Below are 97043 nucleotides of genomic sequence, written 5' to 3'. Positions count from 1 at the left end.
CCGGGTCGAGCTGCTGCACCGTCGACATCAGCGTCGCCTGGCTCGCCTGCACGTACGCGCCCGGCGTCACCTGCGAGATGCCGACGCGGCCGGTGATCGGCGAAACGACATCCGTATAGCCGAGGTTGATCTGCGCGGTATCGACCGCCGCCTTGCCGGCCGCGACGTCCGCCGCGGCCTGGCCTTGCGTGGCCACCGCGTTGTCGTAGTCCTGCTTGCTGACCGCGTTCGCGGCCACCAGCACCTTGTAGCGTGCGACCAGCGCGTTCTGCGTGACGAGGTTCGCCTGCGCCTTCGCGAGCGTTGCCTTTGCACTGTTCAGCGCGGCGATGTAAGGCGCCGGATCGATCTTGTAGAGGCGCTGACCGGCCTTGACGTCGGTGCCTTCGGTGAATTCACGGCGCAGCACGATGCCGTCGACCCGCGCGCGGACCTGCGCGACGAGGAACGCGCTGGTGCGGCCCGGCAGGTCGGTGAAGACCGGTACGGCTTGCGGCTGAACGGTGACGACGCCGACTTCCGGCGTTTGCGGCGGCGGTGCCGATTCTTTTTTCCCGCACGCGGCCAGGAAAATGGCAGCCGTTGCGGCAGTGATTAAGCGGTATGGAACCCGTTCGACGCGCATGGAGCGACCTCTCGCAAATAGACGACCTTCAATTGGAATCACCAGATCTCCTCGTAACCTGCACGCGCGGCCGGAATGCTGTCGCTTCCTGTTTGCCGCGGATGCGGTTGCGTATGTCGGGCGTTCGTTGCGCCCTGCGGAGCGTTCGTTCGTCGAACTGCTTCCGCGGAAAAAGCGTCATGAGCCCGCGGCACTGGCGGGCAGGCGTTGCCGCGGCAACCAACCGGGCCGCTAGCTCGCGGGCCGGAACGCGGTGCCGGCAAATTCGATGAATGCCCGTGCAGCGGCCGGCAGACGCGCGGTACGCGCATGCGCGAGCTTCAGCGTGACGGGCGCGAGCGAGTGAACCGGTGCAACGCGCACCAGCGCGCCGTCCGCCAGATCGGCGTCGACGAGATACGCGGGCAGCACCGCGGCGCCCATGCCGGCCACGGCCAGCCGCCGTGCCATCTCGAGATGGCCGACGCCCTGACTGCCGCCGGGCGTCGCGTCGGGCCGGAACGCAGCCGCATCGTCGCCACCTGCGGCCGGCAGATCGAGCCGCACGGCCGCAAGATCCGGCCAGTCGCCCGACGCAGCCGCGCCGCCGTGTGCGGCGACATAACCCGGTGCCGCGACGCGCACGGATTCGTAAGAGGCCAGCGTGTGCAACGCGTGCGCACCTGTCACCGGCATGCCGTCGGTCAGGAACGCGACATCGATGTCTTCGGATGTCAGATCGACATGGGCGTCGGTCAGCGTCACGGTCGGCCGCACGTCCGGGAACCGGCTCACGAAACGATCGAGCAACGCGCTCAACTGGCTGAGCCCGAACGCGACCGGCGCGGCAATGCGCAGCGCGCCTTCCGGCTTGCTGCCCATCGCGACGAAACGACCGTCGATCTCGTCGATCGCCCCGAGAATCCGTTCGACGCGCGTGAGATACAACTCGCCGATTTCCGTCAGCGACTGGTGGCAAGTGCTGCGTTGAAGCAGGCGTGCACCAAGGCGCGTCTCGAGCGCATCGACCAGCCGGCTCGCCATCGCCGTCGACACGCGCAGCCGCGTCGCCGCCCGGCGAAAACCGCCTTCCCTTGCCACCGTCACGAATGCCCGAATCGATTGAAGTTGGTCCATTTGTCCGGATTCCCTTGCGCGGTCGGCCGCCTGGACGCGCGCACCCGCTGCCGCGTCCCGACCGACATGTGACGGCCCGGCCAATGCGGCGGCACCGACGCCGGCCACGCCGGATCGGTCGGTGCGCTCGCGCCGGACGCGCACCGGCATGCAACGAACGCAAGCCGGCCTCGGCTGGCCCGATGCACGAATATTCGAATAGCAGTCCTGAGTCTCTTGCAGCGATTCCCAGCGGCAACGCCGGCGGCATCCGTCGGCCTGGCGACGCTCATACCTGCGTCGCCCGAGCGCACTGGAACACGTTTCTTTCAGCAGGTGCAATGGTATGAAAACCGGCGGAAATTGGCTTGCCTGATCCTGCGATTGTTTTGCCTTAATTTCCGAATTTGTGCGCTGCACACTGCGCAACGATGAGCAATGCGGCCGCCGGCCGTGCAGATCCGGATGATTGGGCTGGTTTCCGACAGATTTAGGCAATCACGTGCGCGCGACTCGCCGTACGATGTGACCGCCGCGCCATCCACCTGCCGGGACACCGACGGGGAATCGCAGTCGCGCACCTTGCACCGCCCCCCTCGGTCATCCGCTCACGCAATATGGAAATCGACGCCCGAACGACGCCGCTACAGCGCACCGCACCCGACCACGACCCTCAGTCGCCCACGGCCCGGCTCGCTGCGCTGATCGCCGCCTATGCACCGCACGACGGCACGTTCGAACTCCCGGTGCGTGGCTTGCGCATCGCACGCGTGTCCGCGTCGCCGCCACACTGGAACCATGGCGTGCACCGCGCGTGCCTGAGCATCGTCGGACAAGGCGCGAAATCGACACGGGTCGGCGACGCCGCCTACGTGATCGACGAATCGCGGATGCTGGTTACGACTGCCGACCTGCCCGTCACCGGCCGCGTGACGCGCGCAAGCCCGGCCGAGCCGTTCCTTTGCGCACAACTGGAACTCGACGCGGCCCGCATCGCGACGCTCACACCGCGCGTGTTTCCGCGCGGGCTGCCGAAGGCCGTCGACTGCGGCGCACTCGACACGCACGATGCGCCGCCCGAAATCGTCGACGCCGTCGTGCGGCTAATGCAACTGATCGCACACCCCGACGACATCGACCTGCTCGCGCCGCTGATCGTCGACGAAATCCTCATCCGGCTGCTGCGCGGCCCGTCGGGTGCGCGCGTCGCGCAGGTCGGCCAGGACGACTCGACGACGCAGCGCATCTCGCGTGCAGTAGCCTGGATCCGCGACCACTACCTCGATCCGATGACGGTCGAATCGCTCGCGCGACAGGTGGGCATGAGCCCGTCGACGTTCCATCACCACTTCCGCGCGGTCACGTCGATGAGCCCGTTGCAATGCCAGAAGATGCTGCGGCTGCAGGAGGCACGCCGCCTGATGTGCCTGTCGGCAATGGATGCGCAGCAGGCGTGCCGCAGTGTCGGCTATGTGAGTGCGTCGCAGTTCAGCCGCGAATACGCACGCCTCTTCGGCGATGCACCGGGCCGCGATGTCGTGAAGCTGCGCGACCAGGCGGTGCCGCTATCCCGCGTCGCGCCGTAGGCCATGCACGTGACGTGCGTGGCACCCATGCACCGAACCAACGATGAGGCGCACCCGTTGCCTGCGCATCCTTGGTCGAGCCGGTCGTGCAGATTAATTCGATACCCGGCTCAAATACAGGACTGCATATTATTGGTTCGATTGACGCACAGCATCATCCTCACACCTCGACGGCGCGACTTCAGGACGTGCAGGAAGCGTTCAGCGCGGCCTCGTCGGCGGACAGCATTTCGGGTACGCATTCACGCAGAAAATCGACGAACGTGCGGATTTTCGCATCGAGATACTGGCGCGATGCGTACAGCGTGTAGACGGTCAGCTTCTGCAAGCGGTAGTCGGGCAGCACGCGTACCAGCGCGCCGCTCGCCAGCGCGGGTAGCGCCGACGACATCGGCAGCGAACCGATGCCGAGGCCGGCGCGCAATGCGGCGCCGAGCGCATCGGCGATGTTCACCTGGAAATCCGGCAACGGCAGGTCGAACGTCTCGGGGCCGTCGGGGCCGTCGAGATGCCAGCGATCGCGCGGAAATACGGGCGTGACGATCTGCAGGCACGCGTGGCCGTCGAGCTCGCGCACCGTACGCGGCGTACCGCGCTCCTTCAGATACGCGGGCGACGCGCACAGCACGCTGTGCACCTCGCCGAGCCGCTGCGACACGAGCCCCGAATCGGGAAGCTCCGTCGTACTCAACTGCAGCGACACGTCGTAGCCTTCGTCGATGATGTCGGGCACGTGCTGCGACAGCGTGAGCTCGACCGCGACCGACGGATAACGCTGCCGGTAACGCACGACCGCGGGCACCACGTAGGCCTGGCCGAAGCTCGTCGTCGCATGAACGTGCAGCCGTCCGGACGGCTTCGCCTGTGCATCGGCCGCCTCGGCTTCCGCTTCTTCGATATAGCCGAGGATGCGCTGGCAGCGGTCGAGATAACGCTGTCCGGCATCGGTCAGCGCGATGCGGCGCGTGCTGCGGTTGAGCAGGCGCGTGCGCAGATGCGTCTCGAGCTGCGCGACCGACCGCGATGCATAGGCTGTCGTGATGTCCAGGCGCTGGGCCGCGCTCGTGAAGCTGCCCTCCTCCGCAACCCGGACGAAAATGCGCATCATCTGTAACGTGTCCATCGACCTGTCCCCGGGATTGAGATCACGTCGCGCCACCGTGCGGCCATGGTGCCGGCGGTTCCGGCGCGGGCCGGTCTGGCGCGAATTGTGCGGAACAGTACAGCAGCGGTGCAGACGTGTCCAGTTCGCCGTACGCGGCATGATCCGGATGCCGAATCGTGTCGCCGGGCCGCCCTGCGCGCGTCGTCCGGTTCGTGTGCATGACGTCCGGACGCGCCGGCAAGCTAACCGCAGCGCATCGGCAAAAACTACCCGGCGACCATGGTGGGGCCGCACGATTCACGTCATGTATGACGGATCAGGCCGTGGTGGCCGCATCGAACGGATTGCGCAACACGATCGTGTCGTCGCGCTCCGCGCCGGTCGTGATCATCGATACCGGTGCGCCGGCGACCGCTTCGACGCGCGCGATGAAATCCTGCGCGGCGCGCGGCAGCGCCGCGCGTTCGCGTACCCCTTTCACAGTGCCGCGCCAGCCGTCGAACCGCTCGTACACGGGTTTCGCGCGCGACTGCGCATCGAGGCTTGCCGGCAGATGATCGACCCGCACGCCATCGAGTTCGTAGCCGACGCACAGCTCGATCGACTCGAAACCGTCGAGCACGTCGAGCTTGGTGAGCGCCAGCGAATCGATGCCCGAAATCCTGACCGCCTGACGCAACTGCGCGGCATCGAGCCATCCGCAGCGGCGCGGCCGGCCGGTATTCACGCCGAACTCCTGCCCGCGCGCGCGCAGCGTTTCGCCGGTCGCGTCGGACAGCTCGGTGAGGAACGGGCCGCCGCCGACCCGTGTCGCATACGCCTTGGTGACGCCCAGCACGTGGCCGAGCTTCGACGCGCCGAGCCCCGTGCCGGCCGCCGCCGCCGATGCAACGGTGCCGGACGACGTCACGAACGGATACGTGCCCCAGTCGATGTCCAGCATCACGGCTTGAGACCCCTCGAACAGGATGCACTCGCCACGGTCGGTCGCGTCGTTGAGATCGGCCCAGACGGGGCGGACGAACGGCAGGATTCGCGGCGCGAGGTCGGCGAGCGTCGCCAGCATCGCATCGCGCGAATGCTCGTCGAGCCCCAGGCCGCGGAACCACGCGTTGTGATGGTCGACGAGCACATCCAGTTTGGCGGCAAGCCGGCCCGGTTCCGCGAGATCGCCGACGCGCAACCCGCGACGCCCGACCTTGTCCTCGTAGGCCGGCCCGATCCCGCGCAGCGTGGTGCCGATGGGCTCGCGGCGCAGACGCTCCTGAGCCTGGTCGATCGCACGGTGGATCGGCAGCACCAGCGTCGCGTTCTCGGCGATCGACAGGTTGTCCGGCGTCACCGACAGCCCGAGTTCGGCCATCCGCGCGATTTCCGCGAGCAAGGCTTCCGGATCGAGCGCCACGCCGTTGCCGATCACGCCGCGCTTGCCGCGCACGATGCCGCTCGGCAGGAGCGCCAGCTTGTATGTCTTGCCGCCGACGACCAGCGTATGACCTGCGTTGTGGCCGCCGTTGTAGCGCGCGACGAGATGGGCCTGTGCCGCCAGCCAGTCCACGACGCGTCCCTTACCTTCGTCGCCCCATTGGGCCCCCACGACCACCACGTTCGGCATGCTCCGCACTCCATGTGAGAAATTCAGACAATCGTTCGGCCGAGCCGGCCGTTTGTGTGCCATATTGGCGGAGCTTGAGCACCCGATCAAACGATTAAACCTGAACTATCGCGTGAGTAAATCTCACGTGAAATGACGCAATGGCCCGACGCCTCCCTCCATTGAATTCGCTGCGCGCGTTCGAAGCTGCCGCGCGCCACGGCAGCTTCACGCTGGCCGCCGACGAACTGTGCGTGACCCACGGCGCGATCAGCCGGCACGTTCAGCAACTTGAGGCGTGGCTCGGACGGCCGCTGTTCGAACGCCATAACCGCCGAGTCGAGCTGACCGACGCGGGCCGCGCGTATCTCGCCGAGGTCGGTGCGTCGTTCGACCGGATCGCGCTCGCCACCGCGCAGCATTTCGGCCATGCGCAGCAGCGCGTGCTGCGCGTCAGTGCACCCGCGACGTTTTCGTTGCGCTGGCTGGTGCCGAAGCTGTCGTCGTTTCAGGTCGCCCATCCAGCCATCGAGGTACGGCTGTCGACGTCGAACGAGCCGATCGACAAGCTGCGCGACAAGGTCGACCTGATTGTGCGCGGCGGCCCGCAAGCCATCGACGGCTACGTTGCCGAGGAATTCCTGTCGGAAGTCCGGCTGCCCGTGTGTGCACCGAAGCTGCTTGAAGGGCGACCATTGCATACGGCCGCCGATCTCGCCGGCTTCACGCTGCTGCACGCGGCCACTTATCCCGGCATGTGGCCTGAATGGCTCGCGGCAGCCGGACATCCGAATCTCGCGCCGCGCCACTCGCTCACGCTCGAGCATTTCTACCTGACGCTCCAGGGTGCGCTCGACGGGCTCGGCGTCGCGATGGGGCCGATCGCGCTCGTCGCGGACGACATCGCCGAAGGTCGGCTCGTGCAGCCGTTCCGCGAACCGGCGCTGCCGCCTTGGCGTTACTTCACGTACGTCGCCTCCGCACGCGCGAACGACGACGCCGTACGGGCGTTCAAGGACTGGCTGAGGGTGACCGGAAATGCGGCTGAGCCGGGCGGGCGGAGCTGACCGCGTCGGTGTGCGGGTGGCACGCGCCACAAAATGCAGGAATGCGAATCAAATAACGCAAGCGACTGGATTGCGATATTGCCTTCGTCGATACCGGGATTGCTGCGTTTGATGTGCGCCGTGGAACGGCGACGCATGCGGCAAGCCGCGGATTGATCCGTGGCTTGCCGCCGGACGACGCTTACTGGCTTGCGCCGATGCCGGCTTTTTTCTCCGCGTTCTGCAGGTTCTGCGGATAGTTCGGATCATTGGCCGCCGGCTTGTAACCGGCATCTTCGAGTTTCTTCAGCTCGGCGTTGTTCTTCGCACGCGCGGCCTTGTGCTCTGCCTTGCGCTGGGCCCTGGCCGCCTTGCGTGCCTGGCTCTTCGCTGCCTTGGCGTCCTGGGCAGCGGACGCGCTGGCGTCGGTCTGCGCAAACGCGGGAACTGCCGAGCCGAACAGGAACGCGGCTGCGGTAGCAGCCAACGTGAGTTTTCTGATCTGGATTCGCATCGCTGAACTCTCTTTTCTGGTTTATCACGGATTGGAAGACCATCGAGATACCGCCCCTGCCCCGGTCGGTTGTCATGCCGCATCCGGGACCTGTGCATCATAACCGCGTCGTGAAAAATATGGCGTCAACGTGCAACGGGGTTCGGGGATACACGTATGGGAGAAAACGTGGACGGCACTCGACCGGGACGGTCACTGACAGGACGGGAATTGTGGATCGCGCCATTGCGGCAAGCGGAAACCGGCGACGTACCTGCGCCCTGAAGACGCGGACGAGTGATGTATGGAGGCGCGATGCGAAATACCCATGACTGTTTCATAGGTGGGGATGCCGGCGCGCTCACCCTGGACGCGATCGTCATTCGGCCAATCACGATCACCGCAGTCACAGCAGTCGAACTGTGTGTCACGTTGCCGGTCGACGTGGTTCAAGCGACAGTCCCTCCCATAAACGACCACGATTCGGTGTTACGGAGATCAAGGCAAGCACGATTGCATCGCACACAGCGTTTGCAGTTCGATACAGCAACCAATCGCTGAACTGTGACCCCAAGGGCTGCCTTAGTCGGCAAATATGGTCGCCATGTGGTCCGTATGACGAAAGGCGTCGACATTGCCTACGGTGAAGACATCGGCACGGACCGCTTCACGATTGCGCTGACGGCATCGCGCGGATGTCACCACGGTCGTCGGGCGAACGTGATCCGCAGAAATGATGTCGCGACCAGGTGAGATCCGGCCGATTCAGCGCAGGAATGCATCGGACCGCATGTCCGAAACACAGGATTTTCATTCCGCGACCTTGGCCTCAATGCATCGTGGCGAGCATTGCCGCCCGCACAGCATGCCGATACCTGTGGCCTAGTCAGGCCGGCGAGCTTTCACGAGATTCGAAAGTGTCGGAAGGTGAGAATGTTCGGGATCATCGCTCGAATTCGACTGGGGTGAGCTTCGTGATCCCTCCATCTTCACGTTGGCCCGCGACGCATGCTGGATCGACCCAGGACCCGGCGACGCGTGCAAATGATGCCGCCCCCTACTCGATCTCAGGAAAGCCGTTCCAGGGCCTCTCGTTGTGGATGGGAGGCACAGCATTGATTTTCGGTTGATGGAGCCAAAGGTAGAAAGTTGGACGCCCCGAGCGCGGCGAAGCGAGTTGCGGCGATTTCCTCTGTGCACAGCCGACAGGCTGGGTTTGAGCGGAGACGCGAGCCGACGATCGGAGAACTTTCTTCGTAGACGAGGAGGCCTGAGTGTAAAAATTCCTTCGCCAGCCGTAGCGGATGATTTCAAACTGCTGTGAACGAAACCGAAGAGATCTATGTTTCCGGCGGGCCGATGGACTTTGCCGGTCGATAACGTGCATTCGCGAGGCTACGGGGACGGTTTTTCGATCCCATAAACGGGAACCTGTACCTGGAAACGGGCAGTTTCCTCCCGTTTTTCTCCCATAAGTTTCTACGTTTCAGTCGATGTGAGTATGTACTCACCTCTTCTGGCAGCCTTGTTGGGCCTGAGACCTTCGCGAAACGAGGAGCTGGGGCATTGTTTCCCAAGCCTGAATCGAAGCTTTGAGGTGCCTGCAACACCATAGACGGCTACTCAATGGTAGCGGTTTATGGGGTTCGTCTTTCTGTGGACGCGCACGTGTGTTTACATCTTTTGTTAACGACGTTTACTTCTTTAACTACTTTTAGACGGCTCACAGCCTTATCCCACAAGGGTTTGACAGGTGTTCGGTACCCATTTATGGGAGCACAGGTGTAAGGGTCTGGGGTTTCAGGTCTGTGGATTTGGGGTTTGGGGTACCGGGTTGTGGGGAGTCAGGGTTGTGGATATGGGGCAAGCGTACCCGGTTATGGGAAATCGGCCACGGAACACGTTGGGTAGTCGTCTATGGGAACGTATGCAGGTAGCCTTTTATGGGGCTTTTTTTTGATCCGTAGATGCCTGAAGGCACAGAGATTTTTCTTGGGTAGCCGGTTATGGGGCGCTTCAAAGGTAGCCGGTTATGGGTAGCATCCGGGGCCGCCTGACTGCCTTTTTCCAAATTTTCCAGTGGTTGGTTCCCATGGACAGGATGGACGGCACGGACAGGTAACCTTTTATGGGGAAATCGGAGGGTTGCCGTTTATGGGAGCTGTCTGTGGCATCCATGCAATCAAGGCCGGTTGAAAGGTACCCTCCTGTGGGAATCGATGAAGGTAGCAAGTTATGGGAGGAAAACGAGACTGTGCTGCAAGGCACCATGAATGTGCCCAGCGATCTCGATTCTGCACATCTGTTTCCCATGGATGGTTACCTTGGCGAGGGCAAATCCCGTGCCGGGTTTCCGTGACCGGGCATGAAAGGTAGCAGCTTGTGGGAGGCATTTTGGTCGAAAGGTAGATGGATATGGGGCCCCGAAAAAATCGTCTGATCGAAGATTTTCCTTTTGTATCTGAAGGTTAGGCGAGATAGTGCAAGTAAAGCAGGAACAAGGGCGTTGCCCGTCGCCGCGAAAAGGTATAAAGTCCGCTCTCAACAAGGTGACCTTATCCGGACATTACGATGCCGCGCAAGCCCGCAAGCAAAGGCTCAGACAAACAGGTTTCGCTGTTTCAGACACCCGAGCCTCCCGACTTGCTGCGCAAGGCGGTCCAGGCGATTCATATCGCGCCCAAGTCCGGGAAGATCGGGCTGCAGCAGCGCAAGATGTTCAGCTCGCTGATCAAGAATGCGCTTCGGCAAGAGGCGTTCGAGCCGGGCCGGACGAGCTTCTCGATCTCGATTGCGTCGCTCTCGCACGAGAGCGGGTTGAACAGCAACAACACGAAATACGTGAAGGACACGGTCAACTCGCTGATCAGTACCGTCGTCAACTGGGACTACCTGGCCGCGGACCGATCGACCGTCTGGAAAGCGTCAGGCCTCCTCGCCGGCGCGGAGCTCGAGCAATCGGTGCTGAAGTACAGCTTCTCCGACCAGATTCGCAGCGAATTGCTCAACCCCGAGATCTACGCACTGATCGATATGCGGATCGCCCGCGAGTTCCGGCGGTCGCACTCGCTCGCGTTGTGGGAAAACACGGTGCGCTACGAAGGAATCGGCATCACCGCGAAGATCCCGCTGCCGAAATTTCGTGACCTCATTCTCGGCCAGGACAAGGCGTCGCAGTCGTACAAGGAATACAAGCTGTTCAAGAGCAAGGTCCTGGTGCCGTGCATTCAGGAGGTGAACGAAGTTTCGGATCACACGCTTGAGCTGATCGAACACAAGTCCGGCCGGAGCGTGGAAGCCGTCCAGTTCAAGGTGACGCGCAAGCAGAGTGCCGATACGGTGGAGGACGGCGACGTCAAGAACGAAGCGCTGGTCGAGGAGGTCGCCAAGTTCGGTATTCCGCGTTCGGAAGCGCGCCGGCTGATCACGCAATATGGCGTGCAGCGCATCAAGGCTGCGATTGCCTACACGCTCAATCGGACTACGAAGAAGAATGCGGCGCCGGTCGATAACGTGGCCGCATACTTCCGCAAGGCGCTGACGCACGGCTATACGCTGGCCGACGGGCAGGGAACGGAGGCGGCTGCACCGGCGAAGGAATCCGCGCAGAGCAAGCAGGAACAGATTCGCGACAAATATCTGGCGGCGAAGGTCGAGGAAGCCGGCGCGTATTTCCGCGAACTGGAGATCGACGACCAGACCAAGCTGATCGAGCGTTACAACGAGACGGTGGCAGGCTCGAAGGATCTGACGCTGTCGCCGAAGAAGAAGGCGAGCAAACTTGCGCAGACCAGCTTCTTCCGATGGCTCGCGCTGGATACATGGGGCGAACCGACCTCGGACGACTTGCTGGAATTCTTGCTGAAAAGCAGTCTCGCAGGCAACTGAACGAGGCCTCGCAGCCGGGTGCGCGTCGCGTGCCGGACGTCGTCGTCCGGCTTCGCGATGCAACGCGGATGTGAGGCCTTCTGCTTTTCGCGCGTTACTTTTGCGTAGCCGTTGCCAGCTCGGCAACGTACGCGTCGATGACGGTCTTCAGCTTGTCGGCGAGCGCCTCCTGGTGCGATGCGTCGACGCCCTTGAGCTGCAGATCCAGGCGGCCGTCCGGATAGGTCTTCAACTGACCGATCGCTTGCGATTCGAGCGCGAAGTCATGCCGGACGCTGTAACGGGTGCGTCCTGCCTTCTTGCTGCCGTCGCTCTGCGCACGCAGGAAATTCTCGAGATCACGAACCGATTTTTTCCGGTCGATCACGGCCGTCAGCAGCCGGTCGGCCGTCGGCTCGCCCAGGCGTTCGAAGATCAGCTTCAGGAAATACGCCGCCTGCAGGCCGACCACGTCGTTCGCGCTCGCCATCCGTTCAAGGAGTGTGTTCGGGAGTGCGTTGAGCGACAGCGTCTTGCTGATCGATGCCTTGTCCTTGCCGATTTTTTCCGCCAGCGTGTTCTGGTCGGAAAAGACCTTCTCGTCGAGGAGACGCTTCCACGCGACCGCATCGTCGAAGATCGTCTGGCGTTCGTGGTCGTGGTTCGCGCGATACGCGATCGTGTAGAGCTGCTCGGGCGTGTGATCCGTGCGGAACGTGGCGTTGATGGTTTCGTCGCCGTTGATGCTCGTCGCGCGAAGCCGGCGTTGCCCGTCGATCACGACGAGCTTGCCGGGAAATTCCGGCAGCCGCGTCACCTTGATCGGCTCGATCTGCCCTTCCCGTTTCAGCGTCAGGGCGAGCTCGTGCAGGCTCGACTCCGAGTAGAACACGCGCGGGTTGAACGGGTTCGGAATGCAATCCTTGACCAGCACCTTCTGTGGCGCGCCAAGATCGGCCGTGCCGGCAGGCGTGGCCGCGGCCGGGGCGCTGGCGGGCGCCGATTCGGCGATGGCGTTCGGTGCGGCCGCCGGTTCGGGCAGCCGCGTTTCGAGTGCCGCATTTTCCTGCGCGAGCCCGCGCAGCAGGCCGGCTGCGAGATGCAGGTTGCCGGTCGGCTTCTTGTCTTTCGAGGTGTCCTTAGCCATGGGCGGCTCCGGTAGCGCGCGTCGACGCGATGTATTGGGCCATTTCCGTGACCAGCTTTTCGATTTCCGCTCGGGCTTCTTTCAGGCCCTTCAGGTACCGATTGTGATGATGGATCGTGGTGCCGAGCGCAAACGTCTGACGGTAGACCTCGCGTTGCGCGATCTGGCTGTCGAGCAGATGCTCCCCTATTTCTTCTGCTCTTAGAATTTTTAAAATTTCTTCACGCATTTTAGTTTTTCCATTAACGCTATTCAGCATTAATGCGGAAGACAGATTTGGGTTACGGACGGATCGCATCGATTCGATCATGCGGATCATCGCGACGGTGCTGTAGAGATCGGCCGGCGACGGCGACAGCGGCACAAGGCAGAAATCGGCAACTTCGAGTACCGATGCGATTCGCGGATCTTCGAGGTTGCCGGGACAGTCGACGACGATCACATCGAAGTTCGCGTCTTGCTTTTTGATTTCGCCGCCAATGCCTCGGCCGGCAGGGGCCAGCGAGAGTACCGTCATCGGCAGCGTGTTCTCGCCGCTCGTTACCCACCGGACGGACGTGCCTTGAGGGTCGGCATCGATCAGGGCGACCTTGTTGCCGCCTGCTTCGAACGCAGCTGCGATATTGACGGAGATGGTTGTCTTCCCAGTCCCACCTTTTTGATTACTGACGGCGATCTTGAAAGCCATTAAATTTCCCCACGGAGTTTTGCGTAATATATGCAATTATTAGCGAAATGTCCAGAAAAAGCCTTCGACGGGATGTATGACTTGATGATCGATATGGTTGTCACGTGACAAGTAGCCGAATGGCTAACGAGTCAGCGATGGGGGATGATCGAGTAAAAATAAAATTGGCGATCTCGCTCAAAAATCACGTACAAAGATCGATAGAAAGTTCGACGAGCTTTAACGGTGATGATGGATTAACGCCTGGAGGCTGGCCGATTGATCTTGCGAAATTTCTGGCAAAACTCTCAGTGACTCCAGTAGGTCGGCTTGGAGAATGTCGTCGGGAAGCTCAGTTGTCACGTGACAAGACGTAGAGATTTGGTGCTTTCCGGTGCACTCCGACATCGAAGAATCTTTGGCCAGATCGCGGTGACGATCTCGGCGAAGTTATTTCAACGTTCGATTGCTGGTTTCGCGCGACTACCTCGCAGCCGAGGTGAGTTGTCACGTGACAATCGCCTCAAGAGCGGACGGTGACGACCGCTCTGGGTCGATTTTCAGCCCCGTTGCGACCGAACTCCGCTGAGAATGAACGGATAGATCGGTAAAGGATAGGTTTGTCGCCGTTGGCTCGTCGCGAAGAGATTCTCCGGGGCGGTTGTTTGCTGGGTTGTCACGTGACAACTGGAGTGTTGTTTGAGGCGCGTGTGCGTTGAGTGGCACGCTGGCCTGCGCGTCGGGCGGCACACACTGTATCGAAGAGTTTGAAGCATCGATTGATCGCAGATTCTGCCCCCATCGTGGCGGGCAATCTGCATTCATACCCCCTGCAAAACGATAGAGTTCCTCACTGGGACAGCAACCCGAGTGCATATCATAAGCGTCTACGATGTGGCCCCATTTAACTGGACCGCTCAGTTGCATCTTCATCGAACGTTAGCCAGCAGGGTAGGGCGAGGCCCTGTCGTGCCTACCCCCGTTCCCGTTAGCGCAGTCTCAGCCTTCACGCGACGGTCGTGCGTGCCAGGCATCGATTTGCGGCAAACTCCGCGATTGAAGGTCGCGCGATAGCTCAAACGGGCCAGATCGTGAAACAATTTCAAGAAATTCGATGTTCGTGGAAATCCTTATCCAGCAAGGGGTTGCGCAATATTCTTCATGTTGTTTCACGCAATATCGACAAGATTGCGCGTTTAAATGGGGGCGCATGGTCATTTCGTGCCCTGCATCCGGCAGCTCGTATAAAGATGCGTCGATTTGTACTTATCAATACGTATTATGTAGTGTTTGAGACTTTCGTGGTCCCGCCAAGTATCTGAGACAAGTCGAACTCCCGCGGATCGCATACACCACGGCACGCTGTCGAGTCTGTGATCGGATGTCCGCGCCAATAATCGGCGCGAGTTGTCACGTGACAACGCGCATTGGTTGCTCAACTCGTTGGATGACAGAGTGACGCGAGAATCCCGGCACCAAAGAGTTTGTGGCAGAGCGCCGGGGAGACCGTCAAGGGACCTGGTCGTTGAAGAGGGGACGAAGTCATCACCGGCTCATGAGAACGGCATGGGACGACCTGCTTGTATCTGCGCTTTGATCGCAAGTTGGCGAAACTTCCGACTCCGAGGGGAGCTCACGCATCGCTCGATACTAAATTGCAAGTCCTCAGGCGGCCATCAAGCCATCACTCCTAAGTCGGCTAGAAATCGAGAGGCGCGCGTCCCGCTGCAAGCGTGTGACTCGCCCGGATCAGGCATGAAACCGATCCAACCATTTCGTGGATACCGCCAAAATCGGCATCCTGCATCTTCGGTACAACTCCGGCGATCAGTAAGTTGCCGCCACCGACAGAACGACATCCGTTCCGCTGCGCAGGTTATCGATATCTCTTCTCGGCGAATTACCGAACAACCGACTGTATTCGCGGTTGAACTGGGTCGGGCTCGCATATCCAACCCGGAACGATGCCGACGTGGCGTCGAGTCGCTCGGACAGCATCAGCCGACGTGCTTCGTTGAGTCGTATCCATTTCTGATACTGCAGCGGACTCATGCCAGTGAGCTGGCGGAAGTGGTGATGGAAAGTCGAACTGCTCATCTGAACCTGCGTCGCCAGATCGTCGACTCGCAGCGACTCGTCGTAATGGGTTCGCAACCACTGGATCGCCCGCGACACGCGGTTGCCCTGACTGCCGGCGGACGCAATCTGACGCAGGCGGCCGCCCTGGTCGCTCGTCAGCAGCCGGTAGTAGATTTCCCGCTCGACGTACGGAGCGAGAACTGCAATGGCGTTGGGATCATCGAGCAACGCCAGCAACCGGTTGACTGCGTCGTAGAGCGGTTCGGTCATGTCGCCGACGACGAGGCCCCGGCCTGCGGGGGTATCCTCGTGATCCGGTGCGACCTGCGCCATCAGTTCGGCCATGGCGCGAAAATCAAGCTTGAGCCCGATCCCGAGAAACGGCGTTTCTCGGCTGGCCTCGATGACCTGTGTTGAACCGGGCAAGTCGAGCGACGTGATCAGAAAACGGTTGGCATCGCATAGATACACATCGCCGCTCTGAATGATCCGCTTCGTGCCTTGGACGACGAGCCCGAAGCTTGGCTCGACCATGCAGCCCATCGGCTGCGTCGGTGTCTCCCTTCGATGGAGGCTCAGGTTCGGAATGGCCGTGGTGAGGTGGTCGACTCCATCCGTCCACCTCGCGACGCGCTCTGCGAGTGTCAGCCGCAGGTCGCTCTCCCGGCTCTGGCGGGTCGATCGGGGAGGGACGCGATTGAATGCAGCGAGGGAGGCGGTGTCGACCTGTTGGCCGGGGGAGTATTGGACTGGTGCCGGATGCATGACTTCTCTACTCGGGTAATCGGGTCTACAGGCGCGGCCCATCGACATGCAGGTACGCCGGAAACGAACTTCCCGGAGGCGCGGCATTGCCGCGCTCCCGGGAAAATGCGCAACGTCCGGTGGGCCTACTTCGTCGCTTGCGACGCGCAAAGCGACCAGCGGCGCGATTTCGTGGCAACGGATGGCACGCGCTCGTCCACCGTGCGCCACCACCGCTCGCCGCGATGCGGCTCGGCCAGAGCGAGGCGCTCGCCCATCCTGGGCGTCGACAATTCGACGCCACGCACGATCGCCAGCGCCGTGACGCGCTCGAACGGTTCCTGCCAGCGGTGCATCGCGAGATCGAACGTGCCGTTGTGGATCGGGACCAGCCAGCGACCGCGCAAATCGATGTGCGCCTGCACGGTTTCTTCCGGCTGCATGTGGACGTACGGCCATTGCGCATCGTATGCGCCTGTTTCGATCAGCGTGACGTCGAACGGCCCGAGGCGCTCGCCGATCGTTCGGAAACCATCGAAGTAGCCCGTGTCGCCGCTGAAGAACACGCGCAAGTCGTCGTCGACGATGACCCAGGATGCCCACAGCGTGCTGTTGCCATCGAACAGGCTGCGCCCGGAAAAATGCTGGGCAGGCGTGGCGGTCAGCGTCAAGCCGGCCTCGTCGACACTCTGCCACCAGTCGAGCTGACGGACTTTCTTCGCGTCGATTCCCCACTCGATCAGGCGGTCGCCGACGCCCAGTGTTGTCACGAACACACCGGTGGTTGCCGCGAGCGCGAGCACCGTGTCGCGGTCGAGGTGATCGTAGTGATCGTGCGACAGGATCACGCCGCGCAGCGGCGGAAGATCTTCGAGTGCGATCGGAGGCGCATGAAAACGCTTCGGGCCGACGCGACGAAACGGCGACGCGCGCTCGGCAAAGACGGGATCGGTCAGCCAGAATTCGCCGCGCAGCTTGAGCAGCAGCGTTGAATGGCCGAGCCGGTACAGGCTGCGATCGGGGGCCGCGTCGAGTTCCGCGCGGGTCAGCGAATCGACGGGCAGTACCCCTGCGGGCACGGTATGGCGCGGCTTGTTGAACAGCATGTTCCACGCGATGCCGAGTGTCTTGCCCAACCCCTCGACCGGCCGGGGCGCGACATTGCTGAAGCGCTCGCCATTGTGCTGCGGCGAGCCGCCAGACAGCACGCGGCCGCGTCGGGCGGCCGCAAGACCCAGAATGCGATGAATCAAAACGAGAGGCGATGCCATGTGGATTCGTCCGGAGAATAAAGTACACTAAACAGTGTAGTTTATTTTTGGGATAAGTAAACTACGCGGTGTAAAATTTCCGAATGGATACCAGCACTCCCCCTCAGCGCCTGACCGATCGAAAGCGCGCGGCCATCGTCGACGCGGCCATCGAGGAATTTCTCGCGTCGGGTTACGACGCGACCAGCATGGACCGAATCGCCGCGCGCGCGGACGTGTCGAAACGCACGGTCTATAACCACTTTCCGGGCAAGGAAACGCTGTTCGCCGCGATCCTGCAAAAATTGTGGGATGCGACCCGAACCGGCAGTTCGCCAACCTATCGTTCTGACGTGCCGCTACGCGAGCAATTGCTCGCATTGCTGGAGCGCAAAATGCGCCTGCTCGGCGACGAGGCATTTCTCGCGCTCGCACGTGTCGCGATCGGTGCGGCCATCCATTCGCCGGAACGCGCGCGCGACATGGTCGAGCGTCTCGGCGAGCGCGAGGAAGACATGACGGTCTGGGTGCGAACGGCCGCAGCGGCCGGACGCCTGTCGGTCACCGATCCGGTGTTTGCCGCGCATCAGCTGCACGGTGTCGTGAAGGCATTCGCGTTCTGGCCGCAGATCACGATGGGCCAGCCGCCACTCGCGGCGCCGGAGCAACAAAAAGTCGCGGAATCCGCCGCAGACATGTTTCTCGCGTACTACGCGCGACCGGAAGACCCCGACGCATCACGCGCCGCAGCGGACTGATCGTGCATCCGGTCGATCATGCGCAAAGCGAGGCCGGCACAATGCGCATGTTCGACGCGCGCCCTGGCCCGACGCGTCGGTAAACCGGCAGTTCCACGGATACAGAACCGCCTCATATGATCGCTGGCCATCCAGCGGAACCCGGCGATGCCGCCGGCTTACCTGAAGCCGAACGCGAGTGACGACGCATGAAGACCCTGTTGATCGTCTATCACACGATGACCGGAGGCACGCAACAGATGGCCGAAGCGGCTGCCGGCGCGGCGCGCGAGCAATCCGGCGTCGACGTCAGGCTGCAGCGCGCGGACGCGACGAGCGCAGACGATGTGCTGGACGCCGATGCCTATCTGTTTGCGACACCTGAGAATCTCGCAGCGATGTCCGGGCTGATGAAGGACTTCTTCGACCGCTGCTACTATGCGGCGCTCGATCGCGTGAACGGCCGCCCGTATGCGGCGATGATCTGCGCGGGAAGCGATGGACAGAACGCCTTGCGCCAGATCGACCGGATCGCGACAGGCTGGCGGCTGAAGAACGTGGCGCCGGGCCTGATCGTCTGTACGCACGCGCAGACGCCGGAACGCATCCTTGCGGCCAAGACGATCGACGGCGACGATCTCGCGCGCTGCGCCGAATTGGGCGCCGGTCTTGCAGCGGGACTTGCACTGGGCGTTTTCTGATCACCCGGGCCGCCGACTGCGCCGGCCGGTCGGCGTGAGGCCGGACCGAAGTACGTTCGTGCACATGACGCGTGCACACCGATGCGGTACCGATCCTGCGGTGCGGGCACTGGACTGGCGCGACTGCCTGGCGCTCAGTTGCCTTTTGCCGGCGTCGAAGGCCGGTGGTATTCGGGCCAAAGACGTTTCACCAGATCGCGCGATGCGCCATATGCATGGCAACTGTCGATCTTGAGCGGCTTTCCGTCGCTGTCGCGCTCCTCGAGCGATGCTTCCGCATGCCGACCATCGTCTGATAGGCCGTGGTGGCGATCGGGCCGAGCAATTCCTTCAGGTGCGTGCACGTATCGCAGGACGGCAGGCGCTTGCGAACCTCGCTGTTCCAGCCGGCGCCGATGGTCAGTCCGACGAGCGCCTGCAGCGAGTCGCCGCCACCCGGACACTGCGCATACGGATGCGACCGGAGGAACGTTGATACGGCGCGGACGATCATGTCGGCGTCGAAGACCAATGTCACGCCGAGGTCGTGGATCGGCGACAGCGCAGCGACCGTCCGGGTGCCGCCTGGCGGTGTGAAATCGAAAGTCTTGCGATCCGCGAGGCAGGCTGTTACTTCGAACTGGCCGTCGCTGCGCCGATAGCCGCGCATGTCGATCTGCCGGTGGTGTATTTCCTCGCGCGTGATGCCGTCGTGCGGGATGTCGTGTGGGGGAACCATGTATCTGCTCCGTTTCGTGCAACCGGTTCTTTTCGCCGGCAAGCGAGATCTCGACGGCTGGCCCGGTGCGCAGCGAAAGGGGCCGAGGGATACCGCCGCCGACATCGATCCGGCCATACTACGCACTTTTCGGCATCTTCGTACGCGACGGGATCGATGCGGACGCAACGATTCGAGTAGGGGTATCGATGCGATCGACGGAGGCATTCGCATGTCGCGACAGACGCCGCCCCGTCGCCGAGCGCTTCACATTAGCGCAATCGTCGATTCACACGTTACCGACGGCGCCGCCCGGGATCACGAATGGCGACCGAGATTCGCGGCGCATCGATGCGGCACGATCGGGGGCTGCGCCCGAAGGCGGCATATCTCGCATGGAGCGTCGGCCAGTGCCGCCGCCGGGGCAATCTCGGCGCGCAAGATGGCCCCGATTTCCGCCGACGAGGGTGAACGACGTGACTTCCTGAGGCGTATCCATATAATGCGCAACACGACCGTCCGGATGCATTTCCGGTGCCCCGAATCGCGCCAATGCAGACCAGTGAGTCAACCGGCCGTCGCGCGTACCGGTATACTTCCACTCCTGCCTTGTCCGGCATCGTGGCCGGGTGCCTGAAAACAGAGTGGCGTGCGCGATGCGGCCCCGTAGTGTTCCGCCTCGGCGGCAGACGGGTCGCACGCATGGCGGCGAAGCGGGTGCGCCGCGCGGTGTGACCGCACGAACCACACCTTATATTCCTGGTGGATTGAATTTATGGGTTTTGAACAACTTGCCGAATTGCGGGCGCAACTCGCAGCGAAGGCCAAGCAGGAGCGCAACGCGAAGCGGCCGGCAGCGCCGGCGGACACCGGCGCGAAGCCGAAGTCCGGCGACCAGCCGCAGCGTGGCGCCAAACCGGCTGCGGCCGGCGGCAAAGCACCGCATCGCGCGAAGCCTGCATCGGCGAAGCCGTCGGCGCCGGTCGATCCGGTCATCGTTGCGATCGGCAAACTGCAGCGTAAGTTTCCGCGTGCATTCCCGAAGAATCCGGCCCCCAAAGTGCCGCTCAAGGTCGGCATCTGGGACGACCTCGCGCGCGAAGCACAGGCCGTCGGGCTCAACGAAGCCGAACTGCGTGAAGCGATGTCGACGTGGTGCCGCGGCAACCGCTACTGGTCGTGCCTCGTCGAAGATGCCGTGCGGGTCGACCTGCAGGGCAACGAAGCAGGGCGCGTCACGCATGACGACGCAGCGCGGGCGCGCCGGCTGAAGGCTCGCCGCCCCGGCAAGGGCGCGGCGCAATCGGCCAAGGGCGCGCAGCAGCAGCCGAAAGCCGAGCAGCAGGCCGAGGCGGCCGCCGAGCCGCAACCGGCGAACGTGGAAGCGCAAGCCGACGCCGTGCCGCAGGTCGAGCAGCAAACGGCTGGAAACGAGTAACCGGCAGCGCGCGGCTGCATGCCGCGCGGCGCTGACCCGCATGCATATTGCCTGCGGCGAACGACACGACTGACTGACCTGCCTCGACAGAGGCAGGTCAGGACTCCTCCCACCGGCGCCTGACGCGCCGGGTCCTTATCTATCCCGCCTCGAACAGACCCTGCGACCGGACGAAGAAAGTTCGTCGATCGGTGCTGCATGCGCGATATCCCGACCGTGTCGTTTGCGCGTGGACGATACGCATGTCCGGAACGCGACGACGTGTCATTCAGTTAATTCGGTTTCCTGAAATTTCGCAATGCCGGAAGCGTCGACACGGCATGCGAGCGTTCGCGCCCGTTCGTCCTGACACGCTGACGCGCGATAATCTCGCCGGGGCACGTCAGTTCGTGCGCAAGTTGACCGGTACGATGCAGCTTGCATTCAGAAAGGTACTGAACGCCAACCGCGACACAACCCGAAGCCGCTACCGGCGCCATTCAACGTCAATCCCGTCCGGATCATGCACTCGAGACATTCCGCGATTCTCGTCGCGCTCACCGCTGCCGCGCTGTTCGGCGCCGCGACACCGCTTGCCAAGGCGCTGATCGGCGCGATGTCGCCGTTCATGGTCGCCGGCCTGTTCTATCTCGGCAGCGGCGTCGGGCTCGGTATCGGTATCCTGCTTCGCCGCCTGCACAACCGTCACGCACCGGCCTCAGACGCCGCACCGCTGCAGCGCGCCGACCTGCCGTGGCTGGCCGGCGCGATCGCGGCGGGCGGGGTGGCCGGCCCTGCCTTGCTGATGCTCGGGCTATCGAGCACGCCGGCGGCGACGAGCGCGTTGCTGCTCAATCTCGAAGGCGTGCTGACGGCCGTCATCGCATGGGTGGTGTTTCGCGAGAACGTGGATACGCAGGTGTTCCTCGGGATGGTCGCGATCGTCGCCGGCGGCACGCTGCTGTCGTGGACGCCAGACCGGGCCGGTGTGCCGGTCGGCGCGTTGCTGATCGTCGGCGCATGCCTGTGCTGGGCGATCGACAACAACCTGACCCGCAAGGTGGCCGCGAACGATGCGATGGTCATCGCGTGCGTGAAGGGGCTGATTGCAGGGCCCGTGAACATCGGCATCGCGCTGGCGACCGGCGCGACGCTGCCGGCTCTCCCGGTCACGGCCGCCGCGATGCTGACGGGGCTCGGCGGCTACGGGATCAGCCTCGTGCTGTTCGTCGTCGCGCTGCGTCATCTCGGCAGCGCGCGCACGGGCGCGTATTTCTCGGTCGCGCCGTTGTTCGGCGTCATGCTGTCGCTGCTGATCTGGCCCGCGCTGCCGCCCGCGACGTTCTGGATCGCTGCCGCGCTGATGGCGCTCGGTATCTGGCTGCACGTTCGCGAGCGGCATGAACACACGCATACGCACGAGCGGCTCGAGCACACGCACCGCCATCGGCACGACGAACATCACCAGCATGCGCACGACTTTACGTATGACGGCAACGAACCGCACACGCATCCGCACGTGCATCTGCCGATCACGCACAGCCATGCGCATTTTCCGGACATTCATCACCGGCACCGGCATTGACCGCGCCACGAACGTCGGACGACGCGGCGCGTAAGGTAACCGTTTATGGGGCGTGCACGGCATCGCGCTCGCATCCGTTGACAGTGCCGCCGGGGCGCGGTCGCAACAACGGGGGCGAGCCGGGCTTTCGTTCTGGATCGACCGGGGCGGCAATCTGTCCGGATCGATCGGTGCGTCAACCCTGCCGCGTCAGGCTTCGCGCTTGGGCCGGTGCACGTGCGGTCAACCGGTCGTTTGTTCGGGAATGCCCGCTGCTGGCACGTCGTCGAAAAGCGTGCGGAAGTTCGCGAGCCGGAAGCGGCGACTGAACCAACTCGTCGCCGCATTGGATTTGCGGTACGGATGGAATTCCGGCAACGGGGCGCGGCGCTCGATGTGCATCCAGCCGCGAGCCGCGGTCGTGGCAGGTTTCAGCGAACCCCGGTTTTGCGTAGAAGCGAGAGGCGGCTTCGAAGCCGCACGATGGCAGGCTGGGCGGCCGCAACGCCGGCCAACGCGGATGCTTCGGATGGCGATGCGACGAATCGAATCGGCAGCACGGGCTAAGGTGGCGACTATCGCGCTTGAGGAAAGCAGACGCCGAAATCCTCGCAGCCCGGGCACCCTGGCGCGGGGCCGGACGCCACATCGAGCGATGCGGCCACTTCCTGCGCGAGAAATTTTTTCCAGCGCAGGTGAGTGACGTTGCGTGCGGCAAGCGCGGGGAAATAGCGATCGAGCATCGCGGATACCGCGTCGCGCCCGTCGAGCCCGAGATCGCGCCACAGATGATCGGGGCGCAGGCAGGCGTGCGCGATGATCGACGCGAGACAACTGGCGTCGTCGCGGTCGACGGCGGGATTCGCGTCGTCCATCAGCCGCGCGTGCAGCGTCGCGACGAACGCGGCGTGAGTGGATGGCAGCAGTGCTATCGCGGCCGTCGGCACGAGCGCCGCGGCGTCGGCCGCAGGCAGGCGCGGAAACTGCCGCGCCAGCACGGCGGCCAGTTGCGGATGAGACAGGCCGAGCAGCCCGAGTTCGTCGCGGCGCGCACGTGCCGCGACGAGCGTGCCGAACAGGCGTGCGTCGGGCGTGTCGGCGTTTGCGGCTGCGGACAGCAGCGATTGCAGCGCCCGTTGTCGAGCGTCATCGAACGCGGCGGTCATCGTAGGCATCGGCGCAACAGCCGCACGGTGCGATCCGCATGATCCGCACGAATGCGCGGTGCCGAACGGATCGCCATCGCCATCACGATCGTCACGCGTTCACTCGACGCCGACGATCACGCTCGATGCCTTGAAGATCGCGGACGCAGCCGTGCCGCTCGCGAGGCCGAGGCGATCGACGCTGTCGTTGGTGACGATCGCGACGATCTCGGCGCCGCCCGCGGCCTTGACCACGACTTCCGAATTGACCGCGCCTTTCGTGACCGACGATACGGTGCCTGCGACGCAGTTGCGGGCCGATACCTTGCTGCTGTCGACGTCGACCATCACGATGACCGAAGACGCCTTCACGAGTGCGAACGCCTTCGAGCCGGCCGCGAGGCCCAGCGAAGCCGCGCTGCCGTGGGTGATCACGGCGACGATGTCGAGGCCGTCCTGCGTCCGGAGCGTGATTTCGTCGTTGACGGCACCGGCCTTGACGGCGCTGACCTGGCCGGCGAAATGGTTGCGGGCGCTGGTTCGCATGATGGATCTCCGGAAAATGAACCGCCCGGCGGGCGGCGAGTAAAAGACAGGAAAAGCGCGGACGAGTTTACCTTCAATGCCGGCCCATTGCGGCTCGGGTTTGCGATGCCCGGCATTCCGGTTGCGCACGGTCGCGCGGCTGCCCGGGGTGCCATTCGTCGGACGCTTCCGGCGAGCCCAGGCTGGCCGCGCGCGCGTCACCCGGCAAGTCGATCAGCGGATGGCGTGCGTAGCGCGGCAAGCGCGCTTCCCGTTCTTCACCGGCAGGTTACTCGGCTGCGGTCACGGCGGCCGAGGCCGCCGATGCACCGCTTGCGGGTGCCGGCTTCGGCGTCTGTTTCGATATCTGTTTCGACGCGTCGGATGCGGATGCCGCATCGTCATCCCATCCGCCGCCGAGCGCGAGGAAAAGCCGCACCTGGTCGGCCGCGACCTGGCCTTCGGCTGCCGCCACCTGCGCCTGCACGCTCGTCAGCGTGCGCGTCGCGTCGAGGTCGGAGATGAACGACTCGCGGCCGGCCATATAGAGACGATGCGTTTCGTCGGCGGAACTGCGTGCCGATTCATAAGCCGTGCGCAGCGCTTCCGTGCGCTGCACGTCGGCCGCGTAGGTTGCGAGGCTCGACTGCGTCTCGCGCAGCGCGTTCAGCACGACACCGTCGAAGTGCGCGAGCGCGCCGCCCGTCGCGGCTTCGGCTTCGCGCACTCGCGCACGCTGGCCGTTGACGGGGAACGACCAGCTGATCAGCGGGCCGAACGACCAGCGATTCGTGTTGGACGAGAACAGGTCGGCGGCGACACCGACCGAGCCGGCCGACGCACCGATGCTGATCGACGGGTACAGCGCGGCGGTCGCCACCCCGATGCGCGCGGTCGCGGCGGCGAGTTGCCGCTCGGCTTCGCGCACGTCCGGGCGGCGGCGCAGCAGCGCGGCGCCGTCGCCGATCGGAATCGGCTGGCGCAGCTTCGGCAGGCGCTCGCATTCGGCGACGGCCTTCGGCAGGTCGGCCGGCGAGCGCGCGAGCAGCGCGGCGAGCTGGTATTGCGCGACCTTGCGGCGGCCTTCGAAGCGCGGGATGTCGGCGGCGAGGGTGCGCACCTGCGTCACGCCGCGCGTCACGTCGGTCTGGTTGCCGCGCCCGGCATCGCGCAGCCGCTGCGACAGCGCGACGCGCTGCTTCTGCAGCGCGAGCGACTGCTTCGCGATGGCCAGCTCGTCGCCGGCCGAGCACGATTCGACGTACGCGCGCACGACGTCGGCGACGACCGTGATGCGCGCCAGGTCGCCGGCGGCCCTGACGGCCTCGCTGTCCGCGCGCGCGGCTTCGACACCGCGCCGCAGCTTGCCGAAGAGGTCGATCTCGTACGACACATTGATGCCGACCGCGCCTTCGTTGACGACCGGCAGCTTGTTCTCGAGCAGATATTGCTCGGCCGATTCCTGCGCGCGCTGCACGGCGGCTTCCGCGCCGCCCGAGAAGCCGCCCTGCTGGCTCGCGACTTCCAGCGCCGCGCGCGAGCGCGCGAGGTTGGCCGCGGCGACGCGCAGGTCGGTGTTCGACTTCAGTGCATCGCGCACGAGCGCGTTGAGCACGGGATCGTCGTAGAGCTGCCACCAGTTGCCGGGCACGGCGTCGCGCGACACGAGCGTGCCGTTCGCGTCGTCGAGCGCGTGGTTCGCGAGCGGCGCATTCACGTACGCCTGCTGCGGCAGCGTGTAATCGGGGCCGACGGACTTGCACGCGCCGAGTGCCAGCGCAAGCGGTGCGAGCGTCGCGGCGAGGCGCAGACCATGCCGCTTCATTGCGATGCTCCTGCTGCGCCGGCGGCCGCGGCGGAAGCCGTCGAACCCGGCGCGACGGCCGACGCCGTGCCGGCGCCTGCAGGTTTCACGTTGTCGTTGCGACGCGTGTCGGCCTCGCGCATCGAGACGGTCGCGGTGCGGCCCGCGATCATGCGGAAATCGTCGGGCACTTCGTCGAGCACGACGCGCACCGGCACGCGTTGCGCGAGCCGCACCCAGCTGAATGCCGGGTTCACGTTCGGCAGCAGGTTCGCACCCTGCGTGCGGTCGCGATCCTCGATCGCGGCGACGATGCTCTGCACGTGGCCGCGCAGCGTATGCGGTTCGCCCATCACGATGATGTCGACCGGCTGGCCGATATGGATGCCGCGCAGCTTGGTTTCCTCGAAGTAGCCGTCGACGCGGAATGAATTGCGGTCGACGACCGACAGCACCGCGCGGCCGGCCGGCACGTATTCGCCGACGCGCGGTGCGCGGTCGTTCAGGTAGCCGTCTACGGGACTGACGATCGTCGTGCGCTGGAGGTTCAGCTTCGCGGTGTCGAGCGACACCTGCGCATCGGCGACGGCGGCTTCACCCTGTTCGACGCGCGTGCGGCTTTCCTCGACCTGTTCGCTCGCGACCAGGTTGCCGAGCTGCAGGTTGCGCGCGTATTCGCGCTTCGCCTGGGCGAGCGTCGCGCGGCGCTGGGCGAGCGTGGCTTCGGCGAGGCGTTCCGCAAGCGTGTAGCGGGCCTGGTCGATCACGAACAGCACCTGGCCGCGCTTGACCTCCTGGTTGTCGGCGACCTGCACCGACGTGATGAGGCCTGCCACGTCCGGCGCGACCTGGATCACGTCGGCGCGCACGTGACCGTCGCGGGTCCACGGCGAGAACATGTAGTAGTTGACGATGCGCCACAGCACGACGGCGGCCACGACGACGACGATCAGGGTAAGCAGGATTTGCCCTGCCGAGAGCCAGGTTTTTTTCACGGTTAGCTAGCCACGAGATGGTGGGAAACGATCACGACGGCGGCAAACACGAACACGTAGATGCCGAGGTCGAAGATCGAACGGTGCCAGACGAGGCGGTAGAAGCCGACGCGCTCGAGCACGGCGCGCACGACGATGTTGATCAGGTAGGCGATCAGCATCAGCACGAGCGGGGCCGGCACGAATACGCCGAAGATGTCGATTTCGCCGATCATGGTCGCGGTCGGAAAGACGGATGGGAAAGCGGGATCATGCGCGTGCTCCGTCGGGTGCCTGCGGCGGCTGCCCCGCCGCGGCCGGATACAGCGACAGGCGCAGGCCGACGAGCGCGTGCAGCGTGTCGCGCAGCCGGCGATGCGTGGCGGGCGTGGCCGGCGCAGCGCCGTGTTCCGCCGGCGTGGCGCCCGGCAGGTTGCGGCCCGCGACGCGCTGCAGCGCGTCGTCGATCGTCGCGAGCAGCGCGGGCGGTGCCGGCTGGCGCGCGTTCGCGGCCGCGCAGCGTGCGTAGTGGTCGGTGACGCCGGCCAGCACGCGGTCGATCGCGTCGGGCACGTCGCCTGACAGCCGGCGGCGCGAGCGGCGCAGGTCGAGCGCATTCAGTGCGATGCGCAGGTCGCGGAAGCTTTCGATCGACGGATGACGGTGGTCGTCGGACGCGCCGAGGCGCGGCAGCAGCTGCGTGACGCGGTCGAGCATCCGTGACGCGTGATTGCGCTGGTCGTCGAGCGGCTGCGTCGACGCGGAGCGCACGACGTCTTCCCAGCCCGAGCGCAGCAGGCGCCGCACCGCGAGCTCGGCGCCGAACGGCCGCGTCGCACGCGTCCACACATACGCGAACAGCAGCCCGGCGACGCCCGCGAGGTTGCTGTTCAGGAACACGAAGAAATCGGCGTCGTACGCACCCTGGATGCTGATGAAGGTGGCGGTGTTCACGGCGACGAGCATCGTCACCATGTTGAACTGCGGGCGCGGCAGCAGCGTGCCGATCAGGATGAACGGGCCCGCGAACATCACGACGAGCATCGCGAAATCGTGCACGTGCGGCAGCACGACGAACAGGTACAGGCCCGCGAACACGACGCTCGCGGTCGTCGCGAGGAAGAACTTGAACACCAGCGGCGCCGGCTCGTCGAGCGCGGCGAAGAAGCTGCACGACACGGCCACGAGCGTGACGGCCGCGGCGCCGTCGTGCCACCCGGACGCGATCCACAGCCAGCTCGCGAACACGATCGCGGCGGCGACGGTCAGCGTCGAGAACAGCATCATCCCGCGATCGAAGAAGCGCTCGGTGCCGCCGAGCCGCCAGTGCCGGTAGCGCGGCTGCCAGACGCCCGATTCGTTGCCGATCAGCGCGCGCAGCGAGCGGCAGTCCTGCCAGATGTCGATGACCTGGCGCAGCCGCCACAGCGCATTCGACAGCAGCGCGCCGTCCCAGCTCGCGAGCGCGTCGTCGGCCGGCTGCAGCGCGGCAATGCGTTCGCGCAGGCGCTCCGCGACCGGGTCGTCGGTCATGTCGCCGTCGTTGCCGGCCTTGACGGCCGGCAACGGTGCGTCGAACCATTTCGCGGCATCGGCAAGCAGGTCGTCCAGCCCGGCCGGCCGGATATGCAGGTCGCGCATCAGCGCAATCAACGGATCGGCGAGCGACGACATCAGCGGCAGGAACAGCTGCATCCGGCCCGCGAGCGCCTGCGCACGCGCGAGGATGCGCGGATGCGCATGGTCGTAGCTCAGCTGGCTCAGCAGGAATTCGAGGCCCGTGATGGTTGCCGCGAGTCGTTGCCGGCACGCGGACAGCGCCTTGCCGGCAATGTGCCCGGACAGCGTCTCGCGGCCGTAGAACGCGGCGTCCTTGAACCACGCATCGGTGCGCTCGATCAGCGTCGGCGCGAGCCGGTTCGGGAAGATGGCGCTGCCGACCACGCTCGCGCAGACGATGCCGAGCACGATCTCCTCGGTACGCGCGATCGCGACGTCGAACACGGTGGACGGATCGGTCACGGTCGGCAACGCGACGAGCGGCATCGTATAGCCGGCGAGCATGAACACATAGCTGCGCGCGGTGCGGTCGGAGATCGCGAGATAGAGCAGCGTGCCGCACCAGGTGGCGACGATGATCGCGAACAGCAGCGGCGTCTCGACGAACGGCGGCACGAAGAAGATCGCGGCAGCCGCGCCGAGCGCGGTGCCGAGCGCGCGATACAGCGCCTTCGAGCGTGTCGCGCCGACGAACGGGTTCGACACGATGTAGACGCTCGCCATCGCCCAGTACGGGCGCGGCAACTGGAAATACAGGCCGAGGTAGAGCGCCAGCATCGACGCGGCGAACGTCTTGCCCGAGAACAGCCAGTCGCGAAGGCTCGGATAGGTCATGACGTGGCGTTGCCGGTGCGGGATGCGCGCGCGGCGGGCGTGGGCGATTCGGATGCATTGAATGCGTCGAGCACGCGCAGCGTCGCTTCGAGATCGGCGCGCGTGACCCCCTTGAGCACCTGCGCACGCAGCACGCGCAGGTCTTCCTCCATCTTCGCGGTGACCGCGCGGCCGGCGGCCGTCAGCGAGATCGTCTTCGCGCGGCGATCGTGCGGATCCTCGTCGCGGCGCGCAAGGCCGGCCGCGCACAGCTGGTCGAGCAGGCGCACGAGCGACGGCCCTTCAATGCCGACGTATTCGGCGAGCGTGCCTTGCCGCACGCCCTCGCCGAGGCGCCCGGCGATCAGCAGCGGGGTCGCGCAGGCCTCGGACACGTTGTACGCGTTCAGTACGCCGTCGCTGGTGCGGCGCCACTTGCGCGCGGACAGCACGAGCAGGCTGCTGACGGCGAGGCGGAGGTCGTGCAGATTGGTCATGGGCGAGATGATAGGGGCAAAATAATTCGATAGCAAACTATCGTTTTTGTCGCCCGTATGACACGTCGTGGCCGGCCCGTCTGAAGCAATTTAGGCGGCGTGCCGGCGGTGGTCAAGCCGCAAGGATGTCGGCCCGGCCCGCGCGCGGCGACCGCGAGCGAATGATCAGACGAAATCCGTCCGGCGCGGCCACGGGGAGGAGAAGGCGGGACAGGCGGGTTCGAAGCCGGGAATCGGGAAGGGAATCGGGAAGGGTTCGGGAAATCCGGCTTCGCGAAACGGTGCGCGGCGTGCATATTGAAGCCGTTGCAAGCCTCCCGGAGATTCCGCACGTGTCCACCCCATCCTCGCAGCCCTCCGCCCCGGCGTCGCTCGACGCGTGGCTCGGCAAGACCGAAACGCTCGGCGACGACATCACCGCGTTCCCGCTGAACGCGCTGGCCGCCACGCTCGACCGCCCGTCGCCCGGCGACGTCGTGCCGCCGATGTGGCACTGGCTCTATTTCCTGCCTGTCGCGCCGCTGGCCGAAGTCGGCCCCGACGGCCACCCGAAGCGCGGCGCCTTCCTGCCGCCCGTGCCGCTGCCGCGCCGCATGTGGGCCGGCGGCCGCCTGACGTTCCATGCGCCGCTGCGCACCGGACGGCGCGCGATACGCGAATCGACGATCGTGAACCTCGAGGACAAGACGGGCCGCAGCGGCCGGCTCGTCTTCGTGACGGTGCAGCACCGGATCGAGTGCGACGGCGTGCTGTGCGTCGAGGAGGAGCACGACATCGTCTATCGCGATGCGCCGCAGCCGGGCGCACCCGCGCCGAAGCCGATCGCGGCGCCGGCAGGCGACGCGTGGTCGCGCACGGTCACGGCCGACGCGGTGCTGCTGTTCCGCTATTCGGCGCTGACCTTCAACGGCCACCGCATCCACTACGACCGCAGCTACGTGACGCAGGAGGAAGGTTATCCGGGGCTCGTCGTGCACGGCCCGCTGATCGCGACGCTGCTCGTCGATCTCGTGCGGCGCGAACGGCCCGATGCCGTGCTCGCGAGCTTTGCGTTCCGCGCGGTGCGCCCGACGTTCGACGGGGAGCCGTTCACGCTGTGCGGCAAGCCGTCGGACGACGGCAAGACGATCGAGCTGTGGGCGAAGGATCGCGACGGCTGGCTGACGATGCAGGCCACCGCGACCGTTGCGTGACGGGCGCCGTTCGGTTCGTCCGCGACGCGGCAGGAGCCGAACGCGGACGACCGGTGGTGCCCGCCGCAACTGCTCGGGCGGGCATGCGGGCAGGCCCCGGCGCTTGTCGCGAAACCGCTGTAAGCTGCGAGCAGGCCGCGTGCCGTCGTGCCGGACGGTGCGGCGCGCGGCCGGCCTTTCCACCTTCCACGCATCGCATCAGGAGCACGTATCTTGGCCACCTACATTGTGTTTACACGTGAAAGCACGCAGGACCAGCACGAACTCGACGTCTACCAGAGCAAGGTCGGCGCGACGCTCGCCGGGCATCCGGTCAAGGTGCTCGCCGCTTACGGCCCGCAGGAAACACTGGAGGGCGAAGGACCGGAAGGTGTCGTGATCGTCGAGTTTCCGTCGAAGGAAGCCGCGCACGCGTGGTATCACGGCCCCGAATACCAGGACGTCGTCCAGCATCGTTTCAAGGGCGCGCGCTATCGCGCCGTGCTGGTCGAGGGCGTCTGAACGACCCGCATCGGGCGCTTCCGGCGGCGCGCTGCGACGCCGGACGCCCGGCACGCCCATGAACACATCGAACCCCGCCACTGCGACCGTCCGACCGCCGATGGGCCGCGCCACGACCGTGCTGCTCGCGATCAGCGTCGTGCTCTATCTGGTCGCCATGTTCACCGCGCCGTTCCGCACGGGCGCACCCGATCCGCATCCATGGGCCGACGGCTGGCAGGTGCTGCTGACCGGCTGGATGGGCCTTTTCTTCGGCATCTTCGCGTGGCTCGCGAACCCGCTCGTGTTCGCGGCCTGGTGGCTGATCGCGAAGCGCCGGCGCACGCAGGCGCTCGCGCTGGCCGGGCTCGCGCTGCTGTTCGGGTTGAGCTTCCTGACGCAGCATCGGATCGTCGTCAACGAAGCCGGCGGGGTCGAGCCGGTTCATCTCGATGCAATCGGCTACTGGTGCTGGCTCGCGGGTTTCGGTGCGGCCGCAATCGGCGCCGCGCTGTTGCCGGGGCGAACCGGGACGCGCGCGGCAGGTTGATGCGGGCCGCCCGCATCAACCTGCCGCCGCCGCTTATCGCACGTGCGGCTGCAATGCGCGCAACCAGTACGACACCGCCACCGCACCGCCATCCGGCGAGCCGATCGCGCGCTCGCCGAGATAACTCGCACGCCCCGCGCGCGGCGTCATCTGCGCGGTTTCCTGGGCACCGTGCTCGGCGGCTTCGACTGCCGCCGCCCATGCGCCCGCGGGATCGCGATCGTTGTCGAGCGCCCGTTCGAATGCCGCGACGGCCGGCACCAGCGCATCGAGCATCGTCCGGTCGCCGGCGTGCGCGCCGCCCAGTTCGCTGATCGAATCCACCGCGCCGTGGAACGCCGCAGCCCAGTCGCGTGCCGACGGCTCGGCGACATCGGCCAGCCGGCGGGATGCGCGCAGCAGCGCGGTCGCATAAAACGGCCCCGAGCTGCCGGCGATGGCGCGGCGCAACGCGGCGCCGAGCGCCGCGAGTACGCCGGCCGGCGAGCCGTATGCGGTTTCCGGCAGCGCGAGGATCGCCTGTGCGGCGCGCAGCATGCTCGCACCGAGATCGCCGTCGCCGGCGGCCGCATCGAGGTCCGTCAGCGTCTGCTCATGATCGATCAGCGTCTGCGCGACCGCGTGCAGTGCCGGTTGCAGGCGCGCGGCCCACGCGCGGCCGGTCGCATCGAGCGGCGGCAGCGGCGCTTCTTGCGCAGCGGCCGCGGCCACGCGGATCTGCGTATTCACCGCGCCGCCGCCCGGCCATGCGCGCGCCTGCGTCGGCGCGTCGAGCAGCACCGCGCGTTCGTCGTTCAGCCGCAGCACGGAAATCGAGCAGCCGGGCATGTTCAATGCCGACAGGAACGTGCCGGCCCACGCGCGTGAGACGACGATGCCGCGCCGCGTCAGGTTGTCGTGCGCGGCGCGCAGCACGATGGCGAGTTCCATGTCCGGCGTCGCGCCGAGGCCGTTGACGAACAGCGCGACGCGTTCGCCACGGTCGAGCACGAGATCGGCGACGATGCTCGACAGCAGCGTGTCGGCCAGCGCATCGGCCGGCAGCGGCGCGCGGCGTTCGACGCCTTTCTCGCCGTGGATGCCGAGGCCGAGTTCGATCTCGTGATCGCCAAGGCTGAAGCCCGACTTGTCGGCGCCGGGGATCGTGCAGCCGTCGAGCGCGACGCCCATCGTGCCCAGCTCGGCCGCCGCGTCGCGCGCGATGGCCGCGACGCGTGCGAGCGGCAGCCCGCGCGCGGCAGCCGCGCCGGCGAGCTTGTGGATCAGCACGGTGCCGGCGATCCCGCGCCGCTGGCCGCGCTCGACGCGGCCGCGCAGCGAGACGTCGTCGGCGACGATCACCGTCTCGACCGGAATGCCTTCCGCACGCGCGAGCTCGGCGGCGAGCCCGAAATTGAGCCGGTCGCCCGTGTAGTTCTTCACGATCAGCAGTGCGCCGTTCGGGCCCGCGCTGGCGCGGATCGCGGCGAGCACCGCGTCGGTGGACGGCGACGTGAACACTTCGCCGCAGACGGTCGCGCTCAGCATCCCTTCGCCGACATAACCGCCGTGCGCGGGCTCGTGGCCGCTGCCGCCGCCGGAGAGGACGGCGACGGGGCGCTGCGCCGGCTCGGGCAGCGGCTGGCGGACGAGCACGTGCTCGTCGCCGAGGATCGCGACATGCGGCGACTGTCGCGCGATGCCTTCCAGCATTTCTCGGACGACATCGGACGGGCGGTTGACAAGCTTTTTCATGGCGACGGGTTCCGGACGGGTGAACGAGACACGGCCGGGCCCGCACGGGCGCCGGACGGCCTTTCGTGTTGCGGAGGATCGTGCGTGCGCCCTGTCGCCGGGCCCGGGCGGTCATGCAACGGACGACCGGATGCGGGAGGGGAACGAGGCGCGCGCCTCGCGCCACGATACATCAGGTTCGGACCCTGCCGCACGGATCGCGGCGCGAAACGCGCCGGAGCGGGGTGGCGGCGTGCTCCCATGCGCGGCTACTTCATTGCCGCGATCTCCTTCGCGCGAATCAGCCTGGCGCGCAGCACGTTGCGGCTGATGCCGAGCAGCCGTGCGGCCTGGATCTGGTTGCGGTGGCTGAAATCGAACGCAACGCGCATCACGGTGTCCTCGATGCGCTCGAACAGGTTGCCGTGATCCTCGTCGAACAGCGCACGCAGCGCGCGTTCGAGTGCAGCCTGCGCGCCGGTTGCCGGGTCGGGTTCCTGCGCCTGTGCATGCTCGGCGGCGGCCGTCACGTCGGGCGCCGCGAGATGCAGGTCGGCCTCCTGCAGTGCGTCGTGGCGGCTCACGAGCAGCGCGTGATGGATCACGTTCTCGAGTTCGCGGATATTGCCGGGCCAGCCGTATGCCTGGAGCCGGCGCTCGGCGCGCGGGTCGATGCTGCGCGGCCCGTAGCCGAGGCGGCTCCGGTAGTCGTCGAAGAAGTGGCGGGCGAGCGGCAGGATGTCGCCGGGGCGTTCGCGCAACGTCGGCACCGCGAGCTGCACGACGTTGAGCCGGTAGAACAGGTCGCCGCGAAACTGCCCGTGCGCGACGGCCTGCTGCAGATCGACGTTGGTCGCGGCAACCACGCGCACGTCGATCGGCACGCCCGTGCGCGAGCCGAGCCGCACGACCTCGCGCTCCTGCAGCACGCGCAGCAGCTTGACCTGCATCGACAGCGGCAGGTCGCCGATCTCGTCGAGAAACAGCGTGCCGCCGTTCGCGGCTTCGAACCAGCCGGGCTTCGCGCTGAACGCGCCCGTAAACGCGCCCTTCTCGTGGCCGAACAGTTCGCTCTCGACGAGCGTCTCGGAGAAGGCGCCGCAGTTCACCGCGACGAACGGCCCGTTGCTGCGGCGACTGAGGCCGTGCACGTGCCGCGCGATCAGTTCCTTGCCGGTGCCGGTCTCGCCGACGATCAGCACGTTCGCGTCGCTCGGCGCGACCAGGCGAATCCGTTCGAGCAGCGCGACCGAGCGCGGATCGACGAACACCTGCGCGCGGGCGCGAATGGACGTCGCCAGCGCGGGCCGGTCGGGCAGCGTGAGGACGGGCGCGGCGTCGGGCCACGTATCGGAAGGGGAGCGGTTCACGAGTAGAAGCCCGGCGTCGGCCAGGTTCGCTTGAGCGCCCATTCGCCGATCTCGCGAATCTTGTACGCGAGCGGATCGTGGAGCGTATGGGTGCGCAGGTTGCGCCAGTGCCGGTCGAGCCGCAGCGCGCCATGCGTCGCGCGCGCGCCGGCGACGTCGAACATGCGCGTGCAGAGATCGAGCCCGGTGCGGGTGGCCGACACCTTTGCAGCGGCCGTGGCGAGCGCGACCTCGCCGCGCTCCGCATGCGTGAGCGCCGCATCGCGCGCCCACGCGGCGTCGAGGCGATCCGCCGCGCGGTCGGCGAGCACGCGCGCGGCTTCGAGCCCGACCCAGAATTCGCCGTACTGGCCGAGGATGTACGGATCGTCGCCGGTGCTCGCGACCTGTGCGCCGGGCCACGGCCGCGCTTCGTGCAGCGTGTAGTGCCGCGCGTCGCCGAACGCGGCTTCGGCGATGCCGAGATACACGTTCGTCAGCACGAGCTGCGCGACGAGCGGGCGCAGGCACGCGAACGGCGTCGACAGCGGGCCCGGGTCGGTCAGCAGTTCGTGTTCCTCGACGCGCACTTTCTCGAACGTGACCGTGCCGCTGTCGGTCTGTCGCTGGCCGATGTTGTTCCAGTCGTCGGCGATCGAGATGCCGCTGCGCTGCGTCGGCACGGCCGCGATCAGGAACGCGCGCGTCTGCGCGTCGTGCGCGGACGCGATCAGCATCTGCGAATCGAGCGCCCCCGAACAAAAACTCTTCTGGCCGCTGAATTCGTGCCATGCGCCGCGCGAACGGCTGACCGTGCGTTCGTCGAGCGGATTCAGCGCATTGCCCCAGAACCACTGCTGGCGCGCGGTTCGCTCGAACCACGATTCCCACTGCGCGGGCGTGCCGAACAGCCGCACGGTCGCGAGCATCAGGTGATGGAAGCCGAACACGTGCGCGAGCGAACTGTCGGCGGCCGCGAGCACGCGGACCGCGTCGAACGTCGTGCGCCAGCTTGCGCCGAGGCCGCCGTAGGCGGCGGGGATGCTCAACGCGAGGAGGCCGCTGTCGCGCAACTGGTCGCGCTCGGCCTTCGGCGTGCCGCCCTGCTGGTCGCGTTCGGCCGCAGTTCGTGCAAAGCCGGCCGCCAGGCGCCCGGCGGTTTGCAGCGCATCGGGAGGGGCCGGTTCGTCGCGGGACGGCGCGACGACGCGCAGGCTTTCCGCGCGGGGCGATACGGAAATGGATGTCATGGCGATGAATGCGTCGGGTCGCTGCACGAAAACGGCCAGGCTGCATCGGGCGTTGCCGACCGGGTGCTGCGTGATCAGCAGAGTGTTCAACGTTTTGCGCAACGCGGGAAACATCGATTTCTGATAACCAATGCCGGATTGCTGCGCTGGACGCCGCGCGCCTGCCGGAATCCGTGCGGAAGCGGAAAAATGCGTCCGCCGCACACCGCGCTGCTGATTACGCAGCAGTGCATCAGCAGCGCTGTTTCCCCCCGTTCATCGTGCTGCGGAATATGGTTGTGATGCCGTGGCTGGCACGCTTATCAACGTGTGCCGATCGGCGGGAGTGCCGCGACAGGCCGTCGATCGCGATGCATTTCGTCATGCAGACGATCGTTTTTTCATCGCCTTCGTCGAAATGGCACGCTCCTTGCTGACCCATGTCGTGGCGGGTGCATCGGCACCCGATTCGACAATGGGAATGCAACCGATGAGCAATGCAATCAACGTGGTCGCGATATCGGGGGGCCTGCAACGGCCGTCGCGCACGCTGGCGCTGACCGATGCGATCGTCGCGGCACTCGGCGCCGCGCTGCCGATCGACACGCGGCTGATCGAACTCGGCGAGATCGGCAGCCGGCTGGCCGGCGCGCTGACGCGCGCGCAGGTGCCGGCCGACCTCGACGCGCAGATCCGTGCGATCGAGACGGCCGATGCGCTCGTCGTCGCGAGCCCCGTGTATCGCGCGTCGTACACGGGCCTCTTCAAGCACCTGTTCGACCTTGTGCATCACGAGGCGCTGGTCGACGTACCCGTGCTGCTCGCCGCCACCGGCGGCAGCGAGCGTCATGCGCTCGTGATCGACCATCAGCTCCGGCCGCTGTTCAGCTTCTTCCAGGCACGCACGCTGCCGATCGGCGTGTATGCGTCCGAAAGCGATTTCGACCAGTACCAGATCGCGAGCCCGGCGCTGCGTGCGCGCATCGCGCTCGCCGTCGATCGCGCGGTGCCGCAGCTGCGCCCGCATGCGCTTTCCGTCGCGGCCGCCTAGGCCGCCTGCGTTTTCCCTCCCGACCAGGACATACTCATGAGCCATACCGACCCTTCCGCCGACGGCGTCAAGTTCGCCTACTGGGTGCCGAACGTCAGCGGCGGCCTCGTCGTCAGCACGATCGAGCAACGCACCGACTGGAGCCTCGAATACAACCAGCAGCTCGCGCGCACGGCCGAGGCGGCCGGCTTCGAGTACGCGCTGAGCCAGATCCGCTTCACCGCCGGCTACGGCGCCGAATACCAGCACGAGTCGGTGTCGTTCAGCCAGGCGCTGCTGCATGCGACGACGAAGCTCAAGGTGCTCGCCGCGATCCTGCCGGGGCCGTGGCACCCGGCCGTGGTCGCGAAGCAGCTCGCGACGATCGACCACATCTCGAACGGACGCATCGCAATCAACGTCGTGAGCGGCTGGTTCAAGGGCGAATTCACCGCGATCGGCGAGCCGTGGCTCGAGCACGACGAACGCTACCGGCGCTCGAAGGAATTCATCCAGGCGCTGAAAGGCATCTGGACGCAGGACAACTTCACGTTCAAGGGTGATTTCTACCGCTTCAACGACTACACGCTGAGCCCGAAGCCGGTGCAGAAGCCGCATCCGGAGATCTTCCAGGGCGGCAGCTCGCGCGCGGCGCGCGACAACGCGGCGAGCGTGTCGGACTGGTATTTCACGAACGGCAATACGCCGGAGAACCTGAAGGCGCAGATCGACGACATCCGAGCGAAGGCGGCGGCGAACAACCATCGCGTGCGCATCGGCGTCAACGCGTTCGTGATCGCGCGCGATACGGAAGAAGAGGCGCGGGCCGTGCTCGACGACATCATCCGGCACGCGCACGTCGAGGCCGTGCATGCGTTCGGCGATGCGGTGAAGCAGGCCGGCAAGGCGTCGCCGGAGGGGGAGGGCAACTGGGCGAAATCGACGTTCGAGGATCTCGTGCAGTACAACGACGGCTTCCGCACGAACCTGATCGGTACGCCGCAGCAGATCGCCGAACGGATCGTCGCGCTGAAGGCGATCGGCGTCGATCTCGTGCTCGCGGGGTTCCTGCATTTCATCGAGGAGGTCGAGTACTTCGGCCGGCGCGTGCTGCCGCTCGTGCGCGAACTCGAGGCGCGACGGCAGGCGGTTGCCGCGTGACGCGGGGGCCGGTGCGCGGCGGGCACGAACGCGTGCCGCGCGCCGGCCGATCGAAGGGGCGACACCGGCGGTTCTCGCCGGTCGACCCGGTTTGACGTTTCGGATATCGAAACAGGAGGTCGGCGGATGCTTCCCGGCGCCGCCGGCCGGTTCATGAGCTTTGCCGGAATCGACATGTCTACGGAAATCATCGAAGAAAACGTGCAACCGCAAGCGGGCGCCACGCCCGTTCCCGTCATCGGCTCGGATGCCGAGGCGCTCGACGTCGCGCGTCAGGTCGCGGCACGGCTGGCCGAGCACGCCGCGTTGCGCGACCGCGAGCGGAAGCTGCCGTTCGACGAGATCGAACTGTTCTCGTCGAGCGGGCTGTGGGGCATCACCGTGCCGCGCGAATACGGCGGCGCGGAGGTGTCGAACGTCACGCTCGCGGAAGTGATCGCGATCGTTTCAGAGGCGGACCCGTCGCTCGGCCAGATCCCGCAGAACCACTATTGCCTGATCGAGGACATCCGCCTCGAAGGCAGCGATGCGCAGAAGCGCTTCTTCTTCGATCTCGTCCTGAAGGGCACGCGCTACGGGAACGCGTTTTCCGAAGCCGGCGGCAAGAACGTGCTCGATATCCGGACGCGCGTGCATCGCGACGGCGACGCGTTCGTGCTGAACGGCCGCAAGTTCTATTCGACCGGCACGCTGTTCGCGCACTGGATTCCGGTACTCGCGCTCGACGAGTCGGACCAGGCCGTGCTCGCCTTCGTGCGGCAGGGGGCGCCGGGGCTGACCGTCGTGGATGACTGGAGCGGCTTCGGGCAGCGTACGACCGCGAGCGGCACCGTGATCGTCGAGAACGTGCGTGTGAGCCCGTTCGAAATCTTCCACACGCAGCGTTCGTACGATCGCCCGACCTTCGCGGGCCCGTTCGCGCAGATCACGACCGCCGCGATCGACCTCGGGATCGCGCGCGCCGCGCTGCAGGACACGATCGCGTTCGTGCAGCAGCATGCGCGCCCGTGGATCGACAGCGGCGTCGAGCGCGCGAGCGAGGACCCGCTGACGGTCGCGCAGATCGGCGACATCGCGTACCGCGTGCACGCGGCCGAAGCGCTGCTCGCGCGCTCAGGCCGCTTCGTCGACGCGGCGAAGCACGAGCCGGGCGAGGAAACGGTTGCGCAGGCCGCGATCGCGGTGGGCGAGGCGAAGATCGCGACGACCGAGGTGGCGCTGCTTGCCGCGAGCAAGCTGTTCGAGCTCGGCGGCAGCAAGTCGACGCTGGCGAAATACAACTTCGACCGCCACTGGCGCAACGCGCGCGTGCATACGCTGCACGACCCGGTGCGCTGGAAGTATCACGCGATCGGCAACTACTACCTCAACGGTGTGAAGCCCGCGCGCCATTCCTGGAACTGACCGGCTCGCGCCGGCCGCCGTCACCCCTTCACCCTCACCACTACCGCCGCGGACAGCACGCACGCGGCGCCGCTTCATTCCTGACGAGGTCAATCGATGAGTCATCCAGCAAGCCCCGCGCAGGCACTGCCCGCGCAGCATGCCGTACCGCCGGCGGGCGGCCTGCGGCGCAACTACCTGAGCCTGCCCGAACTGATTGCGCAGTCGATCGGCCTCGTCGGCGTGTCCGGCGGGATCGGCGTGCTGATCCCCGCCGTCTTCGCGACGGCCGGCAACGGCACGTGGCTCGCGTACCTGTTCGCGATCGTCGCGCTGCTGTTTGCGTCGTGGAGCATCTCGGTGTTCGCGCGCGATTCGGCGTCGCCGGGGGCGTTGTATGCATACGTGTCGGCCGGCATCGGGCCGGTCTGGGGCGCGATCTGCGGCTGGTCGCTGCTGATTGCCTATGCGGTGGCCGCCGCGGGCATCCTGCAGGGGACGATCAACACGTTTCTCGTGCTGGGCCGCGAGACCGGGCTGCTCGGCGGCGCGACGCCGCTCGGCGCCGTGCTCGGGCTCACGGTCGTCACCGCGTTCGCCGCGTGGTACATCGCGTTTCGCGACATCCGGCTGTCCACGCGGTTCACGCTGTTCGTCGAACTCGCGACGCTGCTGCTGATCGCCGTCGTCGTGATCGGCACGATCGCGTTCGGCGGGCATCCGGTCGATCGCGCGCAACTGACGCTCGAAGGCGTGAAGCCGACCCAGCTGCAGCTCGGGATGGTGCTCGCGTTCTTCAGCTTCACGGGGTTCGAGAGTGCAACCGTGCTCGGCGCGGAAGCGCGCGACCCGTTCCGCGCGATTCCGCGCGCGGTGCTGATCAGCGTCGTCGGGCCGGCGATCCTGTTCGTGATCGGCGCGTACGGGATGGTGAGCGCGTTCCACGGGCAGACGCCGCCGCTCGACCGGGTCGACGGCCCGCTCGCGGTGCTCGCGCATCGGCTCGGCGCCGGCTGGGTCGGCGTGCTGATCGACGCAGGCGTGGCGTTGAGCTTCTTCGCGGCGTTCTTTTCGTCGATCAATGCGGCGGCGCGGATCGTCTATACGTTCGGGCGGCAGGGCATGCTGCATGCGTCGACGGGCCACGCACACGAGCGCAATGCGACGCCGCACGTCGCGGTGGCGCTGATCGCGGTGCTGGCGCTGGTCACCGCGCTGGTATTCACCGCGCGCGGCACCGCGCTACTCGACTCGTATGGCTATCTCAGCTCGATTGCCACCTATGGCTGGCTGCTTGCATACGTGCTGGTGGCGATCGGCGCGCCGCTCTATCTGCGCCGCCAGCGCCGGCTTCGCGCGCGGCATGTGGCGATCAGCGTCGTTGCGGTCGTGCTGCTCGCGATTCCGCTGGCCGGCAGCGTGTATCCGGTGCCGGAGGGCGTGTATGCGTGGCTGCCTTATGTGTTCGTCGCGCTGCTGGCGATCGGGCTCGGGTGGTTCCTGGTGCTGCGCGTCCGCTTTCCGGAGAGGCTGCGCGAGCTGGAGGCCGAGTTGCTGACGAAGTGACGGGGGGCGTCGTTGGCCGGTTCGGCGTCTTCGGCGCATGCCTGGCGCGACGACCGGCCGGCGACGCGCCGGGCTCGCCGATTCCATTTCATGAGCACGCGCGGACGTCACGCCACACCCGCCATCCTCGACGCATCGACCACCATCTGCACGCCGAGCCCGCCGAGGATGAGCCCCATCGCCCAGCGCTGGGCGAGCAGCAGCGTCGGGCGCCCGTGCAGGAACTTCGCGATGCTGCTGGAACAGATCGCCACCGTCCCGTTCGCGCAGGCGAATGCAGCGATCAGCAGCGAACCGAGAAACAGCGACTGGCCGAGCACGCTGCCGTTCCGGTAGTCGATGAACTGCGGCAGCAACGAAATGAACAGCATCGCGAGCTTCGGGTTCAGCACGCTGGTCGTCGCGCCCATCGCGAGCAGCCGCAGCGGCCGCTCGCTGGGCAACGCCCGCACCTCGAACGGCGAACGGCCGCCGGGCCTGACGGCCTGCCATGCGAGATACAACAGGTACGCCGCACCGACCACGGCCAGCCCGCTGCCCGCATAGGGCACGCTCATGAACAGCGTGGTGATGCCGAACGCCGCGCCGAACATGTAGAACAGGTACCCGATCATCACGCCGCCGAGTGAAATGAGCCCCGCCGTGCGGCCCTGCGCGATCGAGCGCGACATCACGTAGACCATGTTCGGCCCGGGCGTGACCGCGAGCATGCCGCCGATGACGAGAAACCCGTAGAGCGATCCGGACGTATGCATGTCTGACGATTCCTGCAACGAGTGAGTGCTGACGGGAGTCATTGTCCGATCGTGGAGGCGAACAGTAAAACGGGATAAACTGAATTGATTGATCAGTTTTTCTGAATACGATGAAAAAGCTCGACCTCGATGTGCTCGCGATGGTGGTGGCCGTCGCCGAATCCGGATCGTTCGCTCAGGGCGCGCAGGCCGTGCACCGTTCGCCGTCGGCGGTGAGCATGCAGATCAAGGCGCTCGAAGACGCGCTCGGCAAGCCGCTCTTCATCCGCGACACGCGCAACGTGACGCCGACCGGCGAAGGCACGATGCTTGCCGAATACGGCCGCCGGATGCTGGCGATGCGCGACGAGGCCTGGGCGTCGGTCGTGCGCCCGGAGATTCGCGGCCGCGTGACGATCGGCGTGCCCGACGACTACATTTCGTCGCTGCTGCCGCAGGTGCTCGGCAAGTTCGCCGCGATGCATCCGCGTGTGGAAGTGCGCGTGATCGGCCAGCCGAGCAGCGCGCTCGTGCCGATGCTCAAGGACAACACGGTCGACCTCGCGTGCCTCACGCGGATCAAGGGCGTGACCGGCGAGCTGATCCGGCTCGAACCGCTCGTGTGGGTCGGGTCGCCGAAGCGCAACGTATGGGAGGAGCGGCCGCTGCCGGTGGCCTTTTTCACGCACGGCGGCAGCATGGCGCGCGATCACGCGGTCAAGGCGCTGAACCGACGGAAGATCCCGTACCGGATGTCCTACGAGAGCCCGAGCCACCTCGGCCTCCTCAGCATGGTGGAGGCCGGGCTCGCGGTCGCGCCGCTGGCGCGCTGCTGCATTCCCGATCATCTCGTGCAGCTGTCGGAAAGCCACGGGCTGCCGTCGCTGGGCGAACTCGAGGTCGTGCTCGCGCGCAGCGCGCAGTCCGCGCGCCCGCCGTGCGACTATCTGGCCGAGCAGATTCTCGGCGAATGGCGTACCTGAACGCGGGCAGTCCGCCGGCGGCCCTGTTTCAGCATGACTTCAGCAGCCATTCGCGGAACGCGACGAGCGACGGCAGCGTCTCGTTCCCCGGCGGATAGACGAGGTAGTAGCTGCGCTGGCTGGTGATCGCGTCGCCGATCGACACGAGTTCGTTGCGGCCCAGCTCGTCTTCCACCAGCACTTTCGGCACCAGCCCGATCCCCATCCCGGCCCGCACGGCCTGGATCAGGTGCGACGTCAGCTCGAAGCTCGGGCCGATGCGCATCTGCCGATGGTCGAGCCGATAGTGCGAAAACCACTCGGCCCACGCCTGCTGGTTGCTCGTCACGCCGAGCAGCGTCTGTTTCGCGGCCCACGCCGGCGAACGCGCGTCGGCCTTGCGGCGGCTGCCGGTGTCCGGCGCCGCGATCGCGATCAGGAACTCGTTGTACAACCGGTGCGCGTGCAGGCCCGGCCAGTCGCCCGCGCCGACGGTGATGGCCGCATCGAGGTCGTCGTTGAGGAAATCGATGGCGCCGATCCGCGAATGGAGGTGCACGGTCACGCCCGGATGCGCGGTGTAGAAGTCGTGCAGGTGCGGCAACAGCCATTTCGAGCCGAACGTCGGCAAGGTGGCGAGCCGCAGCGTGCCGGCGCCCGCCTGGTGGGACATCGCCTGCAGCGTCGCGCCGCGGATGCGCCCCAGTGCGCCGCTCAGCTCGGCGAAGTAGCGGCGCCCGACCTCGGTCAGCTTCACGGAGCGGCCCTCGCGCCGGAACAGCGGCACGCCGAGCTGATCCTCGAGCGTCTGGACTTGCCGGCTGATCGCGCTCTGGCTCAGCGACAGCTCCTCGGCCGCGCGCGTGTAGCTTTCATGCCGCGCGGCGGCCTCGAACACGAGCAGCAGCGACATGGACGGGGTGAGGCGACGGTAATTCATGAGTTTTATGCACTATTTGCCGGGTGAGAATTCGTTTGTTTCTCGCGGAAATTCCAAAGATACTGGAATTCCCGGTCGCGCGGAAACTTGCCAAAAAATCATGTTTTGGAGCGCGCAAACCGGCCGGCTCCACCCACACTGCGCTTTTGCCCCATGTCGATCGCCTCGTTGCCCCGTCCCGCCAGCCCGCCCGCGAATGCGTACCGTGACTTTCTCGCCGCGCTGCGGGCCGCCGGATTCGCCGGGGAGATCCGCGCGGACCATGCGAACCGGACGGTGCAGGCCACCGACAACTCGATCTACCAGCGCCTGCCGCAAGCGGTGATCTGCCCCGCGCATGCCGACGACGTCCAGCTGCTGGCACGGCTGCTCGCCGAGCCCGCGCATCGCGACGTCGCGGTGGCCGCGCGCGGTGGCGGCACGGGCACCAACGGGCAGTCGTTGACCGACGGCGTGGTCGTCGACCTGTCGCGGAACATGAACCGGATCCTTGAAATCGACGTCGAGCGCCGCTGGGTGCGCGTGCAGGCGGGCGTCGTCAAGGATCAGCTCAATGCGGCGCTGAAGCCGCACGGGCTGTTTTTCGCGCCGGAACTGTCGACGTCGAACCGGGCGACCGTCGGCGGGATGATCAACACCGACGCGAGCGGGCAGGGCAGCTGCACGTACGGCAAGACGCGCGATCACGTGCTCGAACTGGATTTCGTGCTGATGGGCGGCGAGCGGCTGCACAGCGACGCACTCGATGCGGAAGAACTGGAGCGCCGCTGTGCGCGGCAGGACCGCATCGGCAAGGTGTACCGCACCGCGCGACGCATCAGCGACGACAAGGCCGCGCTGATCGAAGCGAAGTTTCCGAAGCTCAATCGCTGCCTGACCGGCTACGACCTCGCGCACCTGCGCGAACCCGACGGCCGCTTCAACCTGAACAGCGTGCTGTGCGGCGCCGAAGGTTCGCTCGGCTTCGTCATCGAGGCGAAGCTCAACGTGCTGCCGATCCCGAAGGTTTCGGTGCTGGTCAACGTGCGCTACGCGGGCTTCATGGATGCGCTGCGCGACGCGCGCGCACTGCTCGCGCACGAGCCGCTGTCGATCGAGACGGTCGACTCGAAGGTGCTGATGCTCGCGATGAAGGACTTCGTCTGGAGCAGCGTCGCCGAGTACTTCCCGCAGGACGACGCACGTCCGACGCTCGGCATCAACCTGATCGAATTCAGCGGCGACGACGCGGACGACGTCGACGCACGCGTGCGCGCATTCGTCGACCATTTGCGCACCGATGCCAGCGTGGAGCGCCTGGGCCACACGCTCGCGGCCGGCGACGACGCGGTGAAGCGCGTGTATGCGATGCGCAAGCGCGCGGTCGGCCTGCTCGGCAACGTGCAGGGCGAGGCCCGCCCGCAGCCGTTCGTCGAGGACACCGCGGTGCCGCCCGAGAACCTCGCCGCGTACATCGCCGAATTTCGCGCGCTGCTCGACGGCCACGGGCTGCAATACGGGATGTTCGGCCACGTCGACGCGGGCGTGCTGCACGTGCGCCCGGCGCTCGACATGAAGGACCCGAAGCAGGCGGCGCTGGTGCGGCCCGTGTCGGATGCGGTGGCCGAGCTCACGCAGCGCCACGGCGGCCTGCTGTGGGGCGAGCACGGCAAGGGCGTGCGCTCCGAATATGCGCCGGCGTTCTTCGGCGAGCTGTATCCGTCGCTGCAGCAGCTGAAGGCCGCGTTCGATCCGCACAACCAGTTCAACCCGGGCAAGATCGCGACGCCGCCGGATCACACGATGCGGCTGCTGAAGATCGACGAAGTGCCGACGCGCGGCGACCACGACCGGCAGATCGACGAGCGCGTGTGGCAGAGCTACGGCACGGCGATGCACTGCAACGGCAACGGCGCGTGCTACAACTTCGATCCGGACGACGCGATGTGCCCGTCGTGGAAGGCGACGCGCGAACGCGTGCAGTCGCCGAAGGGGCGTGCGTCGCTGATGCGCGAATGGCTGCGCCTGCAAGGGCAGGCCGGCGTCGACGTCGTCGCGGCCGCGCGCGCACGGCAGCCGTTCCTGCGCGGCCTGGCCGCGCGCTGGCGCAACAGCCGCGCGGCACGCAACGGCGAGGCCGATTTCTCGCACGAGGTGTACGACGCAATGGCCGGCTGCCTCGCGTGCAAATCGTGCGCCGGTCAGTGCCCGGTCAAGGTCAACGTGCCCGAATTCCGCTCGCGGTTTCTCGAGCTGTATCACCAGCGCTACCTGCGGCCGGTGCGCGACTACCTGATCGGCTCGCTCGAATTCACGATGCCGTGGATGGCGCGCGTGCCCGCGCTGTACAACGGGCTGATGCGCGCCGGCTGGGTGCGCACGCTGCTCGAGCGGCACGTCGGCATGGTCGACAGCCCGCTCCTGAGCCGCTTCGATCTCGCCGCCGTGATCCGCGAATGGCGCGTGAAGCCGGCCGACCCACAGGCGCTCGCCGCGCTGAGCGACGCGCAGCGCGCACGCAGCGTCGTCATCGTGCAGGACACGTTCACGCGCTATTTCGATACCGAGCAGCTGGCGACGCTGATCGAGCTGGCGGCGCGCACGGGTTTTCAGGTGTGGCTCGCGCCGCTCGCGCCGAACGGCAAGGCGCTGCACGTGCAAGGCTTTTTGCGCGCGTTCGAGAAGGCGGCGATCCGCAATGCCGGGCAGCTGGCGGCGCTGGCGCGCTCGGGTGTCGCGCTGGTCGGCCTCGATCCGGCGATGACGCTCACGTATCGGCAGGAATACCTGAAGGTGACGGGGCTCGCCGATGTGCCGAAGGTGGCGCTGCCGCAGGAATGGCTGCTGCAGGCGCTGCCGGAAGCGGATGCGGGCGGCGTGCCGCGCGTCGCCGGTTCGTACCGGTTGCTGCCGCACTGCACCGAGAAGACCAATGCGCCCGACAGCGGCAAGCAATGGGCACAGGTGTTCGCACGGCGCGGGCTGCGTTTGCAGGTGCAGGCAACCGGGTGCTGCGGGATGTCGGGCACCTACGGGCACGAAGCGCGCAATCTCGAGACGTCGAAGACGATCTACGCGCAGTCGTGGGCGGCGCACGTCGATGCGGCGGATGGGGAAGGCGAGGCGCTGGCGACCGGCTATTCATGCCGCAGCCAGGTGAAGCGGATGTCTTCGAAGCAGGTGCGCCATCCGTTGCAGGCGCTGCTCGATCACGTGCGGGCGGCGGGAGGATGATCGGGCGTCGCATGGCGCGGTGCCCGTGAGACGACTTCCGTTTCGGCATCGAGCGTCCAGCGGCAAGCGTTGAGCCGCTGTCGACGCATGCCTGCGCTCAGGCGTCGGTCTTCGCCGTTTTTCTGGAACGCGGCTTGTCCGCCGCAGGAAATACGCCGCCGCCGCGCGGCCGTTTCGGTTCGATCCGCATCTGCCGGATCACGCGCCGGAAATCGATCTCGTGCGCGGCCAGCGTGCCGATCAGTTTCGCGATGACCGCGAGGTGGGACGGGACGGTGCCCTTGCTCGAATAGTTCGTGATCGAACTTTCGTTCATCCGGATCAGGCGGGCGAACTCGCGCGCCGTCAACTGTGCCTTCCTCAACTCCTGTTGGAATTCCGCATACGCCATTGCGCACATGATGCTTCGTCTCCGTGAATCAGAAATCGGCCCGCGCGGCGCCGGCGCCGACGAGTGGCGTTCCCGTCGTGCCGGCGCCGCGGCGGGTTACATCTTCACCTGGTCGAGGAAGGTCTTCTTGCCGCTCTTGTAGCCGTAGATCGAGATGATCCCGTGCGTCAGGTCGCCCTTCGCATCGAAGGTCGTCGTGCCGATCACGCCGTCGTACTTCGTCGCCGGCATCGCCGCGAGGATCTTCGCCGGGTCGGTCGAGTTCGCGCGCTTCATCGCGTCCACAGCGATGTAGACCGCGTCATACGCGAACGGCGCATCGAACTTGATGCCCTGGTTGAAGCGCTTCTGGTACTTCGCGAGGAAGTCCGCGCCGCCCGGCATCTTCTCGAGCGCGGCGCCCGCCTGCGAGCACAGCACGTTGTCGGCCGCCGGGCCGGCCAGCTCGGCCAGCGAGTCGGTGCACACGCCGTCGCCGGACAGGATCTTCGCGCGCAGGCCGAGCTGCTTCGCCTGCTTCGCGAGCGGGCCGCCGGTGGCGTCCATGCCGCCGTACATGATCGCGTCCGGGTTCTCGCCCTTGACCTTCGTCAGGATCGCGCGGAAGTCGACGGCCTTGTCGTTGGTCGCGTCGTGCGACAGCACCTTCAGGCCGAGCGCCTTCGCCTTCTTCTCGAACTCGTTCGCGAGGCCCTGGCCGTACGCGGTCGAATCGTCGATCACCGCGACGCTCTTCACGCCCTTCGCCTGCGCGTAGCTCGCGAGCGCCGGGCCTTGCTGCGCGTCGGTCGCGACCACGCGGTACGTCGTCTTGAAGCCTTGCTGCGTGTAGGTCGGGTTCGTGGCCGACGGCGAGATCTGCACGATGCCCGCGTCGCTGTAGATCTTCGACGCCGGGATCGACGTGCCCGAGTTCAGGTGGCCGATCACGGCGACGACCTTGTCGTCGACGAGCTTCTGCGCAACCTGCGTGGCCTGCCGCGGGTCGGCCGCGTCATCCTGCGCATCGAGCTGCAGTGTGATCTTCTTGCCGCCGATCGTCAGGCCCTTTGCGTTGATTTCCTCGACCGCGAGGCGCGCACCGTTCTCGTTGTCCTTGCCGAGGTGCGAGATGCCGCCCGTCGTCGGTTCGACGCTGCCGATCTTGACGACCTGGTCGGCCATCGCGCCCGACGCGGCCGCGAATGCGGCGGCAGCCAGTGCGACGGTGATCAGGGGTTTGCAGCGCATGCCGACAGTGCTTCGTTCCATCTGCCATCTCCGATTTGAATGATCGTTCTATTGGACGTCTCGACCGTCCGACGGCGAGGCCGGGGCGATCGGACGAGTCTCCATACCCATCATGGGCTTCACTTGCATCGCGTCCTGCCCGTCGGCGTGATGCCCGGATGAGCGGGCCGGGGCCTGACGGCGTGCAATTCGTATGAATATATATGAAGCCGATTTTGCGCGCTGCAGCGAATCGCGCCACGGGGCGCGCGCGGCAAGGCCTGCGCCCGAAATCCGGAGGCGCCGGACGCCGGAAATCGTGCGCCGCGGCACGCGATGGATTGCGATTCGCTGTCGACGGCCTTACGGCCGCATCCATTATTCGGCCGACGGCCGGGGCGAAGCCATGGACACTGATGTACGGTCAATCCGGAACTGTTCGGTCGATTTGTCTGCACAGTTTGGACGGTTGTAAATGCGCATCCGGTTGAGTTGCCGGGTTTCATCGGGATCGATGCCCCTATTGATGCAACTAACGGTCAAGCCCCGGCGCCGCTGGCGAACTGGCGCGAGTCGACAGTCCGCGCCATCCGATCGGCTTCGCAGATGCCGGGGTTCATCCGACCGGTTCGCTTGACGAGCGTCGGGCTGACTGTACCGGCCCGATGCGGCGTTGCGCCTAAGCGCGTCCGCGCAACGCCACGAAGATCACGCCGGCGATCGCCAGCAGGCCGCCGCACACCGTCTCGATCCCGGGCCGCTCGCCCGTCAGGACCATCGACAGGGCCGTCGCGACCGCCGGCGTCAGATAGAGGAAGTTGGCGGCGCGCGCCGCGCCGAAGTAGCCGAGTGCGAAGGTCCAGGTCGCGTAGCCCAGCGCGGCCGGGAAGATGCCGAGCATCAGGACGGCCAGCGTCGTGTCGCGCGACCCGCTGCCCAGTGCCCCGAGCGCGCCGGGCAGCCACGGCGCGAGCAGCAGCGCGCCGGCCAGCAGCGTGTAAGCGGTGCAGGCCAGCGCGCCGTATACCGGAATCAGCCGCCGCTGCAGCACGAAATAGCTGGCCGAACACAGGGCCGCGCCGAGAATCAGCGTGCTGCCCGCGCCGAGGACGAGGCCGCCCGGTTGCCCGCGCGCGATCACCGCGATGCCGGCGAGGCTGACGAGCGAGCCGAGCCAGCCCCAGCGATTGAAGCGCTCGCCGAGAAACACGGCGGCCAGCAGGGCCGTGAAGATCGGCAGGGTGTTCACGATGAAGCTCGCCGCGCCGGCCGACACGGTCTGCTCGCCGGTATTGAGCAGCGCGTTGTACAGCGCGATGCCGAGAAAGCCGCACAGCAGGAAGCGCAGCGCATCGCTCCGGGTCGGCACGCGCGGCCGCCGCGCCACCAGCCACGCGACGATCAGCACGGCCGCGGTGGCGAAGCGCGCCGCCGCGAGCTGAAGCGGGGTCAGGCCATGCAGGCCGATCCGGATGAACGGGAAAGCGGACGCCCACGAAACGATCGTGAAGGCGACCGCGCCGGCCGCGACCAGCGGCTGCCGCGCAGTGCGCGACGACGGTGTGGAGAGTGTGTTCATGCGGCGATGATGCGGCGTCGCGAGATGTTAAGCTAGCGCACAGATCAGCAATCAGATATGAAGATGATTCACAGCTCGAGCCGGCGGCCGGCCGGCGCTTCAGCCCGCGCGAAGCGTGGCGCGGCGTTGCCCGCCGCAGCGCCGGCGCCGGCTTCGCGGCCGCCGCTCGCGAGCCTGGAGACGGTGTGCACGGTCGCGCGCGAGGGTTCGTTCCTGGCCGCCGCCGACGTCTCCGGCGTGACGCACGGCGCGATCAGCCGGCGGGTGGCCGCCGTTGAAAACTGGCTCGGCCTGAAGTTGTTCGAACGTCATGCGCGCGGCGTGCGCCTGACGCCGGACGGGCAGCGCTTCGTCGGCCGGATCGAACAGGCGTTCGCGATCATCGACAGTGCGGCCGACCAGTGGCGTTCGCCGCGCGCGCCGCGACTGGTCAGGATGAGCGTGGTGCCGGCGTTCGCGCAGTTGTGGCTGTTCGAGCGGCAGCATGCGCTCGAGAGCGAGGCCCCCGCGTTGCAGATCGAACTCGGCATCGATCTTCGCAACGTGGATATCGCCGGCGGCGAAGCGGACCTGTCGGTCCGGTACGGGCGCGGCAACTGGCGCCAGCTCGAAACCCGTGCGTTCATGCCGGAGCGGCTCTATCCGGTCGCGCATCCGCGGCTCGCCGCGCAACTGGCTGCGGAACGCCGCCGGCGCGGCGATGCCGCGTTGCTCGACATGCCGTTGCTGCACGATTCCGATGTGACCGGCTGGCGCACGTGGTTCGATGCGTTGGGCGTGCCGTTCAAGCCGCGCGCGCAGGACCGCCGGTTCGAGGATTACAACCTCGTGCTGGCCGCGGCCGAGGCCGGGCTCGGCGTGGCGCTGGCGCGCGTACCGCTTGCCGACGCCTATCTCAAGCGCAGCGAACTCGTGCGCGTGAGCCGCCACGAGGTCGATTCGGTGCTCCGGTATTACTTCGTGCACGCGAAGGGGGAGAATCGGCCGGAGGTGCTGGCGTTGATGGAGCGGATGCGGGCGGCGGTGGCGGCCGGCAAGTGAGCGAAATGGAAATGGTCGTGGCGACCCGCCACGGCGGGCCGGCTGATGCGAAGGACGCTGTGTGCGATTCGAGGCACTAGGCCGGCGGCGCCGGATCGACGACAATGCGTCCGCGAAAAACGATGAGGTGGAGAGATGAACGAAAATCGGAAATGTATGCATCCGTGCGGGTGCAAGCGAGGTCAACAATGAACAGGCCGGACAAATCGTCGAAAGCGCGTGCAGCGCTCGACCAACTTTTTTCGGGCATGGCGCCCGCGGACGAGACGCGCGCGTCGCGTCCCGGCAACCCGTTCGAAGCGAACGCAAACGAGGCATCCGCCGGCACGGGCGTGCGCGGCGGGATCGAAGTCACGCTGTCGACCCGGATTCAGCTGCGCGGTTATCCGAACGCGGACGCATTCATGAAGCGCATGGCCGAAGCTTGGGGGCTGGATTGGGGGATGTACGACAGCGTCAAGGCCATTGCGACGCTGCCCGCCGGATGGCGAGCGCGCCGGCTTCCGGAAGTCACGCAGATCGTCGACGGGCACGACGTGCTGCGCGCGGAGAGCAGCCTGCAGGGCGGCGAGATGTCGTACCTGAAAGTGCATCCGCGGTACTACATCGACGCACGCAAGGGGTTCGGCTGGGGCAAGTCGTCGAAGGCGTCCGACGATCCGGATCTCGACGGGCCCGACTGGAACTGCTTCGTGGTCGATCGCGAGAAGTCCGTCGAAGTGCATGAATTGACGACCTCGTCGTTGAAAGCCGACATGGACAACGCACGGGCGACCTTGCTGAAATGGCTGGACGAAAACTATCCGAAGCATCGCGATCCGTTCGCTTACTGGACGGATTGCGAACGGGCGTCGTGATGTTGCGTGGCTGCCCGGTTCGGCATCGCGGGCACATGCTGCCCGGCCGGCGCCGGAGCGGGGGCGGCACACGCTGCTTCGATTCCTCGGCCGGTTGCGCCGGGGGCGCCAGTTGAAACGCGCGAGTGTCGTCCCGATTCTCTGGGCGGCGTTCGCCGCGGCGGTCGGCTCGACCGTCGTCGAGCTGCTGCTCTGGTCGATCGCCGGCGATGATGCCATCGGGAACCTGCTGCGCGACGCACGCCTTACGGCCGCCATCGTGATGGGGCGCCGCGTGCTCGACGCTTCCGCCGGCTTCGATCCGCTGGTCATGGCGGTGGCGACCCTCGTGCATCTGGTGCTGTCGCTGGTCTATGCGGCCGTGCTGGCGAAAACGATCCGCACCCTGTCGCTCTCGGCCGCGCTACTCGCAGGCGGTGCGTTCGGCCTCATCCTGTACGGCGTCAACCTGTACGCCTTCACCGCGATCTTCCCGTGGTTCGTTCCTGTCCGTGGTGCGATCACGCTGGTGGCCCATCTGGTATTCGGGATCACGGCGGCAGCGGCTTACCGCTTCGCGAGGCGCTAGGCCGGCGCCGGCCGCCAGCCGCGGCATCGACTGTCGAAGGTTCCCGCGTCGGTCAATCGCACCAGACCCCTGGAATAAGCACGCGCGCCGCATCGTTCAGCAGGCAGGAGACCTTGTACGAAGCGGCGGCGCGTTACCGCCGCGTGGTGAATCGTGCGTGAGCAATCCGATGTGTCGGGCGCCGTCAGCGGCGCCACGCGATCGAGTGGTCGGGGGCAATCAGGAGCCGATCATGTGCAACTTGTTTCGAGCCGGGATAGGTATCGTCTGTGTGGGCTGTTCCGCGGCGGTCTTCGCGCAAACGTACGACGATCTGGCGGACGACACGGCCAACTGCCGTGCAGTCGTTGCGCGAGCGAACATCGACGGCACGGACCAGCAAATCGTGGGGCGTGCGTGCCTGCAGGACGACGGCACATGGCAGTTCGTGCAGAGTCCCGATGGTAGTGTTTTATGGTATCCGGCGGTGGACTACCCGTATGCCGACCTGGGGTACTGGGGGCCGCCGCTTTTCATCGGCGCGGGCGTGAGCTTCATCTTCATCGATCGTTTCCACCACTTCCACCATTTCCACCATTTCGATCCGGTCGTTCACGTCAACGGGATCGAACATCGCCGCTTCGGCGTGCCGATCGGCGCCGGTTTTCACCATGGCGCGTTCCCGGTCGGCGCGCATCGCGAATTCGGCGGAATGCATGCGTTCGGCGGCATGGGCGGGGCGGGGGGCATGCGGCGACATTAGGCGCGCATTTCCGGCTTGATCTGCGCTTTCTACCAGCTGCGTCAGGCATGGGTGCGTTTACAGGATCGACGCGAGTCTCGGCACGCGGAGCAGGAGGCCGGCAATCAGGTAGCACGTGACGCAAGCGACACCGCCGGTCACGGCGAACTTCAGGAACGGCGACGCCGGCACGGCTCGCCATACGAGGGCGATACCCACCAGCACCGGGGGATGGATGATGTAGATCGTGTACGCGCGCCGGGACAGCGACCGCCATGCGCCTGTCAGTCGATCGAAGCGCCGCTGGAAACGGCTGGCAAGAAACAGGCTCGTTCCCCACGCGACCAGCGGCTCCCAGAATGCGTAGATCACGTCCTGCGGGCGGCCGCGCAATGCAGGAACGTGCTTGGCGAGCAGGTAAGCGACCGGCAGGACAGGGAGTGCCAGCAGTGCGATGCGCCACCACAGTCTGACCTGCCGTGCCGGCAGGTGCTCGATCCAGTGCACGCGCGCGGTCCGGCACCCGGCTGCGTACAACACGACGTAACTCGCGAAGTAGCCGAGCTGCAGCCCCCATACGTTGGTACCTACCGGCCATCGCGACCGCAGCGCGAGTGCCGCGATACCCGTGAGCAACGCCGCGGCGGCCAACGTCCTGTCGGAAGGAAAGGGGTTGCGGGCGGGGCGGTTCGTTTCGCGCGCCACGGTGCGCCGGAAGGCGATGTGCCAGAGTGCTGCGGCTGCGCTGAACATCAGCAGCGCCTCGGCGAACCACATCGGGCCGTTCTCGAACGTGCCTTTGCGCCACAGGCGGCCCAGCGTATCCGCGAACGGGTGGCCTGCGCCCGATTGCGCCAGGGCGATCGTTGCCGGGCCGATCACGAAGCCGTACACCAGCAGAGGCAGGCCGAGCCTGATGAACCGGTCGGTGAGGAAACGGGCGGTGCCCTTGCGATCGATGGACGGCGACGTGTAATAACCGGCCAGGAAAAAGAACAGGCCCATGAAAAAGGCCTGGTTGATCGCGCAGAAGAGCGTCAGCAGTGCGGATTCCACGGACGGCCCGGCAGCGACCTCGTGGTAGTACCACCCGCCGAGCGCGCCGTATGTGATCGCGCAGTGGTGAAAGACCACCAGCAACGTCAGGCACGCGCGCAACGCGTCGAGGCCGGCGTTTCGATGGACGGCTGCCGCCGTGTCCTGCTGAAAAGCGAAGTCGACCGGAATGTCCTGAGCGCTCATCACGTTGCCTGCGTGGTTGGTCAGCGATGACCCGCCTGGCGACGATCCTGGTCGCGACGACGCATGCAAATCCGGCGGGCGTACAGGTCGGCACCCTACACCGTTGTTCTTACAACCATCCAACAAGCCGCATGCCGTTGGCGTGGCGCCCGCTCAGTCGAGCTTGCCCCGCAGGTCGTCGAACGGAATCATCACGTGCGTGCGATACGCGGGCCGCGCTTTCAGCCGTTCGTACCATGCTTGCACGTGCGGCAGGTCCGGCCGGGCGATGTCGAGCTCGAAATAGCGATACAGATGCGTGCCGGCCGCGATGTCGGCGAGCGTGAGCGTGTCGCCCGCGAGAAACGGTTGCCCGGCCAGCACCGCATCGAGCGTGCGGAAGTATTGCGCGCACTGCGCGATGCTTTGCTCGACGCGCGCCGTGTCGCGCTGCTCGGGCGGCGTCCGGTAGTAGCCCCGGAACACGCCGTTCAGGAGCGTCGGCTGCAGCGTGGTTTGCGACCAGTCCATCCAGCGGTCGGCGCGCGACTGTTCGGCCGGATCGTCGTGCCAGAAACCGGGGCGCCCGTAACGCGCGGCGAGGTAGCGCAGGATGCTGTGCGATTCCCAGACGACCGTGCCGCCGTCGTCGATCACGGGCACGCGCCCGTGCGGGTTCATCGCGAGAAATCCGGGCGTGTCGAGCACGCCGAACTGCCCGCCGGCCGGCACGTGCCGATGCTCAAGCGCGAGCTCGTCGACGAGCCACATCACCTTCTGGACGTTGAATGCATTGCGGCGCCCCCATACGGTCAGCATGCCGGCCTCCTTGTGTCGTGCGGAACGTGAACGCGGACAGTGTAAACGCCGCAGGCGCGCACCGCGGTGCGCGCCTGCCGGCTGTCGTCCGTCGCTGTCGTCGCCTGGCGGCGACGCGATCAGAACTTGTGGCGAATCCCGACGATCGCGAGTTCCTGCGTATCGGTGCCGGAGTTCACGCCGTACGAGCCGACCGACGCGGCGGCCTTCACGACCGCGCCGTTCGCGTTGAGCGTGTTGCCGCTCGCCTTCTGGTAGCCGAACAGCGCATACAGGTCGGTGCGCTTCGACAGCGCGTAGTCCGCGCCGAGGTTGACCTGGTTGTAGTGCGCGGAAGACGGGCCCGTCAGCGACGTGTAGTTGTAGCCGACACCCGCACGCAGCGCCGGCGAGAACTGCCAGTTGAAGAACGCGGAGCCGTTGTTGAACTTCGCGTTCTGGCTGAACGCCGACAGCGTGTCCGCGCCGTACTGCGTATTCGAATACGCGAGGCCGAAGGTGGCGGGCCCGGCCACGTACTGGCCGGCCACACGCACGATCTGGATCGACTTCGCGCTCGAGAAGCCCTGGTTGATCACGGTGTTGAACAGCGTGTCCGAGCTGCTCGACCACGTGCGCACGCCGTTCGCGACCGAGGAGCCGCCGTTCGCGTAGAAGAAGCCGGCGCCGAGCGACAGCGGGCCGTTCGCGTAGCTTGCGCCGACGCTGTACGTGCGGCCGCTGCCGGTGGCGCCCGCGACGCCGCCGAAGCCGTACAGGCCCTCGAACTGGAAGCCCGAGATCAGCGGGCTCGTGTATTTCACCGAGTTGCTGACGCGCAGGCTGTTGTCGTAGTTGTCGAGGTCGCCCGGCGTCGCGAACACGCCGCCGAAGTAGTTGTCCTGAGTAAGGCCCTGCACGAGGTCGACGACCGGATCGTACTGGCGGCCGAGCGTGACGGTGCCGTACGTGCTGCTCGCGAGGCCGACGACGGCCTTGCGGCCGAATTCGCGGCTGCCCTGGCCGAGTGCGCCCGTGCCGATGTTGAAGCCGTTCTCGAGCTGGAACAGCGCGGCCAGGCCGCCGCCGAGATCCTCGGTGCCGCGCAGCCCCCAGCGGCTGCCGGACAGGTTGCCGCTGCTGAACTTGACGAGGCTCGACGCATTGCTGCCGTTCGCGTTCTGCGCGTTGTGGACATAGGCGATGCCCGCATCGGCGATGCCGTACAGCGTGACGCTGCTTTGCGCGTGGGCGCCGGCGGCGACGAGCGCGGCCGGCAGCGCGAGCAGTGCGAATGAACGGACTGGTTTCATTGTTGGATTCCCCCGTTGGTCGATTGGTCTGACGAGTCGGTGAACGATACGGACAGCGCATCGTCGAGGGAACCAATAAATTGTCGGATCGTTATGAGGCGGCGCGGAGATGGATGCGCGCGCAACCGGCCGGCGGCCGGTGCGTGGGGACGTTATGCGTTGTGCCGCCGCGACGCGTTTTTCAGCACGAGCGTCATCAGTTGCCGGCGCGAATCGACGCCGAGCTTTGCGAAGGCGCGCTTCGCGTACGTGTCGACGGTGGACGTCTTGAGCCCCATCGATTGCGCGATGGCCGCCGAGGTCATGCCCTGGATGAACGATGCGCATACGTGCATCTCGCGCGCGGTCAGGCGTTCGTGCCATTCCGGCAGCCATTGCGCGACGAGGTCGGGATCGAGCTCGTCGCGCGGCGCGTCGTCCGCGGAGATCGCGCCGAGCAGGCGCTTGTGCGTGGACGCCAGCGGCAGCACGACCTGTGAAAGCTGCTTCAGCAGGCTCAGTTCCTTCAGCGAAAACGGCGGTAGCCGCCGCGAGCGCGCGATCGAGATCGAGTAGCGCGTGCCGCCCGTCACGCCCGCGATCACGCATTCGTCGTGAATGTCGCCGGCGTCGAAGAACAGATGCCGGAGTTCGCTCGCCACGCGCTGCGCGGATACCTGCAGCAGCTGCACGTCATTCTCGGTTTCGATCGCCGCGTACGTTGCATCCTCGCTCGCGTAGCTGCGGTAGTAGTGGCGCATGACCTGCGCGATCAGCTCGGGCTCGCGGCCGAAGCTGCCGATCCAGCCGACGTTGCGCCGGCCCGACGACGGGCCGCGCTCGTAGTCGAGATGCACGGCGTCGAAATCGACGTAGCGCACGAGCGTGTCGTAGACGGCGCGCATGAACCGCGGCGTCCCGACGGCCTGGGCGATGTCGCCCAGCGTTTCGGTCACGAACGCGACGTGGCTCAGCGGGAGATCGGGGGCGGGCAGCGCAGCGTTCATGACGTCGGGTGTCGAGGAATTTCCGGTGGCGCTACAGGTATCACGAATATTTTCGACTGCCTACACGGGAATCTACCCAAACGGGGCCGGTCGACGTCGCCGTTTGTCCCGGTTTTCAGGACTGACGCTGCGGGCCGCGATCTCTACATTGCCTCTTGTGCCGAACACCGCCTGACGGCGTTGACGCGAATCCCGACCCGGACCGGGCGCAACGGCCGATCGCCATCACAAGGAGAATCCCCATGCGTATCCGTATCCGTCGTCAACCGGCGTTGCGCGTCGCGCTCGTCACGTCGGCGGCGCTGGCCTGCGCGGCCAGCCTGCCCGCCCATGCCGGCGATGCCAACCTGAACGTGTACAACTGGTCGGAGTACGTCGCGAAGGACACGGTGCCCACTTTCGAGAAGCAGTCGGGCATCAAGGTGCGCTACGACAGCTACGACAGCGACGATACGCTGCAGACCAAGCTGCTCGCGGGCAGCTCGGGCTACGACATCGTCGTGCCGACGTCGAACTATCTCGCGCAGCAGATCCAGGCCGGCGTGTACCAGAAGCTCGACAAGTCGAAGCTGCCGAATCTCGCGAACCTCGACCCGGTGCTGATGAAGATGGTCGCGAAGGCCGACCCGGGCAACCAGTACGGCGTGCCGTGGGCGTGGGGCACGACGGGTATCGGCTACAACGTCGAGGCAGTCAGGAAGCGGCTCGGCGACAACGCGCCGACCGACAGCTGGGCGCTGCTGTTCGACCCGGCCAACGCGGCGAAGCTGAAGGGCTGCGGCATTTCGCTGCTCGACGCGCCGGACGCCGCGTTCGCGGCGGCACTGCAGTACCTGGGCAAGGACCCCGAGAGCAAGAACCCGGCCGACTACCAGGCGGCCTACGACGTGCTGAAGAAGATCCGCCCGTACGTGACGCAGTTCAGCTCGGCCGGCTACGCGGACGACCTGGCGAACAACGATGTGTGCGTCGTGCTCGGCTGGTCGGGCGACGTCGGCGTCGCGCGGCGGCGCACGCTGGACGCGAAGCGCTCGTACGAAATCCGCTACGTGAATCCGAAGGAAGGCGGCCTGCTGTGGTTCGACGTGATGGCGATCCCGAAGGATGCGCCGCATCCGGAAGCCGCGCTGAAGTGGATCAACTACATCGAGGAGCCGAAGACCAACGCGGCGATCACGAACGAGATCTTCTACCCGAGCGCCAACAAGGCCGCGCGCGCATTCGTGACACCGGTGATCGCGCAGGACACGAGCGTCTACCTGTCCGATGCCACGATCGCGAAGACGTCGCTCGCGATGCCGCGAAGCGCCGACATCGCACGGATGCAGAACCGGCTGTGGCTGCAGCTGAAGTCGGGCGGTTGAGGGAGGCGACGATGATCCATACGCTCCCTGCCGCGTCGGTGGCGGCCGGCACGTGCCGCGAAGCGGACGCCTTCGTGCGCATCGAAAACGTCGTGAAGAAATTCGGCGACAGCACGGCCGTCGACAACGTGAACCTGACGATCGCGAAGAACGAGCTGTTCGCGCTGCTCGGCAGCTCCGGCTGCGGCAAGTCGACGCTGCTGCGCATGCTCGCCGGGCTCGAGACGGCCACCTCCGGCAAGATCTTCGTCGACGGCGAGGACCTCGCGTCGCTGCCGCCGTATCGCCGCCCGGTCAACATGATGTTCCAGTCGTACGCGCTGTTCCCGCACATGACGGTCGAATCGAACGTCGCGTTCGGCCTGAAGCAGGAAGGCACGCCGAAGAACGAGATCCGGGAACGCGTGGCCGACGCGCTCGCGCTCGTGCAGATGAGCAAGTACGCGAAGCGCAAGCCGCATCAGCTCTCCGGCGGCCAGCAGCAGCGCGTCGCGCTCGCGCGCTCGCTGGTCAAGCGCCCGAAGCTGCTGCTGCTCGACGAGCCGATGTCCGCGCTCGACAAGAAGATCCGCCAGAAGACGCAGCTCGAACTCGTGAACATCATCGAGAAGGTCGACGTGACCTGCGTGATGGTCACGCACGACCAGGAAGAGGCGATGACGATGGCGAGCCGCCTCGCGGTGATGAGCGAGGGCAAGATCGTGCAGATCGGCTCGCCCGGCGAAGTCTACGAATACCCGAACAGCCGTTTCTCGGCCGAATTCATCGGCTCGACCAACCTGTTCGAAGGACGCGTGGTCGAGGACGAACCCGACCACATCTTCGTCGAAAGCGACGACCTCGAGGCGCGCATGTACGTGAGCCACGGCGTGACGGGCCCGCTCGGGATGCCGGTCGGCATCTCGGTGCGCCCGGAGCGCGTGCACGTGTCGCGCGAGAAACCGGGCTCGAAGCACAACTGGGCGCGCGGCGTCGTGACCGACATCGCGTACATGGGCAGCTACTCGCTGTACCACGTGCGCCTGCCGAGCGGCAAGACGGTGGTGTCGAACCTGTCGAGCTCGCATCTGATGAGCGACAACGCGCCGGCGTGGAACGACGACGTGTTCGTGTCGTGGTCGCCGGCCAGCGGCGTCGTGCTGACGCAGTGAGGACGCCACGATGAGAACCTCCGCTTCCACTTCGTCCGCGCCGGTGTCTGCCGGCGCCGCGAGCACCGGCGCCGGCCGCGCGCGCCCGGGCCGTTTCTCGATGCTGTCGCGCTTCCTGCCGTCGGGCCGCAGCGTCGCGATCGGCGTGCCGTTCGTGTGGCTCGCGATCTTCTTCGCGCTGCCGTTCGTGCTGGTGCTGAAGATCAGCTTCGCCGACCAGGTGATGGGCATCCCGCCGTACACGTCGCTCGTCGAGATCAAGGACGGCGTCGTGCACTTCGCGCTGCAGCTGTCGCACTACGCGTTCCTGCTGCAGGACGACCTGTACCTGAACACCTACGTCAGTTCGCTGAAGATGGCGGCCTCGTCGACGCTGATGTGCCTGCTGGCCGGGTATCCGATCGCCTACTTCATCGCGCGCTCGGCGCCGGCTCGCCGCAACCTGCTGATGATGGCCGTGATGCTGCCGTTCTGGACGTCGTTCCTGATCCGCGTCTACGCGTGGGTCGGCATCATGAAGGACGACGGGCTGCTGAACCACGCGCTGGCGGCGCTCGGCGTGATCGCGACACCGCTGCGCCTCTATCACACCGACGCGGGCGTCTACATCGGGATGGTCTATTCGTACCTGCCGTTCATGGTGATGCCGCTGTACGCGCATCTCGTGAAGATGGATCTCACGCTGCTCGAGGCGGCGAACGATCTCGGCGCAACGCCGTGGTCCGCGTTCTGGCGCATCACGCTGCCGTTGTCGCGCAACGGCATCGTCGCGGGCAGCCTGCTGGTGTTCATTCCGGCGGTCGGCGAATACGTGATCCCCGAACTGCTCGGGGGCGCGAACACGCTGATGCTCGGCCGCGTGATGTGGGACGAGTTCTTCAACAACATGGACTGGCCGATGGCGTCCGCCGTGACGGTGACGATGGTGCTGCTGCTGCTCGTGCCGATGGCGCTGCTCCATTACAGCCAGACCGAAGCGGAGGCAAAACCATGACCCGCGCGAATCGCATCCTGTCCGCGTGCGTGCTGGGCGCGGGCTTCCTGTTTCTGTACGTCCCGATCGTCAGCCTGGTCGCGTACTCGTTCAACGCGTCGAAACTGGTGACGGTGTGGTCGGGTTTCTCGCTGAAATGGTATGGCGCGCTGCTGCACGACGACGAGCTGCTGACGGCCGCGTGGCTGTCGCTGAAGATCGCGCTGCTGACGGCCACCGCGTCGGTCGCGATCGGCACCTGGGCCGGTTTCGTGCTCGCGAGGATGGGGCGCTTTCGCGGCTTCACGCTGTATGCCGCGATGATCAATGCGCCGCTCGTGATTCCGGAAGTGATCCAGGGCATCTCGCTGCTGCTGCTGTTCGTCGCGATGCAGCAGGCGTTCGGCTGGCCGGCCGGGCGCGGCTGGCTGACGATCTGGATCGGCCACGTGATGCTGTGCCTGTCGTTCGTCGCGGTGATCGTACAGTCGCGCGTGAAGGAGCTCGATCGCTCGATCGAGGAGGCCGCGCTCGATCTCGGCGCGCGGCCGTGGAAGGTGTTCTTCGTGATCACGCTGCCGCTGATCGCGCAGGCGCTGGTGTCCGGCTGGCTGCTGGCGTTCACGGTATCGATCGACGACGTGATCCTGTCGGCGTTCCTGTCCGGCCCCGGGTCGACGACGCTGCCGCTCGTCGTGTTCTCGCGCGTGCGGATGGGGCTCAACCCGGAGATGAATGCGCTCGCCACGGTGTTCATCACGGTCGTGACGATCGGTGTCGTCGTCGTGAACCGCGCGATGCTGGCCCGCGAGCGGCGGCAGGCGCGCGACATGCGTACGTGGCGCGCATCATCCGCGCCCGGGGTGCCCGACACCCCCGCGTCGCCGTCCGCCATGCCGCCCGCGAGCGCGCCGGCCCCACGGCCGCTGCACGACCGCATCCCGCATCCCACGAAGTGACGAACGACCAGGAGACATTCGATGAAAAAGAAGATGCTCTGCGCGCTGATCGCCGGAGCGCTACCGGGGCTGGCCGCGGCGAATTCGAGCGCCGACCAGATCCGCACACTGCAGCAGCAGATCGCCGTGCTGCAACGGCAGATGAGCGCGCTGCAATCGCAGCTCGCCGCGAAGCCATCGGCCATGCCGGCCGCATCGGCCGCATCGGCCGCATCGGTCGCTGCGAACGCGACGACCGGTGCGGCGGCTGACCCGTCCGCACCCGGCTACGGGCAGGCGCCGGCCGTGCTGACCAACGACGACGTGTCGGAAATCCGGCAGCAGGTCGCCAATCAGCAGTTGAAGGTCGATTCGCTGACCGACGCCGCACGCACGGGCCCGATCGCGGGGCTGTCGGTGACGGGCTATCTCGACCCGACGTACCTGTACAACCGCGGTGGCGGCACCTCGTCGTTCCAGTTCGCGAACCATGAAAACGCGTACACCTACTACAACAGCACGTTCGGCGACGTATTCCTCGACATCAAGAAGACGTTCGGTGTCGGCCCGAGCGCACCGTCCGCGGAAATCACGCTGATGCCGAACCGCGGCGCGGGCCTGTCGATGATGACGGGCAGCGGCGCGAGCGGGCTCGACATCGTGAACACGGCGGTCGTCACGGTGCCGCTGTCGGGCACGACGGCGTTCGTCGGCGGGCTCGTGACGGGGTTCGGCGGCTACGAGTACCAGCAGTCGAGCCAGATGCTCACGCTCACGCACAACCTGCTGTACGACTTCTCCGATCCGGGCTCGTCGATCGGCGCGGGCGTCAACTACCAGAGCGCGGACGGCCACTGGGCGTGGAAGTTCTTCGTCGGCAACGAGCAGTTCCGCAGCGCGGGCGCGGTGACGCAGACCGGCGTCAACGCGTTCGGCGACCCGATCACGACGAGCAACAAGGTGCCGACCTTCACCGCGCGTGTCGATTATCTGCGCGGCAGCGCGCTCGATGTCGGCGGCTCGATCAGCATCGGCCGACAGACGCTGCCGAGCGCGGTCGATCCGGCGACCGGCAACATGCGCTACGGCGTGGGCGGCAATGCGCCGAGCGCATACGGCGCGTTCTTCTTCGGCGAAGCCGATGCGACCTACACGCTCGCCGACGCGCAGTACAACGCCGAGTTCGACTACGGCCAGCAGCAGCACGGCGCGTTCAACGGCGGGCTCGCGCAGTGGTTCGGGCTGTCGCTGCTCGCGCACCGCAAGTTCAACGCGCCGGTGGTCGGCCGCATGGGCGCGACGCTGCGCTACGACCTGCTCGTGAACCGGAAGAACGGCGGCGGCGGATCCTCGATCGGCCTGAACGGCAACGGGATGGATCCGTACAACGGTTTCGGCATCGATGCGGACTGCCTCGCGCTGTCGAAGGCGAACGGCGGTGTCGGCTTCGAGTGCAAGGGCACGACGCGGCAGGCCGCCGCGTTCGAACTGCTGTTCTACCCGACCCAGCAAGTGACGGTGAAAGTCGAATACCGGCACGACTGGGCGAGCAACAAGGTCTTCCTGCGCCACGACGGGTCGTACGAGAAGTCGAACGACCTGCTCGCCACCCAACTCATCTACGCGTTCTGACGCGACGCCGTTCGCGAGTCTTGCACATGCTCAAGTTCGAAAACCAGCAACATGTTCAGTCCTACTATTCAGCGACCGCCAACGACCGCGCGCGGCATCCGTCGCTCGACGGGGCCGTGACGGCCGACGTCTGCGTGATCGGCGGCGGGCTCACGGGCCTGTCCGCGGCACTCGAGCTCGCCGAGCGCGGCCATTCGGTCGTGCTCGTCGAGGCGTCGAGGATCGGCTGGGGCGCGAGCGGACGCAACGGTGGCCAGCTGATTGCCGGGTACGCGTGCGACATCGATACGTTCTCGGCCTGCCTGCCGGAAGACGACGTGCGGCGCGTATGGGCGATGGGGCTGGAGTCGGTCGACATCGTCCGCCAGCGGGTCGGGCGCTACGGCATCGATTGCGACCTGACTTTCGGCTACCTGACCGCTGCGAACAAGCCGCGCCATTTCGATGCGCTGCGTGCGTGGCGCGATACCGCGGCGAAACGCTTCGGTTATCGCGGCTACGAAGTCGTCGAGCGCGCCGACATGCATCGCTTCGTCGCATCGGATCGTTACGTCGGCGGCCTGCGCTACGAAGGCAGCGGCCACCTGCATCCGCTGAACTACACGCTCGGCCTCGCGCGGGCGGCGCGCGAGGCCGGCGTGACGATCCACGAGGACACGACCGCGCTCGCGCTCGATCGTGCCGCGCCGCATCACCGCGTCACGTGCGCGCGCGGGCACGTGGATGCCCGTCATGTCGTGCTGGCCTGCAACGCGTACCTGGGGCGGCTGGCACCCGCGCTCGCGCGCAAGATCATTCCGGTCGCGACGTACCTGATCGCGACGGAACCGCTCGGCGACGCGCGCGCGGCCAGGACGATGCCGGCCGATGCGGCGGTCTGCGACACCCGTTCGGCGCTCGACTATTTCCGGCTGACGCGCGACCGCCGGCTCTTGTGGGGCGGCAAGGCCAGCAGCTCGACGAATACGCCGCGCGACCTCGCGGCCGCGATGCGGCGCGACATGCTGAAGACGTTCCCGCAGCTGGCCGATGTGCGGATCGACTATGCATGGGGCGGCCTGATCGACGCGACGATGAATCGCGCGCCGCATTTCGGCAGGCTCGAGCCGACCGTGTATTTCGCGCAGGGATTTTCCGGGCACGGCGTCAACGTGACGGGCCTCGCGGGGCGGCTGATCGCGGAAGCGATCGACGCGCAGGCCGCGCGCTTCGACCTGTTCGGCCGGATTCGCCATCGCGACTTTCCGGGCGGACGCGCGCTGCGCACGCCGATGCTGGCGCTCGCGATGACCTGGCACCGGATGATGGACCTGCTCTGATGCGCGCGGGGCGGCTCGCCCGCGCGGCACCGAAACGTTTCGATTCACTCATGCCCTGGAGGCACACATGACCAACATCACGACTCTCGTCGACCTGATGCAGGCACCGGCGAAGCTCACGCAGAGCCGCGTGCCGAGCGGGCTGCTGCTCGACGGCAATCCGCTGCAGACGCTGTCGCATCACTACATCAGCCCGTGCGGGCAGTTCAGCTGCGGGATCTGGGAATGCACGCCCGGCCGCTGGACGATCGAGTACGACGAGTCCGAGTATTGCGAGATGCTGAGCGGCGTCGCGATCGTGCGCGATGCGGACGGCCGCGAGCGCGTGCTGCGCGCCGGCGACCGGTTCGTGATTCCACCGGGTTTTCGCGGCACGTGGGAAGTCGTCGAAACGTGCCGCAAGATCTACGCGTCGCACGCCCCGCTGGCCGGGCAGCCGTGCGCGTAGCGCACGTCCGGTACAAGACAATCATCGAGATCAACGAGGAGCAACTCATGACCCAGGAATGGTGGCGTCTCAGCGCGGCCGAGATGGCCGAGCGCGTCGCGCGTCGCGACGTGTCCGCAACCGAACTCACGCGCAGCTGCCTGCAGCGGCTCGACGCGGTGAACCCCGTCATCAACGCGATCGTCGACGTGATGGCCGACAGCGCGTTGCAGGCCGCGTCCGATGCCGATGCCGCGATCGCGCGCGGCGCGCCGGTCGGCCCGCTGCACGGCGTGCCGGTGACCGTGAAGATCAACGTCGACACGGCCGGACACGCGACGACCAACGGCGTGCGCGCGTTTTCAGGGCTGGTCGCGCACGAGGACAGCCCGGTGACCGCGAACCTGCGCAAGGCCGGCGCGATCGTGATCGGGCGCAGCAATGCGCCGGCGTTTTCGTACCGCTGGTTCACCGACAACGACCTGCACGGCCGCACGTCCAATCCGTGGGATTCGTCGCTGACGCCGGGCGGTTCCAGCGGCGGTGCCGCCGCGGCCGTGGCCGCCGGCATCGGTGCGATCGCGCACGGCAACGACCTGGGCGGTTCGATCCGCTATCCGGCCTATGCATGCGGTGTCGCGGGGCTGCGGCCGAGCACCGGCCGCGTGCCGGCGTACAACCCGACGCAGTCGAAGGACCGCACGCTCGCGGTGCAGCTCGCCTCGGTGCAGGGGCCGCTCGCCCGCACGGTCGGCGATCTGCGGCTCGCGCTCGACGCGATGGCGGCAGGCGACGCGCGCGACGCTTGGTGGATGCCGGTTGCGCCGATGGCGCGCGAAACCGCGTTTCCCGCGCGCGTGGCCGTGTGCGCGGCGCTGCCGGGCGTGCCGTCCGATCCCGTGGTGGTCGATGCGATCCGGCAGGCCGCGCGCTGGCTCGAGGACGCCGGCTGCATCGTCGAGGAAGCGGTGCCGCCGCGGTTCGCCGAAGCGTGCGAGCTGTGGCTGGACCTGGTGACCAACGAAGCGCGCAGCGGCCTCGGCGACGTGATCATGCAGCACGGCGACGCCGCGATCCGTACCGCGTTCGCGAGCCAGCGCCGTCTCGCGAAGCCGCTGGATCTCGAGGGCTACATGAACGGCCTCGCGCGGCGCACCGCGTTGCTGCGCGACTGGCAGCAGTTCTTCGTGCGCCATCCGCTGCTGCTGATGCCGGTGTCGTGCGCGCGGCCGTTCGCGATCGACGCCGATCAGCACGGCGACGACGCGATGCGCGCGATCGTCGACCGGCAGGGGCCGCTGCTCGCGACCGCGCTGCTCGGGCTGCCGGGGCTGTCGGTGCCGACCGGCATCCGCGAGGGCGTGCCGACCGGCGTGCAACTCGTCGCCGGACGTTTTCAGGAGGCGCTGTGTCTCGCGGCGGGCGAAGCGATCGAGGCGCGCGCGGGCATCTTGACGCCGATCGATCCGGTTACCGGATCGTGATGCGGGACTTTTCACGAGGATACGCATGAATCAATCGACATTCGAAGACTGGCAGGCCCGCGCGGCCGCGCTGCGGATCGAAGGGCGCGCGTTCGTCGACGGCGCCGCGCGCCATGCGCAAACCGGCGCGACCTTCGCCTGCTTGAGCCCGATCGACGGTCGTGTGCTCGCGCACGTGGCCGATTGCGGCGCCGACGACGTCGACCTCGCGGTGGCGGCCGCGCGCCGCGCGTTCGACGCGGGCGTGTGGGCCGGGCTGAACCCGCGCGCGCGCAAGGCGGTGCTGCAGCGCTGGGCCGCGCTGATGCGCGAGCACCTCGACGAGCTCGCGCTGCTCGAGACGCTCGACACCGGCAAGCCGATCGCCGATACCACGGCGATCGACGTGCCGGCTGCCGCGCATTGCGTCGAATGGTATGCGGAGGCGATCGACAAGATCGGCGGTGAAGTGGCGCCGGTCGACCCTCGGCTGGTCGGGCTCGTCACGCGCGAGCCGATCGGCGTCGTCGCGGCCGTCGTGCCGTGGAATTTTCCGCTGCTGATGGCCGCCTGGAAGTTCGCGCCGGCGCTCGCGGCAGGCAACAGCGTGGTGCTCAAGCCGTCCGAGAAATCGCCGCTCACCGCGATCCGCGTCGCGCAGCTTGCGTGCGACGCCGGCATGCCGGCGGGCGTGTTCAGCGTCGTGCCGGGCGGCGCGGAACCGGGCAGGGCGCTCGCGCTGCATCGCGACGTCGACTGCATCGCGTTCACGGGGTCGACGCGCACGGGGCAGCAGATCATGGCGTGCGCCGCGCAGTCGAACCTGAAGCGTGTCTGGCTCGAGCTCGGCGGCAAGTCGCCGAACATCGTGCTGCCCGATTGCCCCGATCTCGACCGCGCCGCGCAGGCGGCCGCCGACGCGATCTTCTTCAACATGGGTGAAGTGTGCACGGCCGGCTCGCGCCTGCTCGTGCATCGCGACATCAAGGATGAATTCGTCGCGAAGCTGGTCGACGCGTCGCGGCGCTTCGTGCCCGGGCATCCGCTCGATCCGTCGGTGACGATGGGGGCGATCGTCGATCGCATGCAGCTCGATCGCGTGATGGGTTACATCGGCGCCGGGCGCGACGAGGGGCGCCTCGTGATGGGCGGTGCGCGCGTGCGCGAGGAGACGGGCGGGTTCTATGTCGAGCCGACGGTGTTCGAGGTGAAACCGGATGCGAGGATCGCGCGCGAGGAGATCTTCGGGCCCGTGCTGTCGGTGATCGTGTTCGACGACGTCGACGAGGCCGTGCGGATCGCCAACGACACGGAGTACGGGCTGGCCGCGGCGGTATGGTCGGCCGATCTGTCGACCGCGCATGCCGTTGCGCGGCGGCTGCGCGCGGGCACCGTGTGGGTCAACTGCTACGGTGACGGCAGCGACGACCTGAATTTTCCGTTCGGCGGCTACAAGCAGTCGGGCAACGGCCGCGACAAGTCGCTGCACGCGCTCGACAAGTACACCGAGCTGAAATCGACGGTCGTGCGGTTGTAGCGTCGGGCCGCGCGGCACGCTTGCACGGTGCCGCGCGATCCTGCGCGCGGGTCAGTGGTGTTGGTTGCCGGCGCCGAACAGGCGCGGCTGCGCGGCGTTCAACGCGTCGTCCGCTTCCGGCTGCCACGGGAAAACCCCGTCGCGGTCGGGCCACAGCAACTGGACGCACGGGAACTCGTCGTTGCCGTAGAACCAGCGGTTCCAGCCGAGATGGGCTTCGTAGTGCGCCTTGTCGACCGGCATCAGCAGCGCGTTCGCGTTGCCGAATACGACATCCGTGACTTCGCCGACCGGCGGCGGCGTGCCGGCTGCGACCATCCGGTAGACGTCCCACAGCACGTCATGGACGATGCGCGCCGGCATCGAGAACACGATGAGTTCCGGAAAACCGTGGTTGACCCACAGCCCGGTCGTGAAAGAAAACCCGGGCGCGTCCCCTTCCGCGAACACTTCCGTGCGGAACCACCCGTGCTGACGAATCCGCTGCACGAATCGCTGCTCGTCTTCCTCGAGCACCGAATCGGGCGCGTCGAGCGCGGTGGCGATATCCGGTCGCGTGGTCATGCGGGGCTCCTTGGATCTGCGTCGGGCGACGGGAAGCCGGGGGCGGGCATCCCGCCGGCGGGAATGCGACCGTGGCCGAACCGGCCGGCGATCGCCGTGCGCCATGTTGCCACAGCGGTCCCGCCTACTGCTCCGCCTTCTCCACCTCCGCCGTTTCACCGAGGAACCCGCCGCTCTGGTGCGCCCACAGCGCCGCATAGATGCCGCCGGCCTGCAGCAGTTGCTGGTGCGTGCCTTCCTCGACGATGCGCCCTTCGTCGAGCACGATCAGCCGGTCCATCGCCGCGATGGTCGACAGCCGGTGTGCGATCGCGATCACCGTCTTGCCGCTCATCAGGCCGTCGAGGCTGCGCTGGATCGCGACTTCGACCTCGGAATCGAGCGCGCTGGTCGCTTCGTCGAGCACGAGGATCGGCGCGTCCTTGAGCATCACGCGTGCGATCGCGACGCGCTGCCGCTGGCCGCCCGACAGCTTCACGCCGCGTTCGCCGACCTCGACGTCGTAGCCGCTGCGGCCGTGGCGGTCGCGCAGCCGGTCGATGAATTCGGACGCTTCCGCGCGCTCGGCCGCGTCCTGCATCTCGCGCTCGGTCGCGTCGGGGCGGCCGTACAGCAGGTTCTCGCGCATCGTCCGATGCAGCAGCGACGTATCCTGCGTGACCATCCCGATCGCGGCGCGCAGGCTGTCCTGCGTGACGTGCGCGATGTCCTGCCCGTCGATCCGGATCGCGCCGCCGCCCACGTCGTAGAAGCGCAGCAGCAGGTTCACGAGCGTCGACTTGCCGGCGCCCGAGCGGCCGATCAGGCCGATCCGCTCGCCCGGCCGGATCGTCAGGTTCAACCCGTCGAATACCGCGCGATCGTTGTCCTCGTGCGCGAACTGCACGTTGTCGAACACGATTTCGCCCCGCTGCACCGTAAGCGGCTTCGCATCGGGCGCGTCGACCACGCTGCGCACCTTCGTCAGCGTGTTGATGCCGTCCTGGATCGTGCCGACGTTCTCGAACAGCTCGGTCATTTCCCACATGATCCAGTGCGAATAACTCGACAGGCGCAGCGCCATCGCGATCACGGCCGCGACGACGCCCGCGCTCGCTTCGCCGTGCATCCACAGATACAGCGCGAGCCCGGCGGAGCCGACCAGCAGCAGCGTCGACAGCAGGTGATTGACGACCTCGAACGCGCTGACGAGCCGCATCTGCGCGTCGCCGGTTGCCTTGAACGCTTCCATCGCGCGTCGTGCATGGTCGGCTTCCCGCCGCGTGTGCGAGAACAGCTTCACGGTCGTGATGTTCGAATACGCGTCGGTGATGCGGCCCGTCATCAGCGCGCGCGCGTCGGCCTGCCGGCTGCCGACCGCACCGAGGCGCGGCACGAAATACGCGCACGCCGCGCCGTAGCCAAGCGCCCACAGCACGAGCGGAATCATCAGTCGCCAGTCGAAGCTGGCGGCGAGCGCGAGGATGCCGATCAGGTAGGCGGTGACGCCGATCACGACGTCGACCGACATGAACAGCGCGTCGCGCACCGCCAACGCGGTCTGCATGATCTTCGTCGTCACGCGGCCCGCGAATTCGTTCGCGTAGAACGACAGGCTCTGGTCGAGCATCAGCCGGTGAAACAGCCAGCGCAGCCGCATCGGGAAGTTGATCGCGAGCACCTGGTGCTTGACCATCGTATGCAGCGCGATCAGCAGGGCACTGCCGGCGAGGATCGCCGCGAAACCGGCGAGCGTGCCGAAGTGCCGGCCGCCGAAATCCGCCGGCGTCGCGGACGCGAGCCAGTCGACCACGCGGCCCATCATCGCGAACAGCGCGGCTTCGTACGCGGCCAGCGCGGCCGACGTCAACGCGATCAGCAGGATCCAGCTGCGCGCGCCTTTCGTGCACGCCCAGACGAACGAGAAGAATCCCTTCGGCGGCGTGACGGGATCTTCGAGCGGGAAAGTCGGCAGGCGCCGTTCAAACCACGAAAACATTGGAACCTCTCCTTGATGCGGCCACGCCAGCCGGCACGGCCGTATTGCCTGTTTCAGGTGCGGCGCCTTCGCGGCGCCGCGGTACTGCACACGTGTTCACTGCGACCGGATCCACGCCTCGATCCTGGAGAGCGTGCCGGGCGCATATGCATGGCGCCCGAGCGCCATGTACAACCAAGTCTTCCACGTCGGCCAGTCGGACTCGAGCTGGTAGTCGAACCAGCCGGCGCGCAGCAACCCATGCGTCGCACCGGGCACGACGACCACGCGCCGGTCGGGCCGGTTCGCGAAGGCTTGCGTGTAGGCATGCGCCTCGTCGACCGGATCGACATTGCGGTCTTGCGCGCCCCACACGGCCAGCACGGGCCCCTGCATCGTCGCGAGCGCCTGCGACGAATCCTCCAGGTAGTTGCGTGCGATGAAGCCGAAGCGGCGCGGCTCGATGTCGGGGCGCCGGCGCGGATCGGCCGGTACGTCAGACCGACCGAAGATTTCGTCGTTGTCGCGTCGCTCGGCGGCCAGTGTCGCATCGATTCGATCCGGCTGCAGGCCCGTTGCCTGGAGCTGCTGCCGGCTCAGGTAGGTGCCTTGCCGGCGCCAGCTGACGGCGCCGCCGACGATCACCGAGAACGCGGGCCGCACTGCATTCGCGACGCGCGGTACGACCCAGCCGCCTTGCGAGAAGCCGAGCAGGCCGATCTTGTGCGCGGGACCGACGACGGCGCGCACGCGCGCCATCGCGGCGATCGTTTCGTTCGCACGATCCTGCATCGATTGCGCGAGCCAGTCGCCGCCGCTGCGGCCGGTGCCCTGCTTGTCCCATGCGAATACGCCGATGCCGGCGTCGAGCAGGCTGTTGACGAGCGGCAGCATCGCGTCGTCGGAGAAGCGGGTGCGCGGCCCGTCACCGTGCACGAGCAGTACGATCGGCGCGCCGGGCGCATGGGCCGGCAGCGCGAGCGTGCCGGCGAGGTCGGCGCCGTTGGTGCGGAACGTGAGCGACGACGCGTTCGCGCCCTTCAGCTCGAAGTCGGCGAGGCCGCGCAGCACGAGCGCACCGGCCACGACGAGCACGAACAGGACGAGCGCGATGGCGACGATGACGATTCGTTTCAAGAGGCCCTCGGTACGGTGGCGTGAGTGGATGCCGCAGGCGGCATGTGCGGGGGCACGCTGCCTTGACGCCTGCCGGACGTCGCCACGATAATAGATCGATTAATCAGTCTAATAAAGATTCGAGTCATCGTCGAGTACGGAGTGCCTGTTGAGAAAGATCGACCCTGAAAGAGTGGAAGCGAAGCGGCGCCAGATCCTGAATGCCGCGATCGACTGTTTTGCGCGCGACGGCTTCCATGCGACGTCCACGGCCGCGATCTGCAAGGCGGCCGGCATGAGTCCCGGCAACCTGTTCCACTACTTCCCGACGAAGGCGTCGATCATCGAGGCAGTCGCGCAGGACGACCAGCGCGAGATGGCCGAACTGTTCGCGCGGCATGCGGACGCCGACGACGCGCTGGCCGCGATCGAGGAGATCGCATTGACGTTGATGGAACTGTCGAGCGATCCCGTCTATGCGCGCATCTGCGTCGAGACCGCGGCGGAGGCGACGCGCAATCCGGACGTCGCCGCGCTGTTCGCGGCGAACGAGGCGCAGGTGAAAGGGCGGATGGTCGCGCTGATCAAGCGCGGCGTGGCGCAAGGGAAGATCGACGCAAGCCTGAAGCCCGATCTTGTCGCGACGTGGCTGCTCGCGCTCGCGGAAGGCGCGGTCGGGCGCGTGGTGTTCGAGCCGGGGTTCAAGCCGCGCGCGCACCGGGCGATGTTGCGGACGATCATTCAGCGGATGTTGAAGCCGCAGTGAGGATCGCTGCCGTGGATTTGCTTACGCCGATGGATGGGGCGGAGTCCCTGGTTCCAGCTTCAACGCTGCGGCAATCTCGGTCGCCGTTTTTTGCAACTCGGGCACATAGCGGCGAGTGGCATCTGCGAGACTGACCGCGCGCGACAGGAAGACGATATTGAGACTCGCGATCACGCGCTCGTCCGCGCTGATCGCGACCGCCACCGCGCCGATCTTCGCCTGTGCGGTCCAGTCCCCGTGATTCGAGCCGAAACCATCCTCTCGCACACGCCGGATCAGCTTGCGCACGAGCGCATCGTTTCTCGCGAACGCCTGTTGCTCTTCGCCGCCCGCACCGGAGCGCAGCAGTTCCAGAATGTCCTCACGCTCCTCGTCGGGGCACATTGCGAAGTAGGCGCGGCCCGCAGCCGTCAGCAAGATCGGCAAACGCCGCCCGACCATCGCGCGATGAAACGACAGCCGGCTGAAGCGATGCGTCGTCTCACGGATGATCATCGCGTCGCCATCGGGCGTGGTCAGATCGGATGGCCACGCGACGCGCTGCAGGAGCTGCCCCATGATCGGCGGCGCCACGGTGGCGATGCGCTCGGTATCGGTGAAGCCCTCGCTCAGCGAACGCACGGCGAGCGTCAGGCGGAAGCTGTCGTCCGATGTGCTGCGGCGCACGAATCCTTCCTCCATCAACGTTTCGAGCAGGCGGCGCACCGTAGTGCGATGCAGGCCGGTCAGATCGGCGATCTGCTGACTCGTTGCGCGTCCGTCTTCCATCGCATTCAGAGCCCGCAGTACCTGAAGGCCGCGCGCCAGTCCGCGCACGTTCGTATAGGTTGTCACGGAAAAAATCCCATTGAAATCAATCATGTGCATTCTATGCACATTCCGGAGATTTTGTTGAGGGGGTTATCCGCCATCCATAAACTGCGTTCATAAGCTGAACGATCGGGAGCCAGGCGCTTCGTCGGTTCAGCACATCGGACAAGCCCAGTCAGGAGACAAGCATGCGCCCCGCCTTTGAACCGGCGGCCGGCAACGGCCGCGCTCATCCTCACGAAACGACACACCGTTCGATCGACGCAGATGTCGCCATCATCGGCGCGGGCCCGGTCGGCCTGATGATCGCGAACATTCTCGGCCTGCAGGGCGTGCGCGTCGTCGTGATCGAGAAGCTCGCGCAGATCATCGACTATCCGCGCGCCATCGGCCTCGACGACGAAGCACTGCGCGTATTCCAGTCGGTCGGCCTTGTCGACGCTCTGCTGCCGCACACCACACCGAATCACTGGATGCGCTTCACGCTGAAAGGGAAGTGCTTCGCGTCGATCGAGCCGCGCACCGACGAGTTCGGCTGGCCACGCCGCAATGCATTCATTCAACCGCTCGCCGATCAGATTCTGTACAGGGGGCTCGGGCGTTTCGAGAATGTATCGACGCTGCTTGGCCACAGCGTCGACAGCTTCGTGCAGGACGAGAGCGGGGTGACCCTCGACGTGACAGACGCGAACGGTGCGAAGACGACGATTCGTGCCGCATACATGGTCGGTGCGGACGGCGGCAACAGTTTTGTGCGCCGCGCGCTCGACGTGCCGTTCGAAGGCCGCACGAAGCCGAATCAATGGATCGTGATCGACGTGCGCAACGACCCGATCGGCTCTCCGCATGTCTATCTGCATTGCGACGCGAGGCGTCCCTACGTTTCGGCGGCGCTGCCGCACGGGATCCGGCGCTTCGAGTTCATGGTGATGCCGGGCGAGACGGAGGAGGAACTGTCGAAGCCGGAGAACATGGCGGCGTTGGTGCGCGGGGTCGTCGACGACCCTGACAAGGTCGACTACATTCGCCGACGGGTCTATACGCACAACGCGCGGCTCGCGAGCACGTTCCGCGTCAAACGCATCCTGCTCGCGGGGGACGCTGCACACATCATGCCGGTGTGGCAGGGGCAGGGTTACAACAGCGGCATTCGCGACGCGAGCAATCTCGGCTGGAAGCTCGCGATGGTCGTGAAAGGCACGGCGCACGACGCGCTGCTCGATACCTACACGATTGAGCGGCGCGCCCACGCGCGCTCGATGATCCACCTCTCGGAAGTCGCGGGCGATATCTTCGCGCCGACGAGCCTCTTCGGATCGAAAGTGCGCGACGCGTTCGTGCGCTGTTTCGACATGCTGCCTTCCCTGAAGCGTTACTTCGTCGAAATGCGCTTCAAGCCGATGCCGCGCTATGAAGAGGGCGTCGTGCTTCTGGCGCGACGCGCGCGGTCCGAAGGGCTGCTCGCGCGCATGATCGCGAAGCGCGGACACGGCGCGTTCGGCAGGCTGGTCGGTTTGATGAGCGAGAAACGTGAATCGCTGATCGGGCGGATGGTGCACGGCCGCGATGCGCAGGCGGGCACTCCTGTGGGGCGCATGTTCATCCAGCCACGCGTGCGTCTGGTGGATGGCAGCATCGTCCGGCTCGACGATGCGATCGGCAACCGTTTCGCGATCGTGGGGTGGGGCACGGACCCGACTTTCGGCCTGACGCCCGAGGCGCGCCGCATCTGGAACGCGCTTGGGGGGTGCTTCGTGATCGCGAAGCCCGACCCGCAGCTCGCCTTCCAAGACGACGTGCCTGACGACGTGATCGCTGTTGGCGATGTCGACTCGCGCTTGCGCGACTGGTTCGCGTGCATGCCCGAATCGGTCGTGCTGTTGCGGCCCGACCGCTTCGTCGCCGGCATGTGCTCGCCGCAATGTGTATCGGGCTGCGTGTCGCAGCTTGCGCAACGGCTGTCGCTTGTGATGGCAACGGGCGCGACGGCCAACGGCGCGACGTTCGCGCACGCCGCCGACCTGGTAGGGGCCTGAGATGCCGATTCATCTCGAATGCATGTCGCATACCCCCTTGCACGGGTATTTCGACCCCAGTCCGAAAGTCGTCGCGGAAGTCGAACTGGTGCAGCGCGCGGCGCGCGAGCGGGTCGATGCGTTCGATCCGGAACTGGTGATCGTGTTCGCGCCGGACCACTACAACGGATTTTTCTACGACGTGATGCCGCAGTTCTGCATCGGCGTGAGTGCAACGGCCATCGGCGATTTCGGCAGCGCGGCCGGCCCGTTGCCCGTCGCGCGCGATGTGGCGCTCGCGCTCGCCGATGCCGCGCTCGCGAGCGATATCGACGTCGCCGTTTCGTATCGCATGCAGGTCGATCACGGCTGCGCGCAGGCGCTCGAGGTACTCACCGGTGGCATCGACCGCTATCCAGTGGTGCCCGTGTTCATCAACTCGGTTGCGCCGCCGATGGCGTCGTGCCGCCGCGCGCGGCTGCTCGGCGATGCGATTGGCCGTGCCGTCGCGCGCATGCCGAAGCGCGTGTTGCTGATCGGCTCGGGCGGCATTTCGCATGAGCCACCGGTGCCGGAAATCTCGGGCGCGGACGATGTCGTCGCGGAACGGTTGATCGCGGGACGCAACCCGTCACCGGAGTCGCGCGATGCGCGGCAATCCCGCACCGTCGCGGCGGCCAAGGCGTTCGCTGCGGGTGACAGCCGGCTGCATCCGCTCAATCCAGCATGGGACCGCGCGTTTCTCGAACTGCTCGAACGCGGTGAACTCACCGCCGCCGATGGCTTCACGAACGAAGCAATCACGCTTGAGGCAGGCAAGTCCGCACACGAGATCCGCACGTGGGTTGCGGCATTCGGTGCGCTTGCGGCGAGCGGTCGTTACGCGGCATCGATCGATTACTACCGCGCGATTCCGGAATGGATCGCCGGCTTCGGCGCGATGCACGCGCGAGAACAGACCCTTTCCAGGAGATAGAACCATGTGGGATGACAGCAACATTCTTTCGATGGCCGCGCGCCTGCGTGAAGCGCAGGCCTCGCGTCGGACGATCGCGCCACTGCGCGAGACGTGTCCCGAAGGCGACGCGACACTCGCTTACGCGATCCAGCAGATCAACAACGACTTGCGCGCAGCGAACGGCGAGCGCGTCGTCGGCAGGAAGATCGGCCTGACTTCGCCCGCGGTGCAGAAGCAACTCGGCGTCGATCAGCCCGACTTCGGCGCGTTGTTCGCGTCGATGGCTTACGGCGACAGCCAGCCGATGCCGCTCGCCTCGTTGATTCAGCCGAAGGTCGAAGCGGAGATCGCACTCGTGCTCGAACGCGACCTGACCGCCGAAAAGCACACCTTCGCGGATCTGATCTCGGCGACCGCTTATGCGGTCGCCGCGGTCGAGGTCGTCGACAGTCGCATCCGCGACTGGGATATCCGGTTTTTCGACACCGTCGCGGACAACGCGTCGAGTGCGCTGTTCGTGCTCGGCAGCCGCCCGGTGCTGCTGCGCGATATCGATCTGACCGCTTGCGCGATGACGCTCACGCAGGACGGCGAAGTGCTTTCACGCGGCAATGGAAGTGCGTGCCTCGGCAATCCACTGAATGCGGCTGCGTGGCTCGCGGACCGGATGGCTCGACTCGGCACGCCGTTGCGCGCGGGCGAGATCGTGCTGACGGGTGCGCTCGGCCCGATGGTCGCGGTGAAGGCGGCCGGCACTTATACGGCGCATATCGAAGGGCTCGGCAGTGTGCGCGCCAGTTTCAGCGAATGACGGACGGAGACATTTCCATGGCAACAGACAACACGAGGTGCAAAGCCGCGATCATCGGATCCGGCAACATCGGCACCGACCTGATGATCAAGATCATGCGTCGCGGCAGGCATCTCGACGTCGCGGCGATGGTCGGCATCGATCCGGCCTCGGACGGCCTCGCGCGCGCCGCGAGGCTCGGCGTGGCGACGACGCATGAAGGCGTGGAAGGGCTGGCGCGCCTGCCCGTATTCGACGAGATCGACTTCGTGTTCGATGCGACATCCGCCGGCGCGCATGTGAAGAACGAAGCGTTCCTGCGCGCGCTCAAGCCCGGCATTCGCGTGATCGACCTGACGCCCGCTGCCATCGGCCCGTATTGTGTGCCGGTGGTGAACCTCGACGCGCATCTCGATGCGCCGAACGTGAACATGGTCACGTGCGGCGGACAGGCGACGATCCCGATGGTCGCGGCCGTGTCGCGGGTCGCAAAGGTGCATTACGCGGAGATCGTCGCATCGATCAGCAGCAAGTCGGCGGGGCCCGGCACGCGCGCCAACATCGACGAATTCACGGAGACGACGTCGAAGGCGATCGAAGCGGTCGGCGGCGCCGGAAAGGGCAAGGCGATCATCGTGCTCAACCCGGCCGAGCCTCCGCTCATGATGCGCGACACGGTCTATGTGCTGTCCGAAGCGGCAGACCGGGCGCAGATCGAAGCGTCGGTCGGCCAGATGGCCGCTGCGGTCCAGGCCTATGTACCCGGCTATCGCCTGAAGCAATCCGTGCAGTTCGACGAGATCCCCGCCGTTGCGCCGTTGCATATCCCCGGACTCGGCCGTTTCAGCGGACTCAAGACCTCGATCTTCATCGAGGTGGAAGGCGCGGCCCATTATCTGCCGGCCTACGCGGGCAATCTCGACATCATGACTTCCGCCGCGCTGGCAACGGCCGAGCGCATGGCTGCGTCGCTCGTGAACGCCTGAAGCAAGGAGCACCCGATCATGGACAAGAAACTCTATATCTCCGATGTGACGCTGCGCGACGGCATGCACGCGATCCGTCATCAGTATTCGATTCAGAACGTGCAGGACATCGCCCGCGCGCTGGACGAGGCGAAGGTCGACAGCATCGAGGTCGCGCATGGCGATGGCTTGCAGGGCTCGAGCTTCAACTATGGCTTCGGCGCGCATGGCGATCTGGAATGGATCGAGGCGGTCGCCGATGTGGTGAAGCACGCGCAAATCGCGACGCTGCTGCTGCCCGGCATCGGAACGATTCACGACCTGAAGGCCGCGTACGACGCGGGTGCGCGTGTCGTACGTGTCGCGACCCATTGCACGGAGGCGGACATTTCGAAGCAGCACATCGAATATGCGCGCAGCCTCGGCATGGATACGGTCGGCTTTCTGATGATGAGCCACATGACCACGCCTGACCACCTCGCTATCGAGGCGAAGAAGATGGAAAGCTACGGAGCGACCTGCGTGTACGTGGTCGATTCCGGCGGCGCGATGAACATGAACGACATCCGGGCGCGCTTCAGGGCGCTCAAGGCCGTGCTTCGCCCCGAGACCCACACGGGCATGCATGCCCATCACAACCTGAGCCTCGGCGTGGCCAACTCGATCGTTGCGGTCGAGGAGGGGTGCGACCGCATCGATGCGAGCCTGGCGGGCATGGGGGCGGGAGCGGGCAATGCCCCGCTCGAAGTGTTCATCGCGGCGGCCGAGCGCCTTGGCTGGCCTCACGGCACCGATCTTTATCGCCTGCTCGATGCGGCCGACGATATCGTCCGCCCGTTGCAGGACCGACCGGTGCGGGTGGACCGCGAAACGCTCGCGCTCGGTTATGCGGGCGTGTATTCGAGCTTCCTGCGGCACTCTGAAATCGCGGCGAAGAAGTACGGCCTGAAAGCCGTCGACATTCTCGTCGAGCTCGGCAAGCGACGCATGGTGGGCGGCCAGGAAGACATGATCGTCGACGTCGCGCTCGATCTCAAGAAGCGCGAAGCACGCGCCTGAACCATTCGGTATGCCACGCGCCATGAAGAGCGCTGCATCGTTCAACCTGGAGACATCAATGAAAACGTCAACGGCTTCCCCCACGCGCGCCGGCGGCGCCATCACCATCGGCCTGTGCCTCGCGGTCGCGCTCCTCGAGGGGCTCGACCTGCAATCCACCGGCATCGCCGCGCCGCGCATGGCACGCGAGTTTCATCTCGCGGTCGCGCAGCTCGGCTGGGCATTCGGCATCGGCGCGCTCGGCCTGCTGCCGGGCGCGGCGATTGGCGGCAGGCTCGCGGATCGCATCGGCCGCAAGCGCGTGCTGATGATGTCGGTCGCGCTGTTCGGGATGTTTTCGATTGCAACGACCCAGGTGTGGGATCTGCAGAGCCTGCTCGTCGCGCGCTTTCTCACGGGCCTCGGTCTCGGTGCTGCGATGCCGAACCTGATCGCGCTGTGTGCTGAGGCGGCAGCGCCCGGACAACGCAGCACGGCAGTCGGCGCGATGTACTGCGGCATGCCTTTCGGCGCGGCGCTCGCGGCCGTGATCGGCATCGTCAGCCCGGGCGCTGAGGGCTGGCGGCACATTTTCTATGTCGGCGGGATCGGGCCGCTGTTGACCTTGCCGCTGCTGGCGCTCTTCCTGAAGGAGTCGACGCACTTCGTCGCGGCGAGCCAGTCTGCGACCCGCGAGTCGAAGGACGGCATCGTGCGCGCGCTCTTCAGCGATGGGCGCGCGGTAACGACCATCGCGCTGTGGATCAGCTACCTGGGAACGCTGATCGTGCTGTATTTCCTGATGAACTGGTTGCCGTCGATGGTGCTCTCGCGCGGCCTCACACCGGTACAGGCAAGCATCGTTCAGATGATGTTCAACATCGGCGGCGGCGTCGGTGCGATCGTGATCGCAGGGCTGATGGATCGCATGGGCAAGCGGCCGGTCGTGGTCGGCATGTATGCGGGCATCGCGATTGCGTTGCTGGCGCTCGCCAGCGCGACGGGCAGCGTGTCGATGGCATGGGGCGGCCTGCTGGCGGGGCTGTTTCTCGTTGGCACGCAATCGGTGCTGTATGCGCTTGCCGGGGCAACGTATCCGACGCGGGTGCGCGGCACGGGCGTCGGCGCAGCGGTGGCCGTCGGCCGTGTGGGTTCGATGGTCGGCCCGCTGATCGCCGGGCAACTGCTGGCGTTGGGCCAGAGCGCGTCGATGCTCGTGATCTCGAGCATTCCGCTCATCGTGATCGCGGCGCTCGGTGCGCTCGCCGTGGTCGCGAAATCTCCGCGCGAGTCGGCCAACGGCTCGCACACACTTGGAACCGAATCGATCTGACGAAGGACATCGACATGACTGACACCGTGATTCATACAGAGGCCGCGACCAGCAGGTTCGTGAACGTGATGGAAGGCGGCACGGAACTGCGCGTGCACTACAACGACACCGGCGCGGGCAAGGAAACGCTCGTTCTGCTGCACGGCTCCGGTCCGGGCGCGAGCGGCTGGGCGAACTTCCATCGCAACGTGGACGCGTTCGCGAACGCGGGTTATCGCGTGATCCTCGTCGACTGTCCCGGCTGGGGCAAGAGCGATACGATCATCTGCACCGGCTCGCGCTCCGACCTCAACGCGCGTGTGCTGAAGGGCGTGCTGGATACGCTCGGCATCGAGCGCGCGCATCTCGTCGGCAACTCGATGGGCGGGCATAGCGCGGTGGCCTTCGCGCTGTCGTATCCGGAGCGCGTCGGCAAGCTGGTGCTGATGGGCGGCGGCACGGGCGGTCCGAGCCAGTTTGTGCCGATGCCTACCGAAGGCATCAAGCTGCTGCAAGGGCTGTATCGCAACCCAACGCTCGAGAACCTGAAGAAGATGCTCAACGTGTTCGTCTACGACGCGAGCACGATGACCGAAGAGCTGACGCAGACGCGGCTCGATAACATGCTGGCGCGGCGCGATCATCTCGAGAACTTCGTGAAAAGCCTGGCTGCCAATCCGAAGCAGTTTCCCGACTATGGTCACCGGTTGAACGAAATCAAGGCGCCCGCGCTCGTGATCTGGGGGCGCGACGATCGTTTCGTGCCGATGGATGTGGGCCTGCGGCTCGTGTGGGGCATGCCGAATGCTCACCTGCATGTATTCGGGCGATGCGGGCACTGGGCGCAGTGGGAGCATGCGGACGCATTCAATCGCATGGTGCTCGACTTTCTGCAAAATTAAGTGGTAGGCACTCGCGGTTGTCGCGGGTGCCGCGCCTCTTTCCTGCAAGCGGGGCAGTGGGCTCGGCACGTTCGGGGAAGCCGGGTTCATCGAGTCGCCCGAGTCGCTGAATGCGTACGTACCGTTCGGTCTCTGAAGGCTTTCACCCAACAGAACCGGTAGGGCACGGATGTCGAGTCCGGTGCGTATGAGCACACGTCGAGTCTTGTTATGGGTGGTTGATCACAGTGTTGCCGCCATCGTTTGCACAATCGAACGCCGCCTGCTTGCCTTCGCATTTGCCTACCGTTTCTGATCGAAGCGACGCAGGCGCCGGTCATCCGCGCTCTGATCACGTGGGCGCGGATTCAAGTGCGACGTCCGGCCGTGGCCGGTTCGCGGTGCCCGCGGACTCATCAAGCGAAATATCGGGCGTCGGTTGAATAGCCTCGGCACGGCGTTCCGCGCATCTCGACAGTCGAGCCACGGCTTGCACACCATCTCATCGCGCCCCAAATAAAGTTCTTGACTATCTATCTATGAGTAGATAAAGTTCGATCCATGGAAACGAAACCGACCGTCCGCGAACAGATTCTCGACCACGCGATCACGCTGATGATGCAGCGCGGTTACAACGGCTTCAGCTATCGAGACCTGTCCGACCTGGTGGGCGTGAAGACGTCGAGCATCCACTACTACTTCCCGTCGAAGGACGACCTCGTGCTGGAAGCGGTGGCGGCCTACAGCGACGAAGTCCTCGCGGCCGTGCGGGCGATCGATCCGGCGTTGCCGGCCGACGTGAAGCTGAGCCTGTACACGAAGATGTTCGGCCGCACGCTCGGCGACGGCAACCTGATCTGCCTGTGCGGGATGCTCGCGGCCGACATCGAAACGTTGCCGGAGAATGTGCGGCAGGCGGTGCAGGCGTTCTTCAAGGCCAACGAGAGCTGGCTGGCGGAATTGTTGAAGCAGGGTGCGCAGGAAGGCACGCTGCAGTTCAGCGGCGAGCCCGAGACGGCCGCGCGCACGTTGTACGCGGCGTTCCAGGGCAGTGTGCTGGCCAGCCGGCTGTTTCACACACGGGCGCGTCTCGAAGATGTCGAGGCCGTCTGGAAAAAGCGGTCCTGACGGAGCGCGCATGCAGTGAGGCGGTTCGCCGCCTTTTTATTGAGTCTTGCTGTCTATCTATAGGTAGATAGACTTCTGGCGCAGATGGCTCGACCATCTGCATTTTTTGGGGATGTTTATCTATCTATGAGTAGATAAACAAGCGCGATGCGAGCAGCAAGGCTGTCGGCACGCGGTCCCCGGTTCGAAGGCTGTTTCATTCATTTGCTGAAAAGGAGTCTGTCATGTCGATCGAAAAAGTGCTGTACCGCGCCCATGCAAAAGCCACCGGCGGCCGTGACGGCCGTGCCACGGTGCCCGAGAGCAACCTCGACCTGAAACTGACCACGCCGCGCGAGCTCGGCGGCGCGGGCGGTGCAGGCGCGAACCCTGAGCAACTGTTCGCCGCCGGCTACAGCGCGTGCTTCATCGGCGCGATGAAGTTCGTCGCGGCCCGCGACAAGATCGCGATGCCCGCGGACGCTTCCATCGAAGGCAGCGTCGGCATCGGCGCGATCCCGAACGGCTTCGGCATCGAAGTCGAACTGACGATCTCGCTGCCCGGCCTCGATCGTGACATCGCGCAGACGCTGATCGACCGCGCGCACCTCGTGTGCCCGTATTCGAACGCGACGCGCGGCAACATCGACGTCACGCTCACGCTTGCCTGATCGATCGCACTGCGAATCATCCATCGTCATTTACCGGCTAAAGCCAAGGAACACCATCATGAAGATCGTCAAGCCGCTGCTGATCGCTGCCGCCGTCGCCGCTGTACTGTCCGCCTCGACCACCGCATTCGCCGCCGGTGCCGATACCGCCCGCCCCGATACGACGACGAGCGCTTTCCTCGCCGCGCTGAACGGCCAGAAGGGCCCGGGCCTCGAAACGCTGAGCCCCGCGAAGGCGCGACAGGTGCTGGTCGACGCGCAGAACGGCACGAAGGTCGACCTGTCGGGGATCGACGTGTCGAACCGCACGATCGAACAGGACGGCCTGTCCGTGCCGGTCACGATCGTCCGCCCGCAAGGCGCGACGGGCACGCTGCCGGTGTTCGTGTTCATCCATGGCGGCGGCTGGGTGCTCGGCGATTTTCCGACGCATGAACGCCTCGTTCGCGATCTCGTCGTGCAATCGGGGGCCGTCGCGGTGTTCGTGAACTACACGCCGTCGCCGGAAGCGCATTACCCGGTCGCGATCAACCAGGCGTATGCGGCGACGAAGTGGGTGGCCGCGCACGGCGCGGAGATCGGCGTCGACGGCAGCCGCCTCGCGGTGGTCGGCAACAGCGTCGGCGGGAACATGGCGGCCGTGGTGGCGCTGATGGCGAAGGACAAGGGTGGCCCCGCGATCCGCTTCCAGGGGCTGATGTGGCCGGTCACGGACCACAACTTCAACACGGGCTCGTACAACGCGTATCAGCAAGGGCACTTCCTGACGCGGCCGATGATGAAGTGGTTCTGGGATGCCTATACGAAGAACGAAGCGCAACGCAACGAGATCTACGCGTCGCCGCTGCGCGCAAGCACCGCGCAGTTGAAGGGCCTGCCGCCCGCGCTGATCCAGGTCGCGCAGTTCGACGTGCTGCGTGACGAGGGCGAAGCATACGGCCGCAAGCTCGACGCAGCTGGCGTCGATGCGACGACCACGCGCTACGACGGCACGATCCATGATTTCGGTTTGCTGAACGCGCTGGCCGGCGACGCGCCGACGAAGGCCGCGACGAAGGCGATGGCGAATGAACTCGCGACGCGACTGAAGTAAGCGACGGGTTCGCACTCGCGCTGCCCGTGGCGCGGGCAGCGTGAACGCGTATGACGACGAGGCGGGCGCATGCCCGCCTTTGTTGCGTGCGGCGCGTGAACCGGGCGAAGGTGCCGGACTGCAACCCGCACGCCCCGATCGCCCGTGCTTTTTCGTCCCGGTTCGGCAACGCGAGCTCCTTCGCGAACCGCGCCGCATCGTCATCGGCTTCGCGTGGTGCTTCACGGCGTGCCCGTGACCGCCCGCATCGTTGGCCCGGCCCCGCAAGGCCCGCGCGGCGGGCATTGTTGGTACGATCGCGCGTATCGTCCACGCCGGCGCCGCAAGCCGCCGGCCATCGGTCGCGCGGCCGTACGACAGCGCGGCCCCGTTCGGGAGAAGCGTTTCATGTTGCAGGCGTTCGCGGTCTTGCTGACCTTCCAGTGTCTCGGGGAAGGCGTGTCCTACCTGTTCGGCCTGCCGGTGCCGGGGCCCGTGATCGGCATGCTGCTGCTGTTCGGCTTCGTGATGCTGCGCCCGCAGGTGGCCGACGCGATCGAGCCGACCGCGCTCGAGCTGTTGCGCCACCTGTCGCTGCTGTTCGTGCCGGCCGGCGTCGGCATCATGGTGTCGGCCGACCGCGTGCGCGGCGATGCGCTCGCGGTCGTCGTTGCGCTGGCCGTCAGCACCACGCTCGCGATCGCCGTGACGGCGCTCGTCACGCGTGCACTGCTGCGGCGCCAGCGGCGCGCGGGCGATGCGGTGGAGGGCACGCAATGACGGCCTTCCCGAAACTCGGCGCGATCTGGGTCTATCTCGCCGCGAGCCCGCTGCTCGGCCTGACCATCACGCTGATCGCATATCTGTTCGCGCAGGCCGTCTATGCGCGGGCGCGCTTCAACCCGCTCGCGAACCCGGTGCTGATCGCGGTGGCGCTGATCGTCGTGCTGCTGACGATCACGCACACGCCGTACCCGACGTATTTCGAAGGCGCGCAGTTCGTCCACTTCCTGCTCGGCCCCGCGACCGTCGCGCTCGCGCTGCCGCTGTACCGCCAGTGGTCGAAGCTGCGCCGCGCCGCGGTGCCGCTGCTGGTCGGCCTGCTCGCGGGCTCGCTGACCGCGATCGTGTCGGCGGTCGGCATCGCGGCATTGTTCGGGGCGTCGCACCAGACGATCGCGTCGCTCGCGCCGAAATCGGCGACGACGCCGATCGCGATGGCCGTCGCGGCGGAAATCGGCGGGATTCCGTCGCTCACCGCCGTGCTCGTGATCTCGACCGGGATCTTCGGGGCCGTGTGCGCGCGCGGGATCCTGAACGCCCTGCGCGTCGACGAACCGGCCGTGCGCGGGTTCGCGCTCGGCGTCGCGTCGCACGGGATCGGCACCGCGCGCGCGTTCCAGGTCAGCGAGGAGGCCGGCGCGTTCGCCGGGCTCGGGATGGGATTGAACGGCGTGCTCACCGCCTTCGTCGTGCCGGTCCTGCTGCCGGTGCTGTCGCGCTGGATCTGAACGCCGGCCGGGCCAGGCCAGGCCGGGTTATCGGTTTCCCTGATGGCGCGGGCGACGCGCCGGAACGACGGCATACGCGCTGCCCACGTATCGTTGCCGTTATCGGGAGAATTCAGGAACGCACAGGGACAAGCGGATACTGTTCGGCTAACGTTGCATCGGTGCCGTTGTCGCAAGCGGTCGTGTGCGCGCCGGTGTCCTACTCACAATCAACAATCGACAAGGAGGTCCGGCCATGAAGAAGTCTCGCGTGGTTTCGGTGGCAGTGGCAGTAACGGCGTCGTTCGGTCTGCTGTTGACCGCCGCGCCGGCGGCGTATGCGCAGGATCCGGCGTCCGCGCCGACGCAGAAGCAGATCGACAAGGCGCAGAAGAAGGCGGCCCGCAAGGCCGCCCGGGCGCGTCACGCGTCGGACCTGAAGGCGATCGGCACGGGCAGCGGCTACCGGCTGACCAACGACCAGAGCAACTACCCGCAGAACGCCGCGCAGAAGGCGCCCGCGACGAAGGCGGCGCCCGCCGCCCCGGCGTCGGGCCAGTAACGGCCGGGCCTGGGCACAGCGCACACGGCGCCGGGTCGACCGGCGCCGTGTGCGCGTGTGCGGGGCCGCGAAGGCGGCCTGTTACGACGCGAGCTTGCTGGCGAGTTCCGCGACGTGCTTGCCTTGATAACGCGCGATGTCGAGCTCGTTCGCGCTCGGCTGGCGGCTGCCGTCCGCGCCCGCGAGCGTGGTGGCGCCGTACGGCGTGCCGCCGGTGATTTCGTTCATGTTGACGAGGCCGCTGCACGCGTACGGCACGCCCACGATCACCATCCCGTGGTGCAGGAGCGTCGTGTGGAACGACGTGATCGTCGTTTCCTGGCCGCCGTGCTGCGTGCCGGTCGACGCGAACACGCTGCCGATCTTGCCGACGAGTGCGCCCTTCATCCACAGGCCGCCGGTCTGGTCGAGGAACGTGCGCATCTGGCCGGCCATGTTGCCGAAACGGGTCGGCGTGCCGAAGATGATCGCATCGTAGCCGGCAAGTTCGTCCACGGTCGCGACCGGTGCAGCCTGGTCGACCTTCACGCCGATCGCCCGGGCCTGGTCGACGGGAATCGTTTCCGGCACGCGCTTGAGCGTGACCTCGACGCCGGGCACCGACTTCGCGCCTTCCGCGACGTGCTGCGCCATCGTTTCGACGTGCCCGTAGGACGAGTAATAAAGAACGAGAACCTTGGCCATGTTGCGAATCTCCGATTAAAAGGGCCCCGCGTTCAGCGGGGCCCGGTTTCCCGAACGGGCTTCATGCCCACTCGGCCGTTACTTCGACCGGACGCAGGTCGAACACCAGCACTTCGGCATCCTTCCCGTCGGCGAACGTCAGCGTCCGTTCGTCGCGGATGCGCACGCCGTCGCCTTCGCCGAGCGTCACGCCGTTGACCGACACGCTGCCGCGTGCCACGTGCACGTACGCAAAGCGGTCCGGCGCCAGTTCCAGCGTCGCGCGTTCGGCGCCGTCGAACAAGCCCGCGTAAATCCGCGTGTCCTGCCGGATCTTCAGCGAACCGGCGTCGCCGTTCGGCGATACGACGAGGGCGAGCTTGCCGCGCTTGTCGTCTGCGGTGACATTCGTCTGCTGATAGCGCGGCTCGGCACCCTTCTCGGACGGCCCCACCCAGATCTGCAGGAAGTGGACCGGCAGTTCCGGCGAGTGGTTGAACTCGCTGTGGCGCACGCCCGTGCCCGCGCTCATCAGCTGCACGTCGCCCGGCACGATCACCGAGCCGGTGCCCATCGAGTCCTTGTGTTCCAGCGCGCCGTCGAGCACGTACGACAGGATCTCCATGTCGCGGTGCGGGTGCGTGCCGAAGCCGCGGCCCGGCGCGACGCGATCGTCGTTGATCACCAGCAGGTCGGAGAAGCCGACTTGCTTCGGATCGTAGTAATTCGCGAACGAAAACGTATGACGGGAGCTGAGCCAGCCATGCTCCGCACGGCCACGTTGGTTTGCTGCACGGATATCGATCATGATTTTTGTTCCTCAAGACGCCGGACCTCGGAAGTGGGACCGGCCGTTCGTTGAGATGAATCTTAGGTCAATCGATTTGACAAATAAATGGCTGTAGAGATAATGACTGTCGCTATGGAGTGGACAATATGGAAATCAATGACCTGAGGATCTTCGTCGCGACAGTCGACGCCGGCAGCTTCACGGCGGCGGCCGATCAACTGATGCTGTCCAAGCAGTTCGTCAGCCGGCGCACGATGGCGCTGGAGGCGTCGCTCGGCGTGCGGCTGTTGCACCGGAACACGCGCAACCTCGCGGTAACCGAATCGGGGCAGGAGTTCTATGCGCGCGCGCAGCGGATCCTCGCGGAGATCGCCGACGCCGAGCAGGCGATGTCGGTGCGCAGCACCGAGCTGCATGGTTCGCTGAAAATCAGCGCGCCGCTGTCGTTCGGGATCACGCACGTGTCGCCGCTGATCGCCGAATTCCTGTCCGCGCACCCGGCCGTGCGGCTGAACCTCGACCTGACCGACCGGCGCGTCGACCTGATCGGCGAGGGCTTCGACCTCGTGCTGCGGATCGGCTCGCTCGAGGATTCAACGCTGATCGCGCGTCCGCTCGGCGCGTGGCGGATGATCGCGTGCGCGAGCCCCGCCTATCTGAAGCGGCAGGGCACGCCGCAGACGCCGGCCGATCTCGCCGGCCACACGTGCCTGCTGTACGGGCGCGAGCGGCGCATCGGCTGGGAATTCCGCGTCGACGGCGCGGCGCGCACGTTCGACGTGCAGGGGCCGCTCGTCGCGAACAACGGCGAAGTGGTGCGCGACGCGGCGATCGCTGGGCTCGGCATCGCGCTGCTGCCGCACTTCATCGTCGGCGCGGCGCTCGACAGCGGCGCGCTCGTGCCGGTGCTCGACGCGTATGCGCCGTCGCCGATCACGCTCAACGCGGTGTTTCCGCAGCATCGGGAAGGATTCGTCACGCTGCGCACGTTCATCGGATTTCTCGCGGAACGGCTCGGGGAGGCCGCGCCCGCGGCGAAGGGCAGCGCGGGCCGGGCGCCGTAGCGGGGCGGGGTTGCGGTGAATGGCGCGTTATTCTCCGCATAGTTTGCGGAGAATATTGAGCCGTGCGGTGAATCGGTGGGATAATCTCCGCATCATGAGCGGAGATTACACCTTCATCTGGGCGTCGGCCGACTGGCCCGCATGGCGCTTCGACCTGCCTGCACTGGCAACGCCACTCGCCGACGTCAGCCGTGCGCAAGGCATGCTGGCCGGGCGGCTGGCGGACGTCGGCCTGGCGCTGCGCGACGAGGCCAGCCTGGCCGCGCTGACGGAGGACGTCGTCAAGACCAGCGCGATCGAGGGCGAAAGCCTGAACGTGGCATCGGTGCGGTCGTCGATCGCGCGTCGGCTCGGCGTCGATATCGGCGCGCTGGCTCCGGTCGACCGCCACGTCGAGGGCGTCGTCGACATGGTGCTGGACGCGACCACCCATGCGGCGGCGCCGGTCACCGAAGCCCGCCTGTTCGGGTGGCATGCAGCGCTGTTCCCGACCGGCTACTCGGGGATGTCGCGGATCACGGTCGGTGGCTGGCGCACGGATGCGACCGGGCCGATGCAGGTCGTGTCCGGGCCGATTGGCCGCCAGCGCGTGCATTTCGAGGCGCCGCCCGCCGCGCGCCTCGCCGACGAAACCGGGCGCTTTCTCGCGTGGCTCAATGCCGTGCCGGTCGAGCCCCTGCTGATCCGGGCCGGCCTGGCCCACCTGTGGTTCGTCACGCTCCATCCGTTCGACGACGGCAACGGCCGCATCGCGCGTGCGCTCGGGGATCTGGTCCTGGCGCGTGCCGACCGCAGTCCGCAACGCTTCTATAGCCTGTCGGCGCAAATCCAGCGCGAGCGCAACGCGTATTACGACGTGCTGGAGCGGACGCAGCGCGGTTCGCTCGATGTCACGGAATGGCTCGCGTGGTTCCTGACCGCGCTCGGCCGGGCCATCGATCACGCGCATGCGACGCTCGACGCCGTGCTGGTCAAGGCGCGCTTCTGGCAACGATGTGCCGGCGTCGCGATGAACGAACGGCAGGCCAAGGTCATGAATCGCCTGCTCGACGGCTTCGAGGGGAAGTTGACGAGCACCAAGTGGGCGGCGCTCGCGAAGTGCTCGCAGGATACGGCGCTGCGTGACATCACTGAACTCGTCGAGCGCGGCGTGCTGCAACGCTCGTCGTCCGGCGGCCGGAGCACGAGTTACGAGCTGGTGCCGTTCGACGGCTGACCGCCGTATTGCGTCGGCCAGCAGATCCGGAAGGCCGGCAGGCGCCACAACGCGATCACGCCGTGCGGCCTGTGCAAGGGGCATCATGCGAGCCGCGGGCTCGAACTGATCGTTGCGTGCGCATCGATCCTGTCGGTCGATGCCGCCGCAGAAGCCGCATTGCGCGACGGCATCGTGCTATGCCGCGAGGCCGCCGAGACGGTTGCGCCGACATCGAACGTCGATTGATCGGCGTCGCGCATTCGGGTTAGGCTTCGGCGAGCAACGGCATGCACCCCATGCCGGGCCGGGCGTTTTTACCTCGAATGCCGCGTGCAGGTAGCTTCTACAGGCGCGCGATCCAGTGACGATCCAAGCCGATGACCCTCCAGAACCGATCGAATGCTCGCGGGAAAACCGCGATTTCCGCCGAAGGTGCATTGCACATGCGTGTGCGATCCGTCGCGGCGGCCGCGCTGCTGACGCTGTTGCCGGCCGCCGCGCACGCGGCCGGCTTCGACTGCGCGAAGGCCGCTTCGTCAACCGAGAAGACGATCTGCGCGGATGCCGCGCTGTCGAAGCTCGACGGCGACCTCGCGGCGGCGTGGAAGCAGGCGCTCGCGAAAGGCGGCGATACGGCCGCGCTGAAGGCCGCGCAGGTGAAATGGCTCAAGCAGCGCGACCGGTGCGGTGCCGACGAATCGTGCCTCGGCGACCGCTATCGCGAACGGCTCGCGAGCCTGAACGGCAGGCCGCTGGCCGCCGATCGCTGGCAGCAGACGTGGTACATGAAGAGCGCCAACCCGTCGTTCGGTGGTGTGCTGACGTTCACCGGCACGCCGCCGCGACTGCATTTCGAGCTGGCCGGCAACAATGGCGCGAATACGGGCGGGCTCGACGGCGACATCGTGCTGCACGGCGACGTCGGCACCTACCGCAAGGACAAGTGCCGGCTCGAGTTCGAACGGAAGGGCGGACGCGTCGGCATCACGCAAGACGGCGCGGATTCCGATTGCGGGGCCGGCATGGGTGTCTCCTACGGCGGCGAGTACTTGACCGCGTCGCAGTTCCAGGCCGCGCCGGCGGCCGACCTGCTGAGCCTCGAGGTCGTCGGCGACTCGACGCAGAACGCGACCGCGCACAAGCTGCTCGGTGCCGATTACCAGACGCTCGTCGACATCGTCAATTACGGCGCCGAAGCAAGGGACCTCGACGGGCTGAACGCGCGCGTGACGTCGTACTGGGTGCGCGGCATCGCGACGACGAACGCCGCGATCGTGATGCGCCGCGGCAACGATCTGTGGATCGGGCTGCTCGTGTTCGACGCGCAGAGCAACGTCCGGATGCGCTATTACTCGAACGTGCCCGCGTGGAAGAAAACCGTGCCGAAGACGATCCAGGCGTGGCACGACAATCTCGACAAGACGCTGCCGGTCGACGTGATGCAGTGACGAGCGGGCCGGGCGGCCGAAGCCGCCCGCCACGGCCTCATTTCTTTCCCGCTGCGCGCGCGTGCGCCGGTGGCGCAGCCGATCCCCGCGTACGCAATTCGGGCAAGACGGCATGACCGGGCCCCGTCGCGCCGTTCTCGAGCGCGTCGAGCAAGGCCTGTGCGGCCTGGCGCCCGATCGCGTCGGTGTCGACCCACATCGTCGTCAGCGGCGGCTGGATTTCGCGCGCGAGCGCGACGTCGTCGAACCCGGTGATCGACAATTGCGCGGGCACGTCGATGCCGAGCGCCTGCGCCTCGAGCAGCGCGCCCAGCGCGAGCGCGTCGTTCCCGCAGATCACGGCTGTCGGCCGCGTCGCCGCGTCGCTGTTCACGATCGCGCGCAGGCTCGCCCGCCCGAAGGCGATCGTGGCCGCGCCCTCGTGCTGATGGACGGGGCGCACCGCTAGCCCGCGCGCGGCGAGCGTGTCGTGGATGCCGCGCAGGCGGGCCTGTACGCGGTCGTTGTCGGCCGACGGCTGCATGATGATCGCGAAATCGCGATGGCCGAGGTCGAGCAGGTGGGTGGTGAGCCGCGCGAACGCCGCGCGGTTGTCGAAGCCGATGCAGCAGTGCGGGCTGTCGTCGCGGTACGCATACGTGACGACGTACGGCACGCGGTGCATCGCAAGGAGTTCGAACAGTTCCGGCGGATACGCTTCGCCGACCAGCGACACGGCTTCCACGCCGCGCGACAGCATCGCGCGCACCTGGGCCAGCGCCTGCGCGGGATCGTAATTCGAGCAGCCGAGGAACAGCGTGATGCCGTGTTCGGCCATGACCGTCTGCATGCCCGCGACCTGCGACGCGAACACCTGGTCGTCGAGTGTCGGAATGATCGCGCCCGTGATGTGGGTGCGCGTGGACGCGAGCGCACGGCCCGCCGCATTCGGAATCCAGTTCAGCGCGCGCGCCGCGTCGCGCACGCGCTGCTGCACGTCGGCCGACACCTTGCCGGGATCGTTGTACACACGCGAGACGGTCGCGGTCGATACGCCGGCCAGCTTCGCGACGTCGCCGAGCACCGAGCGGCCGCTGCCGCGGCGCGCCCGGGGCGCGCCGGCGCGGGACGGAGGCGTGCTCATCGGCCGGCTCCCGGCGGGGCGGCAGTGACGGCGCCGCGCGTTGTCAAATGCGTCATTGTTTACCCTCGATTCGTGGTGGCGCCGCTTGCATTCCCGCTCGACCCTGTGAGAATGTAAGCGCTATCTTGGCGTGCTTCCGCATTATGTCAGACACATATTCTATCCATATCGTGAGATTTTCATCGACGACGGCCGATCCGGCCATTTTGTCCGCCGCAAATGTAAGCGATTACATTGCAAGATGAGCGACATCCTTTCACCGCGCATTGCCGTCGTCGGCAGCGTGAACATCGACCTCGTGACGCGCGCACCGCGCCTGCCGGTGCCGGGCGAGACGCTGCTCGGCACGGATTTCCAGACCGTTCATGGCGGCAAGGGGGCGAACCAGGCGGTCGCGGCCGCGCGGCTGGGCGCGTCGGTCGCGATGATCGGCTGCGTCGGCGACGACGCGTTCGGTGCGCGCCTGCACGATGCGCTGGCGGCCGAACGTATCGACGTGACGCACCTGGGCCGGATCGGCGGCACGGCGACCGGGGTGGCCACGATCACGGTCGGCGCGGGCGGCGCGAACAGCATCGTCGTCGTGCCCGGCGCGAATGCGCGTCTCGACGCCGACCGGATCGACGCGGCGCGCGATGCGATCGCCGAGGCCGCGCTGCTCGTGTGCCAGCTCGAAGTGCCGGTTGCCGCCGTCGCGCGCGCCATTGCCTGTGCATCCGCGCACCACACGCCGGTGCTGCTCAATCCCGCGCCCGCGCAGCCGCTGTTCGACGCGCTGCTGGCACGGGTCGACTACCTCGTCGTCAACGAAACCGAAGCCGAATCGCTGACCGGCATCGCCGTCGGCGACGACGCATCGGCCGTGCGCGCCGCCGATGCGCTGTGCGCGAAGGGCGTCGGCAACGTGCTGGTGACGCTCGGCGCGCGGGGCGTCTGCTGGCGCGGCGGCGCCGGTAACGGTCGCTTGCAGGCGCTGACGGTGGCCGCCGTCGATACGACCGCGGCCGGCGACACGTTCGTCGGCGGGTTCGCGGCCGCCCGCGCGGGCGGCGCGTCGATGGACGACGCGATCGGCTTCGGCCAGCGCGCCGCCGCGATCAGCGTGACGCGCCACGGCGCGCAGACCTCGATTCCGACGCGCGACGAAGTGGCGCGCCTCGAACCCTGAATGCCGCATCAGACGGACAGGCCGGAACCGGCCGATACCAGTGACATGGAGACAACCGCAATGAACGAAACCTCGACCGTTCCGCCCGCCCCGCCGCGTATCCGGCGCGGGCAACGCATCGCGCTCGCACTGCTGATGGCGAGCGGCATCGTCAACTACCTCGATCGCGGCACGCTGGCCGTCGCGAGCGCGGCGATCCGCGGCGATCTCGGCTTGTCGCTCGCGCAGATGGGGCTGCTGCTGTCGGCCTTCTCGTGGAGCTATGCGCTGTGCCAGTTTCCGGTCGGCGGGCTCGTCGACCGTATCGGGCCGCGCCGGCTGCTCGGCGTCGGGTTGATCGTCTGGTCGTTCGCTCAGGCGGCGGGCGGCATCGTGTCGACCTTCGGCTGGTTCATCGTCGCGCGCATCGTGCTCGGCATCGGCGAGGCGCCGCAATTCCCGTCGGCCGCGCGGGTGGTGAGCAACTGGTTTCCGCTGCGCGCGCGCGGCACGCCGACCGGGATCTTCAACGCCGCGTCGCCGCTCGGCACCGCGCTCGCGCCGTTGCTGCTGTCGATCCTCGTCGCGTCGTTCGACTGGCGCTGGGCGTTCATTGTGACGGGGGCACTCGGTCTCGTCGTCGCCGTCGTCTGGTTCGCGCTGTATCGCGATCCGGTGCGCGCGCAACTGTCCGCCGCCGAGCGCAACTACCTCGATGCCGACGCGCAAAGCGTGGCCGCGACACCGAAACTGACGTTCGCCGAATGGCGCAGCCTGTTCTCGCACGGCACGACCTGGGGGATGCTGATCGGTTACTTCGGATCCGTGTACCTGAACTGGGTCTACCTGACCTGGCTGCCGGGCTACCTGACGATGGAGCGGCACATGAGCCTGATCCGGACGGGCTTCGCCGCGTCGGTGCCGTTCCTGTGCGGGTTCGTCGGCTCGCTGGTGGCCGGCTGGGTGTCGGACCTGGTCACGCGCCGCAGCCGTTCGCCCGTCGTGAGCCGGCGCAATGCGGTGGTGGTCGCGATGCTCGGGATGGTCGTCTTCACGATCCCGGCCGCGCTCGTGCAGAGCAACACGGTGGCGCTCGCCTGCATCTCGGTCGTGATCTTTCTCGCGAACGCGGCGTCGGCCTGCTCGTGGGCGCTCGCGACGGCGGCCGCGCCGCCGAGCCGCGTCGCATCGCTCGGCGCGATCCAGAATTTCGGCGGCTTCGTCGGCGGCGCGCTTGCGCCGATCCTCACGGGCATCATTGCGCAGAAATGGTCGTTCGTGCCGGCGCTGCTGACCGCCGCGGCGATCGCGTTCGCGGGTGCGATCGCCTATCTGCTGCTGGTGCGCAAGCCGATTCCCGAGCAGGCCGCGAACGCCGCGCCCGGGCCGTTGCCCGCGTAAGCCTACCCCCGCATTCACTGAAGCAAGGAGAAACAGATGCAACACCCGCAGCAAGCGAACGTGACCATCGAAGGGATCGTGCCGGTGATGCTGACGCCGTTCGACGACGCCGGCGCGATCGACTACGCAGGGCTCGAGCGGCTGATCGAGTGGTATCTCGCGCACGGCGCGGATGCGTTGTTCGCGGTCGCGCAATCGAGCGAGATGCAGTTCCTGAGTCTGGCCGAACGCGCGGAGCTCGCGCGCTTCGTGGTCGAGCGGGTGGCCGGGCGCGTGCCCGTCGTCGCGTCCGGGCACATCAGCGACGATCTCGACGCGCAGGCCGCGGAGCTGTGCGCGGCGGCCGAATCGGGCGCCCAGGGCGTCGTGCTCGTGACCAACCGCCTCGATCCGCAGCGCCAGGGGAGTGCCGCGTTGCTCGACCACCTTCACCGGCTGCTTGCGCGATTGCCGTCGGACCTGCCGCTCGGGCTGTACGAATGTCCGGCGCCTTACCGGCGGCTGCTGTCGGATGACGAACTGCGCGCGTGCATCGACACGGGCCGGTTCGTGATGCTCAAGGACGTGAGCTGCGACCTGGAAACGGTGAAGCGGCGGGTCGCGCTCGCCGAGGGCTCGCCGCTGAAGATCCTCAACGCGAATGCCGCGATCGCGCGGGATGCGATGAAGGCGGGTTCCGCCGGCTTCAACGGCGTGTTCACCAACTTTCATCCGGATCTGTACCGGTGGTTGCGCACGCAAGGGGATGCGCATCCCGAACTGGCCGACGAGCTTTCGACGTTCCTGGTCGTCTCGGCGGTGTCGGAGGCGCTCGGGTATCCGGCGCTCGCGAAGCTCTATCACCAGCGGATCGGCACCTTCGCGTCGATCCGCTGCCGTGCGATCGACTACGACGTGCGTGAACGATTCTGGGCACTCGATGCGGTGCTCGACAAGATCGTGGCCGGCACCGAGCATTTCCGTCGTCGGATCGCTGCGCAATAGGGCGCGCGGTGTGCCGTCCGTGTTCTGCGGTGCGCGACGGCATCGCGTGCCGTGCAGGCGGATGCTCGCGCGTGGGGTTCTCGCGAGGCGCAGGGCGGCGCACGGTGGCTGCAAGCACGGCCGGTTTGTCGCGATGCGTTGCGTTGTGTACGCGTCGCGACAAGCGGTGTTGGTGGCGTATCCGCGATCGCCGATGATGTGAACCCGGCGCGCGCTCGGCCCCAACGTGTGGCGCGGCGGATCTATCGGGCGTTTCTATGATGTCGAGGGCGGCAAGGGTACCTGTCGCGGCGGGGCCGCTGCATTCGTCGACGGTCAGGGTTGCCAGTCATCATGAATGACGATGAGCTGTCGATACGGCACCGACGCGCGGTCCCACCTTCATCTATTCCATCGCACCATTTCGCCCGTGAGCCGTGAGCCGTGAG

General features: G+C 66.6%; 85 protein-coding genes and 2 pseudogenes. 49 read left to right on the top strand and 38 right to left on the bottom strand.

Going from position 1 to position 97043, the window contains the following annotated elements; translation table 11 throughout:
• Both FOZ70_RS28980 and FOZ70_RS28975 read right to left on the bottom strand, forming a co-directional pair.
• Window positions 1-625, bottom strand: a 625-nt coding sequence (locus FOZ70_RS28980) for an efflux RND transporter periplasmic adaptor subunit (protein ID WP_219707367.1), incomplete at its 3' end; no start/stop codon positions are given.
• Between the two features lie 231 nt (window positions 626-856).
• On the bottom strand, window positions 857-1741 hold the full coding sequence (locus tag FOZ70_RS28975; RefSeq protein WP_021163681.1) for a LysR family transcriptional regulator: 885 nt from the start codon (window positions 1739-1741) through the stop codon (window positions 857-859).
• 596 nt (window positions 1742-2337) lie between these two features.
• Between FOZ70_RS28975 and FOZ70_RS28970 the strand changes: the two genes are divergently transcribed.
• Window positions 2338-3306 carry an AraC family transcriptional regulator gene (locus FOZ70_RS28970; RefSeq protein WP_219707366.1) on the top strand — a complete coding sequence of 323 codons (969 nt, stop codon included), beginning with the start codon at window positions 2338-2340 and terminating at the stop codon, window positions 3304-3306.
• A 181-nt stretch (window positions 3307-3487) separates the two neighbouring features.
• Here the strand turns inward: FOZ70_RS28970 and FOZ70_RS28965 are convergent, their stop codons facing one another.
• Both FOZ70_RS28965 and FOZ70_RS28960 read right to left on the bottom strand, forming a co-directional pair.
• Window positions 3488-4429 (bottom strand): LysR family transcriptional regulator, encoded by a 942-nt coding sequence (locus FOZ70_RS28965; protein WP_059487854.1) that lies wholly within the window; start codon window positions 4427-4429, stop codon window positions 3488-3490.
• Window positions 4430-4727: 298 nt separating this feature from the next.
• Complete coding sequence (locus tag FOZ70_RS28960; protein ID WP_219707365.1) at window positions 4728-6026, bottom strand: adenylosuccinate synthase; 1299 nt, start codon at window positions 6024-6026, stop codon at window positions 4728-4730.
• Window positions 6027-6166: 140 nt separating this feature from the next.
• Between FOZ70_RS28960 and gcvA the strand changes: the two genes are divergently transcribed.
• Complete coding sequence (gcvA, locus tag FOZ70_RS28955; RefSeq protein ID WP_219707364.1) at window positions 6167-7072, top strand: transcriptional regulator GcvA; 906 nt, start codon at window positions 6167-6169, stop codon at window positions 7070-7072.
• 181 nt (window positions 7073-7253) lie between these two features.
• On the opposite strand, the gene FOZ70_RS28950 is transcribed toward gcvA, so the two are convergent.
• Window positions 7254-7565 carry a hypothetical protein gene (locus FOZ70_RS28950; protein ID WP_021163674.1) on the bottom strand — a complete coding sequence of 104 codons (312 nt, stop codon included), beginning with the start codon at window positions 7563-7565 and terminating at the stop codon, window positions 7254-7256.
• 2550 nt (window positions 7566-10115) lie between these two features.
• Between FOZ70_RS28950 and FOZ70_RS28945 the strand changes: the two genes are divergently transcribed.
• Window positions 10116-11432, top strand: coding sequence for a replication initiation protein (locus FOZ70_RS28945; RefSeq protein WP_021163671.1), 1317 nt, complete (start codon window positions 10116-10118; stop codon window positions 11430-11432).
• A gap of 94 nt (window positions 11433-11526) precedes the next feature.
• Here the strand turns inward: FOZ70_RS28945 and FOZ70_RS28940 are convergent, their stop codons facing one another.
• The 4 genes from FOZ70_RS28940 to FOZ70_RS28925 form a co-directional block, all read right to left on the bottom strand.
• Window positions 11527-12558, bottom strand: a complete 1032-nt coding sequence (locus FOZ70_RS28940; protein ID WP_021163670.1) for a ParB/RepB/Spo0J family partition protein — start codon at window positions 12556-12558, stop codon at window positions 11527-11529.
• Window positions 12551-13246, bottom strand: coding sequence for a ParA family protein (locus FOZ70_RS28935; RefSeq protein WP_011350423.1), 696 nt, complete (start codon window positions 13244-13246; stop codon window positions 12551-12553). The genes FOZ70_RS28940 and FOZ70_RS28935 overlap by 8 nt, the downstream gene beginning before the upstream one ends.
• A gap of 1806 nt (window positions 13247-15052) precedes the next feature.
• Window positions 15053-16069: an AraC family transcriptional regulator gene (locus tag FOZ70_RS28930; RefSeq protein ID WP_219707363.1), complete on the bottom strand. Its 1017-nt coding sequence runs from the start codon at window positions 16067-16069 to the stop codon at window positions 15053-15055.
• Window positions 16070-16194: 125 nt separating this feature from the next.
• Window positions 16195-17319 carry an MBL fold metallo-hydrolase gene (locus FOZ70_RS28925; RefSeq protein ID WP_059487844.1) on the bottom strand — a complete coding sequence of 375 codons (1125 nt, stop codon included), beginning with the start codon at window positions 17317-17319 and terminating at the stop codon, window positions 16195-16197.
• Window positions 17320-17402: 83 nt separating this feature from the next.
• Between FOZ70_RS28925 and FOZ70_RS28920 the strand changes: the two genes are divergently transcribed.
• Window positions 17403-18056, top strand: a complete 654-nt coding sequence (locus tag FOZ70_RS28920) for a TetR/AcrR family transcriptional regulator (protein WP_021163666.1) — start codon at window positions 17403-17405, stop codon at window positions 18054-18056.
• Window positions 18057-18244: 188 nt separating this feature from the next.
• On the top strand, window positions 18245-18736 hold the full coding sequence (locus tag FOZ70_RS28915) for an NAD(P)H-dependent oxidoreductase (RefSeq protein ID WP_048028133.1): 492 nt from the start codon (window positions 18245-18247) through the stop codon (window positions 18734-18736).
• Between the two features lie 134 nt (window positions 18737-18870).
• Here the strand turns inward: FOZ70_RS28915 and FOZ70_RS28910 are convergent.
• Window positions 18871-19454: pseudogene (locus FOZ70_RS28910) on the bottom strand (DUF2889 domain-containing protein).
• Window positions 19455-20208: 754 nt separating this feature from the next.
• Between FOZ70_RS28910 and FOZ70_RS28905 the strand changes: the two are divergent.
• Together FOZ70_RS28905 and FOZ70_RS28900 are read left to right on the top strand one after the other, a co-directional pair.
• Entirely contained in the window at window positions 20209-20871 is a 663-nt protein-coding gene (locus FOZ70_RS28905) for a ProQ/FinO family protein (RefSeq protein ID WP_021163663.1), read from the top strand.
• Window positions 20872-21373: 502 nt separating this feature from the next.
• The gene (locus tag FOZ70_RS28900) at window positions 21374-22435 is read left to right on the top strand and encodes a DMT family transporter (protein ID WP_219707362.1); all 1062 of its coding nucleotides are present in this window, start codon (window positions 21374-21376) and stop codon (window positions 22433-22435) included.
• Between the two features lie 222 nt (window positions 22436-22657).
• On the opposite strand, the gene FOZ70_RS28895 is transcribed toward FOZ70_RS28900, so the two are convergent.
• The 8 genes from FOZ70_RS28895 to FOZ70_RS28860 form a co-directional block, all read right to left on the bottom strand.
• On the bottom strand, window positions 22658-22816 hold the full coding sequence (locus FOZ70_RS28895) for a hypothetical protein (protein WP_021163661.1): 159 nt from the start codon (window positions 22814-22816) through the stop codon (window positions 22658-22660).
• Window positions 22817-22989: 173 nt separating this feature from the next.
• Window positions 22990-23580, bottom strand: coding sequence for a nitrogen fixation protein NifQ (locus FOZ70_RS28890; RefSeq protein ID WP_219707371.1), 591 nt, complete (start codon window positions 23578-23580; stop codon window positions 22990-22992).
• 99 nt (window positions 23581-23679) lie between these two features.
• The gene (locus FOZ70_RS28885) at window positions 23680-24105 is read right to left on the bottom strand and encodes a TOBE domain-containing protein (RefSeq protein ID WP_021163659.1); all 426 of its coding nucleotides are present in this window, start codon (window positions 24103-24105) and stop codon (window positions 23680-23682) included.
• A 268-nt stretch (window positions 24106-24373) separates the two neighbouring features.
• Entirely contained in the window at window positions 24374-25909 is a 1536-nt protein-coding gene (locus tag FOZ70_RS28880) for an efflux transporter outer membrane subunit (RefSeq protein ID WP_021163657.1), read from the bottom strand.
• Entirely contained in the window at window positions 25906-26883 is a 978-nt protein-coding gene (locus FOZ70_RS28875; protein WP_111998979.1) for an HlyD family secretion protein, read from the bottom strand. The genes FOZ70_RS28880 and FOZ70_RS28875 overlap by 4 nt, the downstream gene beginning before the upstream one ends.
• A 2-nt stretch (window positions 26884-26885) precedes the next feature.
• Window positions 26886-27098 carry a DUF1656 domain-containing protein gene (locus FOZ70_RS28870; RefSeq protein ID WP_027792190.1) on the bottom strand — a complete coding sequence of 71 codons (213 nt, stop codon included), beginning with the start codon at window positions 27096-27098 and terminating at the stop codon, window positions 26886-26888.
• A gap of 34 nt (window positions 27099-27132) precedes the next feature.
• Complete coding sequence (locus FOZ70_RS28865; protein WP_059648510.1) at window positions 27133-29256, bottom strand: FUSC family protein; 2124 nt, start codon at window positions 29254-29256, stop codon at window positions 27133-27135.
• The gene (locus tag FOZ70_RS28860) at window positions 29253-29732 is read right to left on the bottom strand and encodes a MarR family transcriptional regulator (RefSeq protein WP_059648509.1); all 480 of its coding nucleotides are present in this window, start codon (window positions 29730-29732) and stop codon (window positions 29253-29255) included. The genes FOZ70_RS28865 and FOZ70_RS28860 overlap by 4 nt, the downstream gene beginning before the upstream one ends.
• A gap of 332 nt (window positions 29733-30064) precedes the next feature.
• Between FOZ70_RS28860 and FOZ70_RS28855 the strand changes: the two genes are divergently transcribed.
• The 3 genes from FOZ70_RS28855 (at window position 30065) to FOZ70_RS28845 (ending at window position 31955) form a co-directional block, all read left to right on the top strand.
• Window positions 30065-30925, top strand: a complete 861-nt coding sequence (locus tag FOZ70_RS28855; protein WP_059487864.1) for a MaoC family dehydratase N-terminal domain-containing protein — start codon at window positions 30065-30067, stop codon at window positions 30923-30925.
• A 213-nt stretch (window positions 30926-31138) separates the two neighbouring features.
• Window positions 31139-31426 (top strand): DUF1330 domain-containing protein, encoded by a 288-nt coding sequence (locus tag FOZ70_RS28850; protein WP_021160733.1) that lies wholly within the window; start codon window positions 31139-31141, stop codon window positions 31424-31426.
• A gap of 58 nt (window positions 31427-31484) precedes the next feature.
• Window positions 31485-31955, top strand: coding sequence for a hypothetical protein (locus FOZ70_RS28845; RefSeq protein ID WP_131723255.1), 471 nt, complete (start codon window positions 31485-31487; stop codon window positions 31953-31955).
• Between the two features lie 33 nt (window positions 31956-31988).
• Here the strand turns inward: FOZ70_RS28845 and FOZ70_RS28840 are convergent, their stop codons facing one another.
• The 4 genes from FOZ70_RS28840 to FOZ70_RS28825 all read right to left on the bottom strand — a co-directional run bounded on the left by FOZ70_RS28840 (window position 31989) and on the right by FOZ70_RS28825 (window position 36688).
• Window positions 31989-33689 carry a dihydroxyacetone kinase family protein gene (locus tag FOZ70_RS28840; protein ID WP_219707361.1) on the bottom strand — a complete coding sequence of 567 codons (1701 nt, stop codon included), beginning with the start codon at window positions 33687-33689 and terminating at the stop codon, window positions 31989-31991.
• Between the two features lie 248 nt (window positions 33690-33937).
• Complete coding sequence (locus tag FOZ70_RS28835; protein ID WP_258025758.1) at window positions 33938-35080, bottom strand: sigma 54-interacting transcriptional regulator; 1143 nt, start codon at window positions 35078-35080, stop codon at window positions 33938-33940.
• On the bottom strand, window positions 35035-36381 hold the full coding sequence (locus FOZ70_RS28830; RefSeq protein WP_224051666.1) for an acyl-CoA dehydrogenase family protein: 1347 nt from the start codon (window positions 36379-36381) through the stop codon (window positions 35035-35037). The genes FOZ70_RS28835 and FOZ70_RS28830 overlap by 46 nt, the downstream gene beginning before the upstream one ends.
• A gap of 118 nt (window positions 36382-36499) precedes the next feature.
• Window positions 36500-36688: a hypothetical protein gene (locus FOZ70_RS28825; RefSeq protein WP_219707360.1), complete on the bottom strand. Its 189-nt coding sequence runs from the start codon at window positions 36686-36688 to the stop codon at window positions 36500-36502.
• 48 nt (window positions 36689-36736) lie between these two features.
• On the opposite strand from FOZ70_RS28825, the gene msuE reads away from it, so the two are divergent.
• The 4 genes from msuE (at window position 36737) to FOZ70_RS28805 (ending at window position 41386) form a co-directional block, all read left to right on the top strand.
• Entirely contained in the window at window positions 36737-37297 is a 561-nt protein-coding gene (gene msuE / locus FOZ70_RS28820) for an FMN reductase (RefSeq protein WP_042975766.1), read from the top strand.
• A gap of 36 nt (window positions 37298-37333) precedes the next feature.
• Complete coding sequence (gene sfnG / locus FOZ70_RS28815; RefSeq protein ID WP_060276723.1) at window positions 37334-38437, top strand: dimethylsulfone monooxygenase SfnG; 1104 nt, start codon at window positions 37334-37336, stop codon at window positions 38435-38437.
• Window positions 38438-38611: 174 nt separating this feature from the next.
• Window positions 38612-39841 (top strand): SfnB family sulfur acquisition oxidoreductase, encoded by a 1230-nt coding sequence (locus FOZ70_RS28810; protein ID WP_059620454.1) that lies wholly within the window; start codon window positions 38612-38614, stop codon window positions 39839-39841.
• Window positions 39842-39937: 96 nt separating this feature from the next.
• Window positions 39938-41386, top strand: coding sequence for an APC family permease (locus FOZ70_RS28805; protein WP_060126003.1), 1449 nt, complete (start codon window positions 39938-39940; stop codon window positions 41384-41386).
• Between the two features lie 107 nt (window positions 41387-41493).
• Here FOZ70_RS28805 and FOZ70_RS28800 read toward each other — a convergent pair whose 3' ends face one another.
• On the bottom strand, window positions 41494-42141 hold the full coding sequence (locus tag FOZ70_RS28800; protein ID WP_021160723.1) for a LysE family translocator: 648 nt from the start codon (window positions 42139-42141) through the stop codon (window positions 41494-41496).
• A gap of 110 nt (window positions 42142-42251) precedes the next feature.
• On the opposite strand from FOZ70_RS28800, the gene FOZ70_RS28795 reads away from it, so the two are divergent.
• Window positions 42252-43103, top strand: coding sequence for a LysR substrate-binding domain-containing protein (locus tag FOZ70_RS28795; protein ID WP_219707359.1), 852 nt, complete (start codon window positions 42252-42254; stop codon window positions 43101-43103).
• Window positions 43104-43131: 28 nt separating this feature from the next.
• Here FOZ70_RS28795 and FOZ70_RS28790 read toward each other — a convergent pair whose 3' ends face one another.
• Window positions 43132-44022, bottom strand: a complete 891-nt coding sequence (locus FOZ70_RS28790) for a LysR substrate-binding domain-containing protein (protein WP_219707358.1) — start codon at window positions 44020-44022, stop codon at window positions 43132-43134.
• 153 nt (window positions 44023-44175) lie between these two features.
• Here FOZ70_RS28790 and FOZ70_RS28785 point away from each other — a divergent pair, with 153 nt between their 5' ends.
• A complete protein-coding gene (locus tag FOZ70_RS28785; protein WP_219707357.1) occupies window positions 44176-47235 on the top strand; it encodes an FAD-binding and (Fe-S)-binding domain-containing protein in 3060 nt (1019 codons plus the stop codon).
• 97 nt (window positions 47236-47332) lie between these two features.
• Here the strand turns inward: FOZ70_RS28785 and FOZ70_RS28780 are convergent, their stop codons facing one another.
• The 3 genes from FOZ70_RS28780 to FOZ70_RS28770 all read right to left on the bottom strand — a co-directional run bounded on the left by FOZ70_RS28780 (window position 47333) and on the right by FOZ70_RS28770 (window position 50414).
• Window positions 47333-47635, bottom strand: a complete 303-nt coding sequence (locus FOZ70_RS28780; RefSeq protein ID WP_021160718.1) for a hypothetical protein — start codon at window positions 47633-47635, stop codon at window positions 47333-47335.
• Window positions 47636-47722: 87 nt separating this feature from the next.
• Window positions 47723-48877 (bottom strand): branched-chain amino acid ABC transporter substrate-binding protein, encoded by a 1155-nt coding sequence (locus FOZ70_RS28775; protein WP_021160717.1) that lies wholly within the window; start codon window positions 48875-48877, stop codon window positions 47723-47725.
• A 637-nt stretch (window positions 48878-49514) separates the two neighbouring features.
• Window positions 49515-50414 (bottom strand): DMT family transporter, encoded by a 900-nt coding sequence (locus tag FOZ70_RS28770; protein ID WP_021160716.1) that lies wholly within the window; start codon window positions 50412-50414, stop codon window positions 49515-49517.
• A 57-nt stretch (window positions 50415-50471) separates the two neighbouring features.
• Here FOZ70_RS28770 and FOZ70_RS28765 point away from each other — a divergent pair, with 57 nt between their 5' ends.
• The 4 genes from FOZ70_RS28765 to FOZ70_RS28750 all read left to right on the top strand — a co-directional run bounded on the left by FOZ70_RS28765 (window position 50472) and on the right by FOZ70_RS28750 (window position 53622).
• Window positions 50472-51455: a LysR substrate-binding domain-containing protein gene (locus tag FOZ70_RS28765; RefSeq protein WP_048028836.1), complete on the top strand. Its 984-nt coding sequence runs from the start codon at window positions 50472-50474 to the stop codon at window positions 51453-51455.
• Window positions 51456-51643: 188 nt separating this feature from the next.
• Window positions 51644-52312, top strand: a complete 669-nt coding sequence (locus FOZ70_RS28760; protein ID WP_021160714.1) for a hypothetical protein — start codon at window positions 51644-51646, stop codon at window positions 52310-52312.
• Window positions 52313-52424: 112 nt separating this feature from the next.
• Entirely contained in the window at window positions 52425-52880 is a 456-nt protein-coding gene (locus FOZ70_RS28755; protein ID WP_219707356.1) for a sodium:proline symporter, read from the top strand.
• Window positions 52881-53112: 232 nt separating this feature from the next.
• Window positions 53113-53622 carry a hypothetical protein gene (locus FOZ70_RS28750; protein WP_219707369.1) on the top strand — a complete coding sequence of 170 codons (510 nt, stop codon included), beginning with the start codon at window positions 53113-53115 and terminating at the stop codon, window positions 53620-53622.
• Window positions 53623-53679: 57 nt separating this feature from the next.
• Here the strand turns inward: FOZ70_RS28750 and FOZ70_RS28745 are convergent, their stop codons facing one another.
• From FOZ70_RS28745 to FOZ70_RS28730, 4 genes are all read right to left on the bottom strand, one after another.
• Window positions 53680-54843 carry an acyltransferase gene (locus FOZ70_RS28745; RefSeq protein ID WP_219707355.1) on the bottom strand — a complete coding sequence of 388 codons (1164 nt, stop codon included), beginning with the start codon at window positions 54841-54843 and terminating at the stop codon, window positions 53680-53682.
• Window positions 54844-54996: 153 nt separating this feature from the next.
• A complete protein-coding gene (locus FOZ70_RS28740) occupies window positions 54997-55641 on the bottom strand; it encodes a glutathione S-transferase (RefSeq protein WP_219707354.1) in 645 nt (214 codons plus the stop codon).
• A gap of 119 nt (window positions 55642-55760) precedes the next feature.
• On the bottom strand, window positions 55761-56933 hold the full coding sequence (locus FOZ70_RS28735) for a porin (protein WP_060343973.1): 1173 nt from the start codon (window positions 56931-56933) through the stop codon (window positions 55761-55763).
• A gap of 152 nt (window positions 56934-57085) precedes the next feature.
• The gene (locus FOZ70_RS28730; protein WP_219707353.1) at window positions 57086-57919 is read right to left on the bottom strand and encodes a helix-turn-helix transcriptional regulator; all 834 of its coding nucleotides are present in this window, start codon (window positions 57917-57919) and stop codon (window positions 57086-57088) included.
• 242 nt (window positions 57920-58161) lie between these two features.
• On the opposite strand from FOZ70_RS28730, the gene FOZ70_RS28725 reads away from it, so the two are divergent.
• The 9 genes and pseudogenes from FOZ70_RS28725 (at window position 58162) to FOZ70_RS28685 (ending at window position 68723) form a co-directional block, all read left to right on the top strand.
• Complete coding sequence (locus FOZ70_RS28725; protein WP_059551800.1) at window positions 58162-59283, top strand: polyamine ABC transporter substrate-binding protein; 1122 nt, start codon at window positions 58162-58164, stop codon at window positions 59281-59283.
• Between the two features lie 71 nt (window positions 59284-59354).
• Window positions 59355-60434 (top strand): annotated as a pseudogene (gene potA / locus FOZ70_RS28720) (polyamine ABC transporter ATP-binding protein); the annotation flags it as partial.
• 10 nt (window positions 60435-60444) lie between these two features.
• On the top strand, window positions 60445-61428 hold the full coding sequence (locus FOZ70_RS28715) for an ABC transporter permease subunit (protein ID WP_219707351.1): 984 nt from the start codon (window positions 60445-60447) through the stop codon (window positions 61426-61428).
• Window positions 61425-62366 (top strand): ABC transporter permease subunit, encoded by a 942-nt coding sequence (locus FOZ70_RS28710; protein ID WP_219707350.1) that lies wholly within the window; start codon window positions 61425-61427, stop codon window positions 62364-62366. Before FOZ70_RS28715 ends, FOZ70_RS28710 begins: the two co-directional genes overlap by 4 nt.
• A 21-nt stretch (window positions 62367-62387) precedes the next feature.
• Window positions 62388-63977: a DUF3138 family protein gene (locus FOZ70_RS28705; RefSeq protein WP_219707349.1), complete on the top strand. Its 1590-nt coding sequence runs from the start codon at window positions 62388-62390 to the stop codon at window positions 63975-63977.
• A gap of 26 nt (window positions 63978-64003) precedes the next feature.
• Window positions 64004-65296, top strand: a complete 1293-nt coding sequence (locus FOZ70_RS28700) for an FAD-binding oxidoreductase (RefSeq protein WP_021160701.1) — start codon at window positions 64004-64006, stop codon at window positions 65294-65296.
• 67 nt (window positions 65297-65363) lie between these two features.
• Complete coding sequence (locus FOZ70_RS28695) at window positions 65364-65744, top strand: cupin domain-containing protein (protein WP_021160700.1); 381 nt, start codon at window positions 65364-65366, stop codon at window positions 65742-65744.
• A gap of 47 nt (window positions 65745-65791) precedes the next feature.
• A complete protein-coding gene (locus FOZ70_RS28690) occupies window positions 65792-67207 on the top strand; it encodes an amidase family protein (protein WP_059620356.1) in 1416 nt (471 codons plus the stop codon).
• Between the two features lie 25 nt (window positions 67208-67232).
• Window positions 67233-68723, top strand: a complete 1491-nt coding sequence (locus tag FOZ70_RS28685) for an aldehyde dehydrogenase (RefSeq protein WP_219707348.1) — start codon at window positions 67233-67235, stop codon at window positions 68721-68723.
• A gap of 51 nt (window positions 68724-68774) precedes the next feature.
• Here the strand turns inward: FOZ70_RS28685 and FOZ70_RS28680 are convergent, their stop codons facing one another.
• From FOZ70_RS28680 to FOZ70_RS28670, 3 genes are all read right to left on the bottom strand, one after another.
• Window positions 68775-69287 (bottom strand): DUF4262 domain-containing protein, encoded by a 513-nt coding sequence (locus FOZ70_RS28680; RefSeq protein ID WP_219707347.1) that lies wholly within the window; start codon window positions 69285-69287, stop codon window positions 68775-68777.
• Window positions 69288-69411: 124 nt separating this feature from the next.
• Window positions 69412-71265, bottom strand: a complete 1854-nt coding sequence (locus FOZ70_RS28675; protein ID WP_219707346.1) for an ABC transporter ATP-binding protein — start codon at window positions 71263-71265, stop codon at window positions 69412-69414.
• Between the two features lie 96 nt (window positions 71266-71361).
• The gene (locus FOZ70_RS28670; RefSeq protein WP_219707345.1) at window positions 71362-72381 is read right to left on the bottom strand and encodes an alpha/beta hydrolase; all 1020 of its coding nucleotides are present in this window, start codon (window positions 72379-72381) and stop codon (window positions 71362-71364) included.
• A 148-nt stretch (window positions 72382-72529) separates the two neighbouring features.
• Here FOZ70_RS28670 and FOZ70_RS28665 point away from each other — a divergent pair, with 148 nt between their 5' ends.
• Entirely contained in the window at window positions 72530-73126 is a 597-nt protein-coding gene (locus FOZ70_RS28665) for a TetR/AcrR family transcriptional regulator (protein WP_219707344.1), read from the top strand.
• Window positions 73127-73147: 21 nt separating this feature from the next.
• Here the strand turns inward: FOZ70_RS28665 and FOZ70_RS28660 are convergent, their stop codons facing one another.
• Window positions 73148-73960: a DNA-binding transcriptional regulator gene (locus FOZ70_RS28660; RefSeq protein WP_060130587.1), complete on the bottom strand. Its 813-nt coding sequence runs from the start codon at window positions 73958-73960 to the stop codon at window positions 73148-73150.
• Window positions 73961-74124: 164 nt separating this feature from the next.
• On the opposite strand from FOZ70_RS28660, the gene FOZ70_RS28655 reads away from it, so the two are divergent.
• The 13 genes from FOZ70_RS28655 to FOZ70_RS28595 all read left to right on the top strand — a co-directional run bounded on the left by FOZ70_RS28655 (window position 74125) and on the right by FOZ70_RS28595 (window position 86797).
• The gene (locus FOZ70_RS28655; protein ID WP_219707343.1) at window positions 74125-75972 is read left to right on the top strand and encodes a bifunctional 3-(3-hydroxy-phenyl)propionate/3-hydroxycinnamic acid hydroxylase; all 1848 of its coding nucleotides are present in this window, start codon (window positions 74125-74127) and stop codon (window positions 75970-75972) included.
• A gap of 1 nt (window position 75973) precedes the next feature.
• Complete coding sequence (locus tag FOZ70_RS28650; protein WP_219707342.1) at window positions 75974-76927, top strand: 3-carboxyethylcatechol 2,3-dioxygenase; 954 nt, start codon at window positions 75974-75976, stop codon at window positions 76925-76927.
• Between the two features lie 4 nt (window positions 76928-76931).
• Window positions 76932-77720 carry a 2-keto-4-pentenoate hydratase gene (gene mhpD / locus FOZ70_RS28645; RefSeq protein ID WP_219707341.1) on the top strand — a complete coding sequence of 263 codons (789 nt, stop codon included), beginning with the start codon at window positions 76932-76934 and terminating at the stop codon, window positions 77718-77720.
• 17 nt (window positions 77721-77737) lie between these two features.
• Window positions 77738-78685, top strand: a complete 948-nt coding sequence (locus tag FOZ70_RS28640) for an acetaldehyde dehydrogenase (acetylating) (RefSeq protein WP_060221493.1) — start codon at window positions 77738-77740, stop codon at window positions 78683-78685.
• Between the two features lie 15 nt (window positions 78686-78700).
• On the top strand, window positions 78701-79723 hold the full coding sequence (gene dmpG, locus FOZ70_RS28635) for a 4-hydroxy-2-oxovalerate aldolase (protein WP_346656419.1): 1023 nt from the start codon (window positions 78701-78703) through the stop codon (window positions 79721-79723).
• Window positions 79724-79781: 58 nt separating this feature from the next.
• Window positions 79782-81035: a 3-(3-hydroxy-phenyl)propionate transporter MhpT gene (gene mhpT / locus FOZ70_RS28630; protein ID WP_219707339.1), complete on the top strand. Its 1254-nt coding sequence runs from the start codon at window positions 79782-79784 to the stop codon at window positions 81033-81035.
• 14 nt (window positions 81036-81049) lie between these two features.
• The gene (locus tag FOZ70_RS28625) at window positions 81050-81916 is read left to right on the top strand and encodes an alpha/beta fold hydrolase (protein ID WP_059856351.1); all 867 of its coding nucleotides are present in this window, start codon (window positions 81050-81052) and stop codon (window positions 81914-81916) included.
• 540 nt (window positions 81917-82456) lie between these two features.
• On the top strand, window positions 82457-83023 hold the full coding sequence (locus FOZ70_RS28620) for a TetR/AcrR family transcriptional regulator (protein WP_059585905.1): 567 nt from the start codon (window positions 82457-82459) through the stop codon (window positions 83021-83023).
• A gap of 224 nt (window positions 83024-83247) precedes the next feature.
• Window positions 83248-83673, top strand: coding sequence for an organic hydroperoxide resistance protein (locus tag FOZ70_RS28615; protein WP_021160683.1), 426 nt, complete (start codon window positions 83248-83250; stop codon window positions 83671-83673).
• 58 nt (window positions 83674-83731) lie between these two features.
• Window positions 83732-84766: an alpha/beta hydrolase gene (locus FOZ70_RS28610; protein ID WP_021160682.1), complete on the top strand. Its 1035-nt coding sequence runs from the start codon at window positions 83732-83734 to the stop codon at window positions 84764-84766.
• A gap of 387 nt (window positions 84767-85153) precedes the next feature.
• Entirely contained in the window at window positions 85154-85525 is a 372-nt protein-coding gene (locus FOZ70_RS28605) for a CidA/LrgA family protein (RefSeq protein WP_021160680.1), read from the top strand.
• Window positions 85522-86256, top strand: coding sequence for an LrgB family protein (locus FOZ70_RS28600; RefSeq protein WP_048028849.1), 735 nt, complete (start codon window positions 85522-85524; stop codon window positions 86254-86256). Before FOZ70_RS28605 ends, FOZ70_RS28600 begins: the two co-directional genes overlap by 4 nt.
• Before the next feature lie 235 nt (window positions 86257-86491).
• Window positions 86492-86797 (top strand): hypothetical protein, encoded by a 306-nt coding sequence (locus tag FOZ70_RS28595; protein WP_021160678.1) that lies wholly within the window; start codon window positions 86492-86494, stop codon window positions 86795-86797.
• Window positions 86798-86878: 81 nt separating this feature from the next.
• Here the strand turns inward: FOZ70_RS28595 and wrbA are convergent, their stop codons facing one another.
• Both wrbA and FOZ70_RS28585 read right to left on the bottom strand, forming a co-directional pair.
• Entirely contained in the window at window positions 86879-87481 is a 603-nt protein-coding gene (gene wrbA / locus FOZ70_RS28590; protein WP_021160677.1) for an NAD(P)H:quinone oxidoreductase, read from the bottom strand.
• Between the two features lie 61 nt (window positions 87482-87542).
• Window positions 87543-88268: a pirin family protein gene (locus FOZ70_RS28585; RefSeq protein WP_219707338.1), complete on the bottom strand. Its 726-nt coding sequence runs from the start codon at window positions 88266-88268 to the stop codon at window positions 87543-87545.
• Between the two features lie 128 nt (window positions 88269-88396).
• Here FOZ70_RS28585 and FOZ70_RS28580 point away from each other — a divergent pair, with 128 nt between their 5' ends.
• The 3 genes from FOZ70_RS28580 to FOZ70_RS28570 all read left to right on the top strand — a co-directional run bounded on the left by FOZ70_RS28580 (window position 88397) and on the right by FOZ70_RS28570 (window position 91960).
• The gene (locus tag FOZ70_RS28580; RefSeq protein WP_219707337.1) at window positions 88397-89314 is read left to right on the top strand and encodes a LysR family transcriptional regulator; all 918 of its coding nucleotides are present in this window, start codon (window positions 88397-88399) and stop codon (window positions 89312-89314) included.
• A 94-nt stretch (window positions 89315-89408) separates the two neighbouring features.
• Entirely contained in the window at window positions 89409-90530 is a 1122-nt protein-coding gene (locus FOZ70_RS28575; protein WP_219707336.1) for a Fic family protein, read from the top strand.
• Between the two features lie 425 nt (window positions 90531-90955).
• Complete coding sequence (locus FOZ70_RS28570) at window positions 90956-91960, top strand: lysozyme inhibitor LprI family protein (RefSeq protein ID WP_258025756.1); 1005 nt, start codon at window positions 90956-90958, stop codon at window positions 91958-91960.
• Between the two features lie 37 nt (window positions 91961-91997).
• Here FOZ70_RS28570 and FOZ70_RS28565 read toward each other — a convergent pair whose 3' ends face one another.
• On the bottom strand, window positions 91998-93083 hold the full coding sequence (locus FOZ70_RS28565) for a LacI family DNA-binding transcriptional regulator (protein WP_048028857.1): 1086 nt from the start codon (window positions 93081-93083) through the stop codon (window positions 91998-92000).
• A 241-nt stretch (window positions 93084-93324) separates the two neighbouring features.
• Between FOZ70_RS28565 and rbsK the strand changes: the two genes are divergently transcribed.
• The 3 genes from rbsK to FOZ70_RS28550 are packed head-to-tail and all read left to right on the top strand — an operon-like array spanning window position 93325 to window position 96615.
• Window positions 93325-94251 (top strand): ribokinase, encoded by a 927-nt coding sequence (gene rbsK / locus FOZ70_RS28560; RefSeq protein ID WP_219707368.1) that lies wholly within the window; start codon window positions 93325-93327, stop codon window positions 94249-94251.
• Between the two features lie 60 nt (window positions 94252-94311).
• Entirely contained in the window at window positions 94312-95631 is a 1320-nt protein-coding gene (locus FOZ70_RS28555) for an MFS transporter (protein ID WP_060147806.1), read from the top strand.
• 36 nt (window positions 95632-95667) lie between these two features.
• Window positions 95668-96615 (top strand): dihydrodipicolinate synthase family protein, encoded by a 948-nt coding sequence (locus tag FOZ70_RS28550; RefSeq protein WP_059492515.1) that lies wholly within the window; start codon window positions 95668-95670, stop codon window positions 96613-96615.
• Window positions 96616-97043 lie beyond the last annotated feature (428 nt).

Source organism: Burkholderia sp. COPS (assembly GCF_019425585.1).
GTDB classification, from domain to species: domain Bacteria; phylum Pseudomonadota; class Gammaproteobacteria; order Burkholderiales; family Burkholderiaceae; genus Burkholderia; species Burkholderia cepacia.
Note: the sequence above shows the minus strand (reverse complement) of the source record. Positions and strands in the feature narration are given on the sequence as shown.

Coding starts and splice junctions, on each gene's coding strand:
- FOZ70_RS28975 (WP_021163681.1), bottom strand. CDS start 1,741: ATGGACCAACTTCAATCGATTCGGGCATTCGTGACGGTGGCAAGGGAA.
- FOZ70_RS28970 (WP_219707366.1), top strand. CDS start 2,338: ATGGAAATCGACGCCCGAACGACGCCGCTACAGCGCACCGCACCCGAC.
- FOZ70_RS28965 (WP_059487854.1), bottom strand. CDS start 4,429: ATGGACACGTTACAGATGATGCGCATTTTCGTCCGGGTTGCGGAGGAG.
- FOZ70_RS28960 (WP_219707365.1), bottom strand. CDS start 6,026: ATGCCGAACGTGGTGGTCGTGGGGGCCCAATGGGGCGACGAAGGTAAG.
- gcvA (WP_219707364.1), top strand. CDS start 6,167: ATGGCCCGACGCCTCCCTCCATTGAATTCGCTGCGCGCGTTCGAAGCT.
- FOZ70_RS28950 (WP_021163674.1), bottom strand. CDS start 7,565: ATGCGAATCCAGATCAGAAAACTCACGTTGGCTGCTACCGCAGCCGCG.
- FOZ70_RS28945 (WP_021163671.1), top strand. CDS start 10,116: ATGCCGCGCAAGCCCGCAAGCAAAGGCTCAGACAAACAGGTTTCGCTG.
- FOZ70_RS28940 (WP_021163670.1), bottom strand. CDS start 12,558: ATGGCTAAGGACACCTCGAAAGACAAGAAGCCGACCGGCAACCTGCAT.
- FOZ70_RS28935 (WP_011350423.1), bottom strand. CDS start 13,246: ATGGCTTTCAAGATCGCCGTCAGTAATCAAAAAGGTGGGACTGGGAAG.
- FOZ70_RS28930 (WP_219707363.1), bottom strand. CDS start 16,069: ATGCATCCGGCACCAGTCCAATACTCCCCCGGCCAACAGGTCGACACC.
- FOZ70_RS28925 (WP_059487844.1), bottom strand. CDS start 17,319: ATGGCATCGCCTCTCGTTTTGATTCATCGCATTCTGGGTCTTGCGGCC.
- FOZ70_RS28920 (WP_021163666.1), top strand. CDS start 17,403: ATGGATACCAGCACTCCCCCTCAGCGCCTGACCGATCGAAAGCGCGCG.
- FOZ70_RS28915 (WP_048028133.1), top strand. CDS start 18,245: ATGAAGACCCTGTTGATCGTCTATCACACGATGACCGGAGGCACGCAA.
- FOZ70_RS28905 (WP_021163663.1), top strand. CDS start 20,209: ATGGGTTTTGAACAACTTGCCGAATTGCGGGCGCAACTCGCAGCGAAG.
- FOZ70_RS28900 (WP_219707362.1), top strand. CDS start 21,374: ATGCACTCGAGACATTCCGCGATTCTCGTCGCGCTCACCGCTGCCGCG.
- FOZ70_RS28895 (WP_021163661.1), bottom strand. CDS start 22,816: ATGCACATCGAGCGCCGCGCCCCGTTGCCGGAATTCCATCCGTACCGC.
- FOZ70_RS28890 (WP_219707371.1), bottom strand. CDS start 23,580: ATGACCGCCGCGTTCGATGACGCTCGACAACGGGCGCTGCAATCGCTG.
- FOZ70_RS28885 (WP_021163659.1), bottom strand. CDS start 24,105: ATGCGAACCAGCGCCCGCAACCATTTCGCCGGCCAGGTCAGCGCCGTC.
- FOZ70_RS28880 (WP_021163657.1), bottom strand. CDS start 25,909: ATGAAGCGGCATGGTCTGCGCCTCGCCGCGACGCTCGCACCGCTTGCG.
- FOZ70_RS28870 (WP_027792190.1), bottom strand. CDS start 27,098: ATGATCGGCGAAATCGACATCTTCGGCGTATTCGTGCCGGCCCCGCTC.
- FOZ70_RS28865 (WP_059648510.1), bottom strand. CDS start 29,256: ATGACCTATCCGAGCCTTCGCGACTGGCTGTTCTCGGGCAAGACGTTC.
- FOZ70_RS28860 (WP_059648509.1), bottom strand. CDS start 29,732: ATGACCAATCTGCACGACCTCCGCCTCGCCGTCAGCAGCCTGCTCGTG.
- FOZ70_RS28845 (WP_131723255.1), top strand. CDS start 31,485: ATGAACACATCGAACCCCGCCACTGCGACCGTCCGACCGCCGATGGGC.
- FOZ70_RS28840 (WP_219707361.1), bottom strand. CDS start 33,689: ATGAAAAAGCTTGTCAACCGCCCGTCCGATGTCGTCCGAGAAATGCTG.
- FOZ70_RS28835 (WP_258025758.1), bottom strand. CDS start 35,080: ATGGGCGCTCAAGCGAACCTGGCCGACGCCGGGCTTCTACTCGTGAAC.
- FOZ70_RS28830 (WP_224051666.1), bottom strand. CDS start 36,381: ATGTTTCCCGCGTTGCGCAAAACGTTGAACACTCTGCTGATCACGCAG.
- FOZ70_RS28825 (WP_219707360.1), bottom strand. CDS start 36,688: ATGGGTCAGCAAGGAGCGTGCCATTTCGACGAAGGCGATGAAAAAACG.
- msuE (WP_042975766.1), top strand. CDS start 36,737: ATGAGCAATGCAATCAACGTGGTCGCGATATCGGGGGGCCTGCAACGG.
- sfnG (WP_060276723.1), top strand. CDS start 37,334: ATGAGCCATACCGACCCTTCCGCCGACGGCGTCAAGTTCGCCTACTGG.
- FOZ70_RS28810 (WP_059620454.1), top strand. CDS start 38,612: ATGTCTACGGAAATCATCGAAGAAAACGTGCAACCGCAAGCGGGCGCC.
- FOZ70_RS28805 (WP_060126003.1), top strand. CDS start 39,938: ATGAGTCATCCAGCAAGCCCCGCGCAGGCACTGCCCGCGCAGCATGCC.
- FOZ70_RS28800 (WP_021160723.1), bottom strand. CDS start 42,141: ATGCATACGTCCGGATCGCTCTACGGGTTTCTCGTCATCGGCGGCATG.
- FOZ70_RS28795 (WP_219707359.1), top strand. CDS start 42,252: ATGAAAAAGCTCGACCTCGATGTGCTCGCGATGGTGGTGGCCGTCGCC.
- FOZ70_RS28790 (WP_219707358.1), bottom strand. CDS start 44,022: ATGAATTACCGTCGCCTCACCCCGTCCATGTCGCTGCTGCTCGTGTTC.
- FOZ70_RS28785 (WP_219707357.1), top strand. CDS start 44,176: ATGTCGATCGCCTCGTTGCCCCGTCCCGCCAGCCCGCCCGCGAATGCG.
- FOZ70_RS28780 (WP_021160718.1), bottom strand. CDS start 47,635: ATGTGCGCAATGGCGTATGCGGAATTCCAACAGGAGTTGAGGAAGGCA.
- FOZ70_RS28775 (WP_021160717.1), bottom strand. CDS start 48,877: ATGGAACGAAGCACTGTCGGCATGCGCTGCAAACCCCTGATCACCGTC.
- FOZ70_RS28770 (WP_021160716.1), bottom strand. CDS start 50,414: ATGAACACACTCTCCACACCGTCGTCGCGCACTGCGCGGCAGCCGCTG.
- FOZ70_RS28765 (WP_048028836.1), top strand. CDS start 50,472: ATGAAGATGATTCACAGCTCGAGCCGGCGGCCGGCCGGCGCTTCAGCC.
- FOZ70_RS28760 (WP_021160714.1), top strand. CDS start 51,644: ATGAACAGGCCGGACAAATCGTCGAAAGCGCGTGCAGCGCTCGACCAA.
- FOZ70_RS28750 (WP_219707369.1), top strand. CDS start 53,113: ATGTGCAACTTGTTTCGAGCCGGGATAGGTATCGTCTGTGTGGGCTGT.
- FOZ70_RS28745 (WP_219707355.1), bottom strand. CDS start 54,843: ATGAGCGCTCAGGACATTCCGGTCGACTTCGCTTTTCAGCAGGACACG.
- FOZ70_RS28740 (WP_219707354.1), bottom strand. CDS start 55,641: ATGCTGACCGTATGGGGGCGCCGCAATGCATTCAACGTCCAGAAGGTG.
- FOZ70_RS28735 (WP_060343973.1), bottom strand. CDS start 56,933: ATGAAACCAGTCCGTTCATTCGCACTGCTCGCGCTGCCGGCCGCGCTC.
- FOZ70_RS28730 (WP_219707353.1), bottom strand. CDS start 57,919: ATGAACGCTGCGCTGCCCGCCCCCGATCTCCCGCTGAGCCACGTCGCG.
- FOZ70_RS28725 (WP_059551800.1), top strand. CDS start 58,162: ATGCGTATCCGTATCCGTCGTCAACCGGCGTTGCGCGTCGCGCTCGTC.
- FOZ70_RS28715 (WP_219707351.1), top strand. CDS start 60,445: ATGAGAACCTCCGCTTCCACTTCGTCCGCGCCGGTGTCTGCCGGCGCC.
- FOZ70_RS28710 (WP_219707350.1), top strand. CDS start 61,425: ATGACCCGCGCGAATCGCATCCTGTCCGCGTGCGTGCTGGGCGCGGGC.
- FOZ70_RS28705 (WP_219707349.1), top strand. CDS start 62,388: ATGAAAAAGAAGATGCTCTGCGCGCTGATCGCCGGAGCGCTACCGGGG.
- FOZ70_RS28700 (WP_021160701.1), top strand. CDS start 64,004: ATGCTCAAGTTCGAAAACCAGCAACATGTTCAGTCCTACTATTCAGCG.
- FOZ70_RS28695 (WP_021160700.1), top strand. CDS start 65,364: ATGACCAACATCACGACTCTCGTCGACCTGATGCAGGCACCGGCGAAG.
- FOZ70_RS28690 (WP_059620356.1), top strand. CDS start 65,792: ATGACCCAGGAATGGTGGCGTCTCAGCGCGGCCGAGATGGCCGAGCGC.
- FOZ70_RS28685 (WP_219707348.1), top strand. CDS start 67,233: ATGAATCAATCGACATTCGAAGACTGGCAGGCCCGCGCGGCCGCGCTG.
- FOZ70_RS28680 (WP_219707347.1), bottom strand. CDS start 69,287: ATGACCACGCGACCGGATATCGCCACCGCGCTCGACGCGCCCGATTCG.
- FOZ70_RS28675 (WP_219707346.1), bottom strand. CDS start 71,265: ATGTTTTCGTGGTTTGAACGGCGCCTGCCGACTTTCCCGCTCGAAGAT.
- FOZ70_RS28655 (WP_219707343.1), top strand. CDS start 74,125: ATGCGCCCCGCCTTTGAACCGGCGGCCGGCAACGGCCGCGCTCATCCT.
- FOZ70_RS28650 (WP_219707342.1), top strand. CDS start 75,974: ATGCCGATTCATCTCGAATGCATGTCGCATACCCCCTTGCACGGGTAT.
- mhpD (WP_219707341.1), top strand. CDS start 76,932: ATGTGGGATGACAGCAACATTCTTTCGATGGCCGCGCGCCTGCGTGAA.
- FOZ70_RS28640 (WP_060221493.1), top strand. CDS start 77,738: ATGGCAACAGACAACACGAGGTGCAAAGCCGCGATCATCGGATCCGGC.
- mhpT (WP_219707339.1), top strand. CDS start 79,782: ATGAAAACGTCAACGGCTTCCCCCACGCGCGCCGGCGGCGCCATCACC.
- FOZ70_RS28625 (WP_059856351.1), top strand. CDS start 81,050: ATGACTGACACCGTGATTCATACAGAGGCCGCGACCAGCAGGTTCGTG.
- FOZ70_RS28620 (WP_059585905.1), top strand. CDS start 82,457: ATGGAAACGAAACCGACCGTCCGCGAACAGATTCTCGACCACGCGATC.
- FOZ70_RS28615 (WP_021160683.1), top strand. CDS start 83,248: ATGTCGATCGAAAAAGTGCTGTACCGCGCCCATGCAAAAGCCACCGGC.
- FOZ70_RS28610 (WP_021160682.1), top strand. CDS start 83,732: ATGAAGATCGTCAAGCCGCTGCTGATCGCTGCCGCCGTCGCCGCTGTA.
- FOZ70_RS28605 (WP_021160680.1), top strand. CDS start 85,154: ATGTTGCAGGCGTTCGCGGTCTTGCTGACCTTCCAGTGTCTCGGGGAA.
- FOZ70_RS28600 (WP_048028849.1), top strand. CDS start 85,522: ATGACGGCCTTCCCGAAACTCGGCGCGATCTGGGTCTATCTCGCCGCG.
- FOZ70_RS28595 (WP_021160678.1), top strand. CDS start 86,492: ATGAAGAAGTCTCGCGTGGTTTCGGTGGCAGTGGCAGTAACGGCGTCG.
- wrbA (WP_021160677.1), bottom strand. CDS start 87,481: ATGGCCAAGGTTCTCGTTCTTTATTACTCGTCCTACGGGCACGTCGAA.
- FOZ70_RS28585 (WP_219707338.1), bottom strand. CDS start 88,268: ATGATCGATATCCGTGCAGCAAACCAACGTGGCCGTGCGGAGCATGGC.
- FOZ70_RS28580 (WP_219707337.1), top strand. CDS start 88,397: ATGGAAATCAATGACCTGAGGATCTTCGTCGCGACAGTCGACGCCGGC.
- FOZ70_RS28575 (WP_219707336.1), top strand. CDS start 89,409: ATGAGCGGAGATTACACCTTCATCTGGGCGTCGGCCGACTGGCCCGCA.
- FOZ70_RS28570 (WP_258025756.1), top strand. CDS start 90,956: ATGCGTGTGCGATCCGTCGCGGCGGCCGCGCTGCTGACGCTGTTGCCG.
- FOZ70_RS28565 (WP_048028857.1), bottom strand. CDS start 93,083: ATGAGCACGCCTCCGTCCCGCGCCGGCGCGCCCCGGGCGCGCCGCGGC.
- rbsK (WP_219707368.1), top strand. CDS start 93,325: ATGAGCGACATCCTTTCACCGCGCATTGCCGTCGTCGGCAGCGTGAAC.
- FOZ70_RS28555 (WP_060147806.1), top strand. CDS start 94,312: ATGAACGAAACCTCGACCGTTCCGCCCGCCCCGCCGCGTATCCGGCGC.
- FOZ70_RS28550 (WP_059492515.1), top strand. CDS start 95,668: ATGCAACACCCGCAGCAAGCGAACGTGACCATCGAAGGGATCGTGCCG.